86 protein-coding genes, 2 pseudogenes and 2 riboswitches are annotated in these 101,819 nt (G+C 42.2%); of the genes and pseudogenes, 16 read left to right on the plus strand and 72 right to left on the minus strand.

Annotated features, from left to right (window positions below; all coding sequences use genetic code 11):
• Positions 1 to 29: 29 nt before the first annotated feature.
• The 6 genes from E4K67_RS21625 to E4K67_RS21650 form a co-directional block, all read right to left on the minus strand.
• Positions 30 to 1,952: an APC family permease gene (locus E4K67_RS21625; protein ID WP_135550529.1), complete on the minus strand. Its 1,923-nt coding sequence runs from the start codon at positions 1,950 to 1,952 to the stop codon at positions 30 to 32.
• Between the two features lie 293 nt (positions 1,953 to 2,245).
• A complete protein-coding gene (locus E4K67_RS21630) occupies positions 2,246 to 3,112 on the minus strand; it encodes a GNAT family N-acetyltransferase (RefSeq protein WP_243454577.1) in 867 nt (288 codons plus the stop codon).
• 253 nt (positions 3,113 to 3,365) lie between these two features.
• A complete protein-coding gene (locus tag E4K67_RS21635; protein ID WP_135550531.1) occupies positions 3,366 to 4,646 on the minus strand; it encodes a TRAP transporter large permease in 1,281 nt (426 codons plus the stop codon).
• Complete coding sequence (locus tag E4K67_RS21640; RefSeq protein ID WP_135550533.1) at positions 4,643 to 5,161, minus strand: TRAP transporter small permease; 519 nt, start codon at positions 5,159 to 5,161, stop codon at positions 4,643 to 4,645. Before E4K67_RS21640 ends, E4K67_RS21635 begins: the two co-directional genes overlap by 4 nt.
• A gap of 103 nt (positions 5,162 to 5,264) precedes the next feature.
• Positions 5,265 to 6,305, minus strand: a complete 1,041-nt coding sequence (locus E4K67_RS21645; RefSeq protein ID WP_135550535.1) for a DctP family TRAP transporter solute-binding subunit — start codon at positions 6,303 to 6,305, stop codon at positions 5,265 to 5,267.
• Positions 6,306 to 6,380: 75 nt separating this feature from the next.
• Positions 6,381 to 7,403 carry a DctP family TRAP transporter solute-binding subunit gene (locus tag E4K67_RS21650; RefSeq protein WP_135550537.1) on the minus strand — a complete coding sequence of 341 codons (1,023 nt, stop codon included), beginning with the start codon at positions 7,401 to 7,403 and terminating at the stop codon, positions 6,381 to 6,383.
• A gap of 265 nt (positions 7,404 to 7,668) precedes the next feature.
• Here E4K67_RS21650 and E4K67_RS21655 point away from each other — a divergent pair, with 265 nt between their 5' ends.
• Positions 7,669 to 9,249 (plus strand): ATP-binding protein, encoded by a 1,581-nt coding sequence (locus E4K67_RS21655; RefSeq protein ID WP_135550539.1) that lies wholly within the window; start codon positions 7,669 to 7,671, stop codon positions 9,247 to 9,249.
• Positions 9,250 to 9,443: 194 nt separating this feature from the next.
• Here the strand turns inward: E4K67_RS21655 and E4K67_RS21660 are convergent, their stop codons facing one another.
• Positions 9,444 to 9,911: a C-GCAxxG-C-C family (seleno)protein gene (locus E4K67_RS21660; RefSeq protein WP_135550541.1), complete on the minus strand. Its 468-nt coding sequence runs from the start codon at positions 9,909 to 9,911 to the stop codon at positions 9,444 to 9,446.
• A 389-nt stretch (positions 9,912 to 10,300) separates the two neighbouring features.
• Here E4K67_RS21660 and E4K67_RS21665 point away from each other — a divergent pair, with 389 nt between their 5' ends.
• Complete coding sequence (locus E4K67_RS21665) at positions 10,301 to 11,083, plus strand: enoyl-CoA hydratase/isomerase family protein (protein ID WP_135550543.1); 783 nt, start codon at positions 10,301 to 10,303, stop codon at positions 11,081 to 11,083.
• Positions 11,084 to 11,227: 144 nt separating this feature from the next.
• Here E4K67_RS21665 and lepB read toward each other — a convergent pair whose 3' ends face one another.
• From lepB to E4K67_RS21690, 5 genes are all read right to left on the minus strand, one after another.
• Complete coding sequence (gene lepB, locus E4K67_RS21670) at positions 11,228 to 11,764, minus strand: signal peptidase I (protein WP_135550545.1); 537 nt, start codon at positions 11,762 to 11,764, stop codon at positions 11,228 to 11,230.
• 87 nt (positions 11,765 to 11,851) lie between these two features.
• Positions 11,852 to 12,673: an extracellular solute-binding protein gene (locus E4K67_RS21675; protein ID WP_135550547.1), complete on the minus strand. Its 822-nt coding sequence runs from the start codon at positions 12,671 to 12,673 to the stop codon at positions 11,852 to 11,854.
• Positions 12,666 to 13,049 carry a PadR family transcriptional regulator gene (locus E4K67_RS21680; protein WP_135550549.1) on the minus strand — a complete coding sequence of 128 codons (384 nt, stop codon included), beginning with the start codon at positions 13,047 to 13,049 and terminating at the stop codon, positions 12,666 to 12,668. Before E4K67_RS21680 ends, E4K67_RS21675 begins: the two co-directional genes overlap by 8 nt.
• Before the next feature lie 126 nt (positions 13,050 to 13,175).
• The gene (locus E4K67_RS21685; protein WP_135550551.1) at positions 13,176 to 14,147 is read right to left on the minus strand and encodes a sulfite exporter TauE/SafE family protein; all 972 of its coding nucleotides are present in this window, start codon (positions 14,145 to 14,147) and stop codon (positions 13,176 to 13,178) included.
• Positions 14,148 to 14,359: 212 nt separating this feature from the next.
• The gene (locus E4K67_RS21690; RefSeq protein ID WP_135550553.1) at positions 14,360 to 14,767 is read right to left on the minus strand and encodes a YueI family protein; all 408 of its coding nucleotides are present in this window, start codon (positions 14,765 to 14,767) and stop codon (positions 14,360 to 14,362) included.
• A gap of 213 nt (positions 14,768 to 14,980) precedes the next feature.
• Between E4K67_RS21690 and E4K67_RS21695 the strand changes: the two genes are divergently transcribed.
• Positions 14,981 to 15,970 (plus strand): MBL fold metallo-hydrolase, encoded by a 990-nt coding sequence (locus tag E4K67_RS21695; protein WP_135550555.1) that lies wholly within the window; start codon positions 14,981 to 14,983, stop codon positions 15,968 to 15,970.
• 10 nt (positions 15,971 to 15,980) lie between these two features.
• On the opposite strand, the gene E4K67_RS21700 is transcribed toward E4K67_RS21695, so the two are convergent.
• Positions 15,981 to 17,675, minus strand: a complete 1,695-nt coding sequence (locus tag E4K67_RS21700; RefSeq protein ID WP_135550557.1) for a M3 family oligoendopeptidase — start codon at positions 17,673 to 17,675, stop codon at positions 15,981 to 15,983.
• A 196-nt stretch (positions 17,676 to 17,871) separates the two neighbouring features.
• Between E4K67_RS21700 and E4K67_RS21705 the strand changes: the two genes are divergently transcribed.
• The gene (locus tag E4K67_RS21705) at positions 17,872 to 18,534 is read left to right on the plus strand and encodes a DUF975 family protein (RefSeq protein ID WP_135550559.1); all 663 of its coding nucleotides are present in this window, start codon (positions 17,872 to 17,874) and stop codon (positions 18,532 to 18,534) included.
• Between the two features lie 140 nt (positions 18,535 to 18,674).
• On the opposite strand, the gene E4K67_RS21710 is transcribed toward E4K67_RS21705, so the two are convergent.
• Genes E4K67_RS21710 through E4K67_RS21720 form a run of 3 tightly spaced genes read right to left on the minus strand, consistent with a single transcriptional unit; the run spans position 18,675 to position 23,374 of the window.
• Positions 18,675 to 21,104 (minus strand): AAA family ATPase, encoded by a 2,430-nt coding sequence (locus E4K67_RS21710; protein WP_135550561.1) that lies wholly within the window; start codon positions 21,102 to 21,104, stop codon positions 18,675 to 18,677.
• Positions 21,094 to 22,278 (minus strand): metallophosphoesterase family protein, encoded by a 1,185-nt coding sequence (locus tag E4K67_RS21715; RefSeq protein WP_135550563.1) that lies wholly within the window; start codon positions 22,276 to 22,278, stop codon positions 21,094 to 21,096. The genes E4K67_RS21710 and E4K67_RS21715 overlap by 11 nt, the downstream gene beginning before the upstream one ends.
• A gap of 28 nt (positions 22,279 to 22,306) precedes the next feature.
• A complete protein-coding gene (locus E4K67_RS21720; protein ID WP_135550565.1) occupies positions 22,307 to 23,374 on the minus strand; it encodes a GerMN domain-containing protein in 1,068 nt (355 codons plus the stop codon).
• Between the two features lie 365 nt (positions 23,375 to 23,739).
• Between E4K67_RS21720 and E4K67_RS21725 the strand changes: the two genes are divergently transcribed.
• The gene (locus E4K67_RS21725) at positions 23,740 to 24,093 is read left to right on the plus strand and encodes a LapA family protein (RefSeq protein WP_135550567.1); all 354 of its coding nucleotides are present in this window, start codon (positions 23,740 to 23,742) and stop codon (positions 24,091 to 24,093) included.
• 155 nt (positions 24,094 to 24,248) lie between these two features.
• Here the strand turns inward: E4K67_RS21725 and E4K67_RS21730 are convergent, their stop codons facing one another.
• Positions 24,249 to 24,869 carry a DUF4352 domain-containing protein gene (locus tag E4K67_RS21730; RefSeq protein ID WP_135550569.1) on the minus strand — a complete coding sequence of 207 codons (621 nt, stop codon included), beginning with the start codon at positions 24,867 to 24,869 and terminating at the stop codon, positions 24,249 to 24,251.
• A 502-nt stretch (positions 24,870 to 25,371) separates the two neighbouring features.
• Entirely contained in the window at positions 25,372 to 26,319 is a 948-nt protein-coding gene (locus E4K67_RS21735) for a metallophosphoesterase family protein (RefSeq protein WP_135550570.1), read from the minus strand.
• Between the two features lie 151 nt (positions 26,320 to 26,470).
• On the opposite strand from E4K67_RS21735, the gene E4K67_RS21740 reads away from it, so the two are divergent.
• Positions 26,471 to 27,397, plus strand: coding sequence for an arginine deiminase family protein (locus E4K67_RS21740; RefSeq protein ID WP_135550572.1), 927 nt, complete (start codon positions 26,471 to 26,473; stop codon positions 27,395 to 27,397).
• Between the two features lie 10 nt (positions 27,398 to 27,407).
• Here the strand turns inward: E4K67_RS21740 and E4K67_RS21745 are convergent, their stop codons facing one another.
• Positions 27,408 to 27,728 (minus strand): heavy metal-binding domain-containing protein, encoded by a 321-nt coding sequence (locus E4K67_RS21745; protein ID WP_135550573.1) that lies wholly within the window; start codon positions 27,726 to 27,728, stop codon positions 27,408 to 27,410.
• 166 nt (positions 27,729 to 27,894) lie between these two features.
• A complete protein-coding gene (locus E4K67_RS21750) occupies positions 27,895 to 28,074 on the minus strand; it encodes a hypothetical protein (RefSeq protein ID WP_135550575.1) in 180 nt (59 codons plus the stop codon).
• Between the two features lie 176 nt (positions 28,075 to 28,250).
• Between E4K67_RS21750 and E4K67_RS21755 the strand changes: the two genes are divergently transcribed.
• Positions 28,251 to 29,168, plus strand: coding sequence for a DMT family transporter (locus E4K67_RS21755; protein WP_135550576.1), 918 nt, complete (start codon positions 28,251 to 28,253; stop codon positions 29,166 to 29,168).
• Here the strand turns inward: E4K67_RS21755 and E4K67_RS21760 are convergent.
• Positions 29,165 to 29,404, minus strand: a complete 240-nt coding sequence (locus E4K67_RS21760) for a hypothetical protein (protein ID WP_135550578.1) — start codon at positions 29,402 to 29,404, stop codon at positions 29,165 to 29,167. The two genes, E4K67_RS21755 and E4K67_RS21760, sit on opposite strands and share 4 nt — an antisense overlap.
• Before the next feature lie 44 nt (positions 29,405 to 29,448).
• Between E4K67_RS21760 and E4K67_RS21765 the strand changes: the two genes are divergently transcribed.
• On the plus strand, positions 29,449 to 30,543 hold the full coding sequence (locus E4K67_RS21765; protein ID WP_243454578.1) for a DmpA family aminopeptidase: 1,095 nt from the start codon (positions 29,449 to 29,451) through the stop codon (positions 30,541 to 30,543).
• 144 nt (positions 30,544 to 30,687) lie between these two features.
• Here the strand turns inward: E4K67_RS21765 and E4K67_RS21770 are convergent, their stop codons facing one another.
• Positions 30,688 to 30,942, minus strand: coding sequence for a hypothetical protein (locus tag E4K67_RS21770; RefSeq protein ID WP_135550580.1), 255 nt, complete (start codon positions 30,940 to 30,942; stop codon positions 30,688 to 30,690).
• A gap of 218 nt (positions 30,943 to 31,160) precedes the next feature.
• Here E4K67_RS21770 and E4K67_RS21775 point away from each other — a divergent pair, with 218 nt between their 5' ends.
• Positions 31,161 to 31,748 (plus strand): hypothetical protein, encoded by a 588-nt coding sequence (locus tag E4K67_RS21775; protein WP_135550582.1) that lies wholly within the window; start codon positions 31,161 to 31,163, stop codon positions 31,746 to 31,748.
• Here E4K67_RS21775 and E4K67_RS21780 read toward each other — a convergent pair.
• The 8 genes from E4K67_RS21780 to E4K67_RS21815 form a co-directional block, all read right to left on the minus strand.
• The gene (locus E4K67_RS21780) at positions 31,731 to 31,910 is read right to left on the minus strand and encodes a hypothetical protein (protein ID WP_135550698.1); all 180 of its coding nucleotides are present in this window, start codon (positions 31,908 to 31,910) and stop codon (positions 31,731 to 31,733) included. The two genes, E4K67_RS21775 and E4K67_RS21780, sit on opposite strands and share 18 nt — an antisense overlap.
• Before the next feature lie 83 nt (positions 31,911 to 31,993).
• Positions 31,994 to 33,166, minus strand: a complete 1,173-nt coding sequence (locus tag E4K67_RS21785) for a M20 metallopeptidase family protein (protein ID WP_135550584.1) — start codon at positions 33,164 to 33,166, stop codon at positions 31,994 to 31,996.
• A gap of 987 nt (positions 33,167 to 34,153) precedes the next feature.
• Complete coding sequence (locus E4K67_RS21790; RefSeq protein ID WP_135550586.1) at positions 34,154 to 34,891, minus strand: SDR family NAD(P)-dependent oxidoreductase; 738 nt, start codon at positions 34,889 to 34,891, stop codon at positions 34,154 to 34,156.
• Positions 34,892 to 35,218: 327 nt separating this feature from the next.
• The gene (gene thiE / locus E4K67_RS21795; RefSeq protein WP_135550700.1) at positions 35,219 to 35,845 is read right to left on the minus strand and encodes a thiamine phosphate synthase; all 627 of its coding nucleotides are present in this window, start codon (positions 35,843 to 35,845) and stop codon (positions 35,219 to 35,221) included.
• The gene (gene thiM / locus E4K67_RS21800) at positions 35,838 to 36,650 is read right to left on the minus strand and encodes a hydroxyethylthiazole kinase (RefSeq protein WP_135550588.1); all 813 of its coding nucleotides are present in this window, start codon (positions 36,648 to 36,650) and stop codon (positions 35,838 to 35,840) included. The genes thiE and thiM overlap by 8 nt, the downstream gene beginning before the upstream one ends.
• On the minus strand, positions 36,626 to 37,846 hold the full coding sequence (gene cytX, locus E4K67_RS21805; protein ID WP_135550590.1) for a putative hydroxymethylpyrimidine transporter CytX: 1,221 nt from the start codon (positions 37,844 to 37,846) through the stop codon (positions 36,626 to 36,628). Before cytX ends, thiM begins: the two co-directional genes overlap by 25 nt.
• On the minus strand, positions 37,843 to 38,646 hold the full coding sequence (gene thiD, locus E4K67_RS21810; protein WP_135550592.1) for a bifunctional hydroxymethylpyrimidine kinase/phosphomethylpyrimidine kinase: 804 nt from the start codon (positions 38,644 to 38,646) through the stop codon (positions 37,843 to 37,845). Before thiD ends, cytX begins: the two co-directional genes overlap by 4 nt.
• 108 nt (positions 38,647 to 38,754) lie before the next feature.
• Positions 38,755 to 38,867: riboswitch (TPP riboswitch) on the minus strand.
• A gap of 215 nt (positions 38,868 to 39,082) precedes the next feature.
• A complete protein-coding gene (locus E4K67_RS21815; RefSeq protein WP_135550594.1) occupies positions 39,083 to 41,716 on the minus strand; it encodes an HD domain-containing phosphohydrolase in 2,634 nt (877 codons plus the stop codon).
• A gap of 321 nt (positions 41,717 to 42,037) precedes the next feature.
• On the opposite strand from E4K67_RS21815, the gene E4K67_RS21820 reads away from it, so the two are divergent.
• The gene (locus E4K67_RS21820; protein WP_135550596.1) at positions 42,038 to 43,363 is read left to right on the plus strand and encodes a DNA recombination protein RmuC; all 1,326 of its coding nucleotides are present in this window, start codon (positions 42,038 to 42,040) and stop codon (positions 43,361 to 43,363) included.
• Positions 43,364 to 43,562: 199 nt separating this feature from the next.
• Here E4K67_RS21820 and cydC read toward each other — a convergent pair whose 3' ends face one another.
• The 10 genes and pseudogenes from cydC to E4K67_RS31180 all read right to left on the minus strand — a co-directional run bounded on the left by cydC (position 43,563) and on the right by E4K67_RS31180 (position 55,765).
• Positions 43,563 to 45,287, minus strand: a complete 1,725-nt coding sequence (gene cydC, locus E4K67_RS21825; protein WP_135550598.1) for a thiol reductant ABC exporter subunit CydC — start codon at positions 45,285 to 45,287, stop codon at positions 43,563 to 43,565.
• Positions 45,284 to 47,008, minus strand: a complete 1,725-nt coding sequence (gene cydD, locus E4K67_RS21830; RefSeq protein ID WP_135550600.1) for a thiol reductant ABC exporter subunit CydD — start codon at positions 47,006 to 47,008, stop codon at positions 45,284 to 45,286. Before cydD ends, cydC begins: the two co-directional genes overlap by 4 nt.
• Before the next feature lie 301 nt (positions 47,009 to 47,309).
• The gene (cydB, locus tag E4K67_RS21835; RefSeq protein ID WP_135550602.1) at positions 47,310 to 48,314 is read right to left on the minus strand and encodes a cytochrome d ubiquinol oxidase subunit II; all 1,005 of its coding nucleotides are present in this window, start codon (positions 48,312 to 48,314) and stop codon (positions 47,310 to 47,312) included.
• On the minus strand, positions 48,305 to 49,693 hold the full coding sequence (locus E4K67_RS21840; protein ID WP_135550604.1) for a cytochrome ubiquinol oxidase subunit I: 1,389 nt from the start codon (positions 49,691 to 49,693) through the stop codon (positions 48,305 to 48,307). The genes cydB and E4K67_RS21840 overlap by 10 nt, the downstream gene beginning before the upstream one ends.
• Positions 49,694 to 50,040: 347 nt before the next feature.
• The gene (locus tag E4K67_RS21845) at positions 50,041 to 51,897 is read right to left on the minus strand and encodes a bifunctional diguanylate cyclase/phosphodiesterase (RefSeq protein ID WP_135550606.1); all 1,857 of its coding nucleotides are present in this window, start codon (positions 51,895 to 51,897) and stop codon (positions 50,041 to 50,043) included.
• A gap of 192 nt (positions 51,898 to 52,089) precedes the next feature.
• Positions 52,090 to 52,176: pseudogene (locus E4K67_RS31620) on the minus strand (histidine kinase dimerization/phospho-acceptor domain-containing protein); the annotation flags it as partial.
• A 474-nt stretch (positions 52,177 to 52,650) separates the two neighbouring features.
• On the minus strand, positions 52,651 to 53,133 hold the full coding sequence (tnpA, locus tag E4K67_RS21855; protein ID WP_135550610.1) for an IS200/IS605 family transposase: 483 nt from the start codon (positions 53,131 to 53,133) through the stop codon (positions 52,651 to 52,653).
• A gap of 181 nt (positions 53,134 to 53,314) precedes the next feature.
• The gene (locus E4K67_RS21860) at positions 53,315 to 54,772 is read right to left on the minus strand and encodes a sensor histidine kinase (RefSeq protein ID WP_135550612.1); all 1,458 of its coding nucleotides are present in this window, start codon (positions 54,770 to 54,772) and stop codon (positions 53,315 to 53,317) included.
• Positions 54,773 to 55,444 (minus strand): response regulator transcription factor, encoded by a 672-nt coding sequence (locus E4K67_RS21865; RefSeq protein ID WP_135550614.1) that lies wholly within the window; start codon positions 55,442 to 55,444, stop codon positions 54,773 to 54,775.
• 192 nt (positions 55,445 to 55,636) lie between these two features.
• Positions 55,637 to 55,765, minus strand: a complete 129-nt coding sequence (locus E4K67_RS31180) for a hypothetical protein (protein ID WP_274594904.1) — start codon at positions 55,763 to 55,765, stop codon at positions 55,637 to 55,639.
• A 335-nt stretch (positions 55,766 to 56,100) separates the two neighbouring features.
• Here E4K67_RS31180 and E4K67_RS21870 point away from each other — a divergent pair, with 335 nt between their 5' ends.
• Positions 56,101 to 57,063 carry a DUF4405 domain-containing protein gene (locus E4K67_RS21870; protein ID WP_135550616.1) on the plus strand — a complete coding sequence of 321 codons (963 nt, stop codon included), beginning with the start codon at positions 56,101 to 56,103 and terminating at the stop codon, positions 57,061 to 57,063.
• An 89-nt stretch (positions 57,064 to 57,152) separates the two neighbouring features.
• Here the strand turns inward: E4K67_RS21870 and E4K67_RS21875 are convergent, their stop codons facing one another.
• Both E4K67_RS21875 and E4K67_RS21880 read right to left on the minus strand, forming a co-directional pair.
• On the minus strand, positions 57,153 to 60,605 hold the full coding sequence (locus E4K67_RS21875) for a pyruvate carboxylase (protein ID WP_135550618.1): 3,453 nt from the start codon (positions 60,603 to 60,605) through the stop codon (positions 57,153 to 57,155).
• 371 nt (positions 60,606 to 60,976) lie between these two features.
• Entirely contained in the window at positions 60,977 to 61,354 is a 378-nt protein-coding gene (locus E4K67_RS21880; RefSeq protein WP_135550620.1) for a winged helix-turn-helix transcriptional regulator, read from the minus strand.
• 141 nt (positions 61,355 to 61,495) lie between these two features.
• Here E4K67_RS21880 and E4K67_RS21885 point away from each other — a divergent pair, with 141 nt between their 5' ends.
• Positions 61,496 to 62,038, plus strand: a complete 543-nt coding sequence (locus tag E4K67_RS21885) for a nitroreductase family protein (protein WP_135550621.1) — start codon at positions 61,496 to 61,498, stop codon at positions 62,036 to 62,038.
• Positions 62,039 to 62,438: 400 nt separating this feature from the next.
• The gene (locus tag E4K67_RS21890) at positions 62,439 to 62,837 is read left to right on the plus strand and encodes a pyridoxamine 5'-phosphate oxidase family protein (protein WP_135550623.1); all 399 of its coding nucleotides are present in this window, start codon (positions 62,439 to 62,441) and stop codon (positions 62,835 to 62,837) included.
• A 133-nt stretch (positions 62,838 to 62,970) separates the two neighbouring features.
• Here the strand turns inward: E4K67_RS21890 and E4K67_RS21895 are convergent, their stop codons facing one another.
• The 4 genes from E4K67_RS21895 to E4K67_RS30260 all read right to left on the minus strand — a co-directional run bounded on the left by E4K67_RS21895 (position 62,971) and on the right by E4K67_RS30260 (position 64,626).
• Positions 62,971 to 63,528, minus strand: coding sequence for a helix-turn-helix domain-containing protein (locus tag E4K67_RS21895; protein WP_135550625.1), 558 nt, complete (start codon positions 63,526 to 63,528; stop codon positions 62,971 to 62,973).
• 304 nt (positions 63,529 to 63,832) lie between these two features.
• Entirely contained in the window at positions 63,833 to 64,051 is a 219-nt protein-coding gene (locus E4K67_RS31625) for a DUF3102 domain-containing protein (protein ID WP_135550627.1), read from the minus strand.
• A 21-nt stretch (positions 64,052 to 64,072) separates the two neighbouring features.
• Positions 64,073 to 64,456: a type II toxin-antitoxin system death-on-curing family toxin gene (locus E4K67_RS21905; protein WP_135550629.1), complete on the minus strand. Its 384-nt coding sequence runs from the start codon at positions 64,454 to 64,456 to the stop codon at positions 64,073 to 64,075.
• Complete coding sequence (locus E4K67_RS30260; RefSeq protein ID WP_199242624.1) at positions 64,453 to 64,626, minus strand: hypothetical protein; 174 nt, start codon at positions 64,624 to 64,626, stop codon at positions 64,453 to 64,455. Before E4K67_RS30260 ends, E4K67_RS21905 begins: the two co-directional genes overlap by 4 nt.
• Before the next feature lie 209 nt (positions 64,627 to 64,835).
• On the opposite strand from E4K67_RS30260, the pseudogene E4K67_RS21915 reads away from it, so the two are divergent.
• Positions 64,836 to 66,986 (plus strand): annotated as a pseudogene (locus E4K67_RS21915) (thioredoxin domain-containing protein).
• Between the two features lie 145 nt (positions 66,987 to 67,131).
• Here E4K67_RS21915 and E4K67_RS21920 read toward each other — a convergent pair.
• The 22 genes from E4K67_RS21920 to E4K67_RS22025 form a co-directional block, all read right to left on the minus strand.
• Positions 67,132 to 68,199 (minus strand): HD-GYP domain-containing protein, encoded by a 1,068-nt coding sequence (locus E4K67_RS21920; RefSeq protein WP_135550634.1) that lies wholly within the window; start codon positions 68,197 to 68,199, stop codon positions 67,132 to 67,134.
• Between the two features lie 124 nt (positions 68,200 to 68,323).
• Positions 68,324 to 69,727, minus strand: a complete 1,404-nt coding sequence (locus E4K67_RS21925; RefSeq protein ID WP_135550635.1) for a sodium-dependent transporter — start codon at positions 69,725 to 69,727, stop codon at positions 68,324 to 68,326.
• Positions 69,728 to 70,004: 277 nt separating this feature from the next.
• Entirely contained in the window at positions 70,005 to 71,729 is a 1,725-nt protein-coding gene (gene ade, locus E4K67_RS21930) for an adenine deaminase (RefSeq protein WP_135550637.1), read from the minus strand.
• A 629-nt stretch (positions 71,730 to 72,358) separates the two neighbouring features.
• Positions 72,359 to 73,687, minus strand: a complete 1,329-nt coding sequence (locus E4K67_RS21935; protein ID WP_135550639.1) for a 5'-deoxyadenosine deaminase — start codon at positions 73,685 to 73,687, stop codon at positions 72,359 to 72,361.
• 165 nt (positions 73,688 to 73,852) lie between these two features.
• Positions 73,853 to 75,214, minus strand: coding sequence for an NCS2 family permease (locus E4K67_RS21940; protein WP_135550640.1), 1,362 nt, complete (start codon positions 75,212 to 75,214; stop codon positions 73,853 to 73,855).
• 95 nt (positions 75,215 to 75,309) lie between these two features.
• A complete protein-coding gene (locus E4K67_RS21945) occupies positions 75,310 to 77,688 on the minus strand; it encodes a xanthine dehydrogenase family protein molybdopterin-binding subunit (protein WP_135550642.1) in 2,379 nt (792 codons plus the stop codon).
• Positions 77,685 to 78,152, minus strand: a complete 468-nt coding sequence (locus tag E4K67_RS21950) for a (2Fe-2S)-binding protein (RefSeq protein WP_135550644.1) — start codon at positions 78,150 to 78,152, stop codon at positions 77,685 to 77,687. The genes E4K67_RS21945 and E4K67_RS21950 overlap by 4 nt, the downstream gene beginning before the upstream one ends.
• Positions 78,149 to 78,991, minus strand: a complete 843-nt coding sequence (locus tag E4K67_RS21955; RefSeq protein WP_135550646.1) for an FAD binding domain-containing protein — start codon at positions 78,989 to 78,991, stop codon at positions 78,149 to 78,151. Before E4K67_RS21955 ends, E4K67_RS21950 begins: the two co-directional genes overlap by 4 nt.
• A 55-nt stretch (positions 78,992 to 79,046) precedes the next feature.
• Positions 79,047 to 79,146: riboswitch (purine riboswitch) on the minus strand.
• Between the two features lie 247 nt (positions 79,147 to 79,393).
• Positions 79,394 to 80,245, minus strand: coding sequence for a selenium-dependent molybdenum cofactor biosynthesis protein YqeB (yqeB, locus tag E4K67_RS21960; protein ID WP_135550648.1), 852 nt, complete (start codon positions 80,243 to 80,245; stop codon positions 79,394 to 79,396).
• Positions 80,246 to 80,305: 60 nt separating this feature from the next.
• Positions 80,306 to 80,947, minus strand: a complete 642-nt coding sequence (locus E4K67_RS21965; protein WP_135550650.1) for a nucleotidyltransferase family protein — start codon at positions 80,945 to 80,947, stop codon at positions 80,306 to 80,308.
• Complete coding sequence (locus E4K67_RS21970; protein ID WP_135550702.1) at positions 80,929 to 81,837, minus strand: putative selenium-dependent hydroxylase accessory protein YqeC; 909 nt, start codon at positions 81,835 to 81,837, stop codon at positions 80,929 to 80,931. Before E4K67_RS21970 ends, E4K67_RS21965 begins: the two co-directional genes overlap by 19 nt.
• Positions 81,838 to 82,023: 186 nt before the next feature.
• Positions 82,024 to 84,576 carry a selenium-dependent xanthine dehydrogenase gene (gene xdh / locus E4K67_RS21975; RefSeq protein WP_135550652.1) on the minus strand — a complete coding sequence of 851 codons (2,553 nt, stop codon included), beginning with the start codon at positions 84,574 to 84,576 and terminating at the stop codon, positions 82,024 to 82,026.
• Positions 84,569 to 85,972 (minus strand): dihydropyrimidinase, encoded by a 1,404-nt coding sequence (gene hydA, locus E4K67_RS21980; protein ID WP_135550654.1) that lies wholly within the window; start codon positions 85,970 to 85,972, stop codon positions 84,569 to 84,571. Before hydA ends, xdh begins: the two co-directional genes overlap by 8 nt.
• Before the next feature lie 141 nt (positions 85,973 to 86,113).
• Positions 86,114 to 87,049 (minus strand): carbamate kinase, encoded by a 936-nt coding sequence (gene arcC / locus E4K67_RS21985; RefSeq protein ID WP_135550656.1) that lies wholly within the window; start codon positions 87,047 to 87,049, stop codon positions 86,114 to 86,116.
• Between the two features lie 28 nt (positions 87,050 to 87,077).
• On the minus strand, positions 87,078 to 88,271 hold the full coding sequence (gene ygeW, locus E4K67_RS21990; RefSeq protein ID WP_135550658.1) for a knotted carbamoyltransferase YgeW: 1,194 nt from the start codon (positions 88,269 to 88,271) through the stop codon (positions 87,078 to 87,080).
• A 360-nt stretch (positions 88,272 to 88,631) separates the two neighbouring features.
• Positions 88,632 to 89,882: a YgeY family selenium metabolism-linked hydrolase gene (locus E4K67_RS21995; protein ID WP_135550660.1), complete on the minus strand. Its 1,251-nt coding sequence runs from the start codon at positions 89,880 to 89,882 to the stop codon at positions 88,632 to 88,634.
• A gap of 342 nt (positions 89,883 to 90,224) precedes the next feature.
• Complete coding sequence (locus tag E4K67_RS22000) at positions 90,225 to 91,988, minus strand: sigma-54-dependent Fis family transcriptional regulator (protein ID WP_135550662.1); 1,764 nt, start codon at positions 91,986 to 91,988, stop codon at positions 90,225 to 90,227.
• Between the two features lie 183 nt (positions 91,989 to 92,171).
• On the minus strand, positions 92,172 to 93,395 hold the full coding sequence (gene dpaL / locus E4K67_RS22005; RefSeq protein ID WP_135550664.1) for a diaminopropionate ammonia-lyase: 1,224 nt from the start codon (positions 93,393 to 93,395) through the stop codon (positions 92,172 to 92,174).
• Between the two features lie 242 nt (positions 93,396 to 93,637).
• Entirely contained in the window at positions 93,638 to 94,093 is a 456-nt protein-coding gene (locus E4K67_RS22010) for a DUF6773 family protein (RefSeq protein ID WP_135550666.1), read from the minus strand.
• Positions 94,080 to 94,295 carry a helix-turn-helix transcriptional regulator gene (locus E4K67_RS22015; protein ID WP_135550668.1) on the minus strand — a complete coding sequence of 72 codons (216 nt, stop codon included), beginning with the start codon at positions 94,293 to 94,295 and terminating at the stop codon, positions 94,080 to 94,082. Before E4K67_RS22015 ends, E4K67_RS22010 begins: the two co-directional genes overlap by 14 nt.
• A 303-nt stretch (positions 94,296 to 94,598) precedes the next feature.
• Positions 94,599 to 95,774, minus strand: a complete 1,176-nt coding sequence (locus E4K67_RS22020; RefSeq protein WP_135550703.1) for a DegT/DnrJ/EryC1/StrS family aminotransferase — start codon at positions 95,772 to 95,774, stop codon at positions 94,599 to 94,601.
• Between the two features lie 156 nt (positions 95,775 to 95,930).
• The gene (locus E4K67_RS22025) at positions 95,931 to 96,701 is read right to left on the minus strand and encodes a DeoR/GlpR family DNA-binding transcription regulator (RefSeq protein WP_135550670.1); all 771 of its coding nucleotides are present in this window, start codon (positions 96,699 to 96,701) and stop codon (positions 95,931 to 95,933) included.
• Positions 96,702 to 97,100: 399 nt separating this feature from the next.
• On the opposite strand from E4K67_RS22025, the gene E4K67_RS22030 reads away from it, so the two are divergent.
• Positions 97,101 to 97,961: a DUF4474 domain-containing protein gene (locus E4K67_RS22030; protein WP_135550672.1), complete on the plus strand. Its 861-nt coding sequence runs from the start codon at positions 97,101 to 97,103 to the stop codon at positions 97,959 to 97,961.
• 360 nt (positions 97,962 to 98,321) lie between these two features.
• Positions 98,322 to 98,624 (plus strand): hypothetical protein, encoded by a 303-nt coding sequence (locus E4K67_RS22035; RefSeq protein ID WP_243454579.1) that lies wholly within the window; start codon positions 98,322 to 98,324, stop codon positions 98,622 to 98,624.
• Positions 98,625 to 98,697: 73 nt separating this feature from the next.
• Here E4K67_RS22035 and E4K67_RS22040 read toward each other — a convergent pair whose 3' ends face one another.
• The 4 genes from E4K67_RS22040 to E4K67_RS22055 all read right to left on the minus strand — a co-directional run.
• Positions 98,698 to 99,864, minus strand: a complete 1,167-nt coding sequence (locus E4K67_RS22040) for a multidrug effflux MFS transporter (RefSeq protein WP_135550707.1) — start codon at positions 99,862 to 99,864, stop codon at positions 98,698 to 98,700.
• Positions 99,865 to 100,004: 140 nt separating this feature from the next.
• Positions 100,005 to 100,559 (minus strand): DUF2284 domain-containing protein, encoded by a 555-nt coding sequence (locus tag E4K67_RS22045; RefSeq protein WP_135550674.1) that lies wholly within the window; start codon positions 100,557 to 100,559, stop codon positions 100,005 to 100,007.
• Between the two features lie 409 nt (positions 100,560 to 100,968).
• Positions 100,969 to 101,589 (minus strand): sigma-70 family RNA polymerase sigma factor, encoded by a 621-nt coding sequence (locus tag E4K67_RS22050; protein WP_135550676.1) that lies wholly within the window; start codon positions 101,587 to 101,589, stop codon positions 100,969 to 100,971.
• 99 nt (positions 101,590 to 101,688) lie between these two features.
• Positions 101,689 to 101,819, minus strand: a 131-nt coding sequence (locus E4K67_RS22055; protein WP_135550678.1) for a formate--tetrahydrofolate ligase, incomplete at its 5' end; no start/stop codon positions are given.

Here is a 101,819-nt window from a genome sequence, read left to right on the forward strand (position 1 = left end):
ACACGTGCTCGTATAAGGTACTATTTATTCTAATCTACTTTGCTCATTGTTGGTGGGTGATAAGGTATGCTCGTAACATAGATATTTTTCCTCAGAAGCAGAAGAAGTTTGAGTAGTTGTCCCGTCTGGTTATGAAGGAAATTCTGCAATATTTTATTGGGTACGTATTCTGGAATTACAACTGTGATAGATGTCCAGCGCAAATCAGACTCTAGCTGATCGATATATTTTATAATATCTTTGATAACTGCTCTATAAGGTGACTCAATGATTTCAAGTTCAATCCCAATATTACTCTCGTTCCAGTGCTTTCGCAGTTTTTCGGCTCGTTCCATATCTGAAGCGACATGCACTGCAGTAACCAGCGGGGTTGATTCAAATGCATAAAGCAACGCTTTCAGAACCACCTTATTGATATCGAAGACTGGTACGATAGACTTATTTCGATACTCAGACAGGTCACTTGATTCTCTTCGGTGATTAATTTCTGCAATTCGATTCGTGAATTGTTCTATATCTGCGGCCGAAGGATGAATCGCATCTTTTTCAATTTCATATACAGTATGCACATGCTGGAAAAAGATCATCATTGCTGGCAGAATAACAGCAACTATCCAAGCCCCCTCTCTGAACTTTGTAATTAAAAAGACCACGAATATTATGGAAGACACAACTCCTCCAAAACTAAAGATCACAAAATCCCCAAGCCAATTCCGGTCTTTTAGTTTAAGAGTATGCTTTGCAAGACCAATCCCAGTTAATGCAAAACCAATAAGGACACCGACGGCATATAACGGAATCATTAAGTGAGTGTCCCCTTTGAAAATTATGACTAACAAGATTCCAATAATCGTTAAAAGCCAGATCCCTTTATCATAGACTAAGCGATCTCCGAGGTTTTTAAAGTAACGAGGCGCATAACCATCTCTAGCCATTAAATTTAAGAGAATCGGTAATCCTGCGAAGGAAGTATTCGCGGCAATAACTAAGATCAAGGCAGAACAAACCATCAGCATATAATACATAATAGTCTGACCGTAAACAATTAGCCCCAACTGATTCATAACGGTGTTATGTGGAGTTGGAATTATGTGATATTTGCTAGCTAAAAATGAAAGACCGCTTAATCCAACTGCCACAATGACACCAAGGACAAACAGGGTCATGATAGCTTTTTTTTGTGCAGGTGCCTTATAGGCTGCAACTCCATTACTAATTGCTTCTATCCCAGTTAATGCTGTTGTACCTCCTGCTAATGCTCTAAGAACTACGAATAGAGTAAGCGCATGAGTGGGCGTTGCAATTGGTGGTGTGATCATTGCTGGGTCAACTCCGAACACTACTATTTTGTAGACCCCAACACCCACCAGGGCTAATACGCTGAAAAGATAGAAATAAACTGGTAAGGCAAATACAGCTGCTGATTCCTTTAATCCCCTTAGATTAATAATCGTCATAAAAATAATGATTGCAACAATGACTACTACTTTATGATTGGGGGTCGTTGCTAACCAAGGTATTACACCGGTTATGTTCTCAACAGCGGAGCTGACACTAACTGCAACTGTTAAAATATAGTCTAAAGTCAAACCCGCCCCTGCCAGTAAACCATAATTTACGCCGAGAAACTCTCGAGCAATTGTGTAGGACCCTCCGCCCTTAGGATACTTTTGGATGGCTTTTCTATATACTAACATGATACTAACTAGCAAGAGAATAACCCCTAAAGATACCTTGGACACTTGTGCAAACCCAATGGCCCCCAGGGCAACTAATACATACAACATTTCGTCCACTGAATAACCCTGAGAAGAAATGATTGATGACCCAAAGATTGGAATACTAGCCAAGATGCCAACCTTGTGCTCTTCAGCATTTTGGCTCTTCAAGGGATTACCGAAAATAAGTGTATATAAACTAAAATGTGTCAACTTTTTCGAAAAAGATCGCATAGTTTAGTTTATGCTCCTTCCATTACTCCAGATTAGTGTAAATGGTAAAGTTTAAGGCATAATGAAAGAATAAGTTACCATAAATATACTCTTTTCATTTATTTACAACATAGTGATTTTACTCTAATTCATGTTATTTATCCAGTATTTGCAGAAATACTTTTCTAGAAACTAAGTAATCTTTTTTCAATTGTAGATTTAGAAGTTTAGAAATTTAGAAAGCCTTTATTTCCAAACTGGATACAAAAGCTTTCTAAATATTCACAGAGTGGATTATATCGTGGCGCGTTTCATTACAGTTCACTTGCCTTGTTCCGATAATACTCGAAGGCTGTTTCGATTTGAAAGCCAAACTTTTGATAAAGATTGAACGCCTGTTTGTTATTACTATCAACCTCAATAACTATTTCACGTATACCACTTTGTCTAAGCTGCTCCACAATCATGTGGAGCAGCTCATACCCGTACCCCTTACCTCGAAATTCTGGTATGATACCAAAGCCAAATATTGATGCTTCATCCCCATCGTGGCTTGATGATCCCATCCCAATAATTTCATCATTCAGTAGCCCAAGGTATTGGTCGCGCATTTTCGATTGTAATATATTAACGATAATCCCTTGTGTATCCTCGTAACTGTCTTCGAAAATTCTCATGCTCGTATCGATCATTTTCTTAAGGTCCTTCTCACTCGGTTTGAAGCCCTCTAAACGATTTTTAGCCAGTGGTACATACTTCCTAGGATCTAATCTCAAAGAGTATTCAGTAAAATCGTACTGAGCTCCAAGGTGTGTGCTAACCTGTTTGCCCGAAATTGCATGACTTTCAACGACAAAAAGAACTTCCGTGATTTCATATTTAATGAGTTCCTCAACGGCTTTAGATAATAACTCCTTAAAATATCCTTTCCTTCGCTGGGTGGGCAATGTCAAGGCTGTGATTTCTGCTTCGTGTGCAGTTGGCACAAACATCGTCAACATACTTATTAACTGGTCACCGTCATACATGAGAAATATACTATTCATTTCTTGATTAAAGTTCATAGTTGTATCAACAAAAATGCTCCCCTTTAGATTATCATGCTCTTGACAGATTTGCTCTAGGTGATGCACTTCATTCACTACATTATCACTGTAATCGTTCAATTCTTTAAGGATCAAATATGTCCCTCCTCAAAACTAAACAAAAATCCTCATACTCCATCTAGGTCAGCCATGATCCTTTTCTGAGGAGTACATATAGTACTATAGCAGTAATTCTCATCATAAACAACGGAAAACCTTTCATAGTTATGAGAACCCTCGTTACTCTATTCCTTTAAATTGCAATAGAGTCTCTGGATAAAAAAATAGTGGTTAAGGATCGTCATCCTCAACCACTATTTTAAAAACGCATACTAAAATAGATAAATTATTACTTCATAAACGTATTTGGAAGGTAAAGCGAAATTTCAGGGAAAAAGATAAAGACTCCTAACATGGCAATCATGATGAAAATAAAAGGCAATACCCCACGCACCACTTCTCCCAAGGGTTCTTTGGCCATTGAACTCACTACAAATAGATTCAAGCCAACCGGAGGGGTAATCATCGCCAACTCCATATTCACCGTCATAACAATGGCAAAGTGGATAGGATCGATCCCGAGATGCCTGATGATCGGCAGCAAAATCGGTAGGGTGATGAGAATGATCGAGACTGCTTCAAGGAAAGTCCCCATGACGAAAAACATAATGTTGACTACCAAAAAGAATGCCCATTTATTAAGATCACTGTCCGAAATCCACTTAGCTACGTGATTAGGAACCTGATTATTGGTAAGGAACAGGGCAAACAGCATAGCTGCTGAGATGATTAGAAAGATCATGGAAGTCGTATTAATTGTATCTACTAAAACAGGCCGAATGTCTTTCCAGTGTAATTCTTTGTAAATAAATATTGAGACAAATATAGTGTAAAACACCGCGATCACAGCAGATTCAGTCGGTGTACAAACTCCTGTGTAAATACTGCCCAGTATAAGAACTGGCAGTAATGCCGCTGGAACGGCTTTTAGACTTGCCTTCCAACGCTCGGACATGGAGTATTTTTTTCCCCGCCCATAATTGTTCTTCTTAGCATAAACTATAGCCGAGACTAAGAGAACACCGCCTAATACGAGACCCGGAATAATTCCGGCCATGAAAAGCTTGCCAATCGATACATCTGAGGTCACCCCAAAAACGATTAACGGGATGCTGGGGGGAATCAAGATGCCTAAGGTCCCTGCAGCTGCGATCAACCCCATCGCATAACGTTTAGGATAACCACCTTCTATTAAAGCAGGTAACATGATCGCCCCAATGGCAGCTGCTGTAGCTGGGCTAGAACCCGAAATAGCAGCAAAGATCATACATGAGAGAATCGTTACGACCGATAACCCACCCGGTAAGTGTCCTATCCAGGAGCGTAAACTCTCTATTAGGTATTTAGAAACCCCACCACGAGCCATCAAGACTCCTGCAAGCACAAATCCTGGTATAGCCATCAAAGGGGCTGAGTTTAAGCCTGCAAACATTCTTTGAGTTAACATTATCATATTGAAATTTTCAGTGGTCGCGATCACGACAATGGTCGATATAGCGAGACTAATGGCGATCGGAATATTTAATAAAAAGAAGGCAATAAATAAGCCGAATAGAAGTACTACTGTCATCCTAGATCCACCTTCCTTTCCGCCTTATGAGCCTCCCACTGCTGGCCATTATCTTTAATCGTCTCATATAATTTTACTAAAAAGCGAAGAGTTAAGAGGAAACCCATTAGGGGAAGGATGCTGTAAACCTTAAAAAGTGGGATGCCAACATCTGTTGATAACTGACCTGAGATATAGGTAAACTTTACCAAACCTCCACCGTAATAAATTAGAAATATACCAAAACTTACCCCTACTGCATGAGCAAATAAAGTGACCAAATACTTTACCTTATTTGGGAATTTCTCGAATAACATATCCACTTTAATGTGATGATTATTTCTTAGAGCCACACTAGTTCCTATTAAGGTACCCCAGATAATCATATATTGCGATACTTCATCGACCCAGGAACGCGCATCATTAAAGACATAGCGCATGATCACACCGTAGAAAATGACCGTGACTCCTAGAAACAGTAAACCACCGGAGGTAACATCTTCAACAAATGCAAAGGCCTTCCAGAATTTTTTCATGATCTTCACCTCAGTCTTTTAAAGTAAATATGGACGGAGCATAAAATTCGTGTTCTAAAAGAGAAGGCCTTCCTGTGAAGAAGGCCTTATTAATCCTGGCTAATTACTTAGAAGCATTTTTGGCCGCATCAATAACTTCTTTACTGATCATGCTTTCAAACTCAGCATAGATTGGTTCCATTAACTTCTGGAAAACTCCAAGTTGTTCTGGTGTTAGCTCGGTAATTTGCATTTTTCCACCCTTTTTGAGGTTCTCAAGACTTGCTTTATCCAATAGTTCTGCTTGTTCTATTTCAAATTTTGTGGCTTCAGCCATCGACTCTAGTACAGCCTTTTGAAGATCGGGAGTTAAACCATTAAAGAACGTATTGTTAATGAGAACGATGTAATCAAGGCGACCGTGATTCGTGACGGAAAGGTATTTTTGTACTTCTTGATATTTCTGAGTATCAATATTGTTAAACGTATTTTCTTGACCATCTACAGTCCCTTGTTGTAACGCTGCATAAGTCTCTCCGAACGCGATTGTAGCGGAACCTGCGCCGAGGCCTTTAAACTGAGCTTCTAAAACCTTGCCTGCTTGAGTACGGAATTTCAAACCTTTAAAATCTTCAGGAGTGAGCAAGGGTCTTTTATTGTCTGTGAATTGTTTGAAACCATTAGGCCACATGGCTAGACCTTTGAGAGAAAATTTATCGAAGCTATTCATCAGCTTCTTATTGGCCTCAGATTCCCAGAACTTATAGACTGCCTTGTTATCTGGGAACAAGAATGGCAAGTCAACATATTGTATCTTAGGATTCAACCCAACAAGTTTAGTGATGGAAGGAGCAATAATCTGGACATTACCTGCTTGGGCCTGTTCCAACTCTTCTTTATCTCCATAAAGCTGTGAAGATGGATACACTTCAACTTTCATTTTCCCAGCGGTTTTCTGTTCTAGTAACTCTTTGAATTTATCAGCTGCTTTCCCTTTCGGCGTATCAGCGGTAACAACATGAGAAAATTTCACAACAATTGGGGCGACTTCTGCTGCGGGTTTGTCAGTAGTCGTGGCACTAGGTTTGGTTCCGCAACCCACTGCAGTTAGGGATAAAGCCAAAGTAATACTTAAAAGGACCGATAATTTCTTCTTATTAAACATTTATCCTTTTCCCCCTCTAATTAAATATAATTTCACACTGTGTCGTTCTGGGTAGATGTCCCTCTGAAGGCTTACCTACTCTCCTTTTTCTTGGATTTTCTTTACTCTATTTACCAAATCCGGTCCTATTTCCTTAGAAAGGAGCTCATAGACAGGATTTAAGGTCTTTTGTAACTGCAACCGCTCCATTTGACTCAAGTGGGCAATTTCTATCTTACCCTCTCGCTCTAATGCCACGAGTTGCTTTTGATCCATTTCCCCTGCTCTTTCCCGTTCCCAAATTGTTACTTCGCGCAAAGTGTCTTCAAGAATTTTAGCAACTTCAGGAGGAATGCTTTTCCAGAAGTCAGCATTGGTGAGTACAACGTACCCTAAGTAACCGTGATTACTAAGAGTTAAATACTTTTGACTGTGATAAAAATTTTGGGTATAAATGTTCGAGATTGTGTTTTCTTCGGCATCTACAGTCCCATTTTTCAAGGCTTGATAGACATCGTTAAAAGGCATTGCTGACGCTTGGGCTCCAAGTTCACTAAATTGAGCCTTTAACACTTGGGAAGTCATAACCCTAAAGTGTAAGCCTTGAAAATCCTCCGATTTACGCAAAGGACGCGTGTTATTGGTAAACTGCTTAAAACCACTATCCCACATAGCTAAGCCCAAAAACTTTTGTTCTTGTAAATCGGTAAACAGTTCTTGGACGAGCGGTCCATCCATAAGAGTGTGTGCAGTTGTCATATCTGGAAAAGCAAAGGGTAAATCAAACAACTGCCATTCCGGGAACATAGTCGATAATTTAGAGGTAGCTGGCGCCAACATCTGAACCGCTCCACTTTTTAGAGCTTCAAATTCTTCTCCATCTTTATAAAGCATAGAGTCTGGGAAAACTTGTACTTCAACGTACCCACCTGTTCTTGCCCTTACCAAATCAGCAAATCGTATGGCAGCTAACCCTTTTGGGGTATTCTCGGAGACTACATGCGAAAATTTGATCACAATTTTCTCGTTTTTATCGACTTGCTGTTCATCAATGACCCTAGGACTACACCCTCCAAGTAGTAAAAAGACTAGAAATAAGACGATAAGCTTTTTTGTCATGTGTAAACCTCATGATCTACAGGTTGGGTACTTCAAGACTCAGAATATATTCTCTATATTTAATTTGTATATTCTGATAATTCTAAACTATCAGTATTGACTGAATTGTGCAACCTTTTGGTCATATTGGTACTTTTGGTCATTTTGGTCATAGGAAATATCTATTACGAAATTCTATGTTTGAGCGAATCGTGATATTATCATATAGGGACAGGACATTCATCTCATCGTAGAATGAACTTCTTATAGATTAGGGAGTGAGGATTTGAAAAGGACCCCTTTGAAGTTACGGACCAAAATCGCCTTACTTTCTTTTACGTTAGTCTTAAGTTCTGTTCTGCTGGTGGGTATCGTTATCATGGAACGAGTTTCACGTTCTATGGAACAAGAGATCGGTATGCGGGCTATGGCGATTGCTCGTACTGTTGCACAATTAGAAGATGTGCAGGAAAATCTTGATCAAGAGGACGGATCAAAACTAATTCAACCGATGGCAGAAAAAATTCGCTTAGCCACAGGAGTGGATTACATAGTCATTTTCGATATGAATCGAATCCGTTTCTCCCATCCTCTTCAGGATAGAATTGGTACGCTTTTCACAGATGGGGATGAAGGACCTTCCTTGAAAAACCAAGAATACCTCTCCCCTTCTATTGGGGTCCAAGGTCCTGCTGTCAGAGCATTTGTCCCGATCAAAGCCGACGAGGGAACTAGGCAGGTCGGTGTGGTGTCCGTAGGTATTCTAACCCCAACTATCCAGGAAATTATTCGAGCGCTACGTTTTGAACTGTATATTTCCCTGCTTATAGGCGTACTTTTAGGCAGTTTAGGGTCTCTTTATTTGGCTAGAAACATAAAGAAGAACATGTTTAGTATGGAACCCGAGGAGATTGCTAAACTTGTAGAAGAAAGAGTCGCAATTTTTCAGGCCCTGGAAGAAGGAATTATTGCTGTGGACATCAGAGGCTGGGTCACCCTACTTAACAGTGAGGCACGTAGGATCACTGGTATAAATACAGACAATATTGGTTTTTCCTTAGAAGAAATTGTAGGCATACCGGGGTTGCTAACAAAAATGTTAAGTGGGGATGTCCTAGAAAACTGGGAATTGGTTATCCATAATACTTTAGTTTTAGCTAATATTCTTCCGATTCGTATTGAGGGGAAAATGGCGGGCGCTGTCTTTACTTTTCGTGATAAAACCGAGGTGAAGAAAATGGCGGAGGAACTCACCGGAGTTAAGACATTCATCGAAGCCCTTCGCGCACAGAACCATGAATCTCAGAACAAGCTGCACACAATCGCTGGTCTGCTACAACTGGGTAAGGATCAACAAGCCTTAGATTATATTTTTGAGGTCACCGAAGAACAACAGGAAATCATCGGATTTATTAACAAGAACATCAAGAATGCCAGCGTAGCAGGACTTCTCCTTGGCAAATATAGCCGAGCAAAGGAACTCCATTTGAAGCTATTTTTTGATCCAGATTGCTATTTAGGTGATTTGCCCGAGCATATCGAAATCGGCAAGTTGGTATTGATTCTAGGTAATTTATTGGACAACTCCTTTGAAGCGCTCAATGGAAGAAAGTTGGCTGAGGTCCATTGCTTTGTATTTCAGGGCGAAGATCTTGTTATTAGTGTGGAAGATACCGGTGCGGGTATAGACGATGTGATTATCGACCGATTATACGAATGGGGATTTACAACCAAGGAGACGCTTAATCATGGAATCGGACTTTCCTTGGTAAAGAACGCAATAAGTAGCCTAAATGGCATAATTGAAATCGAAACAGGGGCCTGGGGAACGAGATTTCTAGTCAGGATACCGTTAGCTGGAAAATAACCAAAACTCAATAAAGAACGTGCGATATTACTTCGCGCGTTCTTTGTTGAGTCACTAACTATTTACTAGCTACTATACTCTTAACCACCAAAGATACTTTGAATCACCCCAACTTAGCGTGCAAACACCTCTCTTTTTGTAAAGATCCTATGGGGTGATCTCAATTTCCACACCAGGAATGTTCCTAAATACTTTTATCCTTGTACTATTGGCCAACTGAATTCAGCTTTGACTAACTCTTTCTCTAGAATAAACTCCATAAGTAACTTAGCGGTTCCACCGGTAAGTTTTAGACACGCGCGCAAGTGATCTGGCGAGTCAAACTCATGAAGATTTAATGCCCGGCAACAGGTCGCCCCGTTTTGCTTGAGAAAACGATTGTGGAAGTCATTAGCGAGATCATAGGCTGGTTCTCTGGCTATTCCTGGCTCTGCGCGCCCCTTAAATAGTCCCAAGACCATAACCGAGCCCGTTAGGGCTCCACACATGCAGCCAGCATGCCCTAACCCGCCTCCAAAGCCAGTAGCCATTTTCAAAGCCTCTGAGTTCAAAGGTTTATCGAGCATCTCGTTAAAAGTATGAACAATTGCCTCACTACAATTCAAGCCTTCTTTGAATTTATTACCCGCCCTTGAACGCGCTTCCAAAATTGCCTCACTCATTTGTTCTCCCCCTTTGCACTCTTTCCGATCTATAAAGATATTCTACATCAATCACCTCATTCCTACTATTCAGAATAATTATATTATTTATATTTTATTACATCTTCTCGGCATAACGTCTTTCTGCAAATATGGATTAGGTCTATTTATATCGAAAGCGCGGAATTGACACTCACTGGCTTAAGGCTCGTGTCAAACGCAACGATTCTCTCTGAAGTACTCGATATAATGCCCTTAAGTTTTCTTTTTCTTGAAATAGTTGGTTGATAGAATAAATGAATTATTATTCATTTATTTTTGTGAATAGCTTAAAAGCCATAGATTTTCCCAGTAAAGTATATTACAGTACAACTAAAGAATATTTGATTGCAGAGGATGGAGGAAATAAAATGAGTTATGGAAAACATTTGGCGTTTAACAAGGATGGTAAAATCGGAATCATAACTTTGGATAATGCCAAAGGGTTCAATCTGGTAGGCACGGATTTCCTTTCTGAATTAGAGGGAATTCAAAAGCAAATCATTGCAGACCGCGACCTTGGAGGAATTGTCATAAATGCCAACGGTGAGCATTTTTCAGCTGGAATTGATCTTAAGTTTCTGAAGGGTGTTAGCTCAGAGTTTATTATGGATAATCTGGTATGGTTGCAGAACCTCTACTCCTTTTGGCAGGAACTGCCTATACCTGTAATCGCAGCAGTTCACGGTTTTTGCTATGGTTCTGCCACCGAACTTATTCTGGGCTGCGATATAAGAATCGCCGCTGATAATGCAAGATTTTCTATTCCAGAGGTTCGTTTTGGTTTAGCACCCGATATGGGGGGGACAACTCGGTTGACCCATCTTGTCGGCATTGGCCAGGCTAAACGTCTTATAATGGGGTGTGAAGAGATCGATGCCGAAGAGGCCTTGCGGATTGGCTTGATTGAAATCTTAGTTAAACCAGAAGAGCTTAATAAGCGGGCTATGAAGCTGGCCAATAAGATGGCAAATTTTCCTCCAGCATCCATACGTTTTGCCAAAAAAGGGATTAATTTGGCTAATGAAAGTAGCGTGGAGACTGGGCTACTATTTGAACAAGTGCAATCAACCTATTGCTGTGGCACCGAAGATTTACGGGAAGGGGTCACCGCCTTTCTCGAAAAACGAAACCCTGTTTTCAAAGGAAGATAATAATTCTATTCTAAATAAATTTTTCAGTAGAATACCCCGAAAAAGCCGTTGCGGTCACTCAGTAATCTATCACTAGATGCCTGATTGACCGCAACGGCTTTTCCCTTTGCCTTACTCTCATATTTTCAATCCGTATTAGTTCACTTATCTTGCCAAATAGCCAAACCGATTAAGGGGCCAATATCTAAGTGAAGCTTTACCAATAATATTTTCCGCTGGTAACACTCCCCATTTATGACTATCGTTACTATTATTTCGGTTATCACCTAAAACAAAATATGAATTCTCTGGGACAATAATTTCTTCAAAAGTATAATCAGGCTTCTCCAATTCATAGGGCTCAGATAATTCAGTTCCATTAATAATTACTATTCCACCTTTGATCTCTACCTTCTCTCCAGGAAGAGCAATTATGCGTTTTATCCAAGGTACTCCACTCTCATCCACTTCCCTAAGCGGATGAAAGACAATAATATCTCCTCTTTCAATTTCGGATAACTTAAATAACAACTTATCGACAATTACTCTGTCCTGTAATTGGATCGTAGGTAGCATTGAAGGAGTTGGAATAACTGATGCTTCCACAACTACACTACGTAAACCCCACGATAATATGAGTGCAAATAGCACTATTTCTAAATAACTAAGAATTGTTCTCCCAAAGTTTGTCTTAGTTGACACGATAGTAACCCCCTCTTACGTCTTACGTCTTACGTATCTATTATACAGTAATTAGGGGCTCTTATAGCCTAAACATGTGAAATCACTTTAATAGGGTATCAATCCGCAATCCTCTAAGAGCTGTTGACCCTTCTTCCCTAGCATTAGATCTAAAAAGGCTTGGGCTAGTTCAGGGTTCTCTGAATTCTTGGGTATGGCGATGGCAAATTCTATGGGCGCACCAACTATGGTAATCATCTCTCCAGAGTTTTTGCCTTGTAAGCTGACAGTTGCTTGGCCATAATCTAAGGCATTGGCTGGGTTAGATAGGTTAATTTTCTCTGGCAACGTCAGATGCTTTAGGCCAAATTGATTAGCCACGCAGAGGTATTCAAAGGCGTAGTCAAGCTTGCCCACTAGCACATCCGAAGCAAGATCGTAGGATTTTGGGTAAATCCACTCCTTATTACATTTGCTATCTAATTTTCCCAAGAGGCCTTCTTGCTGGTAATATTGTTCCGCTAGTTGCCACACCATCAGGGTACGGTAACCACATGGGTCGAGGTTCTGGTTCGACCGACCAAATGTGACATCCTCCCTGAGCAGAATATCATACCAATTATGTGAATTGATTTCTCCGTTTCCTCGGGAAAATTCGTTATAGGCCAAAACAATTTGATCGTTAGCGAAAATGTAATATTTATCCACATAATCCGGTCCCAATAGTTCTTCAAAGAGCATAGGGTCTGCTAGAGCCAATATATCCACCACTTTACCTTCTCTCACTTGCCTAGCACAAGCTCGCGAACCATATGTTTCCATGCTAATATCTACCTCCGGGTGAGCCTCCTGTAAGAGTTTGGCACACTCTACCACTGGTTTACGCAGGGCACCAGCATGTAGGATGTTTAAAGTTCGCTGGTTAATCACGATCTATCCCCCCCAGCATCTGGCACTCCTTCAAAAATGCCTGCATTTTTTCTACTTTGTCAGCAATCAAGTGTACGCAATAATTTAACGCACTATGGCCCTCGGTGCTCAAGTGATACGCCCTCCGTGCAGGACCAGCGTGATTGGTCTCCCACTCAGATATGACCAGGCCGTCTTCCTCCATACGACGCAGATTTCTATAAATGGTGGCCGGATCAGCCTCAATTTCCGAGAAACCGGATGCGTTAATTTTTTGTATCAAGTCGTAACCATGGGAGGGCTTTTGAGCAAGATAGTAAAGTAGGGTCGGGACTAACATTTTTTCAATCCGCCCTGCAATAAAAGCATATGCAGGATTGAGCACTTCTTCTTTCACACGGTATCACCTCATATCTTCCGAAGTCTTGTCATTGCATTGAGAAACTCTCACGTCGACAAGTAGGAGTCGTACCCTGTACCGATATCCAACTTAAAAACGGTATTCACTTCAAGTCAACAAACCTTAGTTTATAAAATACTGGCTAATATAGTTAAGGGAAACGAACAGGATGAGGACCGTAAGGATAACTTTAATGACTTTATCTGGCAGGAACTTCTGTACGCGGGCGCCCACATAAGTACCCAACAATCCTCCTACTCCGAAAAGAATACCCAACTTCCAATCTGGGGTCACTGCTACACCGCCAGCCAGGCCAGAGGCGGCCAAGATATAATAATACCCAACACCGGCAATAGAAGTGATAAAAGTGCCTGCCATAGCAGCCCCGGCCACTGTATAAATAGGTAGTCCGAGTACAGCCACACAGAAGGGGGCAATAATGGCACCGCCACCAATACCGTATATGCCCCCAATTAAACCCACTGCTAGGGATAACACAAGTATAGACAGTGTTCCGAAAGAATAAGTTTCACCCCAGAATTCGTATTCAATCCTTTTCCAGGAGATAGATTTGGTCTTCACCACTGCCTCGGCGGGCAGGCCTGCGGCAATACGACTAGAGTTCTCTTCTTTTAGCTTTGCCACTTGTTCTGCAAACTTATCCTGCATCAGTTTGTTGCGCGCTTTAACTTTTTTATTCCAACCCATTACTTCCGAGAGCAACCGATAACCCAAGTATAAGAGCACCAAACCAACAAAGAGTTTAAACGTTTTGGCATCCGGCAAGTACCGGATACGAATCCAAGCTCCGAAAAAGACCCCAGGTAGAGTCCCAGCAACCACCGACCAAGTGAGGGGCCAGGCCATCCGTCCTTCTTTGATAAAGCGGTACAAACCACCAGGAATGGCCACAATATTGTAAATCAGGTTGGTAGGACTTACCGAAGGGCTAGTGTAATGCAACACACTCATCTGAAAAGGTAATAACAAGAACGCCCCAGAAACACCTGCTGATGCCGTTAATGAGGATATAAATAAGGCTACAATAGGTGGAATAATGGGTAATACATCGACGCCGGAAACAGGAAAATACATAAAACCCCTCCTCTATAATATAACATACAGCCAAAGTTTAATTTAATAGTACTAGTATGTACCTAAGTGCACCGTGCACCTATTATTACACTTATATTAGTTGAAAGAGAAAATTATGTCAAGACAATTTAGGGCAAAAAAAAAGCCAGCAAATTATGCCGACTATTTCCTTCACTGTGCCTATTAATACCTTCCCCGGTAGGCTTCCTACGTTAGATGTCGATATTATCAATATCAAGCGCTCGATCACTGATAACCACCAGTCCGGTGTCTCCTTTTAGTTGGGAATCGTGAATCGTTGTAAATGGTTTGCCTACTTCTTTAGCTAGTTTAATGTATTTGTCTGTGAATTTATAACTAAGGTCGCCGTTTATTAGCATTCTGAGGGTTCTTTTATCTTTAAGTGCTTCTTTAATTTCTGGGAAAACTGAAGAATTAGCAACCTGCTTTTTGGTTAGTTTTCGAATAACCCGCTCCTTGAACTCCCCTAGATATAGCATCTTTTCTTCCTTTTTAAGTTCAGGTACTCTGTTAAATCCTATACTAAGGGCTTGTTCAAGCCTACTCTTTTTACTTAAGGTTCCGATTTCATCTCTTTGATTATCACTATCTGTTGTCATGTGATATATTCTCTCCTTTAGAGGCTATTTTAGTAATCAAAATTATAGTTTACCTTTCTTCTAACTTTGATACCTTGTGATAAGAACTGTCACAAACTATGTTTTCAATATAATCGCTTGATAGTTATTCACTTTTCATTCGTTTAAGACCTGCAGGACTTCAGTGAACAATCGCGAATGTAGTCTTATACCAAAGCAGCAGGAGTGATACACATGGAGGATCATAGCAATTTAATAAGCACAGATTTAACTCGCCAATCCACGAAACTATACACACGACGAAAATTTATAGGTCTGGGGCTGATTGGGGCTCTAGGACTGAGCGGAGGTATTCACGTTATAAATAGCACATTTGGTGAGCAAGACAAGGAAAAAAGCAAACTCATTAAACCCAACTTCGTCCCTACTCCTAAAGAATGGTCAGACAAAGAAGTCACGGTTGCCTGGCTCGGACACGCCAGTTTTCTAATCAATTTCTTTGGTACAAGAATCATCATTGATCCAGCCTTAAACTCAACTATCGGTATAACCCCTATCGGCAACTATACAATAGGCCCCAGCCGTTATATTGCTTCAGCTTTGAACAGCGACGAAGTTGGTCCGATCGATTTATTACTTGTATCGCACGCTCATACAGACCATTTTGATTATCCTACGTTGCGTAAGTTAGAATCAGCTACCACCCTCGCTGTCACTGCTAAAAATACTCTTCCTTTGTGGAAGGGCATGAACTATCAAGCTATTGAAGAACTTCACTGGCAAGACAGTAAGACCTTAGCCGGTGTCAAGGTCAAAGCAATCGAAGGTAAACACTGGGGCGCCCGGATACCCTGGAGAAAAGGTATGGAAGCAAACAGTTTCCTCTTATCTAAAAACGGCATAAACTTATTTTTTGGCGCAGATACTGGCTACACTGAACTAATCAAACAACAACTCGAAGGGATACCAATAGACCTAGCAATCATGGGTATTGGAGCTTACTCTCCAAAATCTTTCGAGGACAAGCACGCTACTCCAGAACAAGCTTGGAAAATGGCTGAGGAAATGTCAGCGAAATGGATCATACCCATGCATTGGGGATCGTTCAAACTATCTCAGGAACCAATGCATGAACCTATGGCCCGTTTTCGACAAGCAGCCTCTGGTCAAATAGAAAAGGTAGCTATCCAAGAAACAGGCGTTACTTGGACGCTACCACGTTAGTGCCTTTGAATTACAGCTTAGAATCATCCACTTCATCGAGCCAGTCTTCGATGTCCTTGACCACGGATGCGATACACCCATCTTGAAATGGAGACACCAAGTTCGCTAAATCAGCCAGTTCCAAAAACGATTTACTGCCTCCTGCCTGACACAGCCTCAGGTAATCTGTCCAGGTTGCTTCGCTATTTTCACGGGACCTTTTCCAGAATTGAAAGGCGCAAATTTGCGCTAAGGTGTAGTCAATATAATAGAATGGATCTCCGAAAATATGCCCCTGTTGATGCCAATAACTACCACGTTCAAGATAGTCGTTGCCTTCATAATCGCGATGTGGTAGGTATTTCCTTTCGATCTCTCTCCAAGCTGCTTTCCGCTCCTGTGGTGAGGCCTCTGGATGAGCGTAAACATAATGTTGAAATTCATCAACACTAACCCCATAAGGAATGAAGAGTAATGCGTCGCTCAAATGAGTGAACTTATACTTGGCAGTGTCATCTTTGAAGAAAAGTTCCATCCACGGCCAAGCGAAAAATTCCATGCTCATAGAGTGGATCTCACAGGCCTCAGAGGTAGGCCAATGATATTCTGGAATTTGATAGTTTCTGCTGCAATAAACTTGAAACGCATGCCCAGCTTCATGCGTCAAGACATCGATATCACCTGATGTACCATTGAAATTAGAGAAAATAAAGGGCACCTGATATTGACTAATGAAAGTACAATAACCCCCTCCAGCTTTACCTTTTTTACTGACTAAATCCATCAGCTCATTATCCACCATAAACTGAAAGAATTCGCCGGTCTCTGCTGACAACTCGTTATACATGCGTCGCCCACTATTTACAATCCATTCTGGATCCCCTTGAGGGCGTGCATTGCCTGTTCGAAAATTAAACTTCTCATCGTAATAGGGCAGAGTCGTCGAGCCCAGCCGTTTTCTTTGTCTTTCCTTCAATCTAGAAGCTACTGGAACGATGGAGTCTTTGACTTGCTGTCGGAAGTTTGCCACCATATCTGGAGTGTAGTCCGAGCGAAGCATCCTGGCGTACCCAAGTTCAATGAAATTTGTATACCCTAATTTCTTGGCCATACGAGTCCGAACTTTTACCAGACCGTCATAGATTTCATCAAGCTTTAGTTCATTGGCGTTAAAGAAAGCGTATTTGGCTTCATTGGCTCGCTTCCGCATAACCCGATCGGTTGACAACTGAAACGGGACCATGCCCGGTAGATTTCTCTCCTCCCCTTCAAACATTATCTTTGCCGAAGCGATGAGCTTGGTGTAATCACTTGAAAGTTTATTTTCCTGTTGTAAATCTTCAATAATTTCCGGAGCAAAAGTTTTCAGGGTTAGATCAGCTTTGATAAAAAGCTGTTTTCCCCACTTTTCTTCTAAGGCTTGTCTGAATTCAGAGCTGACTAAAGACCTATAATATTGGGATATCAAGCCCTGATAAATCGGCGTGCCTTCGTCAAAGAAAGCCTGCTCTTCCTCGTAAAAGGGGTCAGTTGTATCGACGGTATGACGTATCAGCACAAGCTGCTCCATCGACTCAAAATCGCTCCTCAACCCATTTATCGAGACCATCACCAAATCCTGCTGTTCAAAATCTTCAGCTCGCTCGAACTTGGCCAATAGATCAACAAACTTGGTTTCCAAGGCTAATAAATCCGGTCGTTGATAAGTGAATTCCTTAAATCTCATGGTAGCCACCTGCTTTCGGAATCTTGATTATATAGTGTATAATCACAGTTTCATATTTTTGTTTATAAATATTATTAACACTTTATCATTTTCTAACGCCAACGTTAGAACTTTCATTTTATCTTTGTATTGAGTATCATCAGAATAAATGGATAATATAATACTCATCAAAATAATTGAATGAAAGGAGATAAGCATGCTACAGGCTAACCGTGAATTTAAACTACGCGCAAAGAAACAGCTACATGGCAAATGGCTTGAAGCTGCAATTTTAAGTCTTATCGCTTGGCTTCTAACAACGGCTGGCGGAGGGGTGGTTGAGACTGCTCAATATGTTTGGCAAAATGGGGTCCTCACAAGTGTTCCTGCTTCACAACCATCTTTTACTGGCACTTCTAACTTATTGAGCCTAATTTTAGGGGGTCCAATTGCGCTTGGGGTTGCAGGGTACTTCATTAAACTGATTAGGAGTGAAGGACCGATTATTGAGGATTTATTTGGAGGTTTCAAATTCTTCTTCAAAGCGTTTGTACTTAATATCATGATTACGATTTTCACAATTTTATGGACACTACTTTTGATTATTCCTGGAATTATTGCTTCTCTCAGATATTCCATGGCTTACTTTATTATGACAGATAACCCTCAGTTAAGCGCGTTTGAAGCTTTAAACCAAAGCAAGCAGATGATGACTGGCTTTAAAGGAAAACTGTTTAGATTATGGTTAAGTTTTCTCGGCTGGTTCCTTTTAGGAATTATCACCTTGGGCATAGGGTTTTTATGGGTGCTCCCCTATTATAATACGGCTAAGGCAAACTTTTACCAAGACTTAAAAGATAATTTAAACATAGTTAATTAGAATCCTCCCTCCAAAAAGTGACGTTGTTGTTGAGACTTAGGAATATAAAACTCCGGATAGAGCTTGCTTCTATTCGGAGTTTTTATATTCCTATCAGTTAACCTTAAGCTAAACTCAGATGGAGGAAGTTTAACAATCCGCTATTGTAAAGAAGACCAACCAACTCCTATAAGTTTCTCTCCCAATTTCGGATCCGTAGTGATAAGAATTATCTGCCTAGTCAGGGATAATTGTCGTAAGTACGCTATAACATCTAACCAAAACCTTTCACCGTCGTCTATAACTCCAACCGAGAAGAACAAGGGAACCTCGGTGGAACTGCCAAAGGTTAACTGGGCAATGGCCATACGATAAGCAAAATAATCTCTCTTTGCTTCATCAAGTTCTCTTTGTATTCTTTCTTGAGCTCGGGAGGGTGAAATTTTACTTAATATCCACTTCATCTCGTTGTTTAGAGCCTTTCCGAACTTGGCTTGCCATTCTTGCCAAGACGTCTCCAACAAAACCTGAGCATCATCTATGGCTCTAGATAAGTCCTCATAGGCCATCCACTGTCGCTTAATGGTCTCTATCTTCTTTTCTAAAACGTCCAAGGGCGGAAATTTTTGGCTAGATTTAAGGCGCCGTTCTGCCTCCTCACGTTGCTTACGAGTTTCTATACGTTCTTTTTGCCAAGCGGTAAGTTCTACCAGCCTTTCCTCATCGGAAACAAGAGTTTCACGTTCCAAGTCCGCTAAAGGTTCCAATTCTTTGGCAAGACGTTCCATATTGCGACCACCGAGTAAGTCATTAAACCTCTGTGCATACTCAGTGATTTCCCGCTCCACCTCGTCTTTCACCCGCAGTTGGGTAGCAACTTTAAAAACTGCAGCTAAGACATCGTCTCTATTAGTTGTAGGAGTGTCCCAATCTCCCAACTTTTCTCGCAGTTGTTCTGTACAGACATGCAACTTATTTTCTTCTATAGCAGACAGGTTTAGTAGAAGCTGTTGCGCATCAATTTCAAGGGCAAGCTGTTCTTTCTTTCTATTGAAGTCTTTCCATCCGTTCAACCATTCTGGTAAATCGGCCGCCTTGGTCGCTAGAAAGGCCTTTTTTAAAAATGCAGTACGAGTTTGTACCGTCGTATGCAGAATACCTTCCCTACCTGCTTGTTCTCTCAGTTGCTCGATTTGGATTTGAAGACTCTCTACTAGCTTCTTCTGGTCACGAAATTCCACAAGCCGACGCATGAATTCCTCGAAAGTCGTGCTACGATGCTCCTCATAGTAGCGGCCAAGACGAGCTTTTAGCTTTTCGCAGATGCTCGTTTCACTAAAATGTCTTCTTAGTGTCCGATCAAGCGAGCAACAAATTCTAGAGTTTTGCCACTGCTTCAAATGCTTTTCCCGTTGCGCAATCTTAACTTCATCTGCCTCTGTTACTCCCGCCATGTCTGCAAAATCTTGAAGTCGTGCTATCTCTTCTGAATATATTAGTCCGGTACTCTTAATCACCTCTTTAATGCTTGTAAGCTTGTTAAGTTCCTCTTGCGCCACCTCTTTTTCTTCTTCCATCCTGCGCAAACGCTGATCTTCATCTTTCGACAATCCCTCGTATCCGCACGTTTGAATGGAATCTTTCAGCTCAGCAATTTGTTCTGCCTTCATTTGTGTTGCGACACTCATATCTTCAATCTGTTCTTGGAGTCTTGCCCATTCAATGCACTCTTCACGCAGGTTCTCAATCACAGCCCAATCTACTTCTGACTCACTCGTAAGCGCCTTCAGATTCGACTCTACAACACAGATCCGTTCTTCTAGCTGAGTTAACTCTCCTTGGAGTTGACGTAACTCCCGATAATCCGGATTTTTAGTAAGCAACGCCAAACGCTCCTGAATTATTATAGCTAAAGCAATTCTCTCAGATAGAATCCCCTCATTTTCTTGATAATTCTTGATCGCAATGAGAAGCAACCGTTCTTCGTCTTGCTGTCGGTTCGCACTCTCCCATTCACGCCGCAGCGCGTCATACTCGGCCTTAACTAACACTATACTCCCCTCTTGTTCGCTCACTCTCTTTTGCCCTCCGAGCAGGGAAGCTCGCACCTTAATTAGGGAAAGACCTTCATCTCCACCTTGTCGAAGGTTGTTGATCCAAATTTTCAAATGATTAAGTTCGTCTTGTTCGGGCCACTCCACAACCACTCCCTGACGAATGATCTGATGATTAACCCGAAATAAATAATCTCCGATTGTCATAGTCTCCGGCAAGGACACGTTCCCTCTCGTCCCCTCCTCATGCTCAAGGGTTGAAGACTGCACAACTTCACTACTTTTTTGAGTGAAGTCTCGTCGTATATGATATCTGGTATTTCCGTTAGCCAGCCACACCTCCAATAATCCTTTGCTGTTATCAGTATTTAAATCGTGCGATGTTTTTTGATTATAAAATAATTCTATCAGTAAGTTGCCTAGCATTCCTGGATAGCTTCTATCCTTACAAAAAAGAAAAGCTGGGCCTTCTGGAAATGTCCAGTCGACATCCTCTAGTCCTGTTAGTCTAGTACTCTTTATTCGTTCAATTCTCATTGTCTATCCGCCCTTGCCCAAGCGCTGCCAGCCCGATTTTCATTACTAACTCGCAGTGTTCTTGGTTCTCTGTGTCCACTGCAAGAAACTGGCGTTCTTTAAGTTTATTAATAAATACTTGGGACACTGTAAGATAGCCCTCTCCATTTTCGGTTATTGTCTCCGATGGTGTAACAACATCTGTCCCAGATCGAGCGTTCGTTTCGCCTTCAGTGTGTACGACTTCTAAAAAGCGGAATTCATCTGCTAATAGTTTTTGCAATGGTTGAACTACCGCTTCTACTTCTCGAAATGGTCCAGATAAATTGACCCGATATAAGTCTTTTTGCCGTTCTTCTGGGCTCGTTTCTGACAATAATTTTGAAGAAAGGGCTACTATATTGGCTTGATTGGCTTGATTGGCTTGGATTTCGAGAGTCTTTTCAATATAATGGCGCTGTCCCAATTCCAGAAATTTAACTTTGGCGGATTCTTGTTCAAGCTCCCCCATGACTACCCCATGTGGCCCGTTCTCTGCAAAACTTCTAGCTTCAAGAAAACCACTATCAGACCAGACCGTTTCTCCCGCTTTCTGAATCCCTGTCCATCTCTCTTGATGCCCCAAGGCTAAGTAGGCCAAACCACTAGCAATAATATTTTCTGGAAGAATAGGGATGAAACCTACCGAATTTTTGACTGAGTCCATTTCAGCATGGAGAAGCATTATCGGTATTGTTCCATCCTGAACCACTTGAAAACTGTCGAAAAAAGGATCTTTTTGTTGATAGGCTGTCCATCCCGCACCATAGACAGTGACATTTAATGAAGGTATTTTCACACTGCTAATTCCACTTGAGAATATATGCACATTACTTGGCCAAACAGCTAGGCGATACGCAGACGTTGCAACAAGCGGGTCTCTTTCTCCCGGAGCAATGAAAATCCTCGTACCGTTCAAAGTGGCTAGCGACCTAGCTACTCGCTCGACAGTGGCTTTATGAACATACTCCTGTTCAAATATATCACCAGTCAGGAACAGAATCTCTACCTTTTCTGATCGACAAAGTGAGAGGACTGCTTCAAAGGTCTGCCACAGATCTTGATTTCGTTGCGCTGCCCACCCCTCTGGGCCTTCCCAAAAGGGGCTGTCAAAACGACAACCCGCACACTGCAAAAAACGCACGCACGGAGCCATACTCTCACCTTCACCTTCAACATCAACTTTATTTTAGTTCTACACTGTTTGTTAAGTTCACTGTGAAGAATTCATTTTTTTTCATGCCAATATGTCCAGAAACGTATGGATTGCCTTCTATCGTTATAGATACTTTATCGACACCATAATACGTCCCGATTGTATTGGTAATGCTCTGTAAAATTAAATTTTCGTAGCTAGAACCTGCATTCATTTCGCTCAGAAACTCTTTAGAAAAATCAATATAAACTCTGTTGTCCTGATTCAAATATAGACTTTTAATTTTAGCATTAGGACCCAATACCTTAGCTAAGTTGCCTTTTGGTAAATCTTTAAACGCATTTTCAAAAAATATTTTTGTTATGTCATTCGTCTTAAAGGAAAGCTCTTTATTAATATAATATAGCTTATCGACATTTGTATTTGGAAAATAAAATCTTACAGTTTGTATAAATGATACATTAGTTTCAAGTTTGCTTAATGTTGATGACACCTCAACTCCATTTGAAGTGAACACAGATTTCACAAGGCCAATATTGGGTGCATAATAGTCTAGTGTCTTATCCCCTTTACCTTCGGTTGTAACCTCTAGAGTTTTATAAGTACCCGAAGGAGTAGTTACCTCCACTTGCAGATTTGTGATAGAGCGTATTCTGCTATCTGCCAGGGTCCAACTGGTTCCAATCTCTAAGGGCTCTTTCAAGAGAATTTCCACATTACTACTACTTGGCGCTTGGGTTAAATTTTCTCTGTAATAACACTCTCCTCTCGATAGAAGTATTCTCAACTCGCCATCTTTATTTTCCAGCACCTTCACCATTTCCGTACCACCGTTATTAGATCTTTGCTGAACACGGTTTCCTGCTTTATAATCCATGTAGACTGTGTAGGAGGCGAATTCATTGCCTTGACCCTCGTACACATACTTCGAGTTTTCTTGCTGGCCAAAATAGTCCTTAATGGTGAGAACTTCAGCATTAGTATTTGGAGGAGTTGATGTATTGTCCCCATCAGGCTTAACACTATCTTTATCTGCGCAACTGCTCAAAAGCAGAAGAGATATGAGTAAACTAATAATTAAGAGAATCTTTCTCATGACTTACCTCCTTGGGTTAAGTTTATATTATTATAACACTATTGAGATTAATTACGCAGTCATTGCTCAAACCCACTAACGCAGTGTATATTATGTCTGCTAAGTGAAGGATTACTATGGTACAATATTTACTGAAGGATTTACATCTAAGGGATGGCGATGGGTATTTGCGTTTAACTTTAGACCAATTACATAAGTATTGCAGTGATTAATCAGAGAAATTCTAGTAAGGGTCTTCTTTTCTTTTGATGAGATGGATCATTTCCTCACAAACTTCCTAGGAAATCAACACCAATCTCTCATTAGTCTTCCATTTATGTTATAATTGATAAGAATATTTTACCACATAGAGAGGAAGCGAAGCTATGCGGATTTGGTTAATATTTTCATTATTTTTCTCAGTTTTGGTAGCAATCTTTGCTGTTTTAAATTCTAATGTTGTACTTATTAAACTATATTGGGTTGACTATCAACTCTCTCAATCCTTAGTTATACTTTTTTCTGCAGTTCTTGGAGGATTGATTACTTCATTTTTAGGGATTTTCAGCAAAATTAGGTCAACTTTAAAAATTAGAGAATTGAACTTTGCGGTTAAAAGTTTAGAACAAAAAATCATTGAATTGAATAATCAAAATACTGTCCCGAAAATTAGTGACTCAACTATTTTAAATGATTCAGAATCAGAAACCAATAACGAGAGTATACATAAAGTCTACTAAGAAAAAGTATACTCATTGCCTATGAACAAGAAGAAACAGCATTTTAAGTTAATGCTGCTTCTTTCTTTGTTCTGTCCCCAATAAATATATGGATCTATTATTTCTTTTCACTAATTTGCGTTATAGTCTATTCTCTATACCACCCTGGACAGGTATTAAATGGTTTCAAATAGCAAACAACTGATTGGGATGTCTACTATAGCGGTTTTAGAACTAAATGGATTCGGTAAAATCTTTAATTTAAAGGTTTGGTCTCCCTTTAAAACCTCATACCCCAACTCACCCGTCATCTTCCCTCCAGCTGTAATTGTCCCGTCCATAGCGCTTTTTACAGCTTGAGCTGCGTTCATGCTAAAGGCTTGGATTCGCCCATCCTTGTCATAAAGCTTAAATCCTATCATGCTCCTCACCTCTACATCTGCATTTCCATGATTTTCAATTGTTAAATCAATCAGGAGAAATGTTTTCCCAGATTTCGGAGGCTTAACACCATTTTCATATGAAGTCTTAACACTGTTTAGTTTGTATTGGAGATCTCCTATCTTAAAAGTTTCTCCTACAACATAGGCCTTATGTATCGTTTCAGTGGTTGATGTTGAGGTTTGCTTCATCTGAGATTGTGATGTATTAGGTTGAATATGAGTGTCTAGACCCCCACATCCAGATAGGATAAGTACCATACCTATTGATAATAGTAGGAGAATCAAACCATAATGATTGAGGAAACGAAACCGATTATGACTTTTTGACATTTGTGCCGTATCAAGTTTGCACATGTTTCTAATTCTCCTCCTTCTATTTGCAAATTGATAAATCTAAAAACTTCAAATATTCTTATATATGAAGAGTAGCACGTAGATAAGCACGTTGTCTATAGGCCACATATATGGCACTATATATTATATCTATGGTAAATTTCAAAAAAGTTAAATTATTATCGATAGGGCCTTGAATATTGGTCTAGAATCACTCACTAGTTAATTTTCCTTAATATATTTCTTTAAACAGTCGACCATAGCAACATTGCGTTACGTTACATTTCTTATCAAATCATCTAGTTGTTGTCATTTTTCATGGTAAACCATTGTTGAACGCTCTATTTTATGACTATCAAGCAATTAACTGGCTCAGATACAGAAAATACTATTATCGGAAATTCTTATTATGGTATCTTAGGCATCTTTAAAGACATTCATTGAAAAAAACAGACTAAGCTCCAAAGAGTCTTATCTCTTCGGGGGCTTTAGTCTGTCTTTTTAATAGATATTCTTATACTACTCAGTATCCAGGAATAGGTATTATTGTGCTAAAGATCCAAGATCTCTCCTTCAGATCTCTTCCCTTGATCACCACTATATTTCCATTGACTTCAATATATAAACCTTTAATCAAAGCTTCTCTTGTCCTATTTTGACCTTGAGCGTGTTGAACAATAGTATAGTGTACCGCTCCGGTATGGACTTTTGTATACGGTTGATGTAAGACAACACTCTTCTCTGTTAAATCGGCATGTGTGTGTGAATTAAAGAGTATGATCTCCGGATACTGGGATAGTATTTTCCTAATCTCTTCACTTTGATCCGAACCAACCCAGCCGCTACTAGGGTTACTGTTTAAAGGTTGATGGAGAAAAACAAACATTGGTTTACCTAAAGTGTAGTTTTCAGCCAGTTTGTCTTTTAACCATTCTTTTTGTGCCTCCGATATAAAAGCTCTGATCGAATCAAGGGTTAAAGAATTACCATCTTCTGATCCAAGGGAGATGAAATGATATCCATTAATCCACGTATCATGATACACTTTCTCTTTTTCTGCGAATTCAAGGTAACGATTAATAAATAATTTCACATCCTCTGGACCATTAATTTCTATATTATAATTAAAAAACTCATGATTTCCAATGTTTTTAATAATTATTTTAGGCAGCAACAATCTATTTATATACAGAGTTTTCTTAATCGCATCATATTGTCGCTTAATGCCTTGATCCACAATATCCCCATTGAGGATGAGAGCGTTCATTGCTGGATTGATACTATAAAGATCTCTGATTGCCTGCTTTAAGCTATTATTATTGCTATGGATATCTCCTAATACAGCAAAAGAGAGGTCAGAATAAGGCACCTGTGAAAGAGGAACAGCGCTTTCTGGTATAGTGAGTTGATGATCAAATAGTAATAATCCTGATACAATAACAGCAAAAAGCAAGAGTCTTATTTTCTTCATATCCCCTATACCTTTCTTAAATCCCTAATCTAGCCCGATATGTAGTTCATTGCACCACAATTAATTCACCCGTTCAATGCCCGAAAAAGCGAGTATCTAATAAGAGCTAAATGTAAACAATAGTGGTACATAACGGATAGGATGTTGAAAAATGAACGAGACAAGAGCAATGTTTGGGACTGAGAAGCTAGCACGTTTAAAGAAAGTATTACTTCATAACCCCATAGAATCACTCTCTAGCATCACTAAATCAAATTATAAGTATCACTTATTTAACAATGTTCCCAAGGTTGATCTGTACTTAAGGGAGCATGAACAATATGCTCAATTGTTAAAGGCATATAATGTAGCGGTACTACAAGTTAGAGACTTTGTGCACCAAACAAAGGACTTGTTAGTTAAACTTCCAAATTTAGCTTATCTACACGATACAGCTGTAGTCACAAGCCACGGCGCTATTTTATCGGAAATGTGTCCTGGTACTAGGGCCGGTGAGGAACAAGTAGTCAAGGAGGTTCTTACGAATCTTGGCATACCAATATTCCATGAATTTGAAACCTATGAACAATTTGAAGGGTGCTTAATTTTGTCTCCTAATACATTAATAATCGTGGATACTGAACGGCATAGACCTAGTACGATCGAACGATTCTTTACTAAAGCCTTAGATATTTTTGAGGAAGTGATTTATATTAGTGCGCCGCAGGCTCGAAGGTTCATGCATGCAGATATGATTTTCAACAGGATCAGTGAGGATTTAGCTCTGTATTTTCCTCCTGCATTCCTCCGAACCTACCTAATCAGTAAAGAGAGGAGAATTGAAATTGATCTAAAGTCATACTTAGGAAAAAGAAATATCGAACTTATAGATATCAATGATGAAGAGCAGCAAAATTGGGGGTGTAGTTTTGTTCCATTAGAACCTAAAATCTTCATTCATTACGATATAGCCCTTAATGCTCAGACAAAAAAGAGGTTGAAACTACGGGGCGTACAAATCATTGAATTTCATCCTGAAGCACTATTAGCTGGAGGTGGGAGCCTTCGCTGCTTAACATTAAGACTTTGGCGTGCCTAAGTAGGCGTATCTACTCTACTCGGACTGCTGTTCCTGAAGCACTTACCATTAACATACTGCCGCTTTGTCCGACCACTTCATAATCCAAATCAATACCGACCACAGCATTAGCGCCTAACCGGGCTGCACGTTCCTCTAATTCACGCAAAGCAATTTGGCGCGCTTCTTGTAATTTTTCTTCATAAGCCCCTGAGCGACCACCTATGACATCGGTAATGCTGGCAAATAGGTCACGCATGATATTGGCGCCCATAATAGCTTCTCCAGTAATAACGCCTAAATAAGAAGTGATTTTACGGCCTTCTATAGAAGGTGTGGTTGTCAAAATCATAATCCTGTACCTCCCTGTTTTAATGGAATACCTCTCTACGATTATAAATGATATTCCATGTATTAACAATAATGCGTTTGTCGATTAAAAATAGACTGTTAAAAACTAAAGTTTGTTAACTATATGTTAGCAAACTTTAGTTTAGATTCAGTACCTCTATTAATTCCTAGTGTACGAGAAATGGTCTGACATCCTCAAGCGCCTTTTCTAACCCTTCAATAGCCTGGTCACTCATTTTTCCGGAATTTCGCATCCTTTGAAGTAGCTCTTCAGGGGTAATACCCTGATTCTTCATAGTTGAGATGATATCCTTCTCATCCTTAGATAAATCTTTCCATTCTCGCAAAGCCAAACACCTCCGTTATACTTAAAACAGTTACCTGTTTAGAATATAGCTTTTGAATTGTGGCGTTTTTCTATGCATTTAGATTAAGCTTACCCCTTTTATATCTTCAAATCATTTTGTATAATGGCTATGGTTGAGATTTAGAGATTTAGACATTGACTAAAAGGGAGCTCTTCATGCAACAGTCACATCATCAAAGTACCCACTTCAAAGCTTATTTTCTTTTAATCATTTCCGCTCTTATTTATGGTGGGAATGTAATTGCCGGACGATTAATTGCGGGACATGTGCCTCCTCTTACTTTATCCGCGATACGAGTGCTTTTGGCCCTTGTTATTCTTTTGCCACTGGCCTGGCCCCAGATTAAAAACGCTCCTAAACCCAATAAGCTAGAGTTACTACAGCTAATCATCATAAGTGTCTTAGGAATTACAATTCCCTATGTTTCACTGCTCTTGGGATTACAGCATACTACAGGGACGAATGCCTCTGTTATTTTTGCGACGCTACCGGCTGTTACAAATACACTATTATTTCTTTTCTTTAAACAGAAACCTTCTACGTATCAAACTCTAGGTATGATTACTTCATTTTTGGGGCTATTAATCGTCTTTACTCAAGGCTCACTCCTTCATTTGCTTACATTTAATTTAGGAATCGGCGAATCCTACTTATTCTTGAATGTTCTTTCCATAGGATTTTTCAATCTTTTGGGACAGAAAATCATGAAAAAATTCTCTTCCCTTGTCACATGTGTTTATGCCCTCATTTTTGCTGCATTTATGCTCATTCCAATGGGTGCTTGGCAACTCAGGTCAACTGAATGGCACGTTTCAACCTCCGAATGGCTTATTATATTATACATGGGCTTCCTCGCAGCTGGCGTAGCATTTTTTCTCAATCTTTACGGCATTAATAAAATTGGTAGTGGCAAGGCATGCGTTTTTAACAATATGCAACATGTGTTTACTTTAAGTGTCACAATTCTCAAAGAGTCCTTGGCCCTCTATCATTGGATCGGCTTTGTCTTAGTCATATTCGGTGTGGTCCTTTCCTTATCAAAATCCGCTCAGAAAGTGAACTCTTACAACTAAAGTTGAACATCAAGACTTCGGTGATGAAACTGTCGGGTACGATACTCTCCGGTGGAGAGTATCGCCGAAGCCGCTATCCCTAAATGAATAGCTATCGGCGTATAATTCATATCGCCTACCCAAAAGGAACACTTAGCTGAACCACTCCCACTTGGAGAAGTGGGAGTCTCACGATTGGATGAACTCAAAGAAAGCACGTCAAGAGAGACAGTTGATCCCTCGTAGAATAAAGACAAAAACTACCCCATAGTATACTATGGGGTAATTTTTGTGGGGGGGGGTGGTTCGAATTAGGGCTAGAGACTTTGGCTTGGACTTTGGTATGCTGCCTACTGGAAAATTCAATGCTATTACCGATGTGCCTGGGCTCACCGTAGGTCAAGTCAGTCTGATCCGCAAGCAGGGTAGACTAATCCCAGGCCAGGGACCCGTACGCACCGGAGTCACCGCAATCCTGCCACATGGCGGTAATCTTTACTCCCAAAAATGTCCCGCGGCAGTGTTCCCGTTCAACGGTTACGGCAAATCCATCGGTATGATGTATATAGAAGAACTGGGAATTTGTGAAAACCCGATTCTGATTACCAATTCACTAAGCATTGGGGCAGTTCTAGAGGGCGGAAATGACTGGGTGCTCAAACATAACCCTGGGGTTGGTATCTCAGAACGGACACCTAATATTACGGTCTTTGAATGTGACGATGGATATCTAAATGATACCAGAGGCAGGCATGTACAAAAAGAGCATGCTTGGCAAGCCATCGCCACAGCCACTGGCGGGCAGGTTCTGGAGGGCAACGTTGGAGCCGGAGTAGGGATGAGCGCTTTTGCCTATAAATCTGGAGTAGGTACCTGTTCCCGCATTGTAAAAAACAACTTCGGTACTTGGACCTTGGGAGTGTTAATGGTTTGTAATTTTGGACAGCGAAAAGATTTAACAATTAAGGGCATCCCCTTTGGTCGCATGTTTCCAGTTCACGAAGCTCCGTCGAACCGCAACTCGAATATTACGATTATTGCTACCGATGCTCCCTTGACCTACCCCCAGTTAAAGCGTCTAGCTAAAAGACCCTCGTTGGGATTAAGCAGAGTAGGTAGTATCAGTCGCTGGGGGAGCGGGGATATTGATATGGTCATATCCAACTACCCATGGATATATCCCCATGCCCAGCCTCCAATCATAGACAGTGCAAAGTTTCTCGATCCCTTCATAGAGGCAGTGGTTGATGCCTCCGAGGAGGCTTGTCTTAACGCTTTGTTCCAGGCGGAGACCATGGTTGGGGTAGACAATCATATCCGTGAGAAACTGCCCGTAGAACAGATTATTGCTTATCTGAGAAGCACAAACCGTCTATGGCCTTTTGGAAAGAATTAATCACCCTGTACTCTATTTACAGTTAAAACAACCTTCCCATGGTATAAAGATCATAAGTTGTAAAAAAGTCCATCGCCGATTTGCACCGGTCGATGGACTTAACACTGACAGCAGATTCAACACAAGAATCATGTTTTTCAAATGCTATTTAAATTCATCGGGTTTTCTAACCTGAATCGTCTCGTCAATCACTTGGGCTTGCAAATCAATAATTTCTCCATGGGCATATGGCCTAGTTTTGAATTCCCTAGATCTCTTTTTCATAACGAAATAACGGTAAATTCCTAATAAGCTCACCAAAGCTGCTACTACTACAATGAACCCAAAGGAAAATATTACAGTTGCGACAATGATTAATAGAATAATTATGGATCCTAAAATTTGATAAAGTTTCTGCATCTATAATCCCCCCTTATATTATTATACCAGAACCTTTCCCCAAGTAAAATATGATCAAACGTTATGAAGATTAGAGTCAACCTAAATTTAGGAAAAGAGTGTCGAAATCGACTATATATAAAGATTGCTCAAACGGTTAATAAATACTATAATTACAGAGCCCCCTAACCCCCCTACTGTATAAAGATTGACGAAAATCTATAGAATGGAGATTTATAATGAAAAAAAATTGGATTCAATATTCATACCTATTCACTATCTTATTTTTTGTCTTGGGCTTTTTTAATATTGTCTTTGCCTGGATCGGTTTTTTCTGTCTCATCCTGCCCTTTGTTTTCGTGATTAAGGATAATAAAAAAACCTGGTGCCAAAGCTACTGTCCCCGATCAAATCTCTTTAACCGACTGTTTGCTGTGATTGGCAACAAGCGCACTGCTCCAAAGTGGTTGCTAAACGGTAAAGGAAAGCGAATTATGCTAACGTACTTTGCGATTAATTTCTTTATGATTTGTCTTACTACATTAATGGTATTTCTCGATAAAAGAGACCCTCTAGAAAAAGTGAGATTCTTAATGGCATTTCAACTTCCTTGGACAATGCCTAACCTTCTAGATATTGGGGCCATGCCTGATTGGGTAGTACATTTAGGATTTAGAGTTTATTCTATGATGCTTACAACTACGATCATTGGCCTTTTGGTTGGTTACCTATACCGAGCCAGAACTTGGTGCGCAATATGTCCGATGGGTACTTTGTCCAGTCTGGCTTTGAGAAAAACGGATGCTAAATTAAAAGTCTTCCATTAATAGCTTGAAAGTACATTTAGTCTCACAAGACGAAGTTGATGCTGCGCAATCAAAGCCTACAATCTCCCCTTCTCGAGCACTGTCGACTCTTCTACGGAATATCTTTATCTTAACGATCTTGCTAACCGTCGAACACGTTTCTTGTCTTTCTTCAACCACCATTTCATCCAACGATCTTCCCCCAACTCTCAAGAATTCGCCTTAATAATACCCCATAATCGTGTCAATTAGACAACTATTTCTGTTCACACAAGCAGCTTTAGCGCGGCTTGAATAAAGATTTTCATGCCATTCTGTAGGGCGTCTTCATCTATCATAAAGCATGGGTGATGATGCGGATAAATATATCCTTTCTCCTGGTTCCCTCCGCCTATGAAGAAAAACGCACCCTTGGCTTTTTGCAAATAAGCCGAAAAATCTTCCGCGCCCATACTGGGACGAACAAACTCTATCGCCTCATTGCCCATAACTTCACGCACTGTCTCTTCTAGAATTCGAACGACACTCTCATCATTCAGCACCTGTCTGTAGCCTTTAATAACTTTCAAATCATAATCTGCCCCGTGAGCGGACGTAATCCCTTGGACTATTCGCTCAAGTAAGAGTGGAACCTCTTCGCGTAGCTTGGGATTCAAAGTACGGATTGTGCCGTCTATTTGTACTTTATTCGGGATAATGTTATTAGATGTGCCACCCACAAACCGACAAACAGAGACTACTACTTGATCCAAAGGATCAATATTTCTCGCAACGATATGTTGCAAGTTAACTACCACTTCTGCCCCAATTACAATTGCATCAATTGTTTGATGGGGCATCGCTCCGTGTCCACCTTTTCCCTTAATCGTGAGGTAAAACGAATCTGGCGAAGCCATCATTGGACCATAAGTAAGACCTATTTTACCAATTTCTAAAGGCGTCCAGACATGTCCACCGATGATGTAGTCTACCCCATCCATCACCCCAGCTTCAACAAGCTCTTCTGCCCCTCCAGGGGGAAACAATTCCTCTGCATGTTGAAAGATGAAGCGCAGTTCCCCCGTAAGATCTTCTTGCATCCCACAAAAAACCTTTGCTACTCCCAATAGCATAGCGGTATGAGCATCGTGCCCACAGGCATGCATCACCCCTGGGTTTTGGGAAGCGAAGTTAACTGTAGTTTCCTCTTGAACTGGCAGAGCATCCATATCAGCCCTAATGGCAACCACCTTACCTGGTTTTTTCCCAACCAGTTGGGCCATTACGCTTGTCTTCGTAGGACGAGTAACCTCTAAATTTCCACAGGTCAGGAGTGTATTATAAATAAACTGGGAGGTATCTCCCTCGTGATACGATAATTCAGGATTTTGGTGCAGGTGACGTCTCCAAGAAATTACTTGATCCTTTATTGAAGCTACCAAGAAATTAACGTTGATCATGATTGCAGGACTCCTTTTTAGCCAATCGCGAGACTCCCACTACTACAAGTGGGTGCGGTACCTTGTACTCCGCTTCGTTGGGTTAGACACCGAAGTCTCGACATTCAGCTTTAGTTGAGTTCACTAGGTTTTACTATTATGAAGGAATTGTCTTTGCTTTAATACTAATGGAAATGTCAACAAAAGAAAAGGCCACTCAAATAAGTGGCCTTAAAATCTAAATGAATCCCGCAAAGTTCCTCAAGAATTAATGGATACACGGTTCTAGATTAATCTTAAACCAAACATTACCGAAGAGTCATTTACCGAGTAAAAAAGGGTAGTAGCTAATGCACCTTACATCTAAGCCAACAAAACTAGTCAAAATCACACGTTCTGAGAAACTAACCAGTAAGGGAGTAAATACTTTGACCTCCTAGACTAAGATAATAAACCATCAAAAGCAACTTCAGGTAAGGAAACTAATCTGGACAAATCCTCCACTAGTTCTCTATGACAACCAACTGGGGTCAATCTGAAAACAGCCTACTCATCTTAAGAGAAGGGTTAGGGTGCTAATCACCTGAATTCTGAACTCAATTTCCCAGCTTAATAAAACGGCAACCGCTAAGGAAGACTTAACTCAGACAACTGATTGGGAGGAACTTTGCGGGAAAACTTTCTTTCTAAACGACAAAAACCACCCTCTAGGTGGTTCCAATTCTTCGAAATTCAGCATTGGCTCAACTGATTGCAATGCATAAACCTTCGAATCAATCGAAACTTTACCTAGCACGCGACCAACAAGTTCTTGAAACTGAATCTTTTGTGATTAAGTGAATCTATCTTTATTATACCTAATATTTACTCTTTGTCAAGTGCTCTGGTGATGTCACCTTGAATAAGAGCAAAAGGATACATGCCCTCTTGTGATCACCGGAACGGAGCTCGAATTAATTAATCCGATGCCATGTGCGCCACCGGATTAATTCTACAATTCTGCGTGGATTAAATGAAGTTACCTCCGTCGACCACAATTATTTGTCCAGTTACAAACCCTGCATGAGCGATTAAAGAAAAGGCTACTTCTGCAACATCTTCAGGTTCTGCAACTCGTCCAAGCGGAGTATCCGCAGCTAGCCGTGCGATATGCTCTTCCTTCCCTTCCACCCAACGAGTTTGCACAATTCCAGGTGCAACCGCGTTAACCCTTACCTCCGGAGCCAGAGCACGGGCTAACGATTTTGTCACACTTATTCCTGCTGCTTTTGAAGCAGCATAAGCGATAGAGCTTCCCAACCCAGTTAACCCGGCGATTGATGCGATGTTAACAATGCACCCCCGACTTTTCTTCAATTCGGATGCAACAGCCCGGCAACAAAAGAACATGCCCTTAACATTGACTCCCAGAATATCGTCCCAATACTCCTCTTTCATTCCCTCTAGATCGACATGCTCTACGAAATGAGTCATTCCAGCATTATTAACTAAGATATCAAGCTGCCCATAGTCAGCCACCACTTGACTAACCATAGACCTTACCTGGGCATCTTTGGATACGTCTGCTTTATAAGTCAAACAACGAACTCCTAAATCCTTAATTTCTTGACAAGTCTTCAAGGCATCTTCTTCTGAACGAGAAAAGTTAAGAGCGATATGTACACCCGATCGAGCTAATAATAAGGCGATTGCCCGACCTATCCCGGTCCCGCCCCCTGTGATCAATGCGATTTTACCTTGCAACAATATAATTCCTCCTTGAATTCTTTTAACTCGCTTTTAGCCAATCGTGAGACTCCACTCTACAAGTGGGAGTGGTTTCCCGTACTCCGCTTCTACGTGGGTAGCGTCCTCTTTCGCGCGGTGTTCCTTTGGAAATCGGCGGTTCGGCAAAGCATCCACCGGAAACTTTCGTCACCGAAGTCTCGATGTTCCATTTTAGTTGAACAAGTTCACTCTTCTAGTATAACTCACCCTAGAAACTGCGACAAGAAAGGCACCACAATAAGTAGCCACAATCTAAGTAAATGTGGCTACTTATTAGTTAGGGGCTACAATAATATCTAACACTGTTTATTTTCTTAAGATTTCTCGTAACATTTTTGTGGACTTCAGAATATTTTCCTGAGCCAAAATGGCAGATACGACGGAAACTCCGTCAACGCCAGTTTCCATAACTTGCTGCAGGTTCGTCCTATTAATTCCGCCGATCGCTACAACAGGAATGGATACCGATCTTTTAATGAGTGCTAATTGATCGAGACTGACCTCCGGAGCATCGGATTTAGTTGTTGTTCTAAAAACAGCTCCAACCCCTAAATAATCCGCGCCTTGTTGTTGGGCTAATAGGGCTTCCTCCAAAGTACTAGCTGAGACTCCAATAATTTTATTAGGAAACAGTTCCCTTGCTTTCAGCATGGGGAGATCATCTTGCCCGACATGTAGTCCGTCGGCATCGGCCGCCAGTACAATGTCTAAGCGGTCATTAATAATCAAGGGAATATGATAATGAGAGGTTATCTCTTTTACTCTTATAGCTAACTGTAAGAATTTCAAGGTAGATAAAGATTTTTCTCGAAGTTGAACTAAGGTTACCCCGCCCTGAATTGCTAGTTCTATACAGTCCTCTAAAACCCGCTCTCCGAGTAGTTCTCGATCCGTTACCAAATAGAGAGTATAATCCACCTTGGCTTCACTCATAACTAATCTTTCCATCTCTCGCTAGAATCTCCGGGGTCAAATTGTAAATACTATCCAACAACCTGGCTCTAAACGTTCCAATCCCTTCTCCATGGCGTAGCGTAGCCTGAGCAATTTCTCCCGCCATGCCCATACTTATGATTCCAGCAATTGATGCGGTAAAGTAATCTTTCGTTACGCCACAAAAGGTTCCCACCAGGGAAGTCGTCATGCACCCTGTACCCGTAACGTCTGCTAAAATCCGGTGTCCATTATCGAGTAGACAGACTTGACGTCCATCTGATACGACGTCCGTTTTTCCTGTAATGGCTATGACGCAACTTAACTCAGAGGCAAATCGTTTGGCAATGAATGAGCTTCCTTGTTCGTCAGCAATCGAGTCCACTCCCTTGATCGCTACATTTTGGCCGGCCAGAACCATAATTTCGGACATATTACCTCGAACTACCTCAGGTTTTAACTCCCTAATTAATTTTTCGGCAGTATTGGTTCGCAGCTTTGTTGCTCCTACCCCTACTGGATCTAGAATCACAGGGATCCCCAACTCTTTCGCTCGCAATCCTGCGACCAGCATGCTTTCGATGGTTCGGGAATTGAGAGTACCAATATTAAGGACGAGGGCAGATGCAAAACCAACCATTTCCGCTACCTCTTCTAGATCATCCGCCATGACAGGTGAGCCTCCAAGGGCTAGGACAATATTTGCACAATCATTAACTGTAACATAGTTGGTGATATGGTGAATCAAGGGACTTTTTTCTTTGACAGCACTTAGGTTTGCTAAAATTTTCTCACGTATTTCCATTTGACAGTCACCCTCCAAGTTATTAAATGTATTATGCTAATTATTAGCATAACCGGAATGGTAGCGCCCAGAACAAAATTTAAATCGATAAACTGGTAATATAAGAATGTTCCTAATGCACAGAGGGCAAGTGTTCCCCAGTTTACCAAGAGGTCTGCCTGTATCTTTTTATTATTTAATAGGAAATAATCTGTCAACAGGATGGCAAACAGAGGTGCAAAAACTGAACCAATTAGATAGAGAAAGCTCTCGTATTCTTCAATATTTACGAGGATTGCAAGTCCTGTTCCTATTGCTGTCATTACTATGGCAACTATTTTTTCGTTTAATTTTGGGAAGATATTTAATAAGGTTACACCAGCTGAATTAGCATCGAGAAAGGTCGTTGTTACTGTGGCCAAGACGATAATTCCTAGTGCTACAATACCAAGATTTGCAGCCAGCAACATTGCTGAGGGGTCAGGATTCGAAGCAATGATCGCCGCACCCAAGCCAATAATGTACATCCAACTGCTACCGAAGAAGTAGCCCAGCCAGCTGCCCCCAGCCCCACCTCGCTTCGTCTTAGCAAATCGGGTATAGTCAGAAATCAAAGGTAACCAAGATAAGGGCATGACCACTGCTAACTCTAAACCTAAGCCGAACGACATATCTCCGGTACCTAATTTACTGAACAACTCGTGGTTGCGGAAAATGATAACACTTAAGACAATCGTCAATAAGAACAATAAGATGACGGCAATGTGGTTGGCCTTTTTCCATCCGCTATCTTTTCCCAGCCAAACCCAAACCATAATGAGGGCTCCTATGATTAGGCTCCAAACCGTCAGATGATCAAAGGACCACAGTGTTTTAGTAATTTCATTAACCGAGCGTGCACCTACTATGATCATCACTGCAGTCCAACCCAGTAGCTGCAAAACATTTAAGACGGAAAATACATAAGAACCGTATACACCGAAAGAGATTCTCGTGGACACCAGGGCAGGTATCCTCTCCGTGGTTCCGATCACTCCTCCCAACACCAGTAGAGTTGTCCCCACTAAGTGTCCCAGAAGGATCGCTAAAAGCCCCATCTTAAAGCCTAGGGGGGCCAGTAGTCCGCCGGCTAAAATCTCTGCCACGGATATCGCTGCGCCAAACCAAAGGGTTGTATAGTTAAACATGCTTAAGTTATTCTTTGAAGATATGCTCACTTAATTAATCCCGCCTTCTTGTATAGAGTATAAAAGTGATGAGTTGGTCCGACGCCTTTACCGATTGATAAAGAATGCTCGATGGCAATTGTAATGTACTCTTTGGCTCGTACGACGGCTTGATGAAGTGTGTATCCTAGAGCTAGATTAGCAGTGATTGCAGACGATAAAGTACAACCCGTCCCGTGTGTGTTCTTAGTTGCAATCCGGGGTGAAGAATAATAACTAAATTCCTGTCCATCATAGAGGATGTCCGTCGCTTCATTCTCTAGGTGACCACCCTTGAGAAATACATTCTTTGCTCCCATTTGATAAATCGCCTTAGCGGAGTCTTCCATTTGCTTGAGTGTGTTAATAGACATATTGGTCATAACCTCTGCCTCAGGAATATTAGGGGTAACGATCATAGCCAGGGGCAGCAAATCCTTAATCAGAGTTGCTTCAGCCTCTGGGTTTAGCAGATGATATCCGCTCTTCGATACCATCACGGGGTCAAGTACGACAGTTTCGGGTGAATAGTGTCTCAATTTTTCTGCGATCACCTCAATGGTTTGAACTTGGGAAACCATTCCGATTTTTAATCCGTCGACCTCAATATCGTCGAAAATTGCCTCGATTTGTTTGGCTATGACATCTCTGGATATATCCTCTACGGCAAATACTCCTTGGGTATTTTGAGCGGTGACTGCTGTAATCACGCTCATTCCATAGACTCCGTGAGCCGAAAAAGTTTTCAAATCGGCTTGAATCCCAGCTCCACCACTACAGTCAGAACCAGCTATGGTAAGTACCTTTTTCATGGTGACCTCCTATAAATTTGATGCAACAATTGTGTCTTCCCATATGTAGAGAAAAGTTCTAAAAAGAGCATAAACCCTCAGAATAGGGTTTATGCTCTTTAACTTCATAAAAGAGTAAAACTGCTTACCTACGCTGGCATTATCCAGATCAGGTTAAAAGGGTCTTAGACCTCATAGGGTCTAAATCTCAGCCAGCCTTTCCAGCTCCCCTGCCCGTGACGATATATGATTTATTATAAATCTAACATGGGAAATCGATTAAGTCAATGCTATTAGCACCTGAGAGCAATGAGCTCATTGACATGCGAATTGGTGTAGGGAAACTGCCGACTTTAAATATTCTTCTGCTACTAAAAGCAAAATAACCTGCATCAAGTCCGAAGAACACCCTACCGAGTGTCTATTTCTATTATTTTACCTCAGCCAGAAAGCAGTTTCAATGAATCGACAATTGATCGGAATTATTAACTTCTATAAATATAGGGACTAGCTTCGGGTCAAATTGGCTACCACTATTTTTGTTCAATTCGGCGAAGGCTTGTTTTGGGCTCATGGCTTTCCGATAAGGACGATCGCTTGTCATAGCATCATATGCATCAGCAATTGCTAAAATACGGCACTCCAAAGGAATGCTTTCTTCCTTAAGTCCTTGGGGATACCCTTCACCGTTCCACCACTCATGGTGTTTTAATATGTAATCGGCAATACTCTGTAGGTCAGGAGCGGATTTAGCAATTCGATGGCCGATCTCACAATGTCGCTTCATCTCCTTGAATTCCTTATCTGTTAGACGTCCCGGTTTGAAGAGTATGCGATCTGGTATTCCTACTTTGCCGATGTCATGAAATTGTGCGAAAAGGCGTAGATTGGCAAGGACTGGATCCGCAAGGCCAAGGACAACTCCAAGTGAAATCACTAAGTCTTGTAATCGTTCTGCATGCCCTTCTGTGATAAAATCTCTGGCCTCAAGTGCTTTCATAAGAGACTTCACGATAGCACTACGACTGCTTTTACTGCGATGCAGTTTTTCTTGGTACATGTTATTATCCGCTTCTTTAAACACATTACGAATATTGTCTTTTCTTTTCCCGCTCACAGCAAATCCCACAGATAAGCTAAGGGGAAACTCCTCATTTTCTAGGTTGTACCTCTCAACAGCCTTCCGAACTCTATGACTGGCATGATTTACTAACGACAATTCACTTTTTGGCAAAATAATTGCAAACTCATCACCACCAATCCTACACACCTTGTCCTCTTCACGAAAACACTTTTTGATAATACCCGCCGTTATTGTAATTAATTCATCTCCGGTGCTGTGTCCAAGAATATCGTTAACTAGTTTTAATCCATCTACGTCACATACAATCATTCCAACTGGAGCGTAAACATCCTCATCAAAAAGACGCAACTCTTCTTCAAAATAGGTCCGGTTGTAAAGGCCGGTTAAGGAGTCATGGAAACTCATATGCTTGAGTCTTTCTTGAAATTGTTTGCGCTCTGTAATATCTTCTCCAATACTGGCAACCCCAGAGACATTATCCTCAGAATCGAATAGGAGGGTATGGTTCCAATTAACAAATCGTATTTCTCCGTTTTTAGTTCGTATGGGAGTGTCTAAATCATAAATAATAATTGTTTTGTTGCTTAATGACTCTCTAAACCAATTGGTTACATTTTCTTTTATATCATCCGGAATAAAAATCTCAACATAGCTTTGGCCTAACACTTCCTCCTTTTTGTATCCAGTTAATTCCAATGCAAAGTCATTAATAAAAATTAGGCGACCATCCCTATCAATAATCTCAGTAATGAGTTGAACATTTTCAAGCAATGATCGGAATCGGCGCTCGGATTCCCTTAGTAATTTTTCTTGTGATTGAAGTTTTTCGTAGTTGCCCCTCAATTCTTCCTCGGATGCTCCAAGTTCTTCGTAACTTCTCTCCAAATCAACTTGAATCATAGCTCTCTCAAAAATCTCGTCCTTAAGGTTCCCTTTCGAGCTTTCCAGTTCTTCAAAGGTTTCCTGAAGAGCAGCCACCATCTTCCGAAAGTTAGTTGCTAGAGATTTCACTTCAATTACCGGGCTATTAAGTTGATAATCATCCACTTTCTTTTGTAAATTGTCATTAAGTTCTGTGACAAATTTTTCAAGATCAGTAAGAGGGCTGACTAGCCATCGACTCAAGAAATAGGCCAAAATAGAGCCAAAGAATACGGTCGTCACTATAAAAGAGATCGGCAGGTAACGAAGTTGATTGGCAACATATGCCACGGGCACAGTTACTCCCATCGACCATTCGACACCTGGCACAGGAACATACGCTATATATTCATTTTTACCTTGAAAAGAATACTTAGTAAACCCAGTTTCCCCTTGAATCATTTTTTGGACAGCGTCTCTAAAATTCGGTGAGCCATTATCATCTTTAAGTAGATTGTACGTCATGATTAATTTTTGATCCGGATGAGTAATAATCAGACCATCTTGTTGAACAATAAAAGCGTTGCCAATCTCTCCGACCTTTTTCGACGTTACAATCTTGACAAGTTCTTCCAGGTTAATATTGCCACCTATCAGTCCGATAACCTTATTATCTTTCATAATCGGAGCCGCAGCTACAATAACTTGGTTGCCACCTCTCCCTGATATCAAGGGGTCTGAAATCACTGACATGCCCGTAGCCATGACCGTCTTGAAGTAATCGAGGTTAGCAACGCTACCAATCTGTCCAGAATCTGTAAAAGCATCCCCCAAGTTGTCCGCTATAAAAAATTGCTCAAAGTCTTTATTACGCCTAGTTTCTTTGCTCAAATACAAAATGATGGCGTTCTTATCCCCACTTTCAACAAGTGGGGTACTGGCCCTGACCTCCATTTCCTTTTTATGAGCTAATAGCCACAAGCCGACTTCAGCACTCGAAGATAAGGTCAGCGAGGATATCTGTTTTTCTAAGTTAGTATTTAAAACATCTCTCGTTTTAATATAGGCAATAAAGGATAAACCTCCTAAACCGAAGATTAACGCTGCAATAATTAGACTAGTGAGATTTATCTTAAATTTTTTCATATTATCCTCCAATATTTAATCAAATGCGAGTTGCGATTCCAGAAAAACCTCTCATACTAAACTCTACATTAAGTTCTCTTTTAATTCCAAAAATACCTCCATAAATTTCTTATTACAACATAATATTTATATACTAGCCAATGTTCGACAATATGTAGAGGAGTGTTCATCCAGTTTATAGGATAATACTCTTCGAGTATAAACTTTAAGGTCTAATTAATAACAGAAATAACGGAAAGATTTAATTCCAAAACACAAGTTTGTCTCCCCAGTGTGATAAAGTGTTAACGAATAACACACTTCATAGCAGGAGGCATTTTTATGACAGCACAGTTACTGATCGGATTAATCATTCTTGTCCTCATTGTCCTCATTTTACTTATTATCTTATTGACCCGCTCGTCACAAGCACCGTTTATTCAGTTCGAGAGTAAGTTCGTTTCTTTAGAGAAAAATCTTGAACGCAATGAACGACTTGTCAACGGCGAAATCTCTAAGAATCGAGAGGAATCTAATTCGAACGCTCGTCAAGTTCGCGAAGAGCTTAATCAATCTGTCCATTCCTTTAACGAATCCATTCTCGCACGTATGGCGGAAATTGCCAACCTACAACGAAATCAATTAGACATTTTCGCAACCCAATTGGGCTCTCTTACCAAAACGAATGATCAAAAATTAGAACAGTTACGCAAAACAGTGGAAGAACGACTTCTCCTCATTCAACAAGATAATGGGAAGAAACTCGATCAAATGCGGGCAACCGTAGACGAAAAGCTCAGCGCAACTCTTGAGCAACGCTTAGGCGAATCCTTTAAGTTAGTAAGTGAACGCTTAGAGGCTGTGCACAAAGGGCTTGGAGAAATGCAAACCCTAGCTTCCGGTGTTGGTGACTTAAAAAAAGTTCTCACCAATGTTAAAACCCGAGGGATTTGGGGAGAAATTCAACTGGGAAATTTACTAGAACAAATCTTAACCCCAGAACAATATGCCACGAATGTCGTAACCAAAGCTGGGAGCAACGACCGAGTAGAATTTGCCATTAAACTCCCAGCACGGGACGGTCAGGACAGTATCATTTGGCTCCCAATTGATGCTAAATTCCCGATGGAAGATTATGAACGCCTAATTGAAGCCCAGGATCAGGCCAACCTCCCACGCATTGAAGAACTTGGTAAATCCCTGGAAAATTGCATCAAACTAGAGGCTAAAACCATTCGAGACAAATATATCGATCCCCCAAATACTACGGATTTTGGTATTCTTTTCTTACCAGTTGAAGGATTGTATGCGGAGGTATTACGGCGCCCCGGCCTTTGCGAAATCCTCCAACGAGAGTACAAAGTTGTCATTACCGGTCCGACCACTCTTGCAGCTCTTCTTAACAGCCTTCAAATGGGGTTCAGAACCCTAGCTATAGAAAAGCGTTCTAGCGAAGTATGGACCTTACTTAGTGCCGTAAAAACAGAATTTGGCAAGTTTGTGGAGGTCCTAGAGAAAACGCAGAAAAAACTTCAAGAAGCCAGTAACACCATCGAAACTGCAACTAGGAAGTCTCGAACTATAGCACGTAAGCTAAAAAATGTTCAGACCCTACCGGCTCATGAAGCCGAATCCCTCCTGGAGTCAGGGACGGAGAACGAAGACTAGCGTGAGCTCAAACTAAATTAAGTGGCTGAAAATCATTCCGTAAATAGAAAGATTTCAGCCACTTTTTTGATACGATCGTGAGAGTCCCCGTTCTAAACAAATGGGAGTTCCCTGTTCGCTCTGAGGTCTTGATATTTAACTAGTTAAACGAGTTCACTAATATCAGGTGGGCACAGGCGCCTTCCAGAGTAGGAGTTAATCAAATACCCGCTCCGGTTACCCACATCTTATGATAGAGCCCTTCTTGTCGAAGCAATTCCTCGTGATTTCCCCGTTCAACGATCTGCCCATGGTCGAGTACAAGAATTTCATCCATTTTCTCTAAGCCGATCAAGCGATGCGTTATAACTAGGGTGGTACGCCCTTCCATCAGTTGGTAGACTTCATCCATGACCGCCCGCTCGGTCAAAGGATCAAGCCCCGCCATGGCTTCATCAAGTATTAAGATCGGCGCATTTTTTAAAAGGACTCGGGCAATTGCCAAACGCTGCCTCTGTCCCCCCGATAGCTGAAATCCACCTTCTCCGACATAACTATCATAACCTTGGGGCAACGTCAGGATGAAATCATGGAGCTTAGCCTGCTGAGACGCTTGAATTAATTCTTCCTCCGTACCCTCTGGTTTTGCTAAAAGGAGATTTTCTCGAATGGTTGCGTTAAAGAGATGTGTTCGTTGAGTTAGAACTCCAATAAAGCACCGAACATCCTCCTGGGTATATTCGCGTAACGAATGCCCACCCAAGTCAATCCGTCCCTCGTCATATTCCCAAAAGCGCAGAAGAAGATTGACCACGCTGGTTTTACCAGCCCCACTCGGACCGACGATCGCCACCTTACCTTGCTTTGGAATCCGAAATGACAGATGATTTAGAGCCCAAGGTTCGTCTCGTTCATACCTAAAGCACAGATCAGTAAAGACTAGATCTAGTCCATCCGGTTTGGGAGACAATGTCTCATTGTTTTTTACAGCGGGTTCAGCCTCGATCAACTCCAGCAAACGATCCGCAGCCGCACGGTTTTTTTCCAGATGGTGGGGGACAAGAGCTAAGGGAAACAGCGCTTCAAAGCTGCTGAACGTCCCCAAAGCTAACATTCCTAAGTTTACCCCACTCAATTTCCCATTTTCCACGAGCATTATTCCAAGTACGAGAACAAGCCATAGTCCAAGATTGGCAATCAACCCCATCAGAGCGGAAGAGAGCCCAGAAAGCCGAGCGATTCGTCGTTGTTGACCCAGCAATTCCTTATCTGTTCGCTGAATTTCATCTAAATATGCTTGAACTCGACCATAGGCCACTAATTCCGTAATCCCCAAGAGGGTATCGGCAACCTGTGTATTCAACTCGGCTTTTAAGTCGACCAACTGGCGCCCAACCCCACGACTCAGACCTTTTATAGCCCAGGGTATCCCGAGCCCACCAACTAAAAAACAAACGGCAAGAATAACGGAAAACCGTGTATCATAACGAGCTAAAAAAAGACCATATCCTAAGAGGACCAATAAAGCGACGAATGGCGGCGCGAAAACTCGCAAGAAAAGATTTTGTTGAATTTCTACATCTGCCACAATCCGGCTCAGCAAATCCCCACTTCGGAAGTTTAGCAACCGAGCTGGGGCTAGCGGTTCTATTCCTTGATAAAACTTAACGCGAATTTGGCTTAATACTCGAAACGTCACGTCATGGGACACATAGCGCTCTAAGTAGCGAAAGACCGCTCGGGAAATTCCAAAAAAGCGAACACCGACGATAGTTACCATTAAATCGAGTACTGGCGGATGAAGGGCAGCTCGCGCCAAGAGATAAGCCGACGTCACCATTAAGCCAATGTGACTCGTTATTGTAAGCGCACTCAATATCAAAGCCAGAATAATATGTCGCCAATAAGGTAACATCAAGCGGGTTAACCATGTCATGCTCTTCATAAAGAGTCACCTCGATATTCTGTCACTAATCGGTAATAAAGCCCCTGCTCTTTCATCAGTTCCTCATGCTTTCCCTGTTCAATGATTTGCCCCTGCTCTAGCACGAGGATGCGATCCGCTTGACGAACCGTACTCAATCGATGAGCGATGATTAAGGCAGTCTTTCCCTTCATGAGTCGTTTCAGGGCCAGTTGAACAATATTTTCACTCTCCAGATCCAAGCCAGACGTCGCCTCATCCATAATAAGCAAGGGGGCATCCTTTAGGAAAGCCCTGGCGATCGCAATCCTTTGAGCCTGTCCGCCGCTTAAGCGTGTTCCTCCTTCTCCGAGGATCGTGTCATACCCGTCTGGTAAATTTATAACAAATTCATCGGCGAAAGCCTCATGGGCTGCACTCTTGACCTCTTCCATCGTAGCGGAAGGTCGACCGAATTGTATATTTTCCGCAATGCTCCCTACAAAAAGATAAGGGGTCTGAGGAACATAGGCAATCTGTTTCCGCCAATTCTCTTGCGAAATCGCCTTAAGTAAGCCTTGGTTGATGAATATCTCCCCCTCGGAAGGCTCGATAAAACGAAGAAGAAGCTCAGCAATTGAAGTTTTACCCGCTCCACTTGGGCCTACAAGAGCAATTTTATCGCCAGATTTTAGGGATAAGTTAATTCCGTTTAAAGCCGGCGGCTCTCCCCCTTGATAATTCAAGCTGACGTTTTGAAAGGAAATACAATAATCAGAGGCTAACACCTGATCGTCTTCCCCATCACTCACCAAAGGCTGATCCAAAATCTCAAAGATCCTCTCTGCCGAATTTACGCCTGACATCCCTGCGTGGAAATTCAGACCAAGGGTTCTTAAGGGAGTGTAAAATTCGGGGGCAAGAAGCAAGAGAAACAACCCAGAAGAGAAAGAGAGAGTTCCATAGACTAACCTCAACCCGATGGTTACTGCTATTAAGGCTGTACTAATCGTAGCTAAAAATTCTAACACTAGTGCCGATAAAAAAGCAATCCTCAAAACACCTAGCGTGGCTTTACGAAACGAATCACTGACTCTCGCAATCACTCGTGTTTGGTCTTTAGCCCGGCCAAATACTTTAAGCGTTGTCATCCCCTGCAAAACATCTAAGAAATGGGCACTCATCCAGCTCAGACTTTGAAACTGATGAAGGGATTTTTTCTCAGCTAACTTTCCAATCAAAATCATAAAGACGGGAATGAGTGGCCCTGTCAGGAGAAGAATGATCCCTGATTTCCAATCTAAAGGGAAAACAAATCCTAGAACGATAAGAGGTATTCCTACTGCAAGAAGCAATTGGGGCAGGTATTTGGAAAAGTATTCCTCGAGTGATTCAATCCCATCCACCACCGTTGTGATTAACTCTCCAGTCCTTTCCCCCCGCGCATACACCGGCCCTAATGATAGAATATGGCTCATTAAACGCTTGCGCAGACTCAACTTTATGCGGGAGGCTGCTTCGTGAGCGCTAATTTCACTTACCCATTGAAAAATTGCCCTTAGCATAATGATCACAAGAATTATAATTAAAGATTCCCAGACTGAACTAAGGGTAGCTCCTTCTAGGAAGACCCCCGCAATGACACGAGATAAATACCAAGCTTGGGCGACAGCCAGTAAAGCGATGCCAATGCCCATCCCGACCGTGAGCAACAGATATCCCCAAACGGGCCTCCCCTCTCGAACTAACCGCTTATCGAACAAATATGTCATCTCCTAGGTCATCAGTTTATTAGCACATTTGTGCAAGTTTGGGGACGGTCCTCTACTTGCCTTCTGTGATCACCCACATTTGAGTCGGTAGGGGGACTCTTGTGGGCTTTTTGCGTATGACGCTAAAGCGCGTATTAGACTATCCCGATACCTAGCTATCAATTGAAGTGCTCAAACTCCAACCGTCCTGTTTAGGTCATAAACTAATCCCACTTCGTCCATAAACGCAAAAAAATAAGCGAAAATAAAGGAGCAAGACGTATCTTGCCCCCTTATTCTAAAAGGATACCACTTAATAGTGAAGGTCTTTTGCTGTAACACGTTTACGAAAGACCCAATAGGTCCAGCCCTGGTACAAAAGAACAATTGGTACCATAGTGAGAGCGATGATTGTCATAATCTTTAGAGTGTATGGGCTGGATGAAGCATTCCAGATGGTTAGACTCCACTCTGGATTCAGGCTGGAAACCATGACTCGTGGAAAGAGTCCCCAGAACAAAGCGACTGTGAACAGGAGGAGGGTGACACCATTCGCGATAAAAGCCCAGCCTGCTTTATGAGAACGTATCAAAATACAGGCAACTACAAGGGTTACCCCTGATAGCAGCAAAGTAATACCTGCCCCAAGATTATCAAAGAGATCCGTTTGGAAATAAGTCAATCCCGCCATCAATAGCACTACAGGAATAGCCACTAGACCGATGAACTGGGCAACTTTCGAGGCCCGCGCAGCAATTTCGCCAGTGGTTTTCAGGCTGAGGAACAAGGCACCGTGAAACATAAAAACGAAGAGTGTGGTTAGGCCGCCAACAATAGCGTAAGGATTAAGCAGGGTAAAAAAGGTTCCAACGTATTGCATTTTGGCGTCAATAGGAACACCTTTTACTATATTCGTCATAGCGACTCCCCATAGGATAGCGGACAGGATGCTACCAGTGAAGATCATCCAATCAAAAGTTGCTCGCCATTGTGGGCTGTTGTCACTGCTACGAAATTCAAAGGCAACGCCACGGATAATTATAGCGAATAATATTAGAAACAAGGCGAGATAGAAGCCACTAAACAATGTCGCGTACCAATTAGGAAAAGCCGCAAACATGGCTCCACCGGCTGTAATCAACCAAACCTCATTCCCATCCCAGTGAGGTCCGATAGTGTTGATTATCACACGACGTTCAATATCGTTTTTCCCTAAAAAGGGAAGCAGAATACCTACTCCAAAATCAAATCCTTCTAGAAAAAAGAATCCGATAAACAAAACTGTGATGAGTATGAACCAGAGGATATTTAAGTCCATAACGACGCCCCCTTTATTCCACTTTTCGGCGCTTCATCCACGCTAACCTCTTCCGGACCCTGTTTAATGAACTTCAGCAAGAGGTAAACGTCCACTACCGCCAAAACTCCATAAATCAGAGTAAAGCCGACAAAGGTGATCAGTATGGATAGTGCGGAAACTGAGGTGGATAGACCTGCCTCTACTTTTTGTATGCCATAAACAATCCAAGGCATCCGTCCGACTTCAGCCATATACCAACCCACAGTATTCGCGATATAGGGTACGGGAATCGTCCATAGTACCAATTTTAAAAACCAAGGTTTTTGTTCTAAGCGATTCGTCTTATAGAAGTAAAGTCCGACGATTGGAATCAAGATTAGCCACATTCCAGCCCCCAACATAATCCGAAAACTCCAAAATAATGAGGTTACCTGTGGTACATAGTTACCTGGCCCATATTGCTCGACTGCCGCAGCCTGAAGTTCATGAATTCCTTTAACTTCCCCTGTAAAACGATTGAAGGAAAGGAAGCTTAACAGGCCAGGAATTTTAATCTCAAAGTTATTTTTCTGTCCCGTTTCATCAATAGAAGCAATTAACGATAACCCAGCTGGATTTTCCGTTTCCCAATGAGCTTCAGCGGCAGCCATCTTCATGGGCTGTGCTTCAACCAGATGCATTGCTTGTAAGTGCCCTACTCCTGCAACTCCCAAGGCACTGATTAACCCGAAAATGACTGCCATGTAAAACGATCGACGAAAAACGTCCAGATGGTTCCTTTTAAGTAAATGGTAAGCACTAATTCCCATGACAAAGAACGCAGCCGTTACAAATCCACTGAGAACGGTATGCGGATATTGATAGAAAACATGAGGATTAGTAATTAAGGCCAGAAAATCGACCATCTCCGCTCGGCCATTACGCAAAACATATCCGACCGGTTCTTGCATAAACGAGTTAGCAATCAAAATCCAAAGTGCCGAAAGATTTGAGGCGATTGCTACAAGCCAAATAGTCATTAGATGAACTTTCTTAGAAAGTTTATCCCACCCAAAAATCCATAAACCTAAAAATGTAGACTCTAAAAAGAAGGCTAATAAGGCCTCAATTGCCAAGGGTGCTCCAAAGATATCCCCGACAAACCTAGAGTATTCAGACCAGTTCATTCCGAATTGAAATTCTTGGACAATACCAGTCACTACCCCCATGGCAAAGTTAATTAGGAATAATTTCCCCCAAAACTTAGTCATTTTTTTGTAAGTTTCATTTCCCGTCCGTACATACCAAGTCTCCATCATCGCAACTAAAACTGATAGCCCCAGTGTTAATGGCACGAACAAGAAATGATAAGATGTGATCACTGCAAATTGTAATCTGGATAAGATAAGTTCAGTCATGTAATATTCATTCCCCTCTCTTTCCTCTCTCTAAAGTACGGATATCAATATAATAGGATTATTTCTTATTTGTTATTATACTAATTATTAATTGAATAGTCAATATAAAAAGATGATTAATATAACTGTTATAGCCTTTTAGCGGTCCCCATTATTTTTTACGGTAAATATTATACGCCCCAGCAAATAATACTTCGCTAGGGCATATGAATAGACCAGTCTGAAGACAAATTTAAATGAAGACGCAATATCAGTGACTGCTTCGGTATGGGATTGTATCAATTTTGGTCAAGTAAGTTCTCAAATAGTATGAGAGCACGCGTGCGGCAACTCGAACAACGGATTCTTTAACTTATTGTCTTATTTCTCCCACTGTTCTTTGCCAGATAAAGATTCTTATCTGCACGGTCAATCAACTGTTCATAAGTCATTTTTTCAGAATTTAAAGTGTACGTTCCAAAGCTAGCTGTAATATTAATATGCTCTTTATTATATTGTATTTTTGCTTTTTCGATAGCTTTTCTAATTCCCTCAGCAACCTTCCTCGCTACACTCTCATCTGCATTAAGAAGTACTATTAAGAATTCTTCTCCACCATATCTTGCAATCCAATCTATACTTCTTCTGATATTGTGTTTTGCAATCTTAACAAATTCTTTTAATACATGATCCCCTGCCAAATGTCCATAAGTATCATTTACTTTTTTAAAATGATCAAGATCAGCCATAATAGCCGATATTGGTTGATTTTGATTGGACGCATTAAAAATATCTACCTGAAGTCTTTCTTCAATATAACGTTTATTATATGTATTTGTTAAACTGTCTGTAATAATAGCTTCATTCATTTTATTAATCATTTGATTAATCTCGCTAATTGACTTACCCTTTATATTTAGGATAAAATCTGCTTTAGTTAGATCATTCATCAACTCAAGCGTATAAGTATCATCGCTCGTATTGAAGTCCATGCATAATATATACTTTTTACAATCTATATTTGTAAAAATTTTGGAAATAGTTACACAAAGATTGCCTGTAGCAAGTGAAACATAGGGTTCAGTAATATATTTGTTCAGTTTTGCAAATATCAAAGGGTAATAGTATTTTTCCATTGAATGATCGGTCCCCATCCTCGCTGAATAAAAAAACAGATTTTCTTTAATCTCATTTTCATCGTAGAAACGCATCGTATTACTTAACTGAACACCACATTCGTCAAGGATGTATGCACATTCGATAATCTTATTAGCCCAAATAATTTCCAGAAGCTTATTATCAAATTCCTGACAGGATTCCCTAACAAGCTCTTTAATTGAATTATTAACTATCAAATTCAGTTGTTTATTCTTCTGTCTCTCTTCTCTGATTTGTTTTTTCATGTATTGATTAAAACTCTTGCTTATCATTTCTATTTTATTATTGGAGAAGATGTCTGATTCGTTGTAAACTTCTAGTGGCTTTGAAAAGTAATATCCCTGTATCATATGTCCGCCGAGTCTCAGTATTTGGATAGCCTCTTCCTCTGTTTCAACACCTTCTGCAATAACAAGAGCTCCAATCTTATTGGACATATTCACCAAGGATTTAAAAACGCCCTGTTTATAATAATCATTCTGAATATTTCTAACGAGAGAAATATCAATTTTTATAATATCAGGTTTTACAAGTAATATTCTGTCCATATTGGAAAATCCAGTGCCTACATCGTCTAGTGCCACCATAAACCCACATTTTCGGTATGTATCAGTAAATCTCTTTAATGCTGTATTATCTTGAACCTTTGTTTCGTTAATTTCAATTACAATATTCCTTGGGTTTATTTCATAAGTCTTAACTTGGTTTGTTAAATAATTCGAACCTTCTACCTTATCTAATATAGAAGCATCGATATTCAGAAACAATAGTTTATCATTGTTCTGTTGATATAAATAACTAAAGGCTTCAATAACCTTCTCCCTGCAAACCCTGTCAAGTTCTAATGTTAATCCTGCATTCTGAGCAACATCAAACAACGTTATTGGCGAAATGATCTGATTTGTAGACGTGTTCATACCTCGAATCAATCCCTCTACTCCACTCACCATTTTTCTACTTACAGATACAACTGGCTGAAAGTAAACTGTAAGCTTTTTGTTCCTTATAATATCATTTATATCAATAATTTCTGGTATTTTTAAATCGCAATCCATTAAAGTATGCATTAGAAAACGCCTCCAGCTTAAACTAAGTAAAAAAATAAAAGCCTCTAGAAAAGTCAACGATTTTGTTAGACTTCCCCTAAAGGCTTCTTTGCCAATATAATGTAAAACAACACACTTTTATTCATATAATATTATACTAAATTAATATTATATAGACAAGTTATTTTCTATTTTGAAGCATATCGAGAAGAGAAGATCTATAAATCCGATAATTCCATTCATGGGTGTTCTGATTTCATGACTAATATTGGCAAGAAACTGGGATTTAGCAGCTGTAGCTTCTTCTTCTTCTTCTTCTTCTTCTTCTTCTTCTTCTTCTTCTTCTTCTTTTTCTTTTTCTTTTTCTTTTTCTTTTTCTTTTTCTTTTTCTTTTTCTTTCATTATTGGCTTCGGAAATAAATTGTTTCTGAAACAAGCGGGAAATGGAGTTAACCGATAATAATATCAACCCATAAAAAATCAACAGAAGTACCGTGAAAATCATGAACAAGAAGTTGTGTTCACTTGCCAAAGTAGCTGTTATTATACTCCCCAGGGCACCAACCCAAATCATTGACAAAGTTCAGAATTATCGGTTTCGGCCGTTTTCTTTAATGTGCATGGCTCCATGCGTGGCGCACAATCATGACCACCCGCTTAGCGGGTGGTTTGCTCTAGCCCTATAAGGGCATGATACAGGCTGAGCCTTAAGGCTCATTGAAATTTTCGCCAGCCGCACATTTTCCCGAACTACCCCTAAAGGGGTTTTGGGGATCATTTTTTCTTGTTCTTAGCTACTGGCTCACCCGTAAACGGGTCTACGAACTCCTTGATGCTTAACTGATCTGCTACAATATCTTCTTGCAGCTGTTTTCGAATATATTGCTCTATCGCCTTTTTATTTCGTCCTACTGTATCCACATAATATCCTCTACACCAAAAATGTCTGTTGCCATACTTGTACTTCAAATTTGCATACCTATCAAAGATCATTAACGAGCTTTTTCCTTTCAGATATCCCATAAAACTCGATACACTTATTTTTGGTGGTATAGACACCAACCTATGAATGTGGTCTGGACAGGCATTGGCTTCAATTATCTCTACTTTCTTATAATCACACAATTTCCTGATTATCTTTCCTATGTCTCCTTTGATCTTTCCATAGATTATCTGTCTTCGATATTTTGGTGCAAATACGATGTGATATTTACAGTTCCATTGAGTATGTGCTAAACTTTCAGTATCCAATTGGATTTCTACCTCCTTTGTTTTAGTGCGGCTGACGAAACCAGCACTATTTTAACAAAGGTAGGTAGTTTTTTCTACGCATAGCTAAAGCTTTTTGGAACCACCTGCATAGCAGGTGGTTTTCGTTAGACAAAAAATGACTTGGCAAAAGCCAAGTCTTAATCTTTACCCTCCCTGTGCACTATCGCTAGCTGTAAGGCAACCATATGGTAACATAGGTCCCTCTTCCTCGCTCGCTTTGAATATCTATTGTCCCTCCGTGGTTCTTTACAATAGATTGACAAATAGATAACCCTAATCCGCTCCCTCCTCCGTCACGCCTGCGGGCGCCATCCGACCTGTAAAACCGCTCAAAAATATGAGGTAAATCCTTGGGGTTGATGCCGATACCTGTGTCTCTGATAGTTATTTCCGCACCTAAACGACTTCCCGAATTACTTCTGTCACGTAAAATCAATTCTATTAGCCCTCCTGCAGGAGTATATCGAATGCTGTTATGCAAAAGGTTTCTCAACAGTCGTTCTATTGCCAATTGGTTACAGTCCACCCGTAAGTCTTTCTCCAAGTTCATAATTAGCGTGACTTGGTTTTGTTCTGCGAATTCCCCAAATTCACTATTTACCCTTTGCAGCAAGGGTCCCAAGGGAATTGCTTGTTCTATCTCCATTTTCAATCCACTATCAAACTTAGCCAGAGCAAGAAGATTGTCTGTCAAAGAGCCCATGTATTCTGCCTCTGTTAGACATCCCTTTAGAGCCTGAATATAGTCCTTTTCGCTTCGGTGTTGGCGTAGTGTTATCTCTAGCTCGGAACGAAGGGCGCTTAAGGGAGTGCGTAAATCGTGGGCAGCATCATTCACGAACCTGGTTTGGGTCACAAAGGCCGTTTCCAGCCGTTTTAGCATCGCATTTAATACCTCCACCAGATGGTTTAGTGTGGCATCACTAACAGGAACCTCAATCCGGGAAGTTAAAGTGCTACCGTCTATTTCCTCTGCCACGGCAATAATTTTGCGTAGCGGTTTAAAGGTGTTCCACACCAGATAGGCAGAAATGGCAACCACAACAATTACAGCTCCTAAAGATATTGCGAGCAATATTTTCCCTAAATTAAGCAGCATTTTAGCATTTTCCGTTACAGGTAAGCCGACTTGAAGTACATAATTTCCGTCTTTGCCCTCGGACAAAGGCCAGTAGATAATTCGTACTCCTCCCTTATCTGTCCAAAAAGGACGCGCCCAGTCTGAAATTGCGGAAACATCCAAACGTCCGTGGTGCCCATGGTGCCCAACTGCATCCGTGAAGATTTCTCCTCCATGTAAAGCCTGCTGTAACAAATCACCTTCCACAGGAAGAAGAACCTCTTGATTCGATGCATAGACCACCGTGCCCTGGCTGTCTACCACTTGTATGTAAGCCTGAGGCTCCTCACCCTTCCTGACCGGTAATTCTTGAGACCAATCTTTGGTAGGCAAACTATCCGCAGTTGATCGGGCCAAGGAAGTTAGTGCCGAGTCTACACTGCTTTTCAATAAGTAATCAGTCGTCACATAGGACGCAAGTAGGGCCGCGAAAAGCACCGTGATAAATACGGTGCCAGTTATCACCGCAAGACGCAAGGGTAGGCTATTTTTCCACAGGCGCAATCATACTACCTCCAAGCGATAGCCCACGCCGCGGATAGTTTTGAGCCATACGCGATCGTCGATTAACCTCAGTTTTTTTCGCAGATTTTTAATCTGAGCTTCAATCGTGTTATCTGATGCTTCCCATGGCTCTTTCCAACACTGTCCTGCCAGAGTCTCCTTACCCAGTATCTGGCCCGGATGACGTAAGAAGAGGTCCATAAGATCATATTCAAGCCTGTTCAACATTACTGAACGCTCTTGGAGCGTAAGAAGCCTGGTCTGAGGGTTAAGTTCCAAGTTTCCAGCTTTAATGACAGAGCTAGTGTTAAGACTACCGCGTCGTTGCAAAGCTTCAATCCTAGCTAATAATTCATCAAAGGCAAAAGGTTTGCAAAGGTAATCATCCGCTCCCGCCTTTAGGCCAGTGACCCTGTCGGAAACAGCATCCAAAGCTGTTAGCATAAGTACAGGCGTATTACAGTTTCCCTGCCTCCATTTTTGCAACAACTCTTCACCCCGTATATCCGGTAACATGCGATCTAAAACAATCACCCCGTAAGTACGAGTGATATGAAAAAGGTCCGCTTCATTCCCATCCATCGCACGGTCAATCTGATATCCTTCCTCACGTAAACCACGAACTATAATTTCTCCCAAGTGTGCATCGTCTTCCACAAGTAAGATCCGCACTGTCGTCCTCCTTTATTGCAAATACCTACTCGGCATTCGCCCAGAACGCAGGTAAAGAATATGCAAGCTAAATACTTCTATTAAATCCCTTTACGCTCACAATAATTCTGTATTATAGAAGCAACAACTATTATACTTCCTGTACTCCAGTATATCATTTCATCCACTCGTTGGGACTGTCGGTCCCACTATCTATTGCCATTTTGCCAGAAAATACACAGGATATATTTTTAGACCTTCTACCCATTCAGCAGTAGTAATTACCTGCACATTCATGGTTAGATTCATAGCCTCAAACATTATACCAACGACCTTCTTCATCTTTCAGCCACACTACGAAGCCTTGGTGGTGGATTGCTTAGGATTCAGCTGGATTTGGGTGTGATCTGAATTTAAAGGAGTCAATGGAGTCGTAGTTTTTAGGCGATGATGTTAACTATAATTGACTAAACTGAAATCAACCTGAAATGTACATTTTATCCATTCCTTCAAACCCAATGAGTTTCAGAAACGATTCGGCTGATTTTCAGCTAAAGCTCAGCTATATTTCAGCCTTATTTCAGATTGCAATTACATAATAATATTGCCTTACAGAAACATATTGTGAGCGCAACTGAAAATTACAAAACTAGTTGAAGTAGAGAGGAGTAAATTAGATGAATAATAAAACCACAATAAAGTTAACCCTTGATTTCGCTATGACAGTGGTGTTTTTACGTTTGCTCGATGCTCATAGTACAGGACTTGTCTTCCATGAAATTGTAGGGCTTTCTATCATCACCCTTTTTATGGCCCATATCCTATTGAACTGGTCATGGGTTAAAACCTTCGCCAAAAACCTGTTTTGCACAAAATTCAAGATAAGGCCAAGGTTAATGTACGTTTTAAATTTAGGATTGTTAATGGGTATTAGCACCATAACCATCACCGGGATTCTTATTTCCCAAGTAATTTTCCCCTCTGGATCAAATGGAAATTCGATTCTCCTCGTTACCGTGCATAAATTGGTTTCATATTCCTGCCTAGGACTTATAGCAATACATATTTTATTACATCGGAAATATATTTTGGCTTCTATGCGCAATATGTTTGCTCATGGTGAAATGAAAACAGTGCTAGTCCTGGGAGCAGTGGTAGTTATAGGCTTATTTTTTACTCAAACCATACTCGGTTCTGATAAGAGGTTAACCTATGCCACTACACCTCCAACTGTTTCGTCGCGGAATTCGACTATCCCTCAAACAAAGGATGATCAAACCAACGCAACACTCGAAGATACACAAGAGAATGGACAAACGGTTAGTCTGTCGGATTTCCTTGGAAACATGTTTTGTACGGGCTGTAGTAAACACTGTTCCTTATTAAACTTAGGATGTGCCAAGGGCGACGCACAACTGCAGATTGCTAAAACTGAATATCAAAACCTTTATGGTCAAACTGCATCTAACACAACAATAGAAGACCCTCAAGAGAATAGCCAAAATTCCAACATAACACCGAAAGACACAGAAGTGAATGACCAAAGCGAAAATAATCGTTTCTTCAGAGATGAAAAGCCAAGTAAGGACGTTCGACAGAAGCAGAGAGGTTCTCATGGATCAGCTTTCCGGCACATGTAGATATAACATACCTAAGGTTCTCTTGCTGTCTCTATACCCCGGATGAGACTTCTGCCTTAGAGAACGGTTTAGGGGTTTTCCCGTATCATTTATTTGACGACGATAAGCAATTCTCCAGCCTTGACCTGCTGCCCTTCCTCGATATTCACCGAGCTGACAATCCCTGCTATAGAACTATTTATCCTTGTTTCCATCTTCATGGCTTCAACAACTACCAACGGCTGGTCCTCTGTTACCATGTCCCCTTCTTTAACCATCAACGTCACGACAGTCCCTGGGATAGGGGATCCGATTTCATTCTTATTGTTAGGATCTGCCATCTCCGTCAAACTGTATTCTCCCGACTGACCAAGAAGGTTGATATTGCTCCAGTTCCTGTCCTTGATTTTGATTTCTCTTCTGTTCCTGTTGACTTCAAACACTAGGGTTCTGTATCCCTCCAGATCCGGCTTCTTAATGGAACGGAGCTTGATCATTAGACTTCTTCCTTCAGCGACCTCAGCCTCGATGATTTCTCCTTCGTAAAGTCCGTGGAAGAACACGTCGCTTCCGAGCCTGCTCAGGTCTCCGTATTCGGCAACAACTTTTAAGAATCCTTCGAACACTTCCGGATACAGGGCATAGCTCAGGATATCCTTCTTAGTTGGTTCAAATTCAAATTTATCCCTCAGGTGCTTGGCGATACCGTCAAAATCTTCATCTGGGAGCAGTTCACCGGGGCGCTCGGTTATCGGTTTTTTCCCCTTCAGCACCAGCTTCTGAAGTTCCTCTGGAAATCCTCCCATCGGCTGGCCCATCATACCCATAAAATATGATACCACGGAATCAGGAAAGGCCATATTCTTCGCTTTCTCGTAAATATTCTCCGGGGTGAGGTTATTCTGGACCATAAATATGGCGAAATCCCCTACAACTTTCGAGGACGGGGTGACTTTCACGATATCCCCCAACATCTCGTTAACTGTCTTGTACATTTCCTTGATTTCAGTGAACTTATGCCCGAGACCGAAGCTTTCCACCTGCGGCTTAAGATTGGAGTACTGCCCTCCCGGAATTTCATATTTGTAGAGTTCAGCCGATCCCGATTTCAAACCCGATTCGTACTTGCCATATACCGGTCGTACCGCTTCCCAGTAGTTCGATACCTTTTGGATTCCCTTTAGGTCAATGCGCGGATCTCTTTCCGTATTTTTAAGCGCTGCAGCAATAGAATTCATGGCCGGTTGGCTCGTCAGTCCTGACATGCTATTGAACGCAGTGTCCACAATATCTAGCCCCGCTTCCACAGCCATAAGAACCGTTGCCACTCCATTACCTGTGGTGTCGTGGGTATGGAGATGGATAGGAATTCCGATCTCGTTTTTTAAGGCGCTGACCAGCTTGTAGGCTGCATGGGGCTTCAGGAGAGCTGACATGTCTTTTATGCCTAGGATATGTGCTCCAGTCTTTTCTATCTCTTTCGCGAGCTTGATATAGTAATCCAGGTTATATTTTTCCTTGCTGCTGTCGAGGATATCCCCAGTATAACAAATGCAAGCTTCAGCGACCTTCCCGCTCTTTAAGACTTGGTCAATAGAAACTTCCATGCCCCTCAGCTCGTTAAGGGAGTCGAAGATTCTGAAGACATCGATGCCTGAGACCGCCGACTCTTTAATGAATTCCCGGATGACATTGTCAGGATAGTTCTTATAGCCTACCCCATTCGCTCCTCTTATGAGCATCTGGAACAGGATGTTCGGGACTCTTAGCCTCAGTTGCTCCAGCCTTTCCCACGGAGACTCCTTGAGGAACCTGTAAGCTACGTCAAACGTCGCGCCCCCCCACATTTCAAGAGAAAATAGGTCCTGGCCGTAGACGGAAGTCGCCTTGGCGATCTTGATCATGTCCTTGGTCCTGATCCTTGTCGCCATCAGAGACTGATGGGCATCCCGCATGGTCGTGTCTGTCAGCAACACCCTCTTCTGATCTTTTATCCAGGTGACAAGCCCCTCTGCACCTTGAGTATCAAGGATCTGCTTGGTCCCGCTCAGATCGCTCGGATTAATACCCTCAATTTTAGGCACCTTGGGGACATCGTATTGCAGCTTTATCCCCATCGTCTCGTTGACCACGACATGACCTAAGAATTTTAGAACCTGGCTTTCGTCATCCGTATTCTGGGTGAGCGAGATCAGGTCAGGATTTTCCTCAATGAAACCGGTATGACATTCTCCATTCAAAAACTGCGGGTGATTGAGAACGTTGATCAGAAATCCAATATTAGTCTTGACGCCTGTAATCTGCGTCTCGGTTATCGAGCGGATAGACTTCTTGATGGCATCCTGGAAACTCCTGGACCAGGAGATGTTCTTGACGAGGAGGCTGTCATAATAAGGGCTGATTTCCGCTCCAGTGAATCCGTTGCCGCCGTCTAACCTGATCCCGAATCCCGAGCCAGTCCTGTAGGATTCGATCTTCCCCGTGTCAGGAGCGAAATTATTCGAGGGATCCTCCGTTGTAATTCTGCATTGAATGGAATACCCGTTGAGAAGGATGTCCTCCTGTGAGTTTATCCCGATTTCAGGAGAATTCAGAGCGCATCCTTGGGCGATCTGGATCTGGGCCTGTACGATATCTATCCCCGTAACCATCTCGGTAACCGTGTGCTCAACCTGAATCCGCGGATTCATTTCAATGAAATAATGATTTCCTTGGTTGTCTACCAGAAATTCGAGGGTTCCTGCACTCCTGTAGTTTACAGCTTTCGCAATTTTAAGGGCGTCCTGATGGATATTGTTTCTAATTTCCTGGGGGATGGAAAAGGCAGGCGTGAATTCCACAACCTTCTGGTGTCTTCTCTGGATTGAACAATCCCGCTCAAACATGTGAACTATATTGCCGTACTTGTCCCCGAGGACCTGCACTTCGACATGCTTCGGTTTTTCAATGAATTTTTCCATAAAGATGTGATCAATGCCAAACGCTTTTTTGGCCTCCCTTTTAGCACTTAAGTAGGCAGACCCCAGCTCATTCTCGTCCCTGACGATCCGCATTCCCCTTCCTCCGCCTCCAGCAGCTGCCTTAAGCATCAGGGGGTAACCGCATTCCGTCGCGTGCATTCTTGCTTCATCCACAGTTTTAACTACCTTCTCATAACCTGGGATGATCGGGACTCCAACTTCCTTGGCAACGATCTTTGACTTGATCTTGTCTCCCAACCTGTCCATCATCTCCGCCGTCGGCCCGATGAATTCGATGCCTTCCTGCTCGCAGCGCATGGCGAATTCTGGGTTCTCCGACAAGAAGCCGTATCCTGGATGGATGGCATCAACGCCCTTCTTGATTGCCAGGCTGATGATCTCCTCAATATTCAGATAAGCATCAACAGGACTTCTGCCCTCACCGATGAGATAAGCCTCATCGGCCTTGCTCCTGAAAAGTGAATATTTATCTTCGTTGGAATATATAGCGACAGTCCTTATCCCCAGCTCATTGAGGGCTCTGAATACCCTGATAGCGATTTCGCCTCTATTGGCGACCATCACCCTTTTAAATTTACCCATGATGTCTTCCTCCATCTCTTATTTGTTGCGCTCGAACTTCTCCGAGGCAGTTGCTAACATGGTTATCTTTTGCTTAATGACATTAAACCTATAATTATTCTATTATACTTTATAATTCACCTGTCAACATTTTTTTCTGCAATTAGACAGCTCTATGTTCTCTCAACCTTTATAAATGTTCTGCATATAGACATACCAATAGTATGTCTATATGCAGAATAACCAAAAGCTATGGAGGTTACTATGATAAATGCTAACAATTATACCAATAAACTAGCCAATGAAACCATACATAAACAAGCAGGACTGTTGCCCAGCGAACGAAAGAGTTCGTAGGCAAGAGCCCTGCTTCAAAACTACCCCATCTCTAATCATTTGCATGAGATAGGGTAGTTCATTCCCCATTTAAACATTTCGTAGAAAATAGGCAATAATGCTTTCCCAGTTTCGGTTAATGAGTATTCAACATGTGGAGGAATTTCATTGTATTGAACACGATTAACTAGATGGTTTTCTTCTAATTCTCGCAACGATGAAATAAGCATAGTGTTAGTAATTGCAGGTATAGCTTTCTTAAATTCCCCAAAACGTATGCTATCATGTTTAAACATTTCATATAAAATATGATTTTTCCACTTTCCCTGCAATAAATTTAAGGTTCTAGTAACTGGACAGATCTGGCTGTCATTATTCGGAACAGTTTGATGGATGTCCTGTAAAAATTGCTCAAAGGTGTAATTATCGCTCATATATCCTCCTTTTGTATTTGACTCTATTGTACAATAAACTATACTAAGTCAGTTGTTTCTGCGTACTTGCGATACTTTATTTTACTTAGTATAATATTGATACTGACGTAAGTCAAGATAATATAATTGGAGGAACATACTATGAATGTAATGGAAGCAATTGCAAAAAGACAAAGCTGTAGGGCTTACACGGGTGAGCAAATTACCCAAGAAGAACTGTCTGTTATTTTAAAAGCTGCGAATGCAGCACCTGTGGGAAAAGGAAGCTACGAGGATGTAAAATTAACAGTCATTCAGAATAGCTCTTTACTGACTAAACTGGATAAGGCGGCTGAAGAGATGTTGAGAGGTCAAGTACCACATCCTATGCCACATCCTACTTATGAAGCGCCGACACTTATTTTGGTTACAGTTAAACCACAGGAAGGCCCATTGGCCGGAGTACCTTATTGTAATGCCTCCTGCATCATGGAAAATATGTGGCTTGCAGCGACAGAACTTGGTCTTGGAAGTGTATTTCTTATGGGTGTAGCAATGGCATTTAGTGGAAATAAAGAGCTTAGTGATGAGGCGAAAATACCGGAAGGTTTTGCTCCTGTGGCTCTATTAGCCGTTGGAAAACCTGCTCAACCACTGAAGGACAGAGAGTTAACGGATACAAAGATTGTTGTTGAGTTTGTCTAGTAATCATAAGAATTCCAGACCTTGAGTGAAATAAGTGCTAATAATTAATTCACGGATATATGGCGGATTAAGTCGCTGTTTCCATAAACTAACTAATGCCCATGAATATTATTTTCAAGCTCTAAAACCCTTAGAGTATGGCATTAAATGACAAACGGTGTATTTCTATTTTTATCTGAGGATTATGTATTGTTTCATCTTTTCGATACATGCTCATCTCAGAAGCAATTGTGGGATTTTTGCCACGCTTCTATATTCAAACTGATGGAATATGACCGCAAAAATAAAACCAATTATACAAAATCTCAATGGCCTCAATGAATACAGGGAAAAGCTTAAGTCCGCTTCAAAGTAATGTGCGCTGGTTATATAATAATAAATTTAAAGTGAGGTAAAGATCATGAAAGAAATCCTAAAGTATATTACTGAGGCTAAAACATTTTATATTGCAACGACAGATGGCGACAAGCCAAAGGTTCGACCCTTCGGCTTTATCATGGAATTTGAAAATAAACTCTATTTTTGTACGAGTAATCAGAAGGATGTTTGCAAACAGTTAGTTGCCAATCCTAATTTCGAAGTTTGTACCATGTCCGGAAATACTCAGTGGATCAGATTGCAGGGTAAAGCAGTTTTCGATTCTAACCCAGCTGCAAAAGCGAAAGCCTTTGAAGTAATGCCCGGTCTTGCTAGCATATACAAATCTTCGGATAATCCTTCGTTCGAGGTTTTCTATGTATCAGAAGGTAAAGCGACATTTTATTCTTTCATGGATGAACCACGAACCGTCGTATTATAATTAGTTCTCATTACCAAGAGAGAGTGCCGAAACGAACGTTTCGACACTCTCTCTTTTCCACTTTGGAGGTAATGAATAAATTGAGGCAATAGGTAACCAACAGGAAGTCAGGAGACCAATAGAGAAGAACAATTTATTCTGTTTTGGATAGAGGGAGCATGGCCGGAGGCGTCAAAGCGACAATTACTTTAGAAAGGGTATCCGCAGCGTTTTGACAGAGATGAGGATGACTCCCATCCCAGTGAATGCTATCTCCTTCTTCTAAAATTGCAGAGAAATCCCCTTGGATCACCTTAACTTTACCAGTGAGTACCATAATCCACTCTTCACCCTCGTGTGTATGCGCACAATTACCCGCTTGATACCCCGGAGGCAACTCAGCCATGACAATTTGCAATTGCCTGCCAAAGGGTGCCGATAATATTTCAAGCGCTGGCTCATCTCCGAATTTTATCTTGGGACGAGCATTTTTTGTGACTAGATGAGGGGGGAATGGTTCATCGGCTACTAAATTTCTGATCGGCACTTTTAGGGCATTCGCCATTTTCTGAAGACTTTCTAAGGAAAGGGACACCTTGTCATTCTCCACCTGACTAATGAAACCCCGAGATAGCCCAGTTGCCTCTGCTAATTGAGGAATAGTTAAATGTAATTCTAGTCGATGAGCTTTAATCTTAGGTCCAATAGACATGACGGCATCCCCTTATAGTTTAGTATTACTAAAATAACATTGACGTTAATAATAAAGACAGTTATTATGTTAACACAGTAAAGTCATTATAACAAATATATTATTTCTTGCACTAAAATACAAGCAGGAAGGGAAACTTTTTAGTGATGAATCCACTAAGGCATATGAAAGAAAATAATAAGTCAATGATGCCATGGATATTTTGCGTCAGACAAGGAGATAAATATTATTCTCTATCTCTAGGGGATCTGATATCAAATAATAGTTTACAAATAGCAAAGATTCCAGAAAATTCCGTTCCAGGTTATAACTGGAACGGAATTTCTATCGCTATTCGCCACAAGTACGGTATAGCCTTCATTTTAAGTGGACGGCTTTCGGTGAATTGATCCCGTTCCTCTACCGGGATCCCAAAAAGGATGAGCCCTTGGGTGTAGTTCAAATGGTGCACCGGTGCAACATTTGGGCTCTCTTCATCATCAGGGGCGGAGAGTATTGGCCCGTACTCACAATAGAAATTCAATTTCTATGAAGAGGCAGTCCCTTAATCTTCAATATGTACCTTTATCCAAGTCAATATATCCTTTTCCCTCATAAAACCTTCTGCTGTTTTAAGACCCAGTTCTATTAACTCTTTTTGAGTGTAACACACTTTTACATTGTTCATTTTGAGCATTATCAGCATGACTGCAACACCAATTCTTTTATTACCATCAACAAATCCATGATTACTAATAAGGCTATACGCTATAACAGAAATTTTTTCTATAATGCTGGGATATAAGTCTTTGCCGTCATAAGTCATAAAGCCTCTATTTAGAGCACTCTCTATAAGTCCTCTATCTCTTATTCCTGCACTCCCTCCAGTTTCTTTAATTATTTTCCCATGGAACATGAGAACATTCTCGATTCTTAGAAATTTTATCATGTCGCTAACTCCTCGAGAGCCTCTTTATTTTCAGTAATGACAGCATCCATAAGATTTTCAATTTCTTTTTGTTCTTTAATTTTTATAAACTCAATAAAATCAATAACTTCCTTCTGCTTTTCTTCGGTCAATTGCCCAAATTCCACTAATAACTTTTCTGCTAGGTTCATAAAGGAACACCTCGCTCTCAGTTTTTACAAACAAATTATAACATAGCTATACCCAAATTTTAACTAATCATTTATATATACCTAGAAACCACACTCATTGTGATATATATATAACCCAAGATTCATTTATTGGTCGTGGCTGGGTGTATAATTAGTAATACGCATCCACAAACTAAACTGAATAGTACATTGAAAGGTGGTGATTGCCCATGACGACTACAAATACACCCAATAGATTATCCAAGGAAAAATCACCCTACTTGCTCCAACACGCAAATAATCCTGTAGACTGGTTTCCTTGGGGAGAAGAAGCTTTTGAAACTGCGAAGGCAGAAAATAAGCCTATTTTCCTTTCTATTGGGTATTCGTAGTGTAGTTTATCTACATGTCACTGGTGTCATGTCATGGAGAAGGAATCCTTTGAAGACCATGAGGTCGCGGCGCTACTCAATCGCCATTTTGTCTGCATAAAAGTTGACCGTGAGGAACGTCCTGATGTTGACCATTTGTACATGGCCTTTTGCCAAGCCCTCACTGGCGCAGGCGGTTGGCCACTCACCATTATTATGACACCTGAAAAAAAGCCTTTTTTTGCTGGAACCTATTTTCCGAAAACAGAGCGATATGGTCGTCCCGGCCTTATGGAACTCTCCGAACAAGTCGGAACTCTCTGGAAGAATGGTGAAGATAAATTACGCGAATCTGCTGAGAAAATAGTTTCTGCAGTTCATTCTGGACGAACCAAGACAAATAAACCTACGACCCAGACCGGTACGTTGGCAAGCGATGTTTCTCTACAAAACGTAAAAGGCTCCCCTTCCGAAACATTTCAAACATGGGCGAATCAAATTATTAAACAAGCCTATGATACGCTAGCCCACAGCTTTGATGCGCGATACGGAGGATTCGGCCAAGCTCCAAAATTCCCCACGCCCCATAACCTGACCTTTCTCCTGCGCTATGCAGAGGACCATCCGCAGGACAAAGCCCTCCAAATGGTCCACAAGACCCTTGACGGAATGTCACTGGGTGGAATCTATGATCACATTGGATACGGGTTTGCAAGGTACAGCACGGATGAGATGTGGTTAATCCCTCACTTCGAGAAAATGCTCTATGATAATGCCCTTCTCGCGCTGGCATACATAGAAAGTTATCAGGTCGAGCATCGTCCAGAAGATGCTCAAAAAGCGAAGGAAATTTTCACCTATGTCCTTCGAGACATGACCTCACCAGAAGGTGGTTTTTTCTCCGCAGAAGATGCCGACGCTGAAGGAGTGGAAGGAAAATTCCATGTTTGGACTCCCCAGGAAGTTGAAGCTGTACTGGGCAAGAAAACTGCAACAAAGTACTGCGCTGTTTATGATATCTCCGCTAAAGGTAACTTCGAAGGGAAAAATAATCCCAATTTATTACTTGGTGCGTTATCTAAAATCGCCCAAGATAATAGCCAGACCCAGGATGAGGTATTGAGTTCTCTCGAAGGCGCACGCCAAAGCCTATTTGCTGCACGTGAGCAACGAATCCACCCTCATAAGGACGATAAAATTTTAACAGCCTGGAACGGACTTATGATCGCTGCCCTAGCTAAAGGCGCACAAGTTCTCGGCGAAAACTCCTATCTGGAAGCCGCAGACAAGGCTGCAGAGTTTATACTCACCCACCTTGTGCAAAATGACGGTCGACTCTTAGCCCGTTATCGCGAAGGGGATGCAGCCTACCCTGGGTACTTAGACGATTATGCCTTTTTCATTTGGGGGCTCTTAGAACTATACTCTGCTAGTGGTAAGCCTCTCTATCTGAAAACAGCACTCCATCTTCAAGGAGAACTGGAACGACTCTTTACGGATGAAGAAGGCGGAGGATACTTTCTTACTGGATCAGATGCCGAAGAGCTTATCTTCCGTCCAAAAGAAAGTTATGATGGCGCCCTCCCTTCAGGTAACTCGATCACGGCGCTCAACCTTCTTCGTTTAGCGCGCCTTACCGGCGCTGAACATTGGGAAAAGAAAGCCGAACAACAGCTTCTCGCCTTTCGCCCCGTTCTTGAAGAACATCCCTCAGGATATACAGCCTTTCTCCAAGCCTTACAATTTGCTCTTCATCCAAGTCAAGAATTAATCTTAGCCGGCTCGCTCGAAAACAGTGCCCTTCCTGAAATGCGCCAAATCTTCTTTTCCGAGTTTCGTCCCTACTCTTCCCTCCTTTATCAGGAAGGAAACCTCCCGGAAATGATTCCCTGGACTAAAGATTACCCGATTGATCCAAGTCATGTTACAGCTTATCTGTGTCAAAATTTTACCTGCCAGCGCCCTGTCCGACAGATCGAAGAATTTAAAACACTCTTGAAAAAATTCTAGAAAAAGTCATAAGAAATAGGCCTATCAAATTGATAGGCCTATTTCTTATGACTTCATTCTTGTCTCAGAGCCTATAAACGTTCAAAACACCCACTATGAGAGGGTGTCCCAATTTGTTCTAGATGAACAAGTTCAAACATATAGGCTAGCGATTATCGACAGCAACGATCATGAGGGAGGGATAATCTGCCAGATTAAGATCAATCGGGTCTGTTAGAGGTTCTTCATCCTGGTAGAATAATCTTACTAAAGGACGATTGGGGAAAGAACGATTTTGTTTAACAACATTCCCTCTTTGCCCATTACTCAAAAGAATTCCCGAACCGGAAGGATAGACAGCAATATGTTTTTTAAAGACCTCCAACACCTTCGGATCAAAATGTTTATTAGATTGAGAGACAATGTACTCGTAGGCCTCATTAGGTTCAATTGCTTTCCTATAAACGCGTTTACTAGTCAGAGCTTCATACACATCAGCGATTGCCGCCAATCTTCCGTACTCATGAATTTCATTTTCTTTAAGCCCTCTTGGATAACCAGAGCCATCCCATTTTTCGTGGTGTTGTAAGGCAACATGGGCGGAAAGTATACTGAAATCCTTATTCTTGCGCAGAATGTCAAACCCATAATATGAATGTTTCTTGATCTCTTCAAATTCCATTTGGGTCAGAGACGCTTGTTTATTGAGAATCTCTTCTGAAACCTTGATTTTCCCAATATCATGCATAAGAATACCCATGCCAAATTCAATCAACTTATGCTCAGAATAGCCTGATGCAAGACCCAATACAAGCCCTATAATAGTTGTGTTGACAGAATGATGAAAGGTATAGTCATCATACCCCTGAATTTCTGTCAAGTTACCCAAAATATCAGAACTAAATAAGAGGTCGTTGAGCATTTCCTGAATTGTCCCTCGAACACAACACGCCTTTAACGCACTTTCATCGCCGCTCTCAATATATTTACTAACGTTTTCTATAGTCTTATATGCCGCTTCGCGGGTTTGTCCAGTAATAGACATATGGAATTCGACATCTTCCAGTCGGTCATCCTCAATAAATAGGACATCATACCCCATGGCCCTTAACCGTCCAATATAAGAAGTCGTCATACTAACGCCTGCTTGTAATAAGATTCTACCAGAAGAGTTGATAACAGGTCGTGCTAAGACTGATCCTTCCACAACATAACGAGTGCTTACCAAGCGCATGAATTCCCACCCTATCCAATCTAGTGTCAATTAAACAGCATAAATGATTTAGTTCGTCAAAATTCACTGAAATCCTTCTGAAATGAAAATATTCATTTAAATTTTCCCTTAGGTCCTATTCTAATTAAATGCTAATATCTTTGAAGAAAGAAATTATTGGATTAATTAAATTTAACCCCGCCAAAAGCACTATAACAATTGCGATCGGTACAATAAATTTCACCAAGAACATGTAAATGCGTACTAATCCATCATTCTTTAACCGTCCTTCATTGGACATTTCACGTTTAACTTTAGCATATCCCCACTGCCAGCCCACGAAGAGTGCTACAAAGATGCCACCGACGGGCAGCAATATATTGGATGTGGTAAAATCAAAGAGATCAAAAAATGTCTTGCCAAACACTATAACATTGGCAAAAACACTATTCGAAAGTGTAGCTGTTGACCCGAGTAAACCAATTGCTAAAATTGTTAGCAAAGTCGCTTTCCGTCTCGTCCATCGGTACTGCTCTGTCAAGTAGGCAATTGGGACTTCCAGCAAAGATAACATCGCTCCAGTTGCCGCTACTGCGGTAAGCATAAAGAATAAGACCATAAAAACTCTGCCAAAGGGCATAGAATTAAAGACGGCCGGAATGATTACGAACAGCAACTTTGCACCTTGATTTGGTTCAAAACCAAGAGCAAATACCGCTGGAAAAATGGCAATACCCGCCATTAAAGAAACTAAAGTATCCGCGAGGGCGACTTTAATCGCCATCTTAGGTAAGTTCTCATTTTTATCAACATAACTTCCATAGGTAATCATTGCGCCCATACCTACACTAAGCTTAAAAAAAGCCAACCCTAGCGCCGCTAAAACTACGCTGAACGTTATTTTTGAGAAATCAGGTTTAAATAAAAATGCAAGCCCCTCTCCTGCACCAGGAAGCGTCAAGGACCGAATATCGATAACCAAGAGAAGTATAAAGAGCAGAGGCATCAGTAGCTTCGTAACCCGTTCGATACCTTTTGTCACACCTGCCATAATAATGGTCCCGATTACGAGCAAGACAAGCCATTGCCAAAACAAAGGTTCACCTACCCCTGAGATGAGTGAGTTAAAAACACCGAAAGTATCTTCTGGCTTTGCCGAAATAAGCGCACCACCTGCTGCTTTGAAAATATAGGCATAAATCCAACCTGCTACAGTTGTATAAAAGGCCATAATCAGGAATGCGCTTAATACCCCTGCTCCACCCACCAAAAGCCAGGGACGTCGGGGTTGCAAAGCTTTAAAAGCACCCACAGCATTCGCTTTTGTATGCCGACCAATCAGATGTTCTGATAACATCACGGGTAAGCCCACAAGCGCGACGCAAAGTAGATAAACCAATATGAAGGCTGCACCTCCATTAGCACCTGTGACATAAGGGAACTTCCAAATGTTACCCAGCCCAACTGCTGAACCAAGTACAGCAGCAATAACCCCGATACTGCTCGAAAAACCTTCTCGTTTAGTGTGGATCTCTTTCTTCAAAACAATTGCCCCTTCATAACTACTATTTATTATTAATCTTATTTGACAAGATATAAGTTATTGACGGTTAATGTATTTGACCTTTTTTATAGTCCCCTTTAAAATGAAAAACAATCATCTTAAGTCAGAAATTCTGACTTAAGATGACATCATATCTATTCCTGCACCGCAATCGCCATGCGAACATAGAACATTCATTTGCGCACTCAAATATCTATAGAGTTGCGATTCATCTCAAGTCAGAAATCCATTATAACGGTTAGAAACTTTTGTGTCTAGCGTTTTATAGAACGGTCTTAACCATCTCAAAATTCTCCACGTCGACCAAACCCAAATCGGTCAGCTTTAATTTTGGAATTACAGGTAGCGAAAGAAAGGCTAGGGTCATAAACGGATCGACCATTTCACTAATTCCAAGAATTAGTGCCTTCTCATGTAACTCACCAAGGGTTTTCGCTACCAACTCAGCTTCTTGATTCGACATGAGACCTGCAATCTCTAATGGAAGTTTGCCGATTACCCGCTCTCCATCCACTAGACAGATTCCACCGCCCATCTCTACACAGGTCAAAATGGCAAGATTCATTTCCTCGTCGTTCATCCCTACGACCACTAAGTTGTGCGAATCATGGGCAACCGTCGAGGCAATAGCCCCTTTTTTCAAACCAAGTCCTTCAACAAATCCAACACCCACATTCCCTGTCTCGTGATGCCGCTCAATCACCGCTAGTTTGGCGACTCCCTGAGCCGGGTCTGTTTGCACCAGTCCATCAATGACCGGGAGTGTCCGGACTAAGGCTGAGGTGACCAGTGAATGTTCCTGAACTCCAATAACTTGAACCCGGGTAGTCAAATCCTGCAGGTTATTAGCAAAGACTCTTAGTTTAGTCTGAGACCAACTCCCAATATGTACACTCTCAGTGAGCTCCTCGGTAGGAATATGTTGAAACCGTGGCCGATCTCCTTTTTTGCTTTGTCTGACCCCTCGCCAGTATACTTCCTCAATATCAAACTGGTCAAGGTCCTTTAATACTATAAAATCTGCTTGGTACCCCGGGGCCACTGCACCCAAACGGGGGAGTCCAATCGCCCGCGCCGCATTAATCGTTGCCATTTGAATCACTTGTATGGGATCCATGCCTGTCCCAATTGCCAGGCGAACAAGGTGATCAATGCTGCCATCCTGGAGAAGGTCGATTGTATGACGATCATCCGTCACTAACAAACATTGAAACGAATTCCTTGAAGTAACCGCAGGCAGAAGATCTAAGAGATTTTTAGCAGCACTCCCTTCTCGGAGCATCACATGAAAACCTCGTCGTAGACGTTCTCTGGCCTCTTCTACCGTGGAACACTCATGTTCAGTATGAATTCCCGCTAGATAATAAGCATTCAGATCCTGCGGAGAAATCCCAGGCGCGTGACCATCAATGAATCTCACAGGAAGTTCTAACTTTTCTACCATTTCTGGCTTAGCGTGTATTACCCCCTGGAAATCCATAACTTCCCCTAACCCGATTACCTTGGGATGAGCGATAAATTCAGATAAGTCTTTAGCCCCTAAGCGAGCCCCAGAAGTCTCTAAATCTGTTGCCGGAACACAGGAAGGCAGGGCAACAAACGTGTTAAAAGGTAAATTATCCACGCTATCGAGAATATATCGAATGCCCTTACTTCCAAAGACATTCGCAATTTCATGCGGATCAACAACAGCCGTCGTAACGCCATGAGAAAGAAGGAGCGAACAAAACTCTTCGGGACAAAGATGCGAGCTTTCAATATGTACATGTCCGTCAATTAGCCCGGGAACAACATAGCTTCCACACAGGTCCAAAACCCTTTCCGCTAGCTTGAACGTTCCAATACCGACGAAGTTTCCTTGATGAATTCCGATGTCCGTCACATGAATTTCTCCCGAGAGAACATTTACTAACCTAGCGTTTCTCAGAACCAAGTCAATTTTTGCAAGCCCCCGGGCCTCATCCATCCTCTGCTTAAAACTTGACATACTACTCACTCCTCTCCGATACAAGTCCAAGAACCGTCCCTAAATCTTGCACAAATGCAAGCACAGGGACGGTTCTTCGACTTGCATGTTTCTCTTGACGGTGTACATGAAATCTGCTTTCTCTCAAAACCGGGATCACCAAACTAGCAAACAAAGCACAAGAACCGTCCCTATGCTTCTGAAGGTAACCCTAAAGCAAGACGGTGCACATGAAATGTGCCGTCTGTCTCCCAAAACATTACCTAACACACATACTCAGCTATCTCCAAAGCAGCACTAAACGTCTCTTCGTTCCCAGCCCGGGACTTGTGTGACACGAGCGCGAGGTCTTTACGTAGCCATAAGCTAACTCCGTGAAAGCGACTCCAGACCGGGGCAGTACCCAAGGGCGGGCACCGCCGATAATTGCGCCACGGACGGCACATTTGTCACGATAGTCTCCTGTGGAGAGTATCGCCGAAGCCGTGATCCCGAAAGGATACTTACCGGCGTAGGATAGATTATCGCCGTAGGCGTGTTCTTTAAAATGATACTATCGCCGAAGGATGTACCCCGCGCCCTAGAGAAAAGAGCTTGAACGGCAAGTTTGCTCTGCGTCGTAAGGGCCAAGGACTGTTTCACACAAGTCCCTACACACCAGTCCTAGCCATGACCCGATTCAAACTCTTCGTCGCGCTTACCTTAAGCCTTGGAACATCAATTGTCAGAAGTTGCCGGTCCTTCATCACGATTTGTCCATCTACCATAGTAAGGCGTACATCGGACGCGGTCGCTTGATAAACCAACTGCGAATAAACATCTACATGCTCGTTGGGCCAAGTATGAAGACCCTGCAGACTAATGACTGCTAAATCCGCTTTTTTTCCAACTTCTAAGCTCCCCAGATCATGTTCATGCCCAATGGCCCGAGCACCACCGAGTGTGGCTAATTCAAAAACGCTTTGTGCTGGCATGACCGTAGGACCATGTAAGGGCTTTTGCATCAAGGCCGCGTGACGCATTTCCCTAAATGCGTCCAAATTATTATTGCAAGGTGCCCCATCTGCACCCAGGGAAACCTCTGCTCCACGTCTCATCATTTCAGGAATGGGCGCAATCCCCGAGGCAAGTTTAAGGTTCGAGGAAGGACAATGGGAAATTCGCGTCTTAGTCTGAATCAAGATATCCTTTTCTGCCTCATCCAACCAAATGCAGTGAGCAAGGATAAGTTTCGGGCCTGTTAAGCCTACCTTATCCAGGTAGATAATATTGCGCATTCCGCGCGTACTCTCCACGATCTCAATTTCTCCACGGTTTTCAGAAGCGTGAGTATGAACAAAGGCATTTTTCTCTTGAGCAACCCGTGAAACTTCCCGTAATAATGAATCGGTGCAGGAAATAACGAAACGAGGCGTGAAAGCCACTTCGAGTCGTCCATTTCCTTTACCGTGATATTTCTCATATAAGTCGACGCTTTCTTGAATGGAGGCGTCTGTATTCTCCCTCAATGAGCTTGGAATATCTTTGTTACAATCATCCATCATGACCTTCCCTGACAAGGCTCTCAAACCACTCAAAAGGATCGCTTCAAACGCGTGCTCCGTGTGATGTACTGTTTCCATATCGACAATCGTCGTTGTTCCTCCAAGGAACAATTCTCCGATTCCAAGTAAAGCAGAATCATGGAGGGATTCAGGGTCATGCCCGCCTTCCAGCGGCCAAACCTTTAATTTAAGCCAATCCAAGAGTTCTAAATCATCCGCTTGTCCCCGAAACAAGGTCTGGCAAAGATGGATATGGGTTTGAATCAAGCCAGGAATCAGCAAATCCCCGTGGAGATCAATCACTTGATCGGCAGGTTGGTCAATGGCTCCCCCGAGCGCGACAATTTGTGATCCATCGACTAGCAGATCACCCTGAATAATCTCCCGCTCTTCATTCATAGTTACAATTTTAGCATTCTTAAAAAGAATACGCATTCCTAATCCCACCCTTTCCCAACTTGCAAAAGGCTCCCTCTGTCCACCGATGACTTATAACCCTGTGCACGCGCAATGCAAGGCATTCGATGTGTGATTTTCGGACCTCGAACATCACACATCGAACTCCGCTGAGTGCACATCTCTCTAGGTATATCTAAACTGCTAGGCGCCAAGAATAAAGTGAACGATAAAAAGTATCGTCAAGATATAGGTTACTGGATTGTTTTCTTTGTGCTTTCCAGTAATCAATTTAATAATGGTAAATGACATAAACCCAAAAGCTAGCCCTTGAGCAATAGAATACGTCAAAGGCATCATCACAATGGTCATAAAGGCTGGAAAAGCATCTGTGAAATCCTCAAAATTAATCTGAGTGACTTCACTCATCATTAAGACACCGACCAGAATAAGAACAGGTGCCGTCGCAGTTCCTGGAATCAAGCCAACAAGTGGTGCAAAAATTAGGGAAACTACAAAAAGCACTGCAACACTGACAGCCGTCAAACCGCTTTTCCCGCCTTCAGATACACCGGCAGCGCTTTCAATGTAGGATGTAACTGTGGGCGTTCCCATGGTTGCTCCAAACATTGTCCCTACTGAGTCAGCCATTAAGGCTTTACCAGCACGAGGTAAATTTCCATTTTCATCTAGTAACCCTGCTTTACGTGAGACACCGAGCAAGGTTCCTATATTATCGAATAAATCCACAAAGGTAAAAGCAAAAAGGATAGAAATTAAGCCATAACTTAAAGCGCCCCATATGTCGAGTTGAAAGGCAACTGGAGCGATTGCAGCAAACGGATTGGAAAACGAAACAAAGCTAGACAGTCCAGTAGGCATTGGGGAATAACCCATCAGCATACTGAAAAGTGTCGTAATTAGAATCCCGATTAGTAAGCCACCTTTAATCTTTCTCGCCATGAAAAAACCGGTCACAATTAAACCAAAGACAGTAACAAGGGCACTCGCCGACTTCATGTCTCCCAATTTAACTAAGGTGGCGTTGTCATTAACTACAAGTCCTCCGTTTTGAAGTCCAATGAAGGCTATAAATAAGCCAATCCCAACACCAATTGAGATTCGTAGTACGGTAGGAACGCCGTCCATAATCCATTCCCGAACTTTCGTGACGGTCATGAGGAAAAATACAAATCCTGAAATAAAGACCGCTCCCAGGGCTGTTTGCCAAGAAAGACCCATTCCGAGGACGACAGAGTATGTGAAAAAGGCATTAAGCCCCATTCCAGGCGCCAAGGCGATCGGATAGTTGGCATACAAACCCATGATCAATGTGCCTATAGCCGCGGCAATAGCCGTCGCTGCAAACGTCGCGTTTACTGGCATCCCCGCGTCCGCTAAAATATTAGGATTAACAAATAGGATATAGGCCATGGTGACAAACGTGGTTACTCCAGCTAGAATTTCTGTTCTTACATTGGTACCCAGCTCAGTTAAGTGAAAAAAACTATCTAAAAAGCCTTTTGGTTCTTCAGGTGGATTCTTCTTATTTGTAACGGTTGACATGAACAGCCCTCCATTTAAAATAGATTTTCCCTCATGAGTTTACTTGATAGTTTAAGCTAAACTTACCACTTCTATTACACTTTAATAAGACATAATTATATCCCTACCTTATCCCCTGCCCCTCCTTTCTTTAAAAAAAGCTCTAATGCGCTGAGAATTTTCTCTGGCGTAGCCGGTAACGACGTGATCCTTACCCCCACGGCATCGTTGATGGCATTAATGACAGCCGCAATAGTTGGAAGCATTGCAGGTTCTCCAAGTCCCTTAGCGCCAAAAGGACCTGTGCACTCTGGGTCTTCCACGAAGAAGGCTTCTATTTTAGGCACATCTAAGGCCGTGGGAATCAAATAACTGGAAAATGCGGGATTTTTAATTTTTCCCTCGTGCAATTCAAGTTCCTCAAACAGAGCATACCCAATTCCTTGGGCCACTCCACCGGCAATTTGCCCTTCCACTTGCGTGGGGTTTAAGGCTTTTCCAACATCATGAACCGCCACCACTTTGAGAACACGAACCAGTCCTGTTTCAGTATCAACTTCAACCTCGGCCATCTGACAGCCGAAAGCATAGGGCCAGTAAGGAGCTCCCTGACCAGTTTCCGGATCAACAGGCGTCGAACGCGCCGTCGAACTCTCTGCACTGATAAACCGCTCCCCATGCAAACGCGCTTGAAAGACCATCTCAGCTAGGGGCATGCTGCGTGTTGGGTCACCCTTCACCCCGATATAACCCTCTTTTAGTTCGATCCCCTCCGCTGTTGGACAGGAAAACTTGTGAGCTGCGTAATCCAGTAAACGAACCTTTGCTTGACGAACTGCCTTCAGAACGGCATTCCCAGTATTGTAGGTTTGCCGAGTTGCTGCGGTCGTCCCCGAATCGGGTGTGGAGTCCGTGTCGCCTGAATAGACACAGATATCCTCAGACTGGAGTCCCAGTTCTTCTGCTACGATTTGGGCATAGATTGAGTTACTCCCCTGACCAACATCGACGGCCCCAGTAAGGACTGTTGCGGAACCGTCATCATGAATTTCCACGAAGGCACTCGATACATCCGGAAATCCATTACCGTAACCAGTTCCGTACCATGCACACCCTAAACCTAGTCCTCGCTTTTTCATTCTATTGCTAAAATTCCCACTTTTAACAGTGGAAGTTCCCTGCTCTGCTTCGTGGGGAGTAGACTCCCCAATATCTAGTTTTAGTTGAAGGAGTTGACTGTCATCTCCCTTCTGGAGATAAGGTGCAATTTTCGTTAAGCACTGGTCGAGTGGGATACTGCCAGTCAACACTTGCCCGGTCGCAGTTGTACTCCCCACTTTAAACATATTTCGCACCCGGATTTCCAGCGGGGAAATCCCCAAGGCTTCAGCCAAGAGGTCCATTTGACTCTCATAAGCCAGCACGGTCTGAGCCGCTCCGAAACCACGCATGGCCCCTGAAAATGGATTGTTAGTAAACACAGCATAACTATCAATAAAAACATTCGGGATTTCATAGGGCCCAGTGGCATGAACAGCGGATTTGCGTAGAACATTGATACTCCATGATGCATAGGCGCCTGCATCTCCAATAATTTTCGCTTCCATGGCCACTAGTTTGCCGTCCTTCGTCGCGCCAGTTTTATAATGCATTTTCATCGGATGACGTTTGGAATGAGAATAAAAGGATTCTTCCCGAGTGTTTTCCATTTTTATGGGTCGCAAGGTCGTCCAAGCCATTAAGGCAGCTAAAATCTGCAGTGAAATGTCCTCGCGCCCTCCGAATGCTCCACCCACAGCCATAGTTTTAACCTGAACCTGGCTAAAGCGGAGACCTAAAGCGTGGGCGATTTCGCCCCGATCATAATGAGCGTATTGGGTCGCGGTCTGCACAACCATGTGCCCGCGTTCATCCACATGGGCCAGCACAGCCTCTGGTTGCAAGAACGCATGATCGACATGCTGAGTACTATATTCTTGCTCAACCACCACATCCGCCTTGGCCCAGCCTTCCTCCATGCTTCCGCGACGGATCGGCATATGGTAGAGGACATTGGTCGGACGCAGCTCTGGATGAAGAGGGAGTACTTCCGTGGTCATAGCTTCCTCTGGGTCAAACACCGCGGGCAACACCTCGTAATCCACTTCAACTAGTTTTGCTGCAGCGCGAGCAATTTCTAACGTTTCCGCCCCAACCACTGCTACTGGGTCGCCGACCATTCGAATATACTCTGCCAGGACTGGTTGGTCTCGGAAAAGGACTCCATGTGAGTTATTGGGGACGTCTTTTGCGGTCAGGACCGTCACCACACCGGCAAGTGCCATCGCCTGCTCACTAAATATATTCTTAACTCGGGCATGAGGATGTGGACTACGAATTACAACTCCGTAAAGTTGGTCCGGTAAATTCACATCGGCTGGGAATTTGGTCTGACCGAAAACTTTCCCCCAAGCGTCTTCTCTTACAACCCTAGACCCTACCACTCCAGTGTTCATACTTCCCCCTCCTCAGCGACGCGCTTTACGGCACGAAGGATTTTATCATAGCCCGTACACCGGCAAAGATTCCCAGACATGGCGATACCAATTTCTTGATCACTGGGGTGCGCGATCTTGTCCAGTAGATTTTTCGCTGACAACACCATGCCTGGAGTACAAAAACCACATTGCACTGCCCCTACCTCCACAAAAGCCTTTTGAACGGGATGGGGTGAGCGCCGATTTCCTACCCCTTCGATAGTTGTAATGTCACACCCGTCTGCCTGTGCAGCAAGAATAAGACAGGAGTTGACCGTTTTCCCATCAATGATCACGGTGCACGCCCCGCATTCCCCTTCACCACAACCCTCTTTGGTTCCCATGAGCCCAATACGGGTGCGCAAGACATCTATTAAACGTTCTCTTGGGTCGATGTTTAAGGTATAGGTTTTTTTATTTATCACAAGTTTAATATCTATCATGCCTTTGACCCTCCTGCCGGAATGAAAGAAGCCATAGCCTCCCGGAAAACTCCAGACACAGCCACTCGCTTGTATGGTGCAGAGGCTCGTTCTCCAAGAGCAACTCGCACAACTTGTTGAATTTCTTCGACCCCTTTTTCGATCCAAGCCTCATTTAAATCTTGATCCCTCAATGCCAAACCAAGAGATTCACTCAAGAAAGCACGTCTGCCCACCGCACCTAGTGCAACTCTAACCTGCCCTACCTGCGTACCCTCCACTTCCATAGCAACTGCAACACTGAGGCGAGCAATTGCCAAGGCCTGTCGTCGACCCAGTTTAGCAAATCCACTTTGCAAGCCCTTCCGGGGTATACGAAATCCTCGAATGAGCGTATCCTGGGGCATGAGCGGAGTTCGACTGAGTAAACTGACTAGCGGAATAATCTCCTCGCCCTTACTCGAAATTAAGTGCACGTCTGCTCCCAAGGCCAGTAAAGGTGGTAATCCGTCAGCAGCAGGAGAGCAATTACCCAAGTTGCCACCCAACGTCGCCTTGTTTCTGATTTGTGGGGAGCCCATAGTTTGACAAGCTTGCCACAGGGCCATAGCATATTGAGCAACGAGATTATTTTGTCCAATTTCGGCAAATGAAGCCATACTTCCGATCTCTAAATAGCTGTCTGTAACCTTAACTTCACGAAGTTCTGCAATCTTCCCCAGATCGATGAGGGCCTTGGGCCGGACTTTACCCGTCTGCATGTGCAACACCAGATCCGTTCCTCCAGCCAAGAAAGTCGTCTCTGATGTCTGGGCTAAATTCACGGCATCACTCAAGCTACGCGGTTGAAAATACTTCATTTTTTCACCCCTTTTATATTTGAGCACACAAAAAAACAACCCTATTACAAAACTCTATAAACCATCCCTGGCTCATAGAGAAGCAATTACGGTTGCCTCGTAGAAACCCTTGATCCCATTATCAAGGATATATGAGTTTATAATCATTATTCAAATTTTTCTAATATCAATCCTACACTGTACATATTCGCGTTCGATTTCAATTTTCCTACCTGGGTACAAAATATTTATTATTTTTTTTACAATGCTTAGTAAAATTGTTTGATATGATAAATATAAGTGTATAGTGTAAAGTCCTACAACTTGGAGAGTTAGGCATGATATTAGCTAAATTTCAGGTATTCTTAATGAAGACTAATCTTGGTTAGATTAAGTAAATAATTTACAAAAATTAATTAGAAGTTATGATTGATCTTTGGCACACAGAGGTCGAAGAATCCCGCCTTGTAGAATACCTAGCAAAACAGCGCCACCAAGCGCCCGAGCCTTCTCTGTAATCGTCCAACAGTATTCCTCATGTCCGCGCGGATCAACATCCCCTATTTTAACATGTTCAGCGACTGGAGTAGCTGTTCGCAATAAACCTCTTAGAACACCACTGCATGACGCATAGACTTCTTCAGGTCGACCCACATCATCGATCTCACCCAAACAATCTCCTACCGAAACCTGTTCTCCGATGGCACGTTTTGCTCTAAACGTTCCTGCCTTGGGTGAATAAATAACACGTTCACTTGATACACCCGCCACTTCTCCCGGAATACCCGTATTCGGCTGGGCTGCCCCTTCATAGATCAACCTTCCTAAATGGTGCCCACGGTTTGTTTCCACTACGACATCGACATCTTCTCCTGCCGTGAAACCGGGCCCCAAACCAAAGGTCAGAGGAGCCATGTTTCGTTTTGTCCCCAAGTTGCGTTTGGCCAGGATGGCGTCCACCAAAATCAATGGATTCAGCAATGACAAGCCCTCCAACTCAGGATCGACTAAAACTGGTATTTCACCCGCCAACCAAGCTACTTCGCATCCTTTGAAATCATCGAGACGACTTGACGTAACCCCTTCAACTTCCCATTGTCCTTCCGATACGGCCGTACCAAAACAAACCGGCCAACGAACCATGAGAGGCTCAGCCACCTCGGTCATCACCACTCGAAACCCCGCTTTTGCTAGCACCCAGCCTACCCCAGAAGCTTGTTCTCCAGCTCCACGAACTAAAACTACCGGCCCATTCATGACGAGTTTGTTTGTCATTCCCTCGATTCTCCCTTATGTATGTATATTATTATATTTTTTAATCGTTCATCACACTGATTACTTGCTTATTTGACCCCGCAGTGCATTGTATTGCTCCGGCGTATCCACATCAAGAAATAGACTTTCTTCTACGGGATATTTTTCCCATAGTTCAGGATAACGGTATAAGACTTCTCTACCGCCCTTTTCGCCTTGGAGTGCCAATAATTCTGGAACATATCGCTTATGAAAAAAAACCGGTGATCCGGCTTTATCCCCTGAAAACGGTACCAGAAAGTCTGGGGAAACTAGCAGTATCTGCTGCAGGCAGTCTGCAAGCCTCGGCGCCGTAATTCCCACCTGGTCTCCAGGCAGAAATCCAATCCAGTGGACCTTACTGTTTATGTCTTGTAAACCAGAGCGAATCGTCTCTGCAAGTGGCTTGGGACTTGGCACTTGAATCCAGACCCCACCGCAAGCATGAAACCTCCGAATACAGTCTGTCGTTAGATAGATCTCCATAGGATGTCTTGCCACAACATAAACCTCAGTGACCCCTGAGTGAGAGGATTCAACGAAACGTTGCTCTTGAAGTATGAGTGCCTCTAGGACAGTCTGCAGAACATAACCAAGCACTGTCGTATCCTTCCAAGGCAGCACGAGTTTATCTTTCCCCATACGGGTCGCAAGACCTGCGGCCATTACCACAAATCGAACCACTGTAGTTCCCCCTCCTTGGCATCTCCTGCAGCTATTCGCAAATGGTTTGGTAGATCTTTCAAGTCTTTGCTTTCCCGTTGGATTCCCCCCCACCTTTGGTTTAGGTCAAGCAAAGCCCCCAATGCGTTTCCTGCATTTTCTCCGTGACAATTCAAGAGAATAACCCAAGACATTTGCCCATATTGTGGAGCAAAAACTGGGGATCTTAAGAAATAATTCCACGCCATCTCTGCGTTCCAAACGTGTCCAAGCAAATCCGGACAACGATCCGTTCTGTGAACATGTTCCTCCTGCAGGACGTTCCCCCACAAACCACCATCCAGCACTAGCACAATACAATCCGATTGTTGTGGAATTTGTGGTTCATGTGGTTCCCAGCATTTTAACTTGAGCCTCCTAGCTCCATCCCCTTCAATCACCCAATACCTATCATGCAAGTTAGGGACGGTTCTGGCGCTTGCGCTCCCGTGTACGGGCAATTCGTTAATTGTCCCTACGCCTAAACCCTCGTGCACAGGCAATTCACGAATTGTCCCTATGTCGAGGTTTGTTCTTGAACTTGCAATGGCAGCATCGACTGTTTGAACTGGAGGCCCCATCCATTTCCCGCTTTTATCTTCAACTTTGAGATACCAAAAACAAGCACCATCTTGTTCAAAAGGTGGTGGGGCGATATTTTCCCAACCCTTCATTGATTCTTCGGGAAAGACTTTCGTTGTAGTCGTGGCAATAACCCGCTGCCCAGCGGCGTTAATCTCTTCAGTGAGCGTGCGAAGACAGGTCGTCTTCCCTCCGGCACCAATGAATGTGACAACTTGCACGCGCCCTGTCATACACCACAAACTGCCACTCGCCCAGCTGTTCGGTAACTCTGTATCTGCACTGGCCATTTTTTCTCCTGCTGAGGGGGGCAATTTATGAATTGCCCCCTACCTATACTAATTTTTTTCCCAATCGAGACAATGACGAATCGCTCTACCTATAAAATTCCCGTAGGGATTCACGAATTGTCCAGCTCGCGAAAGCCCATCTCTCGAATTGCCACTAACCAAGAATTACTTATCGCTACAATAATTCTACTTCTTATAGGGTGTTCCCTGCAAGGGGAGGGAGCACCTTAGTTTGCCGTCAAATTTGTAATAAGCTGAGGCAACGGCAGGTGCCGTCGGAATGGACGCGATCTCACCCACTCCTTTGGCCCCGTAGGCTAGTGGAGAAGAATTCTTTTCGATAATAATACACTCGATTTCGGGAACTTCCGTCGAACGGAAGAGGCCAAGCGTTCCAAACTTAGCGGTTGGCACACCTTTTTCGAGAGGGAAATCCTCACGTAAGGCATACCCTAATCCCATGGTGACGCCCCCTTCGATTTGCCCTTCAATAGCCTTCGGGTTGATGGCCTTGCCCACATCATGCGCTGCCACAACCCTTTCAACTTTCCCCTGTTCATCTAGCAAGACAACCTGAGTAGCATAACTATAGGCCACGTGACTGACTGGATTGAGCTTGTCAGAATTCATCGGATCGGTTTCTCCAAAGTACTCACCGTCAAATTCGCTCCCTTCCAATTTCTCCAAAGAGGAATTGTACAAGGCTTGCTGTAATTTGAGAGAGGCTTGACGTACTGCCTCACCCGAAAACATAGTCTGACGCGAAGCGGTTGTCGTTCCGGAATTAGGCGTCAAAGCTGTATCTGGAGCCCCGACTTCGATTAGGTGTATCGGTAAGCCAGTGGCCTCATGAACAATCTGAGTGGCAATAGTGGCAAAGCCTTGTCCGATGCAAGCAGCACTGGTCAGTACCACTGCTTTCCCCTTAAGAACTTTAAGCTTAACCCGACCTGTGTCAGGAAGGCCAACCCCAATTCCCGTATTTTTCATACAACTTGCAATTCCTGCCGCATGAGGGTGGTTTTCATACACTTCACGGACCGCGAGGAGAGTTTCCTTAATGGCTGTCCCCTCATCGGTAATCTGACCAGTGGAATTAACCATCCCTGGTTCCAGTGCATTGAGGTAACGAATTTCCCACGGTGAAATTCCCACCTTTTCCGCCAAGAGATCCAGGTTAGTTTCCGCTGCAAAAGCAGACTGAGGTACACCAAAGCCCCGGAAGGCCCCGGCAGGAGGATTATTCGTATATACGCAAAGACCAGTAATGTCGACATTAGCAATCTGATAAGGTCCACTCGCATGAGTGCATGCTCTCTGCAAAACAGCCGTGCCCAGTGAGGCATAGGCCCCCGTATCTGCTACGATCTTAGCGACCATGGCGGTCAATTTCCCATCTGCATCACACCCAGTCGTGATATCTAATTCCATAGCGTGTCGCTTGGGATGAACTAAGAGACTTTCCTTGCGAGACAACGTGAGTTTCACAGGTTTCTGCGTCTTCATGGCTAGTAAGGCTGCGTGATGCTGGACACTCAAATCCTCTTTACCACCAAATCCACCGCCGACCAGCTTACTGATCACACGCACTTTTTCTGCGGGTAGCCCGAGCATTGCCATAATCCCATGTTGGTCATCATAAACGCTTTGATCAGCGACATAGATCTTGATACCGCCGTCTGCTTGAGGAATACCTAAAGCACTTTCAGGTTCCATAAAAGCATGTTCAGTAGGAGGAGTCGAATAATGATGGGTAACGACATGCGCCGATTTAGCCAATGCTTCCTGAGCATTTCCTCGGTTAATTTTCGTCGTACTTAGTAAATTCCCTTTGGGATGAATCCTGTAAGCTTGTTCCTCAAGAGCCTGGGTCGGACTGATAATCGGTTCTAGCTCTTCATAATCAACTTTAATTAACGCCAAAGCCTCGCGGGCTTGTTTTTTGGTTTGAGCTGCCACTAAAACAAGGGCATCCCCAATATAACGTGTCTCTTGCCCGACAGAAACCAGGGTCGGCCAATCATGAAAAATATGACCGTGATCATGGTCACCTGGAATGTCCTCCGCAGTTAAAACCGCTTCTACGCCAGGATAAACAAGCGCCGCAGATATATCAATAGCTTTAACAATCGCTCGAGGATATTGCGTCCTCAACACCGCTGCGTGAAGCATCTGATCAACATGCATATCATCGACATAATGTCCCGTTCCTAGTACTTTCTCACGAGCATCTACTCGATGGATACTTGTCCCGATCCCAGCTCCAGATTGTGCGTTAGCTTGGAGTTCTCCTCGTAACACTTGGGCCGCCAGCATGATTCCTTTTTCGATCTTCACATACCCAGTGCACCGACAAATGTTCCCACGAATGCTCTGTTTAATTTCTTGGGGCGTAGGGTTCGGCACCTTGTCCAGTAAAGCTTTGGCACTGATGACCATTCCAGGTATGCAAAAACCACATTGAACAGCTCCCGCTTGGGCAAAGGCCCAAACATAGGCTTCTCTTTCTCGCTCAGATAGCCCTTCTAAAGTTAAGAGTTTCTTCCCCGCAACCTTAGAAACGGTCAATAAACAGGCTCGCATCGCCTTGCCGTCCATTAGTAACATGCATGCGCCACAAGATCCTTCTCCACACCCATTTTTCAGAGACGTAATCTGAGCTTCGTCACGCAAAAAATCCAGCAGTTTCATATCCTCTTGTACAGTGTAGACTGTATCGTTGATGTCGATTTTAAACATTTCCCCCAACCTTTCTCTTAAGAAATGGCTTACGAGACAAATATATCCCTGTGGGTCTTGTCGCCTGAAGCTGACCGTCCTTTACAACGTGTTGACCACGGAGAAAAACATGTTTAGCTTGACCCTTCTGATTAAAACCTTCGTAGGGAGTATAATCGACCTGCTGATGGAGAGCTTCAACAGTGATTGTCGAGGAAACCTGGGGATTCCAGACCACAAGGTCTGCGTCACTGCCAGGAGCGATCGTTCCTTTCCGAGGGAACAATCCGAATAATTTTGCTGCATTGGTCGAAGTCTGAGCCACGAATTCGTTGATCGTCAATTTGCCTGTCATAACACCATACGTGTAAAGCAATCCCATGCGGGTTTCCACCCCTGGAGCCCCACTTGGAATCTTACTGAAATCATTTATCCCTAAGTCTTTTTGCCCTTGATAATTAAAGGAACAATGGTCAGTTGCTATGGTGTCTATTGCCCCTGATCCCAATCCTGACCACAATCTCTCCTGATTGTTTACAGAACGCAAAGGCGGTGAGATTACATACTTGGCTCCGTTAAAACCTTCCAAACGATAGTAACTGTCATCGAGCAAGAGGTATTGTGGACAGGTCTCAGCATAGACCTCTAATCCTCGGTCTTTCGCATCTACCACTATTTCAAGTGCACCACTACAAGTGAGATGAACGATATAGACAGGGGCCTCTGCAATCTGAGCAAGTGTAATAACCCGGTTGGTTGCCTCCGCTTCCGCTTCGGGTGGCCTAGTCAACGGGTGATAATATGGAGCAGTTTGCCCGTTAGCACGTGCTTCTTTTACCAAGTAATCGACGACATCCCCGTTTTCACAATGCACACAGACGAGTGCCCCACACTGTCCCGCCTGACGCAAAGCTTTCAATAAGGCACCATCATCGACTTGCAGGATATTTTTATAGGCCATATACAATTTAAAGGAAGATATGCCCTCATTATTAACTAAATCCGTCATTTCTCGGGCCACTTGATCGTTCCAATCAGTAATTGCCATGTGAAAACCAAAGTCTACATAACTCCTGCCGTCCGCTTTAACGTGCCAATTTTCCAAGCCCGTTTTCAGGGTCTCCCCTTTAAACTGTGTGGCATAATCTAAAATAGTTGTAGTCCCACCCAGTACTGCTGCAAGCGAGCCCGATAAGAAATCATCCGAGGTAGAAAACGTTCCCATCGGAAGATCAAAGTGGGTGTGCGGATCAATCCCTCCAGGGAAAATCAAGCAGCCATCCACATTTATCACCTGATCCTCAGGTTGCTTAATCTCGTGACCTATGGCCACAATTTTTTCACCGTCAATGCGGACGTCTGCTTGGTAGTTATCTGCAGCTGTAACAATAGTTCCACCGTTTAACACTATGCCCATGTTAAAATTCCCCCATCATCCAGTCTCTGGCCTCTGGCTTCTGACCTCTGATTTCCGAAAATGGCGCAGAGTGCTTCCCGTCTGGGAACGTCTCTGCGCTCATTCTTTTTCACTTCAGAATCAGTTTTAACATTAGTTTACTCATTTCTTAATAACTGTACCAGTCTTGCCGTTGATTCCGTCTTTTGCTTTTTCAAGAAGCGTAATGAGAGCTGTGCGATTGTCTCCAGAAGATGCAAAATCAACTGCTGCCTGAACCTTTGGCAACATAGATCCAGGTGCAAAATGCCCTTGGTTCATGTATTCTTTTGCTTCGTCTGTTGTAATGCTCTCAAGCCATTTTTCGCCAGGTTTTCCGAAATTAATTGCCACTTTTTCTACGGCAGTCAAGATGATCAGGTAATCAGCATCAATTTCCTGCGCCAAGACACTGCAGGCAAAATCTTTGTCAATGACGGCGCTTACGCCTTTTAGATGGTGCCCTTGTCTGATAACAGGGATGCCTCCACCTCCGCAGGTAATGACGATCTCACCAGAATTCAATAAATTCTTTATGGTTTTAATTTCAATGATCTCTTTAGGAAGCGGGGAAGCTACAACCCTGCGGTAACCTCTTCCCGAATCTTCGATGACTTGAAAGCCTTTTTCCTTCGCAAACTTAAGTTCTTCTTCGTTCATGAAATGGCCAATCGGTTTTGTAGGATTTAGAAACTTAGGATCATCCTCATCCACCCGAACCTGAGTGATAACTGTGGTAATAGATTTTTCTATGCCGCGGTCCAGCAGTTCTTCCTTCAAAGCATTCTGCAAATCATAGCCAATATAGGCTTGGCTCATTGCGACGCAGACTGACAGGGGAGTGAAGGTCGGATGCAATGGATTTGAACGTCCATATACATCCATAGCCTCATTAATCATTCCAACCTGTGGCCCGTTCCCGTGGGAAATCACAACGTCGTATCCTTCTACGATCAGATCTGCAATAGCTTTGGAAGTATTTTTGACTGCGATCATCTGCTCAGGCAGATTGTTACCAAGTGCATTTCCGCCTAAGGCAATTACAACTCTTTTTTTCATTATGCTAGTTCAGTCCTTTTAATTAGTCTTAGTCAAACTTTCTTTGCTTGGCAGCTTTCTCCAAGGTGCTTAAAGTAGCCTGTGGATTTTCAAATTTGCTTAAGAAGATCATAGCAGCAATAACATAAGGCTTGTAGCTTGCTTCCTTGTATAGCGGAATACGATATCGATCAAATACGCTTCCATCGACTTCGCCTTCTTCACAGCTTACACCAGTGATATCCGCAGGCAGACAATGCATATAGGTGGCTTTGCCAGCCTTTGTCAACTTCATCATTTCTTCTGTGCAAGCCCAATCTTTATGCTCTGCGTTCTGGGCCAGTAATTCCTTTTCAAGGGCCTTGATCCCATCCGAATCGCCGTTCCCATATAATTCAGTGCGTTTTTCCATCGCTACAAATGGAGCCCAGCTCTTTGGATAAACGATGTCGGCATCTCTGAATGCTTCTTCCATGCTGTTTGTTTTTGTGAAAGATCCTCCTGATTTTGCAGCATTTGCCTTGGCAACTTCTTCTACGTCTGACATAATCTCATATCCTTCAGGATGTGCAAGGACTACATCCATTCCCATACGAGTCATTAAACCGACAATACCTTGCGGCACAGAAAGCGGCTTTCCGTAGGAAGGCGAGTATGCCCATGACATGGCAATTTTCTTTCCTTTCAGGTTCTCGATACCACCAAATTCATGAATGATATGCAGCATGTCGGCCATTGCCTGAGTAGGGTGATCTATATCGCACTGTAGGTTTACTAGGGTAGGTCTTTGCTCTAAAATTCCATCTTTATTTCCTTGCTGCACAGCCTCGGAAACTTCACGCATGTAAGCATTTCCCTTGCCGATATACATATCATCACGAATACCAATAATATCTGCCATAAAGGAGATCATATTTGCAGTTTCACGAACTGTTTCGCCATGAGCTATTTGGGATTTCCCTTCATCCAAGTCCTGAACCTCTAGTCCAAGAAGATTACATGCCGATGTGAAGCTGAAACGGGTACGGGTAGAGTTGTCACGGAATAAAGAAACCCCAAGTCCGCTTTCAAAAACCTTAGTTGAGATATTGTTTTCTCTCATAAAGCGAAGAGCGTCAGCAATAGTAAATACAGCTTCTAACTCATCATCTGATTTTTCCCAAGTCAGCAAAAAGTCATTGTTGTACATTTCTTTAAAATTCAACTTGTTTAATTTTTCAATGTAATCATTCAGTGTTTTCATAATCAAGCTCCTTATTCTATAATTATTTTTGATAGTTGGCAGTATGCAACAGCTCGTGTGATTCATATACTATGCGCGAACGAGTAATCACACTTCATCCCGTCGTTCCCAGCCCGGCGAGGCGTTATTACAGAGTGTGCATTAAGTGGCGTCGCGTCAAACGGAGGTTAGTAATAAAGCGTTAAGAAACGTCAACGGTTCACTTGCAGAAAGCCTATGGGTTTTGACGTTTTAGCTTTATTGCTAACCGAAGTAGCGACAAAACGTTGCGAACGAGTATTCACGCCGAGCCCTGTTTTAGCTTCAGCGCTAATCGGAGTAGCAACAGAACGAGTGCGAACGTGTAATCACGCCGATCCCCTACTTAATCTCTACTAAGTTTTCCGTGTCCTTCGGCATCTTATCCGCATACTTCTGAACGAAGATACTTGGAATCATTGCATACATGGCAGCGCAATCTACTAATTCCTTTTTCCAGGTGCGTTCATTTGGAGCGTGGGCTTGATCTTCATGACCAGGACCAAAACCGATGCAAGGAATTCCGTAACGGCCCATGATAGAAACACCATTTGTAGAGAAGGTCCACTTGTCAACCACTGGGTCTTTACCGAATAATCCTTTATAAGAATCTTCTAAAGTGGCTGTAACTGGATGCCCTTCTTCAATGAGCCAAGTTGGGAAATAACATTCTGTTGGATAAACTAGGTTGGTATAGGATGGTCTATCATACATGTACATCGAAACTTCTGCTCCGGCAGCTTTGACTGAAGGAAGGTTTTTAATTTGTTGAATAGCATATTCCCATGACTCGCCAGCAGTTAAGCGACGATCAACGGAAATCCAGCAGCTGTCAGCTACTGCACAACGTGAAGGAGAAGTATGGAAAATTTCCGAAACCGTCAAGCTTCCTTTACCGAGGAACGGATGGTCCATGAGGTTCTCATGTAAGCCGCGTAGTTCTTGTAGAATCGGAGCCATTTTGTAAATTGCATTGTCCCCACGTTCAGGAGCTGAACCGTGACAACTAACACCTTTTGTCAAAACCTTAATCTCCATCCGACCACGATGTCCGCGATAAATCTTGCCATCGGTTGGTTCGGTTATGACGACGAATTCCGGTACGATTTTGTCTTCTTTAATAATATACTGCCAGCATAATCCGTCACAATCTTCTTCCTGCACGGAACCAACAACAACTAAAGTGTAATCGCCTTCCAAACCGAGATCTTTAATAATTTTCCCAGCGTAAACCATAGAGGCCATTCCACCGATTTGATCTGAGGCACCTCGCCCAATAATAATTTCATCATCTTCAAACCCTTTATACGGGTCATACTCCCAATTTTCCAGGCTACCTACGCCCACTGTGTCAATATGTGCATCCATCGCAATCAGATGTTTTCCGTGACCGACATAACCGAGAATGTTGCCCTGCGGGTCAATCTCAACTTTATCAAAGCCGACTTTTTCCATCTCTTCCTTGATGCGAAGTACCGTCCCTTTTTCATCACAGCTTTCGCCAGGGATGGCGATAAGGTCCCGTAAAAACTTACTCATTTCCGGCTGATATTTTTTAGCCAGGTCTAGAACTTTTGCAAAATTAGTATCCAAAACAAAATTCCCCTTTCGCTACACATAGTTTTATTGATAATAGGCTGATCAAGTTTTAGTGTGTTCTTTCAGGTATTATTTAATGCAAGAATGATGCCAACTAGTATTTTAAATTTTAGCGCACCCTGTAGTCTCATTTATAGACATTGTCCGTTAATTATATCATCTGTAACCGCTGCCACAATCTCAAATTGAGACACCATTTTTTCCTAAACTGCTACAAGCTATCTCTCTAAAACAGCATCGATTCGACATTCCTTGCTATAATCTCATTTTGAGACGAAAGTCTAGCCTTGATACATGATTTTCATACTACTTAAGACTCCTCACCCCTATTACGATCTAAGAAAACGTCTTCGTTTCTCCGATTTGATAATCCTTAATTTTCCGATAGAGAGTTGCTCTGCTAATCCCCAGTAATTTGGCCGCATCATCCTTATGCCCCTCAATATCAACAAGGGTTAATGCCTTCATGATTGCTTCCCGCTCTAACAATTTTAAGTTTAGAGATGAGTTTTGAGCTTGGGGTATAAGAACGGATTTAATTCGTTGTGGCAAAATGTCAGCGGTAATTTCTCCACCTGCCACCATTGTGACGCAATATTCGACGACATTACCCAGTTCTCGGACGTTACCTGGCCACGGATAAGCAGCTAGGATATCGATCGTTTCCTGGGTAATTCCGCTAACTGACCTGTCGGTAACCGTAGCATAATAATCCAAATAGAATTGAACTAGGACTGGCACATCCTCTAGACGGTCACGGAGCGGTGGAATGGTTAAAGGAATTACATTTAAACGATAAAAGAGATCCTCTCTAAACTCACCTGTTTTTACTAATGCATCTAAATCTCGATGTGTCGCGGCGAGTATTCGGACATCTAAAGGGATGGAGCGCGTACCACCAACGCGTTCAACTCTTCTTTCTTGTAAGACTCTTAAGATTTTGACCTGTAAGTGCAGTGGCATATCCCCAATCTCATCTAGAAAAATAGTACCATTGTGGGCAAGTTCAAATTTCCCCAGTTTGCCACCCCGTCTGGCACCCGTGAATGACCCTTCTTCATAGCCAAATAATTCACTTTCCAGCAGATTTTCAGGTATTGCCCCGCAATTTATGGCAATAAAGGCATGCCCTTTTCGTTTGCTGCTCTGATGAATCGCCCGCGCTAACAGTTCTTTTCCTGTGCCGCTTTCTCCTTGAATCAAGAGCGTTGCCTGACTCGGGGCAACGTGTAAAGCCATCGCTTTCAGCGCCTTCATTTTTGGGGAATCTCCAATAATCTGTGAGAAATGAGTTTCGATTTCACTTACCGTTGCTTCTTTGACCAGCTTTTTGATTTGCTTAATATCTTTTACAGAGATTACCGCGCCTTCGATGACCCCATTATTTTTAATTGGAACAACATCACAATAAAGTTGCGTAGCAACCCTCTTCCCTTGGATTGGGCCTGAAAAAGGTTCCCCACGTTCCACGGCAAACCATAGCCTTTTGTCATCCAATAATTGATACAAAACCGGTTCTTGTTTTTCATCAATGTCCATTAATTTGGCTGCTAAAGTATTATAATGGGTCACTTGCTGCTGAGCATTGATCAGTAAAATCCCATCATGTAAGAGATTTAGTACTGTAAGTAGCTGGCTTGAGAGCAATTCCGATTCATGGGTTTGCTGGTTTTCAACGACCTTTCCCACAAGCAGTTCGGCCATTTTTTCTAAGAAAAGCAGAAGAGATTGTTTATTGTCCATCAGGCGTTTTGTTTGCTCTTCATTAAAGCTCACTAAACCAATAACCCCTATGATTTGATCATCTGCCCGAATAGGTATAGCTACTTCAGCATACTCGAGACACTTCCCTCGGCTAGGACAAGGCTGACACAGTTCATTATGACCGGGATTATCAATAATAACAGATACCCCAGTTTTCATTACATGACGATAGACAAAACCATCGTTCATCGGGCTACCTAAACGGCTCTTATACTTTCCCGTCCCAGCAACCCGAATAAGATCGGCATCCGCAATTTCAACCTCGATCTTTAGTGCTGCAGCAATCGCATCTGCAGTCTGTTGTACCGTGCTCTGAATGTCGTTAAGGTGATACATACTTTACCCCTTAAATAATTTACTTTTAACTATATTATACGACTTTTTGTCTCATTTCGATATTATTATCTCAAAATGATTAAATTGTTAATCAAAAAAATAATATAGGAAGCACCACCAATCACCAATGGATCGTGTGCTTCCTAAACCATAATTAATCAAGAACTATCAAGGCAAACTCGACTATCGACCGGTTGAGGGTAATTCCCCATCCCACACGATGCTGCGCCATTTATATGGATCTGTATTTCCTTCTGTGTTAAAGATTAAGATCTGTGAGTCTTCATTTAGTCCCAATGCTTCCCTAGCCTCTCTGAAGTCCTCATCTAACAAAATCGAACTGAGTAACCCTGCAGTCACTGCGCCCGATTCACCAGATATGACTTTGGGATCTCCGTGTAAAGGACTAGCCAAAACACGCATCCCTCTCGCGGCTACCCAGTCAGGGCTAGAAACAAACATGTCACTGTAATCGCGCAAAATATTCCACCCAATCAGATTAGGTTCTCCGCAGGCTAATCCCGCCATAACAGTTGCCATAGCTCCGCCCACTATCCGAGGTTTCTCATCCGCTGCCAAGGCTGATTTATACAAGCAATCTGCTTGATTAGCCTCAACAATAACGGTTTTTGGACGATCTTCTTTAAACAAGGAGGCAAAGTAACCTTGCACAGAACCCGCTAATGCGCCGACCCCTGCCTGAACAAAAATATGAGTTGGTTTCTCAATGCCCAAGCTGTTCAATTGTTCTAAGGCCTCGGCGGACATTGTCCCATACCCTTGCATAATCCAAGTTGGGATCTCTTCATACCCTTCCCATGAGGTATCTTGAACAATTACCCAGCCATGTTTTTCAGCCTCAACTGCCGTCATGCGCACGGCATCGTCGTAATTCATATCCGTGATTTCAGCCTCTGCACCTTCTTCTCTGATTTTATCAAGCCGGTACTGAGAAGATCCTTTGGGCATATAGACAACCGATTTTTGGCGCAATTGTCGAGCAGTCCACGCTATACCACGACCATGATTCCCATCTGTGGTGGTGGCGAAGGTGATGTCTCCTAATTGTTCCTTAACCTCGGGGGAAGTAAGAACATCGAACGGCAATTCACTAATATCTTTGTTAAGTCTTTGGGCAAGATATCTACCAATCGCATAGGAACCACCCAAAGCCTTGAAAGCATTCAAACCAAAGCGATAAGACTCATCTTTAACATAGATACCACCTACGCCTAAATTCTTAGCTAGTTTCTTGAGTTGGCGTAAAGGAGTTGGCAAATAGTCAGGAAACGTTCGGTGAAAATCCATGGCTTTATCGATTTCCGACTTACTGAAAAGTTCGGTCGAAACACCTCTTCCATTAACTTTACGCATAGTATTTTGGGTCCATTTAATTTCTTCATTCATAATAATCTCTCCATTCCTTAATATTTTGTTGTGTAACTGGTATTTTAATACGCTATTGAAAAAACAATTTCTTGTTTACGTGCTAACTCTATTATCTCCCCCTAAAACGAATTGATCGGCTGACACTTAACATTTAATGCAATTACTGTGCCAACATCTCCGAACAAAGTGAGAAACAAGGGATATGTACACTATTTCATAAAAACAGTGTACATATCCCTTGTTTCTTTAGTAGTTTTCACTTACAAATTATTGTCATCATTTTTGTTTTGCCTGTTAGCTATAATTTTGACCCCCGCCACAATAATTAGCATCACTATCGAAAACACGAATAGAATCATTGCACCCTTATCATTCCCATTTGTTGCCGGAGCATTTACAAAATACTTTTGCAATATGAACGCTGTAACTGCCGCCACAAATCCAGATGCTCCATATAAATATCTTGCTTTCCTAGTCATTCTTTTGCTTGTTTGTTGCGGTCCAACATAGGAACTATTCCTTATAATACAAATCAAATAATAAGTCATACAGACTATCATGATTACAAAAACGTTAACTGGATATTGTAGCCACCTAAATCCAAATCCATAAAGCCCTATGTCAATCATTAGAAGATAAAATAGCACCATAAAAGCTTGATTTCCAATCTTGTTTCTGTTTTGCAACTGCATCTCATCTAATTCATTCGTTCGCATTTCCATCATCCTCCCAAAAAATTTGATCAAGAGTCTTTCCTAATACTTTACAAATCGCGATGCATAAATTAACTGATGGATTGTAGTCTCCGTTTTCAATGGCATTAATTGTCTGTCTCGTTACCCCAGTCGCTTCCGCTAGATCTTTTTGTGACATGTCTTTAGCCGCTCTAAACGATTTCAACTTCAAATTCTTGCCCACATCATCACCTCTACTCTATATCAATATAGTAACATCTTTTTTACTCCATGTCAATTATATATTACATTATGTACATATTATTTGATGTAGCAAGCAATATTTACAGTCACTCTTGTTACTCCTTACTGTGACGAGCTGATTAATTGCCTTTCGGCTTTAAGTCCGATAACTAAGCTATGACTATAGCTCATCAGAACAGATTTCAAATTAATAAAAGTCATGTAGAAGAAGAAACAGCACTGCCCTTATAAGAGCAGTGCCATAAAACTGCGGGCATCTACCCGCTCCACATTTTGAGTTCCTCTAAATCCTTTCTATACATTCGATAAGCTCTTCTGCCACATATTCTGCATTATTGACGGACAGCTTCGAATATAGGGGTAATGAAATTTCATTTGCATACTGGGCAAGTGCATTCGGATAATCTTCAAGTCGATAACCGAGGTTCCTATAAAGCGTAAACATTGGCAACGGCATGAAGTGCACATTTGTGGCAATATCTTTTTCGCCCATCATTTCTATTACACGATCCCTCTGATCTTCAGTAAAATCCTTCAATCTTAATGTATATAAGTGATAGCATGTTTCTATTTCTTCATTTTTATCAAAGGGAAGGATTGCCCACTCTTTGCTACCAAGTATATTACTGTAAACTTCATGGAGTTCCGCTCTTTTTCTTAACATTTCATCATACCGTCGAAGTTGAACGCGTCCTATTGCTGCCATAATATCGGTCATATTACATTTGAATCCATCGGTTAAGATATCATATTTCCAAGCTCCAGCTTGCATTTTTGAGAAGGCATCCTTATTTTGCCCATGTAACGAAGTATATTTAAATTCCTTATATAGGTCTTCTTTTCCATGAAAACTATTGTCATTATAAGTAATTGCTCCGCCTTCTGCCGTCGTCAGGTTCTTTATTGCATGAAAAGAAAAAACATGGAAGTCCATCTGCCCTCCAACCTTCTGACCCTTATACGTCGCTCCAAAAGAGTGTGCTGAGTCAGAAATCAGAGTAATATCTTCACGATTCTTCGCCTTCAAGACTTCCCTTATCAAATCGTAGTTAACGGGTACTCCCGCAATGTCAACCGTCATAATCGCTTTAGTTTTCGGCGTGATTGCCTCATAAACCTTTTGTTCATCAATTAAAAAGCTATCTTTCTTAACATCTACGAACGTTGGCATTATTCCTCTATGAACAAGTACATTTGAGGTTGCTGCATAGGTGTAAGGTGTTGTTATCACTTCATCATACCTACCTATACCCAAGACCTTCAAAATCAGCTCTAAACCTGCTGTCGCACTATTTAAAGTAACCGCATGAAGAGTACCACAGTAAATTGCTAACTCTTGCTCAAATCGAGCAGAATTTGGACCCGTTGTAATCCATCCGGACCTTAATACTTCTGAAACCGCATCGACTTCTTCCTCAGTAATATCAGGTGGTGAAAAAGGTATTTTTCTAATAGCCATCATCAAGTTCCTTCCTAATTTTAAAATTCCACATTGTCCTGACTCGATTTTAGTTTTTATACAATGCTCTAATCCTTTCACTTCTCAAATTTCTCAAATTACGTCTTTTGTATACAAAAGACTAACTTATCCTAATACATCTAACCTGCTTTTCACTTAATGTTCTTCTGCCACCAGGACTTTAACACCCATCTGTCGAATTTTCTCAATTTCTTCATCCGGTGCTTCCCAATCCGTTATGAGGACATCTAAATTATTTAAACCAACGGTCCTTGCAAAAAATTCTGTGCCCACCTTGTCAAAATTAGCTAGACATATTTTGTGTCGAGAGACCTCCGCAACGGCCCTTTGAAAAATTGCTCCTTCTGGAGTTGAACTACTCAGTCCATGTTTCGCAGAAATTCCTCCTCCAGTCAAAAAAGCTGTGTCTATTCTTAACGTTCTTATAAATTCAATCGCCAACGGATCAACTATCCCCTCTTCACTTTTCACTTTTCCACATACAATGTACGTTTCAATATTGCTATGATGTTTAAGCTTTTCAGCAATAAGAAGTGAATTTGTAACCACTGTATAGTCTCGATCAGTTGGTATAAATTTCAATAAGATATAGTGAATACTGGCCCCACCTATAAATAAAGTATCACCCTGCTCGATGTAAGATGCAGCAAGCTTAGCTACTGCATTTTGATGCTCTGTTCCCTCACTATATCTAATCCGGTCATCCATCGGAAATCTTCTAACCTTCGATAAAGGTACGGCTCCCCCATGAGTTCTTTTTAGAAGACCGTCCTCTTCCATAGTCGTAAGATCTCTACGAATGGTATCAATGGAAACCTGAAATTCTTCTGCAAGTTCTTTGGCAAATACCCTTCCCAAGGATTTTAGCTTGGAAAGGATTTGCTCTCGACGTTCTTCCGCAAACATACTCATAAACCCCTTTTGCATTGTTTATCAGTATATTATCACGTATTTGCGGTTTTGTTAAGTATATATTGCCGTTTTTAGCAAAGAATTGCTGTTTATTGCTGTTTTTGTTTTAATGATTGGTTATTAATTGTAAAGATTGCCATATTTAAAGCCAGCAGATCTTTTAAAATCAGCTGGCCAGTGAAACTTCTCTAGTTAAGTCCCGGTCGTCAAGAACTTTCCGTTTTGAGCACTGTCTTGTGTAAAACCGCATGCTCGAGACAACGTTATAATCGCATAGTAATGGGCCATCTCTTTGCAAGATGGTCCCCTTCTCAGAATTGATGCACAAATATTAGAAATCTATGCACCATCCTATGCATCAACTCAATAATATGTACTGAGGGGGCGATTTACATGTCCATTGAAGCATCTAACGTCATACCTGAGGGCACGGGTAATGACGAACTCGATAAAGCCATAGAAATGGCTGGTTATTCATATGATCCAACACAGGACATTTTCTATTCCACTATGGATCCCTGGCAGAGAGATATTGGATATTGCCGTCTGTATGACGAATTAGCAGCACCATTGGGGATGATCATAGATTGTGAACCTATTGTATTTGATTATCTCGACAAAAAATGGATGATTGGCTTTTGGAAAGGTCAGTATGATTTAGTCACTGGTTGCGAGATAGGCATTTATACGAAAGCATTTGATATAGATGTGTTTGGTGTTATTAGAGGTGCTTATTATAACTGTGCAAGCAATACCGATCTATTGCAAATGTCCTATACTTTAAAAAAGAACGATCAGCCACTCTTTACAAGAGCAGGAAAACACTGGTGGCTAACAGGCTTTAAACTTGGGGAGTTTTCAGATCCGTCAGAGTTATCGATGGATATAACCATTACCTTGCATAATGTAAGTATGCGTGATGCCTTTGTAAATGGATTATGGAACGCAGGTTATCCTTTAGCTGAATTCACGAGAAATAGCGCTACAGTAAGTTTCAGCTTTACTACTCCTCATACACCTCCTCCGATTACACGCACTCCGAATACAGATCGAATCATTCAAAGGAAGAATCAACTCTTATGTGAAAAGTATCTAGAAATTACAGGAACTTCTAGTAATATAAAAGATAAAGTGAAAGCCATCGAAGAACAATCACCCGAAATATATGATAAGTTGTTTAAGGCTGGGATATCCAAGCAATTATACGAGACGTTTTCATCGCGATTGACACCTATTAAAGAAAAAAACAAGTGACAATATAAAGTTTGAGCGTTAAAGCAAAATCAAGGCGCCATTCCCTAAAAGCTACCACCTTTAATTAATACAAGTAGAGGCCAGGTAAAGTGTCAGAGGGACGTTTGATTGCCATTTGATCAGGTGGCAATCAAAACGTCCCTCTGACATCCTGGGATTGCCACCTTCGGCGAAAGTATCCACTAGGGACTTTCGCACTGGAGACTTATTGTACCGGAAGGTTTAGTCACCGAAATCTCAATGTTCAACCCTAGTTAACGAGTTCACTGATATTCTTTCGCTAATTCCTGCCAACATCTTGCAATATCTTTGATTAAGTGGATACTATAGGAAGGGAAGCGTACGTAAAGGGAGCGATTCATGATGGAATTAATGGAATGGGTAAAAATACAAACTCTCTATAGCTCTGAGAAACACGCGTTAAAAATCGCTAATATTGTTGCTACAACTGAGGCAAGATTGGCGAATCAGCCAACCGGACCCCAGTATGAAGTAGAGACCCGAGTTGAGCCAATTGAAGATCAATGGCAGGTGTTTTGGCGGAAAGTATTTATCGGTAATAAAACAGGGTGTGGTGGTGGATGCGGATCTTGTAGCGACAGCAGCTCTGAACCTAAGAAAAACATGGCTAAGGTGCTACCTTTTAGAAAACCTTCGGTTTAAGTCAAACTAGTCTCATTTCATAGAACAATAAGCAGTGGCTCCTGTCGACTGATTGATCACAACTAGAAGAATTTCATCCTCTAGTTGACTTTCTGCGTCTCAATAGCACGTAACTTAGAATCGAGCCAACATTAGTGACAGCAATGACTATGCCCATGGGCACCGCTGTATGTTCTCCTCCAAGGCCTACGAGTGGGGCAACAAGTGCACCAATCACAAATGAAAACAGCCCTAGCAGAGCCGAAGCACTACCTGCCGCATGACCGTAATTTTCCATGGCCAATGAAGAACCAGCCGTTGATACGACTCCGACGCTTGATACAACTACGAACAAAGGGATTAAGATTGCAGTAAGTCCTGATCCGATAAAAATCATTGTTAACAAACTGAGACCACCTACTGAAGCTATAACGAGACCACCGAGGAAGAGCTTGGTTCCCTCAATTCGACTTGCCAGTCTACCCGTGATCTCGCTGGCGATAATAATTCCGGTCCCATTCATGGCGAATATGAGACTAAACATTTGAGGAGAGGCCCCAAAAATATTTTGGATGATAAAGGGTGACCCCGCTATATACGCAAACATAGCTGCCGTTACCAGTCCCTGTGGCAAAGCATATCCCATAAAAACGCGGTCAATAAGAAGAGCCCGAAATGTGGCTAAAGTATTTTTAAAGCCAGCTGGCGATCGACGTTGGCGAGACAATGTTTCAGGTAAAGTAAAAAAAACGGTAATAAGCATGACGACACCGACCAGACTCAAAACCACGAACACCCCTCGCCAAGAAGTGAACTGTAATAGCTGCCCACCTATAATTGGCGCGAAAATTGGCCCAACTCCATTGATCATCATTAAAAGAGAGAAAAACTTGATCATCTCCGCACCTGAGTATAAGTCCCTAACTACGGCGCGTGATATAGCCATGCCTGCGGCACCCGCGAAACCTTGAATGAATCTAAGGAAAATCAATCCCCAGATGGATGGGCTTAGAGCACAAAGCAAAGATGCCAAAGTATAACTAACCAGTCCAATTAGAAGAGGGATACGACGTCCGCGGATATCGCTTTGCGAACCAGCCACTAGTTGCCCCACTGCGAGCCCGAGTAGACAAGCCGTCAGGCTGAACTGGGCAAGTGATGTGCTCGTATTCAAATCCTTGGCCAAAATAGGCAGGGAAGGTAAGTACATGTCAATTGACAATGGACCGAAAGCAGACAGCGCGCCTAATGTGATGCCCATCCCTAAACGACGCGATTTCGACACTGTTGGGGAAGAACCTGTTATATTGCTCGTTTGATTAGTCACTTGAATTTCTTATTCTCCTTTTGCCCTAATTATCGGTCCGGACCTGTTATATTTATTTTCCTTGTAATTGAATTTCAACTATTGAACAATATCAGCGCTACATAGGAAACTGTATTTGCACCATTGTTATAAGGTATTCCGGAGGCTTTCACCAGGGCCATTACGTCAATTCCATTTGCTTCAACTGAAGACACCGCTTTATCTGGAAATTGGCATTTTTCTCCGATGAGATAGGCACACTTTGCGCAGTAAGTACAGGGGCCCGCATTCAACGGAAGGATTTCTTTAAGGTTTTTGTTATTCTCCATAGACTGAAGTATTTTCCTGAATATTTTTGTATGGTTAACCCCTCCTTCCAGCATGCCTTTCCAGTCAAGAGAACTTGATAGCGGATGAACCGTCTGAAACAAAAGGCCCTGCTTAAATCCCAAGGCCTTCTCCTTTAAATCGTTAATAGGACCCACGGCTGGAGGACACATCCAGTTTTTATTGTAAGATCCACATGAATTCTGTTCACACAGCTTTCTGAAATCCTCATTAAACTTGATTTCAGCCACTTCGGCAATTGAAGCATGTGTTGCATTTAAAGCAATGGCATCCTTGATTAGATCACTAAAATCTAAATCCATGTTTACATATCTCCTTCTGATAAAAATTACTCTTTCTCTATTAAATCGAGTTTCTATTTTGATTGGAGTTTTTCCCACAATGAATTTGGGTCAATATGATATCTTGATTCAAGTAACATCATTGGGTACTGCCATCCACAGACTGCAAAGTTAAGTGTAGCCATTTGTATATACAACCTTATACTGTTTAAAATGTATTTTATGATTAGTAGGCTATAATGTCAACTCTTGGGAATATTTTCGATTTTATTACCCTAATTATATGAATCGAAAGAGACTAAAAAAACTAGCAAAATACTGGTCACCTTTAAGCAACCATGATCATCTAAACCGTAAACGGGTGCACCTTAGAGGGGCTACTTAATTGGGAGGCTCCCACTTCTTGTAAGTGGGAGCCTCCCCTCTTTATCTATCCCGCCATTTGGCTTGATCGATAAAGCTCTGTTTTACGCCGAATTCGTTGTATCGCGTTGTCTAAAGACTTCGGATGAAGTCCTAACAGTTCAGAAACTTCACGCTGTTTGTACCCCTGAACAAAATAATGTTCAAACACTAAACTTTCCAAATCTGTTAAACCGTTACTTAAGGCTTGAATTATTGACTGAGCTTCATCATTGGCGATTACCATCGATGCAGGATCCTCAGCGTTAGGCAAAATTTCTAAGAAACTACTTTCTTCTGACTCTGACATCACATTATTGAGTGAGTATGCCTCATTCAGGTTGACATGTTTTTGGCACGTGTATTTACGGATACTGTCGATTAGTTTTCGTTTAACAACCATTCTTAAAAAATGGACAAAGGGAATGTCTAAATTTATATCATAAGATAATACGGCCCTGTATATCGCGATTCGCCCTTCTTGAATTATGTCATCATAATCTGCTCGAGGTAAAAAGTATTTACAAGCAATCTTACGAACCTCAGGTTCATAATGCTGAATGATCTCGTTAAGAGCATTTTCATCATGTGAGCGCGCCGCTTCAAGCAAGGCCATATCTCTATCTTGGGCACTAATTTTTGAAGTCATAGCACTCAACTCCTTGTTTAGATCAGTGATAGGCAACCCTTCCCTTTGATACAATACAATACTCCAGGCAGAGGTGCCTATCACTAAGTCAATGGACGCTTAGAACAGTCCTGTAATCGTTCCGTTAGCATCAATGTCCATTCTCATAGCAGCTGGTCGTTTTGGCAATCCTGGCATGGTCATAATAGCGCCCGTGACCGCTACCAAGAACCCAGCTCCCGCAGAAAGAC

It is taken from the genome of Desulfosporosinus fructosivorans, from assembly GCF_004766045.1.
Taxonomy (GTDB): domain Bacteria; phylum Bacillota; class Desulfitobacteriia; order Desulfitobacteriales; family Desulfitobacteriaceae; genus Desulfosporosinus; species Desulfosporosinus fructosivorans.

What these genes read in the sequence shown, in the direction of transcription:
- E4K67_RS21625 (WP_135550529.1), bottom strand. Translation starts at nt 1,952, where the DNA reads ATGCGATCTTTTTCGAAAAAGTTGACACATTTTAGTTTATATACACTT.
- E4K67_RS21635 (WP_135550531.1), bottom strand. Translation starts at nt 4,646, where the DNA reads ATGACAGTAGTACTTCTATTCGGCTTATTTATTGCCTTCTTTTTATTA.
- E4K67_RS21640 (WP_135550533.1), bottom strand. Translation starts at nt 5,161, where the DNA reads ATGAAAAAATTCTGGAAGGCCTTTGCATTTGTTGAAGATGTTACCTCC.
- E4K67_RS21645 (WP_135550535.1), bottom strand. Translation starts at nt 6,305, where the DNA reads ATGTTTAATAAGAAGAAATTATCGGTCCTTTTAAGTATTACTTTGGCT.
- E4K67_RS21650 (WP_135550537.1), bottom strand. Translation starts at nt 7,403, where the DNA reads ATGACAAAAAAGCTTATCGTCTTATTTCTAGTCTTTTTACTACTTGGA.
- E4K67_RS21660 (WP_135550541.1), bottom strand. Translation starts at nt 9,911, where the DNA reads ATGAGTGAGGCAATTTTGGAAGCGCGTTCAAGGGCGGGTAATAAATTC.
- E4K67_RS21665 (WP_135550543.1), top strand. Translation starts at nt 10,301, where the DNA reads ATGAGTTATGGAAAACATTTGGCGTTTAACAAGGATGGTAAAATCGGA.
- E4K67_RS21685 (WP_135550551.1), bottom strand. Translation starts at nt 14,147, where the DNA reads ATGTATTTTCCTGTTTCCGGCGTCGATGTATTACCCATTATTCCACCT.
- E4K67_RS21690 (WP_135550553.1), bottom strand. Translation starts at nt 14,767, where the DNA reads ATGACAACAGATAGTGATAATCAAAGAGATGAAATCGGAACCTTAAGT.
- E4K67_RS21695 (WP_135550555.1), top strand. Translation starts at nt 14,981, where the DNA reads ATGGAGGATCATAGCAATTTAATAAGCACAGATTTAACTCGCCAATCC.
- E4K67_RS21700 (WP_135550557.1), bottom strand. Translation starts at nt 17,675, where the DNA reads ATGAGATTTAAGGAATTCACTTATCAACGACCGGATTTATTAGCCTTG.
- E4K67_RS21705 (WP_135550559.1), top strand. Translation starts at nt 17,872, where the DNA reads ATGCTACAGGCTAACCGTGAATTTAAACTACGCGCAAAGAAACAGCTA.
- E4K67_RS21710 (WP_135550561.1), bottom strand. Translation starts at nt 21,104, where the DNA reads ATGAGAATTGAACGAATAAAGAGTACTAGACTAACAGGACTAGAGGAT.
- E4K67_RS21715 (WP_135550563.1), bottom strand. Translation starts at nt 22,278, where the DNA reads ATGGCTCCGTGCGTGCGTTTTTTGCAGTGTGCGGGTTGTCGTTTTGAC.
- E4K67_RS21720 (WP_135550565.1), bottom strand. Translation starts at nt 23,374, where the DNA reads ATGAGAAAGATTCTCTTAATTATTAGTTTACTCATATCTCTTCTGCTT.
- E4K67_RS21725 (WP_135550567.1), top strand. Translation starts at nt 23,740, where the DNA reads ATGCGGATTTGGTTAATATTTTCATTATTTTTCTCAGTTTTGGTAGCA.
- E4K67_RS21730 (WP_135550569.1), bottom strand. Translation starts at nt 24,869, where the DNA reads ATGTGCAAACTTGATACGGCACAAATGTCAAAAAGTCATAATCGGTTT.
- E4K67_RS21735 (WP_135550570.1), bottom strand. Translation starts at nt 26,319, where the DNA reads ATGAAGAAAATAAGACTCTTGCTTTTTGCTGTTATTGTATCAGGATTA.
- E4K67_RS21740 (WP_135550572.1), top strand. Translation starts at nt 26,471, where the DNA reads ATGAACGAGACAAGAGCAATGTTTGGGACTGAGAAGCTAGCACGTTTA.
- E4K67_RS21745 (WP_135550573.1), bottom strand. Translation starts at nt 27,728, where the DNA reads ATGATTTTGACAACCACACCTTCTATAGAAGGCCGTAAAATCACTTCT.
- E4K67_RS21755 (WP_135550576.1), top strand. Translation starts at nt 28,251, where the DNA reads ATGCAACAGTCACATCATCAAAGTACCCACTTCAAAGCTTATTTTCTT.
- E4K67_RS21770 (WP_135550580.1), bottom strand. Translation starts at nt 30,942, where the DNA reads ATGCAGAAACTTTATCAAATTTTAGGATCCATAATTATTCTATTAATC.
- E4K67_RS21775 (WP_135550582.1), top strand. Translation starts at nt 31,161, where the DNA reads ATGAAAAAAAATTGGATTCAATATTCATACCTATTCACTATCTTATTT.
- E4K67_RS21780 (WP_135550698.1), bottom strand. Translation starts at nt 31,910, where the DNA reads ATGGTGGTTGAAGAAAGACAAGAAACGTGTTCGACGGTTAGCAAGATC.
- E4K67_RS21785 (WP_135550584.1), bottom strand. Translation starts at nt 33,166, where the DNA reads ATGATCAACGTTAATTTCTTGGTAGCTTCAATAAAGGATCAAGTAATT.
- thiE (WP_135550700.1), bottom strand. Translation starts at nt 35,845, where the DNA reads ATGAGTGAAGCCAAGGTGGATTATACTCTCTATTTGGTAACGGATCGA.
- thiM (WP_135550588.1), bottom strand. Translation starts at nt 36,650, where the DNA reads ATGGAAATACGTGAGAAAATTTTAGCAAACCTAAGTGCTGTCAAAGAA.
- thiD (WP_135550592.1), bottom strand. Translation starts at nt 38,646, where the DNA reads ATGAAAAAGGTACTTACCATAGCTGGTTCTGACTGTAGTGGTGGAGCT.
- E4K67_RS21815 (WP_135550594.1), bottom strand. Translation starts at nt 41,716, where the DNA reads ATGAAAAAATTTAAGATAAATCTCACTAGTCTAATTATTGCAGCGTTA.
- E4K67_RS21820 (WP_135550596.1), top strand. Translation starts at nt 42,038, where the DNA reads ATGACAGCACAGTTACTGATCGGATTAATCATTCTTGTCCTCATTGTC.
- cydC (WP_135550598.1), bottom strand. Translation starts at nt 45,287, where the DNA reads ATGAAGAGCATGACATGGTTAACCCGCTTGATGTTACCTTATTGGCGA.
- cydB (WP_135550602.1), bottom strand. Translation starts at nt 48,314, where the DNA reads ATGGACTTAAATATCCTCTGGTTCATACTCATCACAGTTTTGTTTATC.
- E4K67_RS21840 (WP_135550604.1), bottom strand. Translation starts at nt 49,693, where the DNA reads ATGACTGAACTTATCTTATCCAGATTACAATTTGCAGTGATCACATCT.
- E4K67_RS21845 (WP_135550606.1), bottom strand. Translation starts at nt 51,897, where the DNA reads ATGCATACTTTAATGGATTGCGATTTAAAAATACCAGAAATTATTGAT.
- E4K67_RS31180 (WP_274594904.1), bottom strand. Translation starts at nt 55,765, where the DNA reads ATGAAGAAGGTCGTTGGTATAATGTTTGAGGCTATGAATCTAACCATG.
- E4K67_RS21870 (WP_135550616.1), top strand. Translation starts at nt 56,101, where the DNA reads ATGAATAATAAAACCACAATAAAGTTAACCCTTGATTTCGCTATGACA.
- E4K67_RS21875 (WP_135550618.1), bottom strand. Translation starts at nt 60,605, where the DNA reads ATGGGTAAATTTAAAAGGGTGATGGTCGCCAATAGAGGCGAAATCGCT.
- E4K67_RS21880 (WP_135550620.1), bottom strand. Translation starts at nt 61,354, where the DNA reads ATGAGCGATAATTACACCTTTGAGCAATTTTTACAGGACATCCATCAA.
- E4K67_RS21885 (WP_135550621.1), top strand. Translation starts at nt 61,496, where the DNA reads ATGAATGTAATGGAAGCAATTGCAAAAAGACAAAGCTGTAGGGCTTAC.
- E4K67_RS21890 (WP_135550623.1), top strand. Translation starts at nt 62,439, where the DNA reads ATGAAAGAAATCCTAAAGTATATTACTGAGGCTAAAACATTTTATATT.
- E4K67_RS21895 (WP_135550625.1), bottom strand. Translation starts at nt 63,528, where the DNA reads ATGTCTATTGGACCTAAGATTAAAGCTCATCGACTAGAATTACATTTA.
- E4K67_RS21905 (WP_135550629.1), bottom strand. Translation starts at nt 64,456, where the DNA reads ATGATAAAATTTCTAAGAATCGAGAATGTTCTCATGTTCCATGGGAAA.
- E4K67_RS30260 (WP_199242624.1), bottom strand. Translation starts at nt 64,626, where the DNA reads ATGAACCTAGCAGAAAAGTTATTAGTGGAATTTGGGCAATTGACCGAA.
- E4K67_RS21920 (WP_135550634.1), bottom strand. Translation starts at nt 68,199, where the DNA reads ATGCGCTTGGTAAGCACTCGTTATGTTGTGGAAGGATCAGTCTTAGCA.
- ade (WP_135550637.1), bottom strand. Translation starts at nt 71,729, where the DNA reads ATGTCAAGTTTTAAGCAGAGGATGGATGAGGCCCGGGGGCTTGCAAAA.
- E4K67_RS21935 (WP_135550639.1), bottom strand. Translation starts at nt 73,687, where the DNA reads ATGCGTATTCTTTTTAAGAATGCTAAAATTGTAACTATGAATGAAGAG.
- E4K67_RS21940 (WP_135550640.1), bottom strand. Translation starts at nt 75,214, where the DNA reads ATGTCAACCGTTACAAATAAGAAGAATCCACCTGAAGAACCAAAAGGC.
- E4K67_RS21945 (WP_135550642.1), bottom strand. Translation starts at nt 77,688, where the DNA reads ATGAACACTGGAGTGGTAGGGTCTAGGGTTGTAAGAGAAGACGCTTGG.
- E4K67_RS21950 (WP_135550644.1), bottom strand. Translation starts at nt 78,152, where the DNA reads ATGATAGATATTAAACTTGTGATAAATAAAAAAACCTATACCTTAAAC.
- E4K67_RS21955 (WP_135550646.1), bottom strand. Translation starts at nt 78,991, where the DNA reads ATGAAGTATTTTCAACCGCGTAGCTTGAGTGATGCCGTGAATTTAGCC.
- yqeB (WP_135550648.1), bottom strand. Translation starts at nt 80,245, where the DNA reads ATGACAAACAAACTCGTCATGAATGGGCCGGTAGTTTTAGTTCGTGGA.
- E4K67_RS21970 (WP_135550702.1), bottom strand. Translation starts at nt 81,837, where the DNA reads ATGGCCAGTGCAGATACAGAGTTACCGAACAGCTGGGCGAGTGGCAGT.
- xdh (WP_135550652.1), bottom strand. Translation starts at nt 84,576, where the DNA reads ATGTTTAAAATCGACATCAACGATACAGTCTACACTGTACAAGAGGAT.
- hydA (WP_135550654.1), bottom strand. Translation starts at nt 85,972, where the DNA reads ATGGGCATAGTGTTAAACGGTGGAACTATTGTTACAGCTGCAGATAAC.
- arcC (WP_135550656.1), bottom strand. Translation starts at nt 87,049, where the DNA reads ATGAAAAAAAGAGTTGTAATTGCCTTAGGCGGAAATGCACTTGGTAAC.
- ygeW (WP_135550658.1), bottom strand. Translation starts at nt 88,271, where the DNA reads ATGAAAACACTGAATGATTACATTGAAAAATTAAACAAGTTGAATTTT.
- E4K67_RS22000 (WP_135550662.1), bottom strand. Translation starts at nt 91,988, where the DNA reads ATGTATCACCTTAACGACATTCAGAGCACGGTACAACAGACTGCAGAT.
- dpaL (WP_135550664.1), bottom strand. Translation starts at nt 93,395, where the DNA reads ATGAATGAAGAAATTAAATGGACCCAAAATACTATGCGTAAAGTTAAT.
- E4K67_RS22010 (WP_135550666.1), bottom strand. Translation starts at nt 94,093, where the DNA reads ATGCGAACGAATGAATTAGATGAGATGCAGTTGCAAAACAGAAACAAG.
- E4K67_RS22020 (WP_135550703.1), bottom strand. Translation starts at nt 95,774, where the DNA reads ATGGCTATTAGAAAAATACCTTTTTCACCACCTGATATTACTGAGGAA.
- E4K67_RS22025 (WP_135550670.1), bottom strand. Translation starts at nt 96,701, where the DNA reads ATGTTTGCGGAAGAACGTCGAGAGCAAATCCTTTCCAAGCTAAAATCC.
- E4K67_RS22030 (WP_135550672.1), top strand. Translation starts at nt 97,101, where the DNA reads ATGTCCATTGAAGCATCTAACGTCATACCTGAGGGCACGGGTAATGAC.
- E4K67_RS22035 (WP_243454579.1), top strand. Translation starts at nt 98,322, where the DNA reads ATGATGGAATTAATGGAATGGGTAAAAATACAAACTCTCTATAGCTCT.
- E4K67_RS22040 (WP_135550707.1), bottom strand. Translation starts at nt 99,864, where the DNA reads ATGGGCATCACATTAGGCGCGCTGTCTGCTTTCGGTCCATTGTCAATT.
- E4K67_RS22045 (WP_135550674.1), bottom strand. Translation starts at nt 100,559, where the DNA reads ATGGATTTAGATTTTAGTGATCTAATCAAGGATGCCATTGCTTTAAAT.
- E4K67_RS22050 (WP_135550676.1), bottom strand. Translation starts at nt 101,589, where the DNA reads ATGACTTCAAAAATTAGTGCCCAAGATAGAGATATGGCCTTGCTTGAA.